The sequence below is a fragment of the Ensifer sp. Root558 genome (assembly GCF_001427045.1).
In the GTDB taxonomy this organism is placed as follows: domain Bacteria; phylum Pseudomonadota; class Alphaproteobacteria; order Rhizobiales; family Rhizobiaceae; genus Ensifer; species Ensifer adhaerens.
In genome coordinates, this window is sequence record NZ_LMGC01000011.1 from 1 (window position 1) to 102,400 (window position 102,400).

The window sequence follows — 102,400 nt, forward strand, 5'->3', positions numbered from 1 at the left end:
AGCTTCGCGTTTCCGCCGGTTGCTCCCACCGCGCCACTTGGCGTATTCAGAACCGCGGGGACTTTAGTCGCAGCTGGATGAAAGTTCAGTGGCAGGTCACCACAGCGCGCAACCGTTGCCGTCACTTCATCGGAGCGGCCCCAAAAGGCCGCGACGGGAACATCAAGAATGATCCTGCCGGAAGATGTAGTCAATCGACGTCGGAAAGCAGATGAGATCAACAATCGACGGTTGCTGGTCTAAAAAGGGGCCTCCTGATCGTGTGGTTACTCCAAACTGCCCGCATGGAAAAATGGATAATCCTGACTGCTCATAAATATCCATCGGTACTAGTTCAGAATGACTAAAGAACGAGTGGCTCCCACTACTGTCGATTTAGAATCTACTTAATTTCGAAGGAGCGAACATGGTGAGGATCTTTCTCCTGCTTACAGCGCTGGCCGTCCCGTTGGTCGCAATCGCTGATGATGAAACTGACCGTGCACAGGCCGGTGGATTACAATTCCGCGCGCTGAAGAAGCGCGTACGAAAGGCGCCCGCGGGCGAGTTCGGTAGAAAATGCGACATTCCAGCAGTCGGGTGGCCAGGGGCTGAACGACTTTGGCTGCCTAGTGTCTCTCAAGGTGCCGGCTGAACAATCTGTTTAGCACTTCCACGTGCTTCGTCGCCTTTCGGGGGAAGCATTTCCAGACAAATAGCACTCGACTTTGATCCGTCCGACGAATTGGCTCACCAGAGCTGCCCTATCCGCCATGGGCCGGCCCTCGCACCGCCGCACGACCGGCGCTCCCCGGATGTGCCGACTTGAAGGGTTGCGGTGGTTCCGTCGACAGCGCCTCCCGGATGGCGTCCGTGATCGCAGAAACGACAAAGTCCGCCTGCGTTTCCTCAACGAGGAACTTCCCGGCTTCGTGTTCGTCCACGTCCTGCCATAGGACGATGCCGACCCGCGCCCCAGGAGCCAGTCGCTTCAGGCGACGGACAAGGAACTTGGCGTGGCGCATGGATTCTCGATCGAGAACAGTGAGAACGATGGCATGCCGACCTTCTGTCGGCAGCTCCTTGATTTTTTGCGGCCTGAGAGCTTCATGGCTGAAGTAATTGACGTCCGCGCCTTGTACCCGCAGAACCTGCAGGAGCATCATCGCCGTGACATCATCGAGCGCACTTCGCCCTCCTAGGCAAAGCACGGATCGCCCTTCACCAGGAGGGAGTTCATAATCGTTCTCTTTTTCATCGGTATCGCGGTCGGGATCTTCGCTTTTGTCTTTGTCTTTGTCTTTGTCTTCGTCTTCCTCTTCAACCGCGATCTCCTCGAGGTTGGCAACCAGTGTACCTGCACTTTCGGCAACCCGTGCTCCTTGCTCTTCCGTCAAGGCACCACGCATACGGTCACTTTCGGCCAGAAGCAGCGCGGGAATGGCAACCGTGTCGTAAAATTCGACGAGGTACATTTCCTCAAGCATCTCCTCTGCATTATCCGTTGCTTCGTCCGGGTCTCCCGCCAGCAACCGTTGGTAAAGGCGCTCTTTCGGATTGAGGACGGGCTCATTGCCCAACAGAATTTCGAGGAATTCGAACTGCCGGACGTGACGGCCAAGCACAACCAGGCAGACGGTGAGCGGGGTCGACAGTACCAGTCCAACCGGGCCCCAGAGCCAGGCCCAGAAGATGGCAGCAACAATGATCGCAAGGGGAGACAGTCCTGTGCGAGACCCATATAGCAAGGGCTCGACAACGTTGTTGCTTAACAGTTCAAGAGCAATGAAGAGCCCAAGCGTCAGAACCACCAAGCTCCAGCCCGGAGCTGCTGCGAACGCGAGAAACAGGGGCAACGCAGCAGCAATCACCGGGCCGATATAGGGCACGAAGCGCAGCATGATCGCGAGCATCCCCCACAAAAGTGCGTTTGGAATCCCTAAAAACCAAAGGCCAATCGCGAGCGGCACCCCATAGGTGATGTTGACGACAAGTTGCATGAGCAAATACTGGCCCACACGAGCGCCCGCATCTTGGAGTGCCTCGGTCGTTCGATGAAGATCGCCATACCCGACAAGCCGAATGAATCGGTCGCGCAGATCCTCTCGCTCGAACAGCATGAAGATGACGACAACGATGACGAGGCCAGCGGTTGCCAAGGGACCTAGGAGCGGATTGATGACGCTCATCAGGATTTCGATCGGGCGCTGCGGCGAAAATATCTCTACCAGAAGCGGCTTCGGTTCAGGCGCGGTCGCGGGCGACACAGCCACATCTTTTTCAGGTCGGCTGAGCTCGATGCTGATCCGCTCCATCACCCGGCTCAATCGATCGAGTATCTGGCTGTCCGACCCAGCTTCTTTTAGAGAGCGGACCTTCTCGACAATATTTGACTGGTATCTCGGCACATCCCGCGCGACCTCGCTGATTTGCAGCGCCACCATGACGCCAAATGCGCTGAGGAACAGGAAAGCCATCGTCACGGTTCCGATAACCGCGACCGAGCGAGGGCAGCCGGCGCGGCGCAGCCTTGAGACAACGGGTGCAAGAGCAAAAGTCAAAAGGATGGCAATCGCCAAAGGAAGGAAGACATCCCTGGCAATGTAGAGCACCGCCACCGTTGCAGCAATTGCTGCAAGCGTTGGCAGTTTCGAAGTCTCAGCAGCGGCCCGCGACAAGGTCAGCGGATGCAATTCGACGGCCATATTGACCGGTTCTTTCCCACTCTTGCGCGAAAATCTCAGCATCGAACCTCCCGGGGCCTTCCAGGCGTACCCCTTCTGGTCTCCAATTGCGAACCCTCCGGCCCGGTGGTTCTCAAGCTACGGGCAGGCGTCATCCATCCATAGGCACTGCCGATCAGCACCAACCAAACTGATAATATTAGAACGGACGCACAAATAAGCCAGACGGCGAGGTCCCGATGCCAAAGGCCAACCTGGCCTGGAACGTTGCAGGACTTGTCGAAACCGGCTCACCCGAGTGGCAATGGTCGGGGTGATGATGCGCGGGTCACGGCGGAATTGTAGCCCCATTTGAGTAAGCGCCTAAGCATTGATCACCAATTTCAGACGTGTTGGTATCCGCTTTCAATCGAGGGAGCGTTATGTTTGACGATGAGATCGAAATCGAGTGCCCCGAGTGCGGCCACGAAAACGGGACACCGGTCGACCGAGTGAGGGACGACGAGCACGTCCCCTGTGAAAGGTGCGGAAGCGCCATCGCGCTGGGCCGACGGAAGCATTTGCTCATCATCGAGCACGTCACTAAGAACATCGCGAAACTCAGGCGCTCGCTCACCAAGTTCAGGCAAAGCTCTCCCGCTGCCCGCCGGAGGCCCCGAGGAAAGTCGTAGATGGGACTGCGTCCCTTCGCGCTTTGAAGGCTCCCGTGATTTCAAACGCGTCGGATGGCCCAGCCGTCTCGCGCGCACTCTTCAACGATGATGGCGCGGAGCCGGGAACAACAGGAAAGTCGCACGCGTTTTAGCGAAAGCTTGAGGATAGCTTGATGCGCTCTACTGCGGATCCAAGGAGGTCCGTTATGGCAAAGCATCCAAGATACGTATCGCCGAAACAGACGGGCTTGTACCCGGATCGAGATCTGGACTGTCAGATGGCAATGGAAGATGTTTTCCAATCGGTCGCCGAATATGGCGAGGCGGCCGGCTGGAGCGAGCGCGAGGTCGCCGACGCGTTGATTGAACTGGCGCACAACCGGTGGTTCATGCTGGATGCCAAGGAGAAGATGTTCGAGGAGGGGGCCGGCGTCATCATTCGCAAGGATAGGACCTCCCCACTCCACTGAGCTACTCGGCCTCCATCTTGGCGACGAGGAGAAAATTAAGCGGGAACGGGGCCGATTTCATCGCGGGCGGTTTCTAGGGCGGGGCCGCTGTATTCCATCCTGCCGGCCCACGCAGACAACGCACTCTCATCGCCCTCAGGCGCCTTTCGGGGCGATTTCTTTTGGCATCAATAAATTAGCAACACGACAAGGAACAAGGTCTGCATCGGTGAGTTGAGACTCCGAGAAGGAGTTTGCTTATGATTTTTATACGACCTGAATTCGATTGCCGGGGCGGCGGAGGGGCTGATGTCTCAGGGCTGATCGCCTCGATCAAATACGCTCTGGCCTCCGAAGCACCCTTCGATACGCAAAATCTCTGCTTCAGAGTGCTCGGAACATCCGTCGTCATCGAGGGTCAGGTCAGCCATAGCAGTGGTGACGATTTTGTCCGCCGTATCGCCGAGGATATTGCCGGGGCTGACCGGGTCCTCGTGCGCGTCGGTTGTCCTCGAAGCAACGGACTTTCGATGATCGGCGAAAGCATACGCAAGGAGAACGGTGATGCCTAACACAGGCGGTAATAACGAGAGCCTCGCGAATAGGCTGACAGCACACGGACGCGAACCGACCGATTTCCCCGGCGATAGCCCGCTCGGCAAGGGCGATTTGCGCGAACCGCGCGAGCCAGTGCCGGAATTTGACGAACCCGACGACGAAGACGATCTCGACGAGACCGAGGAAATAGAGCTCGAAAGCATCTTTGATCCGGACAGATACGACCCCGACGACGACTTTCCTCCTCCGGGATAGCAATGGTCTGGTCCAACTTTTCGGAAGAGGCGATGGAACCTGTTTCAGGCATCTGCGTTTTCGTTTTGTGGAACCCTGAGCCCCCGATCAGGGTGACGCCTTCACCATCCCTCCGGAAGTGAAGCCCCGATAAGCCAATGGCCTCGTCGCCGCCCGACGGGGCCATTCCTTTTCATGGCCCTTAATTCGGGGGTGCATTTTCGCTCCTGGGGACCACAATGGGGCTCGTCGGAGGCGCACACACTTCCTGAGGTTGCCCAACTTTGCACCATCAAGGGCAAAACGGGGAGATTGGTTAGCCTGCCTGTCTCGCGCCTGCGTTACGAAACTTTCATTTTATCATCATGCAGATTGTCACGGACTGTCACACGCAACTGTTAGCAAGCGCCCCGGCTTCATCGTGCCACCGATCCTGGTGTCCGCCATCCTGCAAGGAGCGTTTTGCAAATGAGAGTCTCCGTCACTACCTCCGTATTCCTCGGCCTGATGGCTAGCGTCGCGTTTGGCGCACCAGCCGCAGCCGCCGAAAAGACGAAATTCGAGTTCTGGTACGGCCTTTCGGGAGATCTTGGCGAACGCGTCCAGGATGCCTGCAAGAAGTTCAACGAGAGCCAGTCAGACTTCGAGATCGTCTGCACCTCGCAAAACGGTTACGACACCACCCTGCAAAACACGATTGCCGCCTACCGCGCCAAGAAGCAGCCGGCGATCACCCAGATCTATGATGCCGGCACGCTCGACATGATGCTGTCCGGCGCCTTCGTGCCTGCAAAGAAGCTGATGGCCGACAATGGCTACACCATCGACTGGAACAACTATTTCGGCGGCATCGCCAACTACTACGCAACGGCGAAGGGCGAGCTGAACTCCTTCCCGTTCAACTCCTCGACCGCGATGTTCTACTACAACGTCGACGCCTTCCAGAAGGCCGGCATCGACTTCAAGCCGGACACCTGGGAGCAGGTCGAGGAAGCAGCCCGCAAGCTGAAGACGGCCGGCTTCGAATGCCCGCTCGCGTTCAACTTCGACACTTGGCCGCTGATGGAGCAGTTCTCGGCGATCCACAACCAGCCGATCGCAACCAAGGCGAACGGCTATAACGGACTGGACGCCGAGCTTGTCGTCAACAAGACCAAGTTCGTCGACCACGTGAAGTTCTTCAAGAAGATGGCTGACGAGAAGCTCTTCGTGGTCAAAACCAAGCAGCTCGGCATGGACATCGTCCCAGCCTTCACGTCCCAGACCTGCCAGATGATCCAGACCTCGGTCGCCGACCACGGCACGATCGGCAAGACCCTTCCTGAGAATGTGAAATGGGAAGTCGCCATGTTGCCGGTCTGGAAGGGCACCGAGCGTCAGAACTCGCTGGTCGGCGGCGCATCGCTCTGGGTGCTCGCCGGTCGTCCGGAAGCCGAATACAAGGGTGCAGCCGCCTTCCTCAACTATCTTGCAACTCCGGAAATGGCCGAGTGGTGGTCGACGGTGACGGGCTACATCCCGGTGACCAAGACCGGCTTCGACGCCATGAAGGCCAATGGCTTCTACGACAAGGCTCCCTATAAGGGCCGCGAACTCGCCATCCAGAGCCTGTCCTTCACCCCGACCTCGGAAAACACCCGCGGTATTCGGCTAGGCGGCTTCACGCAGATCCGCAAGGAGTTCGCAACCGCCCTTGAAGCAATCTTCATGCAGAACGCAGACGTACAGGGCGAACTCGACAAGACGGTGGAACGCGGCAACGCAGTTCTGCGCCGCTTCGAAAAGACCTACGCCGGACAGACGCTGAACTAAAATCTGATCCGCCCGGAGCCTGCCACAATATCGGTGGGCTCCGATCGCTCTTCTTGCGCATTGGAATTTCGACATATGGACAAGCGCGCGGCCTTTCGCAGCTGGTGGCTGCCCAGCCTATTCGCCCTGCCGCAGATCATTTTGATCCTGCTCTTTTTTTATTGGCCCGCTGTCGCCGTTTTGCGATGGGCCTTCACGTTGGAGCCCCCATTCGGCGGTGCTGCCGAGTTCGTCGGCCTTGCCAACTTCCAGGAAGTCTTTGCCGATCCGCTCTATTGGAACTCCGTTGGCGTCAGCCTGGCATTTGCGCTTTGTGGAACGCTTGCCACCATTTTCATCGGTCTTGTTCTTGCCCTTGCTGTCGACCGGCAATTGCCGGGCTCCGCGCCGTTCCGGTTCCTCTACATTCTGCCCTATGCGATTGCGGGACCGGCGGCCGGTATGGCCTTCCGTTTCATCCTGTCGCCCGAGCGCGGACTGATGGCCTCGGTCAACGCGGCCTTTCCGGACTTCTGGAACCCGGCCAAATACGGCAGCCACGCGCTCATCCTCGTCATCGTCGTCTTTGCCTGGAAGTGGGCGGGCTACACCTTCATCTTCCTGCTCGCCGGCCTGCAGTCGGTCCCGCGCTCCCTGATCGAGGCAGCCGCGATGGACGGCTGCGGCCCGATCCGCCGCGCGGTCGATATCCAGATCCCGTTGCTGGCGCCAACGCTCTTCTTCCTGCTGGTGATCATGATGACCGAGGGTTTCGTCGGCGCCGATACCTATGGCATCGTCGCACGCACGACCGATGGGGGCCCGAACCACGGCACCGACGTGATGGTCTACCGCATCGTCGAGGAGGCGTTCCGAGGCCTGAACTACTCGGGTGCCTCGGCCCAGAGCCTCGTGCTCATCGGCCTCATCATGATTTTCACCTTCATCCAGTTTCGCTTCATCGAGCGCCAGGTCCATTACAAGTGAGGCTTCCATGATCCAGCGGACACCCTTTGCCAACGCGCTGACCTATGGTGTGATGATCTTCGGCTTCCTGCTTTTGATCGGCCCCTTCATCGTCATTTTGTCGGGCGCCAGCCAGACCTTCCAGCAGGTCAACGCCATACCCTTCAGTTTCGTGCCGCAGGATCGCCTCTTCGAGAATATGGGTGCTGCCTGGTCGCGCGCCAGCCTCGGCACGGCGATGCTGAACAGCTTCGTCATGGCGAGCCTGGTCACGGTCGGCAAGGTAGCGCTGTCGGCGCTGACGGCCTTTGCCATCGTGTTCTTCCGAACACCTCTGAAAGGCTTTTTCTTCTGGATGGTGTTCATCACCCTGATGCTGCCGCTCGAAGTGCGCGTGGTGCCCACCTATGCCGTCGCCGCCGACCTGTTCCAGCCGATCCGCTTGCTGATTTCCGCCGTCACCGGCTTCGAGGTCTCCGTCGACTGGAACCTTCTCAATTCCTATGCCGGCCTCACATTGCCGCTGATCGCCACGGCGACTGGGACCTTTCTCTACCGCCAGTTCTATCTGACCCTGCCGGACGAACTGGCGGAGGCTGCGCGCATGGACGGGTCAGGCGCAATCCGCTTCTTCATCGATATGCTGCTGCCGCTGTCGCGCACCAACATGCTCGCGCTGACCACGATCATGTTCGTCTATGGTTGGAACCAGTATCTCTGGCCCCTCCTGATGGTGACGGACCCGCAATACAAGACCACGATGATGTCGCTGGTTGCACTCCTGCCAGCTGACAACGGCACGCCGGACTGGAACGTGACGCTTGCCGGATCGCTGATCATCATGCTGCCACCGCTCATCGTCGTCGCCGTGCTGCAGCGGTGGTTCGTGCGCGGTCTCGTGGCCACGGAAAAATGACCCCGCTTTCCCCAAACAGAAGAAACAGAGAGGTCCGCGCTCATGGCTGACATCGCAATCCGCGCCGTGCGTAAATCCTACGGCAAGAACCCCACCCTGCATGGCATCGACCTCGCCTTTGCGTCGGGAGAATTCGTCGTGATCCTCGGCCCGTCCGGCTGCGGGAAATCGACGCTTCTGCGGATGATCGCCGGGCTGGAGGAGATCACCTCAGGCGAGATCGCGATCAACGGGAAGGTCGTGAACCGGCTCGAACCGCGCGAACGCGGCTGCGCCATGGTCTTCCAGAACTACGCTCTCTATCCGCACATGACCGTTGCGGGAAACATTGGCTACGCCTTGAAGGTGGCGGGCGTCGCAAAGGCGGCGCGCCTGCGCCGGATTGAGGAGACCGCAAAGATCGTGGGGCTTTCCGATTATCTCGATCGCAAACCGGCGGCGCTTTCCGGCGGTCAGCGGCAGCGCGTCGCGATGGCACGCGCGATCATTCGCGAGCCGAACGTGTTCCTGTTCGACGAACCGCTTTCGAACCTGGACGCCAAGCTCCGCGTCACCATGCGGGCCGAGATCCGCAAACTGCATCAGCGCCTCCAGGCAACGTCCATCTTCGTCACGCATGACCAGGTCGAAGCAATGACGCTGGCCGACAAGCTGGTCGTGATGAACAGGGGTGTGGTCGAACAGGTGGGCCAGCCGCTCGACATCTATCACCGTCCGGCAAGCATCTTCGTCGCATCCTTCATCGGCTCTCCGGCAATGAACCTTTTCGATGCCGTGGTCGACGTCGACAACGCCTGCCTCACATTCGGCGGTACGAAGATGCCGATCGAAAGAGGCCTGGCCACCCGACTGGGCGCAAGACAGATCACGGTCGGCATCCGCCCCGAACAATGTGTCGTTGCGCCTGAAGGCGTCTCGATCAAGGTGGATTTCATCGAGGAGCTCGGCTCCGGCCGCGTCATCCACTCGGAACTGAACGGCTATCCCTTCGCGGCCACAGTCGACGAGCACACGCGCGTGCGGCCGGGCGAGAGGATCACCCTGGAACTGCCGCTCGCGCACCTGCATCTCTTCGACAAGGAGACCGGCCGAAGGATCGAGGTCGATCTGGAGCCGCGTGCCATCCGCAATTCCGCGAGCCAACCGACACTCCAAGCAGTCTGATCACTTTCATAAATCAGGAGAACCGTGATGAACGATATCATTTCCGCCGTAGGATTCTGCAACCGGACGGGCAAGGGTGACCTTTCGACCCTTGATGCTTCCCTGCGTGAGATTGCAGAGACGGGCGCTGACGCCTGCGAGATCGGGATCTATGGCGAAGAGATCGTCAGCGGCGGCCGCATCATCGAAGACCGCGTCCAGCGCGTCGCCGAGATCACGAAGAGGTACACTTTCAACAAGCTATCGCTGCACGGCCAGATCGTCTCCAACTTCATGGATCGCCAGCACCATCATCTGCAGAAGAAGGTCGTAAGAGCGATGCTCGAGTTGTGCGACCGGCTTGGCGCGGGGATCCTCGTCCATCACTCCGGTGCAGCACAGCTTGCCGCCGGCGAGAGCGCCGCTGACCTCGACAAGATGGAACGTGACGCGCTCGCAGAAATGGCCGAGATTGCCAAAGGCTACGGCGTTCGCATCGCACTTGAGAACATCTTCACGACGGAAAGCGGCCAGTACCGCCAATCCCCGAGCCAGGTTGCCGAAACGGTGCGGGCGATCGGTTCCGACAACGTGGTCGCACTCATCGACTTCTCGCATGCCTATATCGAGGCCACGCATCGAGGGCTCGATTTCCGTGATGAACTCAGGGCCATGGCCCCGGTGACCGGTCACCTTCATGTTCACGACAGTTTCGGCCTGCCCTATACCATGAACCGCTTTTATCATCCGGCGGAAGCAACCACGCTCGGCATCGGGGACCTGCATCTGCCGATCGGCTGGGGCGACATTGCTTGGGATGACATCTTCTCAGAGCTGACCTTCCTTCCCGATACGACGCTGATCATGGAAATCAGCGCCGAGCGCTTTGCCGATCAGCAGCTGGCGTGCCTGGAGCAAGCCAGGCGACTGGCGGCGGGCGTGGGGCTTCGGCGCGCTGCTTAACGTGCCACCGACGGCCCTGGCGAACAGCTGAATGGTGCTTCCGGCTTGTCGCAAGCAAGGACACCGGCAGGATCAAGTGTTACCGAGGCGCGTCAATCGACGAGAAGTGCGCCTCAACGTGGCAAACCTGCGCGCAAGCGCATCTGGTCTGCGCCTTTCAGCTGCCGGGCGTCGCCAGAGACCGGCCATATCAATGACGTCGTCTCCTGGCGATGACGTGAGCGGGGACCGAAGCTTTTTCCTTCGGCTTTGTTTGCACAGCCTTTCGCGGTCGACCACCGCTACCACTTTCATGCAACGAAAAGAACCGGCGATCAGTGTCCCAATCGCCGGTTCGACCGTCTCACCGGTCGCGCGGTGGACAACAGGGGATACTAGCGGGTCTTCCTGTCATCGAGATCCACGCCTTCAAGCCTCGCCATCAGTGCAGCGCGATCCTCGACTGACTTGAGGCGGACGGTCAAGGCGGTACTCTTGACCGGGACCTGCGGAGGCAGGGAAAAGGCGATACCTGGGATGTTCTCGGCGGCCCACTGTTTGAATCGGGGCAGCTTGTTTGCGCCGCTGATCGGCAAAGTATGACAGTATCTGAAGCTCATTGCTTATTCTCTCTGTATGCGAATTTGGCCGGACAGGTCGGCATTTGAGGGATCAACCCCGGGAGGCTCCTGGCGCCGCTCTTGCTGTCGCAGGTAGTGGCGCCAGGCATTCATCGTGCGCGACTGACCCTATGGCTGCAGACGGACTTAACTGGCCGCCGATACTTTTCGCGGTGCGGGAACGTCGACACTTGTCTAGCGCCTCAACATGAGGATCTCGTCGAGCGCCGATTTTTTCCCGGTGGCGCCGGTCGGTGGCTCCAAACATTCAGACGCGGCATCCAGGGTGCGCACGAACTCCGAAAGTTCGCGGTCATCAAGCTTGTCCGCCGCCGCGGCGAGCGAAAACCAACGCCGCTGCCTTTGTGCTTTTTCCCGCCAATCAACCAGTGTCCCGCGCACGTTCAGCCCAAACACAGCCACGCGGCAGCCAACGTTTGCACCGTTATCCAGGCGTTTCATGTAGCGATAGGTCGTCACCGGCGCCTTAGAGAGGACGCCAATGACACCGCCCTCCTCCAATGCTTCCCGCGACGCGGTCTGGCGGGGCGAAAAACCCTTCATTGGCCATCCCTTGGGCACGATCCACCGCCCGCTGCCCCGCGACGTAACGAGCAAATCCTTGCCTCGCCATTCTTGGCGATGCGCCAGGGAAGAGCTCCGACCTGCTGCATCTCCTCCGGGGCAGCGTCCACAGCGGCGCAACAGTTCTTATTGGTGTCCTTCATTTTCCGCTCCCACTGCCAAACGCGCAGAGAACTGGCGGATGCGCGCTCCGTTCGCGCACGGCGCACGAGTTGCGGCGGGCGGCAGCGCAGTGCGTCTTGCACCACGGGCAACGGCGAGCAGAAAGGGGAAGATGCCGGTTGCAAGCGATGCAAACGGGGCGGGCTGGAGACGCGGGCATGGATACACTCCGTCAATAATGAACCGCACTGTTGGTCAGTGGATTCCCGGAGCGGCGGGGGCTATGGCGGCGTTACAGGATCAGGGTAGCCGGCTCCGGGTAAGGGAGCGTGCTTGCTCGATGAGCCGCGATATCCTGATGAAAGTTTCCGTATGCATACCCCTCACATCGCCCTTTCGTGCGAGCACATCAATGGGCAATTTTGTCGCGCCATGCCCAACGCAAGAGCGCCATAGAAATCGCGCGTTCAGGTAAGCGGCGCTAAAGGCTCAGTTTCGCACAACTGGTTTTCAGAACACGGCTCAATCTTTTGACGAAGACGGACATGAGCCCCTTGCCCCAAGATCGCTCGGGCGCCGCTCACCCGAGGCCCAACTCCCGCACCACAGGCTAATCTTCGGCGACCGCTGAATGAATGCATCAGCGGTAGCACAAGGTACCCAGTGCCTTCGGGGTTGGCAAAGGAGCGATGCAACGCTGCTTGACGGAAACCGACCCGCCAAACACCTGAGACAAACATGGCGTCGCCTGTGAGGCGTCCGACGTTCGCCAGAAGGGGCGCTTGATTTCGACCAGCTGGCGTCTTGGATCGCCGGCTTTGGCTCTGTCGCGAATGAGCGCAACCAAGTCCGTCTTGATGGTGGCGTCGGACAAGAAGTAGCTGTGGCCGATGAAGCCGCCGCCGCCTGAAAACTCGACGAAATCGACCAGCCCGCCCATATGCGACCCTTCCCATTTGGACGCCGCCTCATTCCTGCCCCTGGGAAGATTGCCGACGGCAAGCTGTCCAAGCCGCAAGACGCTGCCAGAGATTATCGTTGACGCTTTCAACGCCTCGTCCCTGGGAGACGAATAGACCGTAAGGTGCAGGGAGCCTTGAGAGGGCAAGGTGCTTGGTGTCGATTTGCTCCCGAAGGCAAGATCCGGGTCCGAGACCCAGGCGAACAATTTGGACGACGCTACATCGAGATCCATATCGGGAGCGAAAAACACAGCGTTCGCGATCTTGTAACGCTGCCAAAGCGAGGATCGACTGACGTAGGCTTCGATGGCAAGCTGCTGCATGACGCTTGCGAGCACATCGGTTCCACGGCTATGCGCCAGCAGGTGCAGCCTCTCTACACCCTTCGTTTCGGCAATGGCGCGAACGGCCTTTTTGAAGTCCGCGACCGCAAACTCGCTCGACTCGCGGTCAATGTTGTAGCCAAAGAACGAGCCGCCAGTGCCTCCGGCAGGCCAAGTCAGGATAATGCAGACAAACTGGTTTTGCAGCGATCGGCAAATCTCGTCCGTGGCGAGTGCGGCATCGTCGAAGCTGTTGTTGTACCCGTGAACGAAGACGACGACTTCCTTGCGTCCGGCTGTCGCGAGACGCCGGGCAATTTCAGCCTGCAGCGATGCGACAGCCTGTTCATGTGCCGCAACGGCCTCAGGCGTGCGGCGTAGCCCGCTCGCCGTCGTTACGACGCCGTAAGGCGTTGCCGGAAACCGGCCAGTCTCGGAAACGGCGTCGACACGAAATTCGCTCTTGCCGGCGGAAGAGTTGCCTTTTGGGAGGATCGATACCGAACCGAAGCTCAAGAATATGGCACGCTTGGCACCGTACGACAGCCTGTTGCCGGACGCGACTGTCGGCTCCCGGTTCGTGATGTAGAGGAGATCGGGAGCCCCTAAAGCTTGTGGCGTTCGAGCAGCCTGCGAGCTTTGTGGCGCCGGTGACGTGGTGATGGGCTGCGGTGAGAGCTCGGCACGCTGCGTGGCACAGCCGACAAGGCAGACAAGCATGAGGAGCCCTGCCATTGCCCGACAAAAACCCATCTAGAGACCGGCCTTGTCCAACCCGTAGACCTTGTCGGCGGAACCAGGAACGGTGCGGGCAGCGACACTGATGCGGTTCCAGGCATTGATCGCCATGATCCGGAACGTGAGATCGGAAATCTCCTGCTCGGATAGTTCACCCCGCACGCTGTCGTAGATTGCATCGGGAACACCGCCGTCTGCGAGCTTCGTCAACGCTTCCGTCCAGGCAAGTGCGGCCCGCTCACGTGGCGAGAACAAGGTGGACTCACGCCAGGCTGAGATATGGAAGAGGCGCAACGGCCGCTCGCCGTGGATAATCGCTTCCTTGACGTGCATATCGATGCAGAACGCGCACCCGTTCATCTGGGACGCCCGCATGTCGACGAGGATCAGTATGCTCTCCTCAATCGCGCCATTCTTGATCTCGTTGCCGAGCACCATCATGGCTTTGACCATGCCGGGGGAAAGCTTGGAGTAGTTGAACCGCTGGGTCATCGATGTTCCATCCTCCGCCTGGCACTCTTGACCGACATGGTCGCCTGTTATCGTGCCGGAAACGCATCGAGTGCGGCAGCTATACATCCGTTTATGCGCCGCTCGACCACGGGCCGCCGGCCAACGGTGGGTCAGATTGAAAACGAAGGCCTTCGGGATATAATGCGGCCATTCTTTCACCAAGGCTGCCGGTCCACCGCCGAGCTTCGGCGTCAGTCATTTTGTTGACCGTCGTCTTCTGCGGAGCGACAGATGTCGAACGACGATGGACTGAGGAAAGATGCCCACTTTCGCGAGCATACTCGCGATATCGCCGAGCTCGCGCTTGATCTTCTCGACAACACACCCGGCCACATGTGGTCGATGGATACTACCGGCCGGTTCATCTATCGCAACCGGAGCATGGACGCCTACTTCGGCAGCAGCCTGAAAGACCACAGCGCATGGCTTGAACGCATTCACAAAGACGATCAACGTTTTGTGGCGACGACCTGGCGGCGGAGCGTGGAAACGGGCGAGCCGCTTGACAGCGCTCACCGTCTGCGTGGCGCGGACGGTGAGTTTCGCTGGTTTCGCGCATCGGGGAGACCTTCAAGGGACGCCCAGGGCCGCGTCGCCGTCTGGCATGGGCAAACCATCGACATCGAACACCAGAAGAAGGCTGAGGAGAGCCTGCGGGCCCGTTCCGTCGAACTATCCCTGCTGGTCGATATGGTTCCAAGCAATCTATGGCGCCTGACACCCGACGGCACAACGACGCTCGTTAACAGGCGCATGGCCGACTATCTGGGTCTTGACCTGTCAAACGTCAGTGACATTGCATCCGTCATGGACACGATATTCCATCCGGACGACGCCGACGCCGTTTATGCCGAGCTAACCCGCTGCCTTGCGACCGGGGAGCGATTTTCGATGCGATATCGATTGCTTCGAGCGGACGGCGCCTATCGCTGGATGTCTGGCCGCGCGGAGCCCCTGCGCGACCAGGACGGCAACATCGTCCAGTGGTTCGGCCTTTGCCACGACATAGAGGATCAAGTGCAAACAACGGCTGCCTTGCGCCGTTCGGCTGAAAAGCTTGCGCGCGCGACCCAGGCGGCCAATCTTTCGCAGCTTTCCGCCTCGATTGCGCACGAAGTCAACCAGCCGCTGGCGGCGATCGCCGCGGACGCTGACGCGTGCCTGCGCTGGCTTTCGGCCGATCCTCCGAACGTTAATCGAGGCAAGCGTGCGGCAGAGCGAATTACCCTGGACGTCGCGGCGACCGTCGAGGTCATCAGTCGCATGCGCGCCCTTTTCAAACATCAGCCGCAGGAACGGGCGGTCGAGGATGTAAACCGGCTTGTCCATGAGGTTCTTGATCTGATGTCAGATGAAATCGCGGCAACAACGACGCGCATCGACCTGGCCCTGGACCAGCATCTTCCCAGAGTTTCGCTCGATAGGGTCCAGGTCCAGCAGGTCCTGGTAAACTTGATCCGCAACGGCATGCAGGCCATGGACACGACGAACCCACTGCGTTCGCTGAAGATCATGTCCAGCCACGATCACCCCGACACCGTCAGGATCTCGGTTGAGGACACCGGAAGCGGTTTCAAGGATCCCGAGCGCGTGTTCGAACCGTTTTTTACGACGAAAAGCAACGGCATGGGAATGGGTTTGCCGATCTGCCGATCGATCGTTGAAGCCCACGGCGGCCGCCTGTGGGTCGCCAACAACGAGGCGTTAGGCGCAACGGTGGCATTCACTTTGCCTGTCGCCTCGACCGACTAGGGGTGTCAGCCTAAGTCGCCGAGTTTCGGAGCCGGTCGGCCAAGCGGTCTCCGTGAAAAGCGCGTGCGACGATGGAAACGGCAAGGGCCCAGGCGACGATGGTCATGGTGACGCATACGGTTGCCAGGCTTGCGTATCCCGAAGCTGCTATCACTGCGCCGGTAAAGACTGGCCCGGCAGCAAATCCGAGCAGGTAAGCCGACCCCGCTGCTGCCGCCCAGCGCCCGCTCTGGTCCAGTGCTGCGGCCAGGCCAAAAAGATACGGAAGTGAAAAGTAGTAAAGGACGGCGGATAGGATGACGGCGACACTGTAGGCCACCGGGTTCGTCCAGAGGCAAAGGACGAGTGCCACCACGACGTAGCCAAGGCAGAATGCGGAGATCGGGACCGCCCTGCCCCAGCGAACATTCAGTGCCGTGGCCGCGCCGGCGCCGGCAAGCCCGACGACCGTCGACAAGGTGAGAATGTACCCTACCGCGGCCGTGTCCAGACCGATGCGCTCGCCCATCGGTCCGCTGAAGGCAAATAGACCGGCGGAGACCGCGACGTAAAGAACAATGGCAGCAAACAACAGGCTTCCAAGCAGAGGCACAGAAGGTGGCGTCCGGGTGGCGGTCTGCTTCAGAGCTCGAAGATCCGGTATGAGAAGAAGAAACGGAGATAGGCCCAGCGTCAAACCCGCCAACAGCGCAAAAATCCCTCTGTGGCCATAGGCTGCGGTCACCTCGCCGCCTATGCCGAACAGCACCACGCTGCCGATTGCCCAGACGAGCTGGAACAAACCAAAAGTTTTTACCGGATTGCAGCAATGAGACGCGACAAGGCTGAGCGACATGGCATAGAGCGGTCCCTCGCCGATGCCTGCAGCGCCGCGCAACAAGACCAGCGACGTCCATCCATCTGATACGATAGAGGCGGCTTGAGCCGCCACGGTCAATACCAGCGCAGACATCCCGGCACGTCGGTAGGATAGCCGCGGTAGCACTGGCGCAATGAGGATCGCCGATACGGCCAAGGCAAGCAATTCGACCGACGCTACGATACCGGCGTCACGTTCCGACAGTGCAAGACCATCAATCAATCCCGCGACCACGAAGGGCGACATCTGCGGAACGAGGCCACCAATCACCTGACAGGCCGTTGCGCCGATCACAAGTGAAAGCGGATCGCCAGACGCGACAGAGGCTGTTGAAGGATTGGCCATGGCCCGGTTTCCCGACCGATTCCTGTTTGTTGAAAATCACCTTTGCATTTCACAACATGGGCGCCGGCGATTTGCCGACGCCGGTCCCGTATGTCGCACATCAAGTTTGCACGAGCCGTCATTTGCGAGCTTCGGAACGGTCGCCGGCTGCCATTTCTATCATGATCGATGAAGGTGTGGACCGTAAACTTGGCTTATCTCTTCCCTTCAAGCACAAATCCTCGACAGGACGTCAGCCCTGCGATGGGCGGAACATCCGATCGTGCGTGGTCGCACTAGAGACAAGCGCGTCGGGGACGGTGGGCGTTTTGTCGCCGCATCGCCCCCTCCGCAAAGACCTCAAGCGGCGGCCTGAGGATGTTTGGCATTCCAAGTCCTGAAGTCGAGCTTACCCAGCTTGGCGGATCCAAGAGGAACCAGTGCCTGATCATCAACGCGCGTGCCGAAGTACTTGGCGTCCGGGTCGGCAACAACCTTGCGGCTATCGCCGACGGCTGCCAGATACTCGGAAATGAAATCGCTCATGGGCTTCTTTTCAGGGCCAGCGATTTCGATCGTCTGGTTCTCGGGTTTGCCGATCGTCGCTTCTGCAACAAAGGCTGCGACGTCGTCTGCAGCGATTGGCTGGAACGCGCCGGATGAGACACGGACAGTCCTGTCGACCGTTGCCTCGTCGGCTATGCCGCCGAGGAACTCCAGGAACTGCGTCGACCTTACAATGGTGTATGGGACGCCGCCTTTTTTGATCAGGCTCTCCTGCGCGACCTTTGCGCGGAAATAGCCGTTATCGGGCGACCGTTCGATGCCGACGATGGAGAGGGCGACGTGGTGGCTGACACCGGCTGCACGCTCCGCCGCGAGCAGGTTCGAGGTCGATCGTTCGAAGAACGAAAGTACGGCACTCGGTTCGAAGGATGGCGAGTTGCTGACGTCGAGCACCACCTCGGCACCGACCAGCACATCGGCCAACCCCTCGCCCGTCAGCGTATCAACGCCGGTGGACGGCGCCGATTGCACAACGTCATGGCCCTTACTTCTGAGGCGCTCTGCGACCTTAGAGCCGATGCGGCCCGTGCCGCCGATAATAACGATTTTCATGGTTCTGCTCCTTGCAGGCTCGTCGATGGATCACCGCATCCCATTATGAAGAAGGGCTTCACTTTGCGGGCAACACCATCTCAGTTTCGGTGGTATCGAGTACGAAAACGGCCAAGATCTTTGCCGGCTCCCTGTCGCTTGCGTTCGCGCTCACGCGGTGGTGATCACCCGGGACTTCGATCCAGTTCTCGCCGGTCTTGTAGACTTTCACTGCAGCGTCGTTGATCTGGCTCTTGATGCTGCCTTCGATCACCGTCGCATAGATAAAAGCGCTCTTGGGGTGGGTGTGTGACGGGTTGTGCCCGCCGGGGCCGTATTCGACCAGAACGCCGCGCATGCTCTTGCCCGGCACATTCGGAAGCGCGTGGTCGAACACCACTGTGACCTTGGCATTGTAGGGCTCGTCGGAGGCCGCCACCGGTCCGGTGATCAGCGTCGCAAACAGCAAGCCAATCGCTAATCTTCGCATGGATTTCTCCTCCATTCACGTTGTTGGCAACGGGTGGGATCCTATGGCCGGCCTCCGGGGAGAAACAGATATACGTAGGTTTGCCGCAGCGGCGATCTTCTCCCGGCAGATGTCGTGGCCGCGTCCGAACCACCGCGCAACCGCTTCAGCTCTTCGCGCTTTCACGCTGGCTTCGAAAAATGGATCGGATGGCATGAAGCAGGTCCAGCTTGCGTCGCTCGCGCTGGTTTGCAGGCAATTCCGAACTTGCTCCGATCGCCTCGCGTTGCGCCAGGTGAATTGCCAGATCCTCCGCAATTTCCGGACGCTTCGACAAAAGCGGCGCGAACGCTGCCTGATCGACTTCATAGACGGTAAGGCGGGTGACGGCATGGAGGTCGTGCTTCTCCTTCATTCCGGCCAGCAGGCCGTCTTCGCCGAAAAAATCGCCGGGGGCCAGGCGCGCGATTTCCACCCCGCCGCTCTTCATCGCCACTACGCCGTTCTTGATCATCATCAGGCTTTCGAGCGACCTCCCTTCTCTGACAATCTCCGCGCCGGCGGCAAAGCTGCGCGGCGTCGCCGCGGCCGCAAGCGTATCGCGTTCTTCCTGGCTGAGATTGGAGAAAATCGGGATCGCGTCGATCAGGTCCTGCGCCGGTGCGACGGCGTGCTGCGGGTCGGACCTGCCAGGGTTCTGCATGAGCAGGCTCCCGGCAGGCAGAGCCAGTTGCACGCCGTTCGCCCTGCAATGCCGATAGACGAGGTCGATGACTTCGTTGCGCGCCGGGCCGCGCTGCGCCGGACTGGTGACCCTAAACTGGAGTTCGACGGTGATCGCGCTGGCATCAATCCCCACCAGTCCGACAATGGGAGCGGGCTGCTTCACGATCGCATTGCAACTGTCGAGAACAGCTTGCATGACGTCGACGATCATGTGCGGCATGCGCGTCGGAGCCACGCGAACCGAGACAATGATCTGATGGTTCTCGTCCGGCTGGCTGATGTTGGTCAGCCCCACCTTTGCCAGAACACTGTTCGGCAGGACCACGAGATTGTGCGCTGCGGTCAGTAGATGCGTCGAACGCCAGTTGCTTGAGACCACCCGCCCTTCCGTTCCGTCACTGAGGCAGATCCAGTCACCAAGGACATAAGGTCGCCCGAGGGTCAGGGCTATGCCCGAGAACACATCACCCAACGTGCTCTGCAATGCGAGACCGAGAATGATCGCAATGACGCCCGAAGTCGCCAGCAAGCCCCCGATCGGCACGCCGAAGACGAATGCCAGGATCGACAGCAGCACGCCGAGGTAGACGACGGCAACGACCAGATCCTGGATCAATCGTGCTTCTCGCGGTCGGCCATCGAGGACAAGATAAAGCCGGACGAACCCGATCACCGCCCAGGACAGATGAACCCACCAGAGGGTCTTTGCCGCCACGAGCAGTGTCTGCGCACCGTCGAGATCGGTCCGGTCGTAGCGAAACGGATTGAGGTCGCTGTGGGCGAGCGCCGCTGTCATCGACGCGAAGAAGGCGATCTGCACGATCAGCCGCGCCGTGGGGCGCGCCCTGCCCTGCAGATACCAGACGACAATTCCGGCAATGCCCAGAACACAAACGAGGGCGCGGAAAAATTGCATTTTCTGGTCCATTTCCACTCCCCTGGTGAGCCCTACGCGCCCTTCAACCGAGTAGCGAAGAGGCCTATGGAGGAAAACGCCGCCGTTCTACGGACAAAGACAGGATTGCTGCTGACGATGCCGGCTGGACGACAGCTCTCCCTCCGCTACAGCCGGCGGGCGGCAACTTCGTCTGACAAGGACAAGCGCGAGCCTGACGCCCTTGTTGCCATGCAACGCAAAACCATCGGCCATTCTCTGCTCTGGGCCGGAGAGCAAGACGGACCGATGGTTCCTGCGAGGCTGGCGCTTAGTTGGAAACGTCAGTAGTCCCAGAACACCGGAACCCACCGGAAGCGATCGCCATCGATCGCCACATGCCCAACGGACGGGAAAGGCAGGTGCGTGGCCACCAGCGACGATCCTGTCTCGGCCAGTTCCTTCATGAGACGCACCCGAACGCGAGCCGCCTCCTCGGGGTCGTGTTCAAAGCCGTTGTACCAGTCGGGGTGGTCGAAGGCGACCGCGAACAGGGCGTCGCCGGCAAACATCAGCCTGTCGCCTCCCGAGGCCACGCGGACCACGCAGTGCCCGGGCGTATGGCCGCCGGTGCGCTCAGCAACCACGCCCGGCGCGACCTCGCACTCGTCCTTAAACGGTCGAAGATGATTGCGGTACTCGTTCGCAAAGCGCTTGGCAGTTGCCCTCAACGCATCCGGGAAGCCCTGCGGCATGACCGCATGGGAGAAATCAGGCGCCTCCCAGAATTTGATCTCGGCGGCGGCGACATGGATCCGCAAGTCCGGACGCAATTGCTCCTTCACGCCATCAACGAGCAATCCGCCGATATGGTCCATGTGCATGTGCGTGAGAACCACATCGGTCACGGACCCAAGATCGATGCCTGCAGCCGTCAGCCGCCTGATCAATTGGCCTGCTCGCGGCAGGTTCAGGTCCGGATCCAGGCCAAGCCCGGCGTCGATGAGAATGGTCTGTGCGCCGCTTCGCACCACGACCACGTTCAGCGACCAGTCGAAGGCATCGGTTGGCAGGAACATGCCGTCGAGCCAGGCTGCCCGATCGGCGGCGTCTGCATTATGTCCCAACATCGTGGTTGGCAATGGCAGCACGCCATCACTGACCACCAGCAGCTCAATGTCACCGACCCGCACGGCATAGCGCGATGGGACCAGCTCTTCCGGAGCCGATCTGCCGGGCGGGGCAGGCTCCAAGGTCGTGTTCGTAAGAGATCTTGCTTCTAGCGGCGACATGACGCCCTCCTGTTTGCCTGATCGAAGAATGCTTTTTCACAGTTCACGGCCTGGACTCTAGGTTCGAGCGATATCGAGGGTCGAGCTATACCTCGGTTTAGGTCGGCCCGTTCGGTCAACGGTCGGCGAATGTCTGGCGTGCTTTGGCGCGCCGGGCCAATCCGACCTTGATGGCCACGAGCATGGGCGCAGCGATGACGAAGAGCAGTGCCACGGCATTGAACGCCGTGTCGAAGGCGATCACGATGGACTGCCCGGCAACGGTCCGGCCGAGAAGCGCCATCGCGGCCCGGCTGGCGGGAACGGCTTCCATGCCTCGCGCCGCCAGCATGGCGGTCGTTGCGGCCAGTCGTTCGATGACGGCCTGACCTCCCGCATTGACGCTCGCGCCCAGGACCGCGACATTTGCAGCGACGTTGTGGTCGATAAGCGTCTGAAGCCCGGCAACGCCAACAAGGCCGCCGAGCTGGCGACCGGTGTTGAACAGCCCGATCCCGGAGGCGAGGTTTCGTTTGTCGAGATTGGTAAAGGCAATCAGCGTGATCGACAGGAACAGGAAACCGAGGCCAAGGCCGCGAAAGAGGATCGCGGCCATCATGTCGGCGGCACCGCTTTCACTCGTCGAACCGGACAGCATCCACATGGCCAGCATGATCAGCAGGATACCGAAGGGAACGGTTGCGAATGGAGGAAGCCGACGGACCTGCATGAGGAAGGCAGCCAGGATGAGGGCCCCGACGAAGAGAGCGCCGCTTGGCAGGAGCAGCAGGCCGGCATCGGTCGGCGTGAAGGCCAGAACGGATACGGCGAAGGACGGGATCAGCAACGCGCTGCCAAAAAGTGCCGCGCCGGCGACGAAACTGACGATGAAGGCGAAGGCGAAGTCGTCGGATCTGAACAGGGTAAAGTCGAGGAGACCGGTGCCCTTGCGCAGCACCTGCTGCCCGAGAAACAGGAACAGCGAAGCCATCCCTGCAACCGAGAGCCAAAGGATGCGCGGCTCTTCGAACCAGTCCCAGCGGCTTCCCTGGCTGAAGACATAGCTGAAGCAGAAAAGCGCGACCGAAACCAGTGACAGCCCAACCCAGTCAAGGGGACGGTGCCTCGTCGTGGCGGGCGCCGGATCATCGACCATCAAGAGAAGTCCGGCGGCGCCGAGAGACAGAACAACATTGCAGTAGAAGATCCAGGTCCAGGACTGGCTGTCGAGCAGCCACCCCTGAAGCGCGGGGGCGAGCGTAGCGGGTGCGACCACCGCGCCCATGGCAAAAAGCGCCTGAAGGATTGGCTGAAGGGCGCTCCGAAAGGCAAAGAAGATGGTGGTCTGCCCCGCAACGAGAAGGACGCCGCCGGCAAGCCCCTGAATGACCCGCAGCGCAATCAGGAGATTGAGCGACGTCGTCGCGCACGCCATTCCGGATGCGATCCCCATGATGAGCGTCGATCCGATGATGAGACTGAGCGGCCGGATGCGGTTCAGCATCGAAGCGGCGACCATGAAGCCGATGAGCTTGAAGGCGGTGTAGCCGACGTCGAGCCAGGCGAATTCGTCGGGCGTGGCATAGATGTCGCCGATGATGTCGCCGCGGCCGAGCGAAAGAACGGTGCTGGCAATCGCCTCCGTCAACGCCGCGAGCACGATGCCGGCGACAAGCAACATGTCTGATGCAGACGCCTCGCGATTTACCGTGGCGGGCAGGTGCGTGGTCATGACCCTCTCCCGAGATCCACGTCGACCCTTGCGGACAGTCCCGGTACGAGACGTCCAGTCAAGGGGCTGCGGGCAAATCGGATCTTGACCGGCACCCGCTGGACGACGCGAACGAAGTTGCCGGTTGCATTGTCCGACGGCAGCAGGCTGAAGGCTGAACCGCTCCCGGGCGCAAAGCTGTCAACCGTGCCTTCAAGGACTTGCCCCGGATACCCGTCGATCCGGATCCGCACGCGCTGACCCGGCTGGATGTGCTCGAGTTGCGTTTCCTTGAAATTGGCGACAACCCACACGTCGTCGACCGGAACGATGTCGAGCAGGGAAGTGCCGGGGACGACGAAACGGCCGACACGAACCTGACGGTTGCCGATGACCCCACCAACCGGGGCACGCACGACCGTGCTTTCGAGGTCGATCTGGGAAAGGTCGCGCGCAGCTTCGGCCTGGGCCACGGCTGCGACGGCGGCCTCACGCTGTGCCGCAAGGACGGCAATGCGTTGCTTCTGCGCTTCGATCGTTGCTGAGGCCGCAGATACGCCTGCCTGCGTTTTCGACCGCGCCGCATCACTTTCGTCGACATGCGCCTGACTGATGGTATTGCTGCGGATCAGTTCGCGCCGGCGTTCATATGCCTTGGCGGCGAGATTCATCTCTGCGACGGCCGACAGCTTCTGGGCTTCGGCCTGGCGAATAAGGGCGTGCTGAAGCTCTGTCTCGGCATCGACATTGACGAGCCGGGCCTTGGCAGCTTCGACATTGGCTGCAGCCTGCGCGAAACGAGCCCGATAGTCCCTGTCATCGATCCGGAAAAGCACATCGCCCGCCCGAACACTCTGATTGTCCTGAACCTCGACGGCTACGACATAGCCGGCGATCTTCGGCGCCAATGACGTCACGTCCCCACGAACATAAGCGTTGTCCGTCGACACTTGGTCGCCTGGACGGGCCCACGCCCAGCCGCCGGCGATGGCTACCGCAGCGCCCAGGCACAGCAACATGCCAATCTTCTTTCGTTTGCTGGATCGCTTTTCGGCGGCGCCGCTCGAGGCGCTTCCCGTGGCGGTGGCAATCCTGTCCTCGATCGTGTCCATTGTCTTGGTTCCCGTTGATTTTCGTCGGCTGCGGCGCCAGGGCAGGGAGAATGTCAGAGCCTCCGCCACCTTGCGGATATTGATGCTTGCGACTTCAGACCCCGGCCTGTGTGCCGACCCAATCCTCGAAGCGGATTGCGCCGAGCCGCGGGTTATTGCCGGGGGTCAGCGATCGGTCATCGAGCAACGCGCCGAAATAGCGAGCGTGAACGTCGGGAACGACCTTTCGGTCATCCTTTGTTGCCCGCAAAAATTGCCTGACGACCTCATCGAGCGGAATGGCTTCCGGTCCGGCGACTTCGATCGTGCCGTTGACCGGCGCTGCGAGCGCGATATCGGCAAGCGCCGCGGCAACGTCGTCGGAAGCGATGGGCTGGAACAATGCAGGGGAAAGCCGAACCTCGCCGTCGACGGTCGCCGACTGCGCAATACCGCCGACGAACTCAAAAAACTGCGTGGCCCGCAGGATGGTATAGGGAATACCGGATGCCTTGATGAGGCTTTCCTGCGCGATCTTCGCTCGAAAATAGCCGTTGTCGGGCAACCGCTCGCTGCCGACAATCGACAGCGCGATGTGGTGGCGAACGCCGGCTGCAGCTTCCGCTGCCAAAAGATTGCGCCCCGACGTCTCAAAGAATTCGAGAACAGCCTCGTCGTCCCAAACCGGCGCGTTGGCGACATCGACGACGACATCTGCCCGATCCATCGCTGCAGCCAGACCTTCGCGCGTAATCGTGTTGACGCCAGTATTTGGTGCGGCAGCGAGCACGTCGTGTCCGCGCTCGCGCAGGCTCTTCACAAGTTTCGATCCGATAAGGCCGGTGCCTCCGATGACGACGATCTTCATGGGTTCACTCTGCTTTTCTCGACCGCACCATTGCTGTCGATCTGCGCTGAGAGTGCCCCTATGCTCAAGGGAAGTCCTTGGGCCTGTCTTGAATTACCCTTGTGGATAGCTTGATTGTCCGTCCAAGCGATTGTGTGATCGTGGCGGGATGTTCTAACGACGCAATGGCGTGTTGGTTATCCGCGGATGGCAATCGCCAGCCGGGGAAGTCGTCCAGGAGACCTCAAGGTGCAATTCAAGTTCGCAGATTATCTGCTCGATCCGGAACGCCGTGAATTGACGCTCAACGGGCAGGTTGTCGCCGTCGGTCCGCAGGTCTTCGACCTGTTGGTGCATCTCATCGAAAATCGAGAAAGGGTCGTCGGCAAGGATGATCTGCTGCTCGCCGTCTGGGGCGGTCGGATCGTGTCGGAATCGACGATCACCAGCCACATAAACGCAGTTCGCAAGGCGATCGGCGACAACGGCGAAGACCAGCATCTGGTGCGCACCATCCCCCGCAAAGGCTTCCGCTTCGTCGGCGATGTCAACCTTGTCGACGTTGGAAACGAGGCCCCTGCGCGAGGTTTGAGCGTCGCCGATCACAATAATGGAGAGGCACGCGTGCCGGCGCCGGCGCTCCCCTTGCCCGAAAAACCCTCGATAACCGTCTTGCCTTTTCAGAACCTCAGCGGCGATCCGGAGCAGGAGTATTTTACGGACGGGGTGGTGGAGGACATCATCACCGCACTCTCGCGCATTCGGTGGCTGTTCGTCATCGCACGCAATTCGAGCTTCACCTACAAGGACCGGACCGTGGAGGCGGCCGAGGTCGGTCGCGAACTTGGCGTGCGTTACGTACTGGAAGGGAGCGTGCGCAAATCGGGAAACAAGGTCCGCATCACCGGCCAGCTCGTCGACGCGACGACCGGAGCGCATCTCTGGGCCGAGCGCTTCGAAGGCACGTTCGACGACATCTTCGAGCTGCAGGATGGGATAGCCGAAAGCGTCGTCGGCGCGATCGCGCCGCAACTCGAACGGATCGAGATCGAACGCGCCAAGCGCAAGCCGACCGAAAGCCTCGACGCCTACGACTACTATCTTCGCGGCATGGCAAAACTGCACAGCGGCACCCGAGAGGCGCTCGAGGCGGCACTACCTCTCTTTTACAAGTCGATTGCGCTCGACGATGAATTCGCCGCAGCCTATGGCGGCGCCGCCTGGTGCTTCTTCTGGCGCAAGCTCAACGGCTGGATGGTCGACCGCACGGCAGAGATCGCGGAAGGCACACGACTGGCGCGGCTCGCGGTCGAGCTTGGCCGGGACGACGCCGTGGCGCTCACGAGAGGCGGGCATGCGCTCGGCCATCTCGCCGACGATCTCGACGCCGGCATCGCTTTGATCGACAGGGCCCGGCTGCTCAATCCGAATTTCGCACTCGCGTGGTTTTTGGGCGGTGTGCTGCGCGTCTTTCGGGGAGAGACGGAGAGCGCGATCAAGGATCTGACCCATGCCGTTCGCCTGAGCCCACTCGATCCGGAGATGTTCCGAATGCAGACGGGAACGGCGATCGCCCATTTCTTTTCCGGAAATTACGACGATGCGGTGGTCTGGGCCGAGAAGGCACTTGCGAACCTGCCGAGCCTGCTGGCCGCGGTCGCACTTGCCGCAGCCAGCCATGCGCTTGCCGGTCGTCCCGACGAGGCAAGGCGGTACATGGAGCGCCTGCGGCAGCTTGATCCGGCCTTGTGCATATCCAATCTCCGCGATTGGCTGCCGATCCATCGACCAGACGATTTCAAGCGGTTTGCCGAGGGATTGCGGCTTGCAGGCTTGCCGGAGTGACCATGGCCGCTCGCGGCGCGCAATGGACGAGCGCGCGCCGTGCAATTGTCCAGCGCCTGGACCACCACAGGCTCTGGGGCGTGGGTTCGGCACGGCAACTGTGACGAGTCGCTAGCGTGCACGCATTCGCCGCTCTACGATATTCATCTGGAGTTCGTGGCAGGACGCCTGTCGCCCAAGGAGCAAAAGCAGTCTCCGCTCTTCGGCTTCGCAGATGCCCGCGCGCCGGCAGTATTCCGATACGTCCAGCAGTGGCTGCGCACCGGACAGGGCGATCAAGTTAACCTCTTTGGCTGTCATGGAGTGCAATCCGCCTGCGGGTGCGCCAATCATCGCGTTCGCGATGTCTCGGGCCGAGCAACGGCCGCCTGCGCATACCGGACCTAGCCTAGGCAATTGACTGGACCGCTGAAACTATACGCAGGTTTGGGGAGACCCACTCCACCCACCGCTGACCGGGGCAAAGCGCGCGCGTGGCGCGCTGATTGAGGCGCATGGACTCGCTTCACGGGCCCGGGTGCGGGCAGCGGCCCATACTCAGGTGTAGCTCGACCGCCCAGAAACTCGAACCTAGACTTCGCGACGTAACCTTGACCCACATATTTCAACCACGACGACAGGAGCACATCATGTCGAATGCTCAAACGAGTTCCCGAAAGATTATCCTGCAGGAAAGACCCGCACCGGATGAGCTGGTTCCTTCACGCTATGCGGTACGGGTTGGGGACATCGACGTCTTGATCATTAGCGATGGCATCTTGACCCCGCCGGCCGAGTCGATGGCCACCAATGCCGACCCCGAGGTGCGAGGCGCCTGGCTGGACGAGAGGTTTCTTTCAAAGGTTGCCTTCGATTGGGCGCTGAACGCCGTTGTCGTACGCAGCGGCGACCAGACGATCCTCATCGACAGCGGCCTGGGCGAGGAGTATCCCGATTTCCCGCGGGCCGGACAGTTTGTCCATCGATTGGAGGCCGCCGGCGTTGATCTCGCGGCCGTGACCGACGTGGTGCTGACGCACATGCACTTTGATCATGTCGGCGGGCTCCTCGTCGAAGGCGTCAAGGAACGGATGCGCCCGGATCTTCGCGTCCATGTGTGCGCCGCCGAGACCAAGTTCTGGCAGGCGCCCGACTTCTCGCTTACCGCCATGCCACCGGCGCTCGCGGATCTCGCGCGCAAAGCGTCCCTTGAGTTTCTGAATGCGTATCGCAGCCATCTGCGGACTTTTGACCAGCAGGCGCAAGTGGCGCCGGGAGTGGTGGTCACCCGTACCGGTGGTCACACCCCCGGGCACAGCGTGGTGCGCATTTCGTCCGGCGACGAGCGGCTGATGTTCGGCGGCGACGCCCTGTTCCCCGTCTCCTTCGACCACCCCGAGTGGCACAACGGCTTCGAACACGATCCCGACGAAGCGACCCGCGTTCGACTGCGGCTCATGAAAGAACTTGCAGAGACCGGTTCCTGGCTGGTTTCCACACACATGCCGTTCCCATCGGTCGGCCGTGTAGCGACCGCCGGCGACCTTTACCGCTGGGTTCCGGCCTGGTGGGACTACTGACGGAAGGCTTCCGTTGGGAACGAACCGGACGACTGCTCTAATTCGAACAACCGGTCGATTGCTGCTCACGGCGCGCCGTGAGGCATCAATCGGCCGTTGGTTGGATTGCAAGGTCGGCACAAGACCACGGTCCCCCCTGAACGGGCCTTCGCGTCGATGGCTGCAATAGCAGCAAGGAGATCAAACTTGCCGCATAGCGTACTCGATAATCCCGAAAATTGCCGCTTCGAACTCTCCATCGACGCGGATGCGATTGCAGCCGCCTACTATCGCATGGAGGCAGACGTGCTGGTGCTGATCCACACGGAGGTGCCGTTCGAATTCTCCAGAGCAGGATTTGCCACGAAGCGGGCGAACGGCGTCTTTGCCATCTTGCGCGAGCGGCAACAGAAGGTCGCGCCCCGATGCGTGTTCATGGCCAACTATGCCGTTCATCATCCGGAATACAGTGACCTGATCTGCTGATCGCCAAGCAGATCAGGCCGGACCGCAAACACCGGCGTATTGGGCAAAACATCTCGGGGTTCGCACTCTCACCGAGCCTGCCCCTCCTGGAACGCTCGTATGCCTCTCTCGCGGTCACATCAGAGCGTATGTTGAAGGCCATGGGACTAGAGCTGAAAACTGAAGCGCGCGATCAGATTTTGCACTGGCTCGCGACCGGGATCCGCGACGAGCCCTTGGCAGAGAAGGTTTTTGTCGAGCTCTGCGGTCGGCTCGTGCGCTGCGGCGTCGCGCTGAGCAGAGCAACGCTTCATCTGCGCGTGCACCATCCGCAATGGCTGGGTACGCGCATGACCTGGGTGCGCGGACAATCGACCGCCAACATCCAGACCATCGCTTATGACGTCGAGGCAACCGTCGCCTTCCTTCGCAGCCCCTTTCAACTGGCGATCGTCAGCGGGCTGCGGGTTCGGCAGAATTTGCAGATCGTCGGTCCACATCATTTTGCGGTCTACGAAGAACTGAAGCACGCCGGCCACACGGACTACGCCGCGTGGCCTCTCGATCATACGCAGGGCCGCCGCCACCTCCTCACCTTTGCGACGGACCGGCATGGTGGCTTTTGCGCAGAGGAACTGGAACTGTTCGACGCGCTTTTGCCCTGGCTGTCCCTCGTCACCGAAATCCGCGTCAAGAGCCAGCTGGCTCGCACGTTACTGGACACCTATGTCGGTTCACATGCCTCTGCAGAAGTGTTGCGTGGCGCAACCAGACGAGGGACGGGCGCCACGATCAATGCAGCAATTCTCGTCTGTGATCTGAGGGACTTCACCCATCTCTCCGACCGATTGCCGCGTGACGAGCTGATCGAAATCTTGAACGGCTTCTTCGACGCTGTCGGAGAGCCGATCGAACAGCATGGCGGAGAAATCCTGAAGTTCATCGGAGACGGTCTGCTTGCCGTTTTTCCCATGGACCGGCCGCAGGCCTGCATGCACCTCATCGCGGCGGTCCAGGAGGGGTATCAGGCGGCATCCCGGCTTTGGCCGCAGGACGACCGAATACGCTTCGGCATGGGCGTCCACCTCGGCAAGGTCAATTATGGCAACATCGGTTCAAGACACCGTCTCGACTTCACCGTGATCGGGTCAGCTGTCAACAGGGCCTTCAAGCTCGAGGCGCTGACCAAACGCCTGCGCCGTCCCGTCCTTCTTTCGGGAGAATTCGTGGACGCGGCAGCCTGCCACGAGCAGACCGAACACCTCGGGCGACACGTGCTCGAGGGCATAGCAACTGCCGTTGAGGTCCATGCCCTGCGACTTTAAAGTCCCGAGACATCGCGTTGACGTTCAAGCCCTTGAACGGCCGCGAATGGTCGCCGAAACCAAGGTATACCTTTCCCGCCATGCGCCAGCTGCTAGCGTCTTCACGTCGCATGCCGGCCGTTACTCCCGGAGAAACAGGGTCCCGCAGGGCGTCGAAACGGTCCTCCGTTAACGACGGCGCCCACCGCAGGACCGCGCTTCGAGAGCTGAGGATCGCGGCCCGAAACCACCATTTGATGCGGCACGACCAGCACAGAAAGGAATGGCCATGACAGCCGAACAACCCGGTCACGGATACGTAACGACAGAAGACTCGACCAGGATTTTCTACAAGGATTGGGGGCCACGCGAGGCGCAACCGATCGTGTTTCATCACGGCTGGCCATTGAGCGGAGATGACTGGGACAACCAGATGCTCTTCTTCCTCGCAAAAGGCTATCGCGTCATTGCCCATGACCGTCGTGGCCACGGGCGATCGGAGCAGGTGAGCGGTGGCCATGACATGGATCACTATGCCGCCGACGTGGCCTCTCTCGTGCGGCAATTGGATCTGCGCAACGCGATCCATATCGGGCATTCGACGGGCGGAGGCGAAGCGACCCGGTATGTCGCCCGTCACGGCAAGGGGCGTGTGGCCAAGCTGGTCCTGATCGGCGCCGTGCCACCGCTTATGCTGAAGACGCCGAACAATCCCGAGGGGCTTCCGATCGAGGCGCTCGACGGCTATCGCGAGGCTCTTGCGGCCAACAGGGCGCAGCTCTATCACGACATCGCAAACGGCCCCTTCTATGGCTTCAACCGGCCAGGCGCCACGCCGTCCGCAGCGGTCAGCCACAATTGGTGGCGACAGGGGATGATGGGAGCCGCCAACGCCCATTACCTTGGCGTCAAGGCCTTCTCGGAGACCGACTTTACCGAAGACCTGAAGATGATCGATGTGCCGGCGCTGGTGCTGCATGGCGATGACGACCAGGTTGTTCCGCTCGCGATTTCCGCCCCCCGCTCAGCTCAGCTCCTGAAGAACTCCACCCTCAAGGTTTACAAGGGTTTCCCTCACGGCATGGCGACCACACACGCGGACGTCATCAACCAGGACATCCTCAGCTTCATCACCAAGTAGCGTGTTAGAGGGCGCCTCAGGCGCCCTTTTCCCACGGTGGGGGTTCGTCACACTCAGAAGTGCCCGCAAATCCGCCGCCGGTCGCCCGGAGCATTTTTTCCGGCGAACTGCTCCTCGATGCCAAGTGCATTTGGATAGCCAAACTTCAGTTTACTTTCGGCAAGGCCGGCCCGGCCGTATGGGTAGAGCGACGTCATGAGAGGTCTAACCGACCGGACTTTGAAACGGAAATGAGCTTCGAGCGGTTGAGGCCACCGCCCGCCCGGAAGGAATGGAGGATTTCATGTGTTCCCCGATCAAACGGACCGCAAACTTCGGTGTGCCATGGGAAAAAGCCTACGGCTATTCCCAGGCCGTGCAGGTTAAAGGCATCATCTATGTCTCCGGACAGCTAAGCCACGACAGGGCCGGCAACCTCGTGGCCCCGGCAAGGCTGGACCCAGCCGGAAGACCAGTCGATTTTTCGAGCATGGAAGAGCAGATGCGGCAGACCTACGCCAATGCCGTCACTGTCCTTGCCGAATTCGGCGCTTCACTCGACGACGTGGTCGAAGAGACACTCTACGTACTCGATGTGGACGCCGCGTTTGCGGCCGCTGGCAGGGTCCGCAAGGAAATGTATGGAGCGGAGATTCCGGAGTGTGCGAGCAACCTGATTGGTGTTTCCCGCCTGGCATTTCCCGAACAGCTGATCGAGGTCACCTTTCGGGCGATCGCACCGTGTGTTTCGCTTTGTAGCGTCTGACTGCAAACCATCGAGTGCTGACGGAACATACGGAACGGTCTTCGAACCCGCGGGAGGGCAAACCTTCGTTTTATAGCCAGCAAAACCACGTCGGATAAAATGGGCGGATGTTGGTTCTTGACGATCAAGGGAGCTAAGCGATGCCCGAACGTTCAAACCCCATCGAAACCGCCACCGGCGTCAACGTGGTCCACATCATCGACGACGATGAGAGAATTCGCTCGGCGCTGCTTGAACTCTTTGGTTCTTCCGGAATACCGGCCGAAGCGTTCGTCGACACTGCGGATTTCGACGAAAGGGGCGATCCAGAGGCCGTAGGGTGCCTGTTGCTCGATGTGAAACTGCCAGGCATGAGCGGTATCGAGTATCAAAGGAAACTGTCGGATGCAGGCTTCGAACTTCCAATCGTTTTCATGACCGGCGATGGAGACGTCCCGACGAGCGTCACCGCCATGAAGGCGGGAGCCGTCGATTTCCTGTTGAAACCCTTCGAGGTGGACGACCTACTTTGTGCGGTCGCCGCAGCCATGGAGGAAGGAAAAAAGCAGCGGGATATGGCTCTAAGGAGAAAGCATGCCCGCCAGTGCGCGGCCAGTCTCACCCCACGTGAGAGGCAGGTCATGAAGCTCGTCACCGAAGGTCTCATGAACAAACAGGCGGCATACGAACTGGGAATCAGCGAAATCATGGTCAAGCTTCATCGCGCAAGCGCTATGAAGAAGATGCAGGCCCGGACCTTCAGCGACCTCGTAAGGAAGTCGGAACTGCTGCAGTGAGGTCTTGGCAGGAGCTAAAAGACGGAAATGATCGACCACGCCTCTTTTCCGGCCGCCCTGGTTAGGATGGATGCATCGCCTGTCCTGAACGACAACCGGCTTCGCGCCGCGAACGGCCCGCTAAACGAATGTATAGTGATGCGGATGCGTGAAAGACCGTAAGCTTTCATCATCATCCTTCGCCGGCACCTTCTTTAGGAGGTGATGATCTAAGTGTCGCAGCCCCCTCCCCGCGGCACGACTGCTAAAAGCCGGCACACCTAGGGGCCGTTTGCCCATGGGCAGGCGGCCTCCCTTTCCCTGGCAAGGGTCGTCACCTGCGGAATTATGTAGCAAATACCACCAACCGAAAACGATGAGGCGTTGTCAGCTTTGCGCCAGGAGCGGTCATCCGGCTTTTAGACAAGGTTATTGACAGATCAGTCAATAACAGCTACTACCCTTTCCCATGGCAAGACCAAGAGAGTTTGACCGCGACACGGCTTTAGACAAGGCCTTACGGCTGTTCTGGGCGAAGGGATTTGCAGCGACGTCAACCGACGATTTGCGCGAGGCGATGGGCATCGGCAGGCAAAGTCTATACGGCGCATTCGGCGACAAGCGTACCCTATATATCGAGGCGCTCGACACATATCAGCGGCGAACCAACTCGGGCCACCTCAAGAGGCTCGGCGAGCCGACCTCGCCACTGAAAGGCATCGAGGACCTGCTCACTGGCCTGGTGTCTGATGACGATTGCGAGCGCGCCCTTGGTTGTATGGGCGTCGGTTCCGTTGGCGAGTTCGGCATTACGGATGAAGAACTGAATTTGCGCCGAGAGAAGGCGAGCGCCCTGCTTGGTCGACGTATCGTCGAACGGATCGAGGAAGGCCAACGGTTGGGAGAGGTCGATCCCGGGCTTGACCCGGTAGAGGCGTCGGCATTCGTTCAGATGGTGATGGCGGGACTTCAAGTGGCAGCACGCAGCGGTGCTGCGGCTTCAGACCTCAAGTCGATGGGGCGCTTCGCGATCCACAGACTGAAACCGTAAGTTTGCCTCTTCAAACGAAGAGGCTTTCTTTTGCCCAATAATGGACTAATCAGTCAATAAAGGAGAATGGCATGACGATCAATCAGCGTAAAACCGCACTCGTCTTCGGTGGGTTCACGTGGTATCGGCGGGGCAGCCGTCGAACAACTGGTGAAGGACGGCTTCGACACGGCCTTCACCTACGTGTCGCGTCCGGACAGTGCCAATGCACTGGTCGCGAACATTGGGTCCATCGGCGGTCGAGCTATCGCCATCCAAGCCGACAGCGGTGACCCCGAGGCTATTCGCGCGGCCGTGGCAAAGACTGTGGACCTCCTTGGACCAATTGATGCTGTGGTGGTCAATGCAGGCATATTGCGTATCAACACCGTTGAATCTGTAAGCCTGGAAGAACTGGACATGATGCTCAACATCAACGTTCGGGGTGTCTATCTGTCGATACAGGCCGCCGTGCCATATCTTAAGGATGGCGGCCGCGTCATCACGATCGGCTCCAATGTGGCCATCAGCACTGGCTCGCCTGGAGCGAGTGTCTACCAGCTCACCAAGGCCGCCGTCGCGGCCATGGTCAAAGGCCTTGCGCTCGATCTTGCGCCTCGGCGAATCACGGTTAACAACATCCAGCCAGGCCCAACAGAAACCGACATGAATGCCGGCGCTATCGAAATGCTGTCGGCCCGGAGCCCGTTAAAGCGCGTCGCCGCTCCAGAAGAGATAGCAGGCGTGGTGTCATATCTCGCCAGCCAAGCTTCATCCTACATGACCTGATCAAGCCTGACGATCGACGGTGGACTGACGCTCTAGGTCGGCGCGACGCATCCCTGTACGGGACCCCGACACTGTTGGCCGCGGTTCCGCACGCTGAACTCCTGTGTTCGTGGAAAGCAAGCTCCAGTCTCAAGCGATTATCGCCGGATGTCCGCTTCGGGCCTAAAAGCGGCCATTGGTGGCAGTTGCTCCATAACTCCGGATTCCAGCAGGGCTGCGAGTTGCTCAATTCCGTCGTAGCTGTTCTGTCTTTCGCACGAGATCTGCCAGCGAACGGCTCTGCATCTTGCGCATGACGCTCATCCGATGGAGCTTCACGGTCATTTCGCTGATGCCGAACTGGTAGGCGACCTGCTTGTTCATCAGGCCACTCACGACTGCAAACATCACTTCCTGCTCGCGAGGAGAAAGAGTATCTGCCAGCGCCTGGACCCGGTCGCGTTCCGCCTCGACCTTGCGGCGCTCGGCGTCGAGCTTAATGGCACGCTCCACCGCCTCAAGCAGATCGTGATCGGCGAACGGCTTGGTGATGAAATCCATGGCGCCAGCCTTCATCGCCTTTACGCTGGTCGGGACATCTGCATGCCCCGTCAGAAAGATCACCGGCAGGCGACTACCAGCAAGAGAAAGATGCTCCTGGAGGTCCAGACCCGTGCCCCCTGGCATGTTGAAATCAAGAACAAGGCAACCGGGCGCCCGGATGTCTGCCGTCTCCAAAAACTCAGGCCCGTTCGAGAACGCAGTCACTCGTTTTTGGGTCACCATGAACAAATCGAGCAGCGCTTCCCTCATGGCCTCGTCGTCGTCGACGACGTAGACGATCGGTTCCGCAGGCTCTTCCGTCTTGGTTTGAGCGTGTTGCATCAGATTGGCCTCTGTTTCGTCCCGCATGCATCATTGACGATCACGACGAGCGGGCGTTCGCTTTGACGGTGCGCGTGCGAAACGACCGTCGGCTCGAGCGGCATCTCAAGTTTCATCGTTTCCCTCTACGTCCCGGTCACCCAATGCGGCGGCCAGCGTGGCCAGCAGAACCTGCGCGTCGAAGGGTTTTCTGAAGCAGCTCGTCCGGTCGCGCACACTCAACTGATCGGCGATCTCGTGCCGGCCGGTCATCAGGAAAACAGGAAGGTCCGGCTCTTTCGTCTTGACCAGGTCCCTCAGTTCGAACCCGTCCATTCCCGGCATCCCTATGTCCGTAATGAGCGCATCCAGACCCGGGAGCCCAGCGGAAAGCAGCGATCGGCCAGACGAGAAGCTGCGAGCCGAGTAACCGGCCGACTCCAACAGATCCTCCAGGGACTCCAGCAATCTCGGATCGTCGTCAACGATCGCGACGACCTGCCGATGCGGCAAAGCCATCGATTTCACGCCTGTCTTGCGGGCATGGGTAACAGGTATCTTCAAACGTTCGGCGATGCGCACGAGGTCGGCAAACGAGCCTGCCTTCATCTTCTGCATCACATTTCGCCGGTGGATCTGCAGGGTCACCTCGCTGATGCCGAGTTCCGCAGCCGCCTGCTTGTTGAGCAGGCCGCTTATGACCAGCGGCAGCACCTCCCGTTCGCGCGGTGTCAGGTCAAGATAGCGTCGCTTCAGCTTTCCGAACTCGGCCCGCTCGGCCCGTCTTTTCTCGTCCTCGGCAATGGCCGCATGAATGGCGGCCATCAAATCCGCGTCGGTAAACGGTTTGGTCAGGAAATCGACCGCACCATCCTTTATGGCCCGCACCGACGAACGAATGTCTCCGTGACCGGTTATGAACACGATCGGCGGATGCTCCCCTTTGGCTATTTCGCTTTGAAGATCCAGCCCGTTGATGTCCGGCAACTCGATATCCAGAAGCAGGCAGGCGGGCCCATCCGGCTTTTGCGAATTGACATAGTCTCCGGCCGAACCGAAGGCGATCGCCTGGATGCCGTGTGAGGCCAAGAGCTCGCACAGTGCCTCGCGGATCCGATTGTCGTCATCGACGACGAAGACTGTGTATTCCTCGTTCGTCATGCCGCTGCTTCCACTTCGATCGGCAAGGTAAACGTGAAGGTTGCGCCATTGGTTTCATTGTTTTGCACCCACAACCGCCCCCCGTGCGACTCGATGATCGAACGACAAATTGCCAGGCCCATCCCCATTCCGTTCACTTTCGTCGTAAAGAAGGATTCGAATATTCGTTCCGGAAACTCGACCCCCGTGCCAATGTCGCTGACCTCCGTCGCGACGAAATCCCCCACGCGACGGACCTGGACCCGAACGACGCGGTCGCGGACCACAGCCTCCATCGCATCCATGCCGTTGCGAATGAGGTTCACCAGAACCTGTTGAATATGCACCTGGTCCACCGCAACATAGGGAAGGGTTTTCTCGATATCGACGTCGACCCGAACGCGACGGCGAATAGCCTCCTCCGCGATGAGATGAACAGCTTCGGCGATTGCGCTCACGAGATCGCTATCGCTCTGCGGCTCGACACGCTGCTTGAACAGGGCGCGGATGCGGCTTACGACTTCCGCGGCGGCGTTGGCGTCACGGATAATGCGTTCGGCAGTTATCTTTGCCCGCTCGAGATTGGGTGGGTCGGCCAGCAACCAACGGTGACAGGCATTGGAATTGGCCACGATCGCTGCCAATGGTTGGTTCACCTCGTGGGCGATTGACGCCGAAAGCTCGGCCAGGCTCGCCGACTGACTGGCTCTGGAAAGTCTCTCTTGCGCAAGGCGCAATTCGTTCTCAGCCTGAACCTCGCCATCGATATCAAGGCAAATCACGTTCCATTGGACGATCGCACCCTCCAGATTGCGCATGGCGGCCGCTCTGGTCTCGACCCACCGATAAGCGCCGTCAAACCTGCGTAGGCGATGCTTGCGCGCGTAGGGTTCGCCGGTGGCCAGGGAATGGGCATACCTCTTCTTCACGCCTGCGACATCGTCGGGATGTACCCCGGCATCAAGCGTTGCGTCCAGCCGGGACTTCCCCGTTCCGTCCAGGTCTTCAAGACTATACCCGAGAAACTCCCGCAACTGTTGGCTGCGATAGACGGGCTCGCCGTTTGGTGCTGAGCAGTCGATCATCGCCGGCAACGTCTCAACCAGTTGCCACAATGACCGCTCCCGTTCACGCAGCGCATCTTCCACGCGCAATTGGTCGTCGATATCATGTGACAGCCCGTACCATTGCACGATCTGCCCGCTATCGTCGCGTAAGGGTTCTGCATTGCTTTCAACCCACCGATAGACGCCATCCGACCGGCGCAGGCGAAACCGCTTTGAGAAGTTCTCACCGGTGGCGACAGACCGGCTCAATGCCTCCTCGAGGCCTGAAGCATCGTCCGGGTGCACGGAGGCTCTGAAGGCGGACGCCAGGCGGCCCGGGTCTCGTTGTTCGGAATTGGCAGCGTCGAGACCTAGAAAGCACATCAGCCGCTTGTTGAAAAACGTTGGCTCACCCTGACGGTTCAGGCGCCAAAGCAGACTGGGAACGATGTCGACAAGCTGCAGAAGTTCCCTTTCGCGGTCGCGCAACGCGTTCTGCGCACGCATCTCGTCATCGATGTCGATCGAGATCGCATACCAGTTTACGATCGCCCCTTCCCCGTCGATCAGCGGCACCGCGCGTCCGTCAACCCAACGATAGACGCCGTCCGAGCGGCGCAAACGGTACTTCATTCCGTAGGATTCGCCGGTCGCAACAGAATGGCGGACCGCTTCCAGGAGGCGCGCGGAATCGTCCGGATGCACGAGCATTTCCATCGCCGTCGCCAGCCGGCTGCCAGCCGGTGTTTCCAACTGCGCAAGATCTTTCCACCCATAAAAATCAAGCAGGCGCTTGTTGAAAAAGGTCGGTTCGCCGTTGGGGCCTAGTCGGCGAATGTGAACCGGGACCATGTCAACAAGCTGCGAGAGTTCCAGCTCTCGGCCACGCAACGCCTCGACGGTCTTCTTGTAAACATCGATGTCGAGCGCGATGCCGAACCAACCCAGGATACGGCCTCGAGCGTCGCGGGCGGCCCGGGCGGCAGTTCTGGCCCAGACATAACTTCCCGATACGCGGCGGAAGCGAAACTCGACGTTGAAGTCATCCCCCGTTTCCAGGCAACGATTCCATACCGCTGCGGTCCGCTCGTAATCGTCCGGATGCAGCAATTGCTTCCAGGCCGTGTGACCTTGGTCAACGGAAATGTTCAGTTGCTCCGGCGTGACGCCGAGCGAGTTCTGCGCGAATGGATGCAGGTAAATCCAGCGTCCGCGCGCATCGAACGCCCAGCCATTGCCAAATATGCTCTCGACAGCTCTCGCAGACCGTAGTGGTTCTGGTTCGCCAGCGCTATCGGATGCCGCAACCATGCGAGGCTCGCGATCCGTCACCAACTCATCGATATCGACGCTGACGCTGTATCCGGGCTCGGCGCGGGTTTCCGTCCACCGATACTTGCCGTCGGGCTGGCGCCGTCTGTGCCTCGTGACTTGCGGAACGCCCGTCCAGAATGCACGCGCAGCTGCATGCGCCGCTGCAGTTCGGTCGTCGGGGTGAATTCCGCTCAATGAGCTTGGCAATTCCTGTACGGCCGCCTCCGTCGTATCGACAAAGCGAGCCGCGGCGGCGGACGTTTCGATGTCGATGATCGCACCGTACCAGCCAACGATATCATCCTCACCCTCACGCAAGGGCTGAGCAGATGTTCGGCTCCAACCGTAAGCGCCGCTTGCGCGCAGAGTTCGGTGTTCGATGTTGAAGTGCTGTCCGGTTTCAAGGCACCAGCGCCAGAGCGCCATTGACCGCTCGTAATCATCCGGATGGATCATTCGTCGCCATCCCAGCGGACCACCGTCCGACTGGGAGCTGAACTCCTCGAGCGTCAAGGCCAACCGCGACAGCACCGCAGGGCTGACGCAAACGATCTGGCCGGCCGAATTCGCCGCCCAGGCGTTTCCGACCACGCTTTCGATGATCCGCACCGCCTGCATTGTCTCCAGCCCGATTTCGTCAGGTGAATCGAACGCCTTCGTCATTACCTTCTCCTGCAGGACGAGGAAAGCCACTATCAGCGCTCTGCATAGCAGTTGTTCTCGAGATTCGGACTGCGCAAACTGTCCGCCCATCCTATTCTCGCCGCGTCCCGCCCGCATCCTATGGAAATCTATGACAACTGTGCGGTCTATTCTAAGCTGTACTTGAGCATAGGCGAAGAGGAGCATCCGGCCTCGCCTGGCAGCACGTCTTCTCATAGACTTCCATAGGCTGTGGCATGGCCGTGATTGCGATAGGGTTAGAGGAATGGCTGGTTCGCCCCGCCAGACTTCGATTACAGTGCCTTGGTGGGCCCCACGGTGCCCAGGCTTTCTCTGTCCGATCGGAGCAGCCGATGGAATCAGCTTCTAGAGCAATTGGCGACAGCCATCCAGAGACGGTCGATCATCCGGTGCAAGGGCTCGATCGAACGTCGCTGGGGCCTGCGGGAAGCGCGTTGCGGCGCGCGCCCACCGAACGACCGTCCCTCGAGCGAGCTTCCCACTGGCGGCGGTTCCGATCAAGCCGACCGCAGCTTTTGCATCTCGTCGCGTTCTTCGCCGCTTACGTTCTGGGCTGCGGATTTGCGAATGTCCTCGCCATCGTCCCGGGCATCACCGTCTCGATCTGGCCTCCCGGCGGCGTGTTCATGGCGACACTCATCCTCACGTCTCCCCACAGCTGGCCATGGTGGATAATCAGCGGCTGCCTTGCCGAGATGTTTGCCCAGCTCGTGTGGTTTCACAGCCCGCTTCCTGCAGGTTTCTTGATCTTCGCCGGCAATGCACTCTGCGCTTCCGCCGGAGCGATGCTGCTCAGCAGCGCCACTGGCCGTCCCATCCGGCTGGAAACCCTTCAACAAGTCCTCGCTTTCGTTGTTTTGGGTGCGGGAGTAGCGCCCCTCGCAAGCGCGACCGTCGGGAGTGCAACCCTTGCCTGGTTCGGCGTGAAGTCCCAGACATTCGCATCAGTGTGGCCACTATTCTGGATCGGAGATGCAACGGGCATCCTGCTGGTGGCGCCCCTGGTACTGGTCCTCGTGCGCTCCTGGCGCGGAGAAACCGGCCTGTCCGTGGCACACTGGACGGAGGCTGCCGTTCTCTGTTTCATCTTCCTCGGCGTTGCTGCGCTTTCCTTAAGCGCTCGCTTCTTTCCCTCGCCCTACATCATTTTGCCGTTTCTGCTTTGGGCGGCCGCACGTTTCGAATTTCGAGGCGCTGCCGTCGCCTTGACGCTCCTGACACTGATTACGATGGCGCTCACGATATCCGGAGACAGCCAGTTTATCGGTGACGCCGGATCGCAAAGGCAACAGCAGGTCATGCTGCAGCTCTTCCTCGTGATTTCCGCATTCTCGGCGCTTGTCGTCGCAGCCATTTCCAGGCAGCACCAACTGGCGTTGCTCACCGCCCGTCAAAGTGAACTGCGGCTGCAACGCTTGACCGACGCCGTTCCGGCTCTCATCTGGAGCGCCACGCCTGACGGAACGCCGAGCTACCTCAACAAGTGGGCCACCGACACGACCGGGTTGGCGTTGACGGATCTGATTGCAGCCAATGGCAAGCGGTCCTTGACGGACATTCACCCGGATGACCGTATTGCCACCGACGAAGCGCTGAAACGCGCGTTCGAAGCGGGCACGACCTTTGAAGGAAGGTACCGTCAGCGGCGGGCAATCGGTCCCCATCGATGGGTCGAGAGCCGGGCGGCGCCCTTGCGTGACGAAGCCGGAACGATTCTGCAGTGGTACGGCGTTTCCGTCGACATCGAAGACGCAGTGAGCGCTCAGGCTGCACTGCGCGAACGGGAGCAGGAGCTGCTGCAGCTTGTCAACATGGTTCCAAGCCACGTCTGGCGCTTGACGCCGGATGGCGAGCCCACCTTCTTCAACAAGCGCATGGTCGACTTTCTCGGCCTGGACATTTGTGACACGGACAAGCCGGGGAAAACCCGGCTCGCAGCCATGGTCGAAGCCTCCGTACATCCCGCCGAGGCAGGCGCGTTCGTCGATCTGCTTCGCCATTGCCTCGAAACCGGCGAAGCCTTTGCCATGCGATATCGCCTGCGCCGGGCCGACGGCGTCTTTCGCTGGATGTCGAGCCGAGCAGAGCCAATGCGGGATCACTCCGGGAATATCGTCCAATGGTACGGCATGTGCCATGACATCGATGATCTGACGCACGCCGAGGACGCATTGCGCCGCAGTCAGAGTCAGCTTCAACGGATGATCGACGCAGTGCCGGTCCGCATTTGGAGCGCGACGCCATCGACCGGCTCGGTCTACTTCAACAAACAGTTCAGGGACCGCTTCCGCGCGGTTGTCGCAAGCTTCGAGGCGCACGGAGAGCAGAGTATCGAAAGTCTGCTTCAGAAGCTGATCCATCCCGACGACGCCGCAGCGGTCGGAGACATGCTGCAAAGATGTTTCAAGACCGGTAGCGGCGCAACGTTGCGATTTCGTTGGCTTGAAATTGAAAGCGGATATCGCTGGGTGGAATGCCGGGTCGAACCTCGCCGCAATCAGGAAGGAGAGATCGAGGAATGGTATGGCGTTTCGCTCGATATCGACGATCAGATGCGTGCTCAAAACGCATTGTACGATCGCGAGCGCGAGTTGTCCCTGCTCGTCGATATGGTACCGGCCTTCATAGCCCGGCAGACCGCCGGCGGTGAACTCAGCTTTCTGAACAAGCGGTTGGTAGACTTCCTCGGATTCGATGCCATCGACGTGGACAAGCCGGGAACGACCCGCGCGGGCGCGATGATGCGTTCTGTCGTCCATCCGGACGATATCGCATCCGTACGGGAGAACGCCACGCACGGCTTCTCCACCGGTGAACCCTTCTCAAACAGATATCGCATGCTGCGCGCCGACGGGGCGTACCGATGGGTCGACGGACGCTGCGAGCCACTACGCGATCAAAACGGGACGATCGTGCAGTGGTATGCCGTTGCCATTGATGTCGACGATGAAGTGCGTGTCCAACAACAGCTCTTCGATCGGGAGCGCGAACTCTCGCAACTGGTCGACATGGTGCCGAGCCCACTCTGGCGGTTAAACTCGGATGGGGACCCGGTCTTCTTCAGCAAGAGCCTGATCGAGTTCCTCGGACATGACGTGAAGGACTATCAGGGATCGGGCAGCGTTCTCCCCGCTGCGATTACAGCCGCGCTTCACCCCGGACGACGCAGCGAAGATGGATGCCACGCTGAGAGAGGCCTTTGCCACCGGCGAAAACTTCTCCTTGACCTACCGGCTGCGCCGTTGCGACGGCGTCTATCGCTGGATGTCGGGCCGCGGCGCTCCCTTGCGGGACGCCAACGGCCAGATCCTGCAATGGTTCGGCATTTGTCACGACATCGACGATCAGCTCCGCGTCGAACAGGTCTTGCGTGAACGCGAGCGCTCGCTTCGTCAACTCATTGAAACCTTGCCTGCGATGGTCGAATGCACCGACCCGAACGGTGATCCTGTCTACCGCAGCGAACAGCTTCGCGAGTATCTGGGATACAAGTTGGAAGCGCCCGATGGATCGGGAGAAGCACGACCGTCAGGCCCGCTTGGTGCTGCCGTCCATCCCGACGATATGCCTCAGGTCCATGAGAACTGCGGCCATGCCTTGTCCACCGGTACGCCGTATGCGCAGAAGCATCGACTTCGCCGGTCGGACGGAGAGTATCGCTGGGTGGAGACCCGGGCAGCGCCCATGAGGGACGCCGATGGACTGATCGCACAATGGAACGTCATTTGCATCGACATCGACAGCGAAGTTCGGGCCCAGGAGGATCTGCGGGCTGCGCGCGATGGTCTTGCGCGTGCGTCTCAGGCCGCCAGCCTCGCCGAGCTTTCCGCCTCGATCGCCCATGAGGTGAACCAGCCGTTGGCAGCGATCGTGACAAATTCCCATGCATGCCAACGCTGGCTTTCTGCTGAGCCGCCAAACCTTGCGCGAGCGCAAAGGACGGTAGAACGCATCACGCGCGACGCAAATGCTGCCGCAGACGTGGTAAGCCGCATCCGCGCGTTGTTCACGAGATCCGTGGAGCCCGGGATGAGCACAACGGTGGACAGCGTCATTGCCGAAGTGCGCAACCTTTTGGTCGAAGAAGCCATGCGGCGGCGCGTTCGCATCCAGCTTGACGTCGAAAGCGACCTTCCTCCGGTCGCTATCGATCGCGTGCAACTTCAGCAGATACTGGTCAACCTGATCCGAAACGGCATAGAAGCGATGACATCCACGGCGGATCGGCGCATCGTCAGCCTGCATGCGACGCGTATCGAAGACGCAATCCGCATCGCCGTGAGCGATTGCGGCACGGGGGTCCAAAACCTCGACAGAATATTCGAACCTTTCTTCACCACGAAAAACGACGGCATGGGCATGGGATTGGCGATCTGCCGGTCGATCGTCGAGTCCCACGGCGGACGCCTGTGGGCACAAAAGAACGAGCCCCAAGGATCGACGTTTGTTTTCACACTGCCGATTGAATCCAACCTAACGGCATGATGATTGCCGTATAGGACTACCTGCATACGATCTCGGTCGCGTATGGCGCACGCTATGGTCTTCACCACCGCCAGCCGATAGCGTTCGCATGCAATTCCGGTAGCGGTAAGGAGTCCGCTGTCCGCACAGGGCCAGTAGCTGCCAAGGTGACCGTCGTGTCCTGGTCGGACATGCCGCCGTGCGCGATAGGCGCATTGATATCTTCGCTAGTCAAAAGGATGAGGTTGCCCGCAGGCTGATTGCCCATCCTCCCCGCTGTCACATCTCCGGTAGACCAGCCTTTCGGAAGCCGTCTGCAAAGTGGTCCCGGACAGATGCATCGCGCAGCGGCTGGGAGCCGAGCCAATGGCCGATCGTGAAATGAGGGTGGGCGATCAGGAACAATTCTGCTTCTCGCCGCGCCTCCTCAAGGTGGCCCAATTGCGCAAGCGTCGCAGCCAGGAATTTGCGTGAGTTGGTACGATACGTGTCTTTCCTGCGCAGTGTAGCCGTTGCCGCCTCATAGTCACGCGCGGCGTATTGCGCCTGCCCAAGATGACAAAGATACCAGCAGGCTGGATAGGGATTGAGCCGCAGAGCTTTTTCGATCTGTGCCAGTCCGTCGGTAACCCTGCCGTCCAGCACGGACATGTCCGACATGGCGGCCCAGGTGTCGGCGTGGTTGGGGTCTAGCTCCAGGGCCTTGGCGAAGGCGGCTTCTGATTCCTCCCATCGCCGCTCATAAGCTAAAATAGTCCCCAGAACGTAACGGCAGCCGGCATCGTTGGGATCCAGGTCGACGGCCTTCTGCGCGAACGTCACCGCCATCTGACGGTTAGGATCTTCGGGCTCGCCGAAGTGAGTCCAGGCCAGCCAACGATTATAGGCGAGCAGACCGAGCGCCTCGGCATATGATGGCTCCAGCTCAACCGCGCGCTGGAGCAACACATAAGCCTCACGCGCAGTTTGCGGCGACTCTTCCGTCAGCAGGCGGGCGCGCACACACAGATCGTACGCCTCAAAATTCTTCGGCCGATTGCGCTGCGTCGGGATGGTCAGTCGGCCGATGAGGGCTTCAACAATCTTGGCGTTAACTTCATCCTGTAGTTCGAAAACATCTTCCACCGTCCTGTCAAACCGGTCGGCCCACAAGTGCTGGCCGCCGATCGCGTCGATCAATTGTGCATTGATGCGGACACGGCCCATGGCGCGTCTGGCGCTCCCCTCGAGGACGTAGCGGACGCCGAGATCCTGAGCGACGAGCCGTACGTCGACTGGCTTGCCCTTGTAGCCGTAGACGGAATTGCGCGCGATGACGAACAGGCCGGCTGTACGGGAAAGGTCGGTGATCAGGTCTTCGGTCAAGCCGTCGACGAAAGGCGCGTCCGCTTCATCCCCACTCGTATTCGTGAACGGCAATACAGCGATCGAGGGACATTCGGGCAGCGGCAATATCCTCTGCAGCGCATCCGGCCAATGCCACACGTGGACCGGGCGAGCCAGATTCTTTAGGTAGCGTTCGCCTGCATCAAAGAAACGGTCGCCGATCTTGCCGACGATCTCGCCGTGAACTTTGGCTGAAATGCAGATACCTCCCGGTGCGGCCAGCGTCTCTAGGCGCGCCGCGACATTGACACCGTCGCCCAAGACGTCTGAACCGTCGTCGATGACATCTCCCAGGTTGACCCCTACACGCAAAAGCAGGCGCCGGTCTGCGGAAGCTTCAACAAGAGTGGTGGCCCGTTGCATTTCCAAAGCTGCTGCGACCGCGTCCACTGCGCTACCGAATTCGATTAAGAATCCGTCGCCCATGACCTTGAAGATGCGACCCTTGTAACGCACCGCAGCCGGCTCGATAACGCCAGAACGGAGTTTCCTAAGGTCCGCCAGCGTTGCGACTTCATCAGCCTCCATCAGGCGTGAATATCCCACCACATCGGCAACCACGATGGCGGCAAGGCGACGCTGAAGAGATTGATCCGTCATGTTGAGGACAAGCCTAACGACCGAGCTCGTAAGGTATTGTTCAACCGCGAGTGAGTCAACAAGTCGCAAGAGGTAATGCCAGGCGACCTCCGCCTCCATCGAGGATTGAGCGACTTTATCGGCGCCCTTTGTCTTCGGATGGGAGACCTACATCCAGTCGAGCCGCAGGCGCGCGTGTGCGATATCGGCCACGACCGAGACCGCGAGTGAACGTGCATCCCTCGCCTTGTCGAAAAGGCCGATCGGCGCCTTGATGCGAGAAAGCAGACGCTCATCTCCCCTGTAATCACGCAGGAGCTGGCAGCGTTTCGCATGGGTCCGGCGGCTGCCAAGGGCGCCGATGTAAAATGCATTCGACGTCAGCGCCACATCAAGCAGCGGCAACTCGCGATCAACATCGTGGAAGAGGAGCGCGACGGCGGTGTCGCCGTCTAGTTCGTCAGGCAAAGGCACTTGCCCGCGCTCGAGCGCGACTGTCTCGTAGCCGGCCGCAACAGCAACGCGGGCAACCGCATCGATCTCGAGCGGAGTGCCGGCGAGGATGACCCGCGGCCTCGGCCGGTAGGCGCGCACAAAACTCTCGCCGTACCAGCCGCTTGCCTCGCTGCCGTGCTGCAGCGAAAGGGCGCGCTTGCCAGGATGATAGCGTAGACCCACCGGCGAGCGACGTTGGAGGGTGGAAAGCGCCTGGCGCAAGATGGCCGCGTCCGCCAATACATGGATCGCAAGGGTAATGCCGCCGCCACAGGGCAGGACAATATCAAAAAACGGGGACCCTTCGCCAAGTCGAAGCGTGCGATCAAGGCCTTTTCCAAGAGCGGTGATGGTTTCGGCGGCCACGGCCGCTTCGGTGCAACCACCGGAGACGAAACCGCAATAGAGACCGTCACTGCGCACGACCATTTGCGCGCCGAGGGCGCGCGCAGCGCCGCCACGAATTTCGACGAGCGTGATGAGGGCCGTTGACTGCCCCTCTTCGAGCGATCGAGCGGCGAAAGACAGTACTTCGATTGCATCGTCCGACAGGAAGGCAGCGCGCGGTTCTGGCGAAAGCGTTTCCGGATCGGCGGCGATGCGGATCGTCATCTCACTCCACTCCCTGCGTTCCCCGCCAGCGGCGCACGATACCCGGATCGAGATCAAAGAGATCGAGCACGCGGCCGACGGTGTGGTCGACCATGTCTTCGATGCTCTGAGGTTTCGCGTAAAAGGCTGGGACAGGCGGATAGATGATGCCGCCCATCTCGGTCACATGCGCCATGTTACGGATATGGCCGAGATGAAGCGGCGTTTCTCTGAGCATCAGGACGAGGCGACGACGTTCTTTCAGCACCACGTCGGCCGCACGGGAAATGAGGTTGTCCGTCGTGCCCGTGGCGATCTCGGCCAGCGTCTTGACCGAACAGGGGGCGACGATCATGCCGAGCGTCTTGTAGGAGCCAGAGGAACAGACGGCGCCGATATCCTTGTTGGAATGGGTGGTCGTCGCCAACGCTTCGAGGTCCTGTCTGGAAAACGTCGCCTCGGCCGCAAGCGTGATGCAGGCCGCGCGCGACATGATCAGATGTGTCTCGATCTCGAGGTCACGCAGCAGTTCGAGGATGCGCTTGCCGTAGACCACGCCCGACGCGCCCGAAATGCCAACGATCATGCGTCTTGGATGCGTCATCGCCCTATCCCGCGCTTTTCAGGAGTGCTGCGGCGCGCGCGCAGGCCTCGTCGCTGATGCGGGCGCGCACGCCATGGAAATTCGGGCCGCGCGTCGCATCGAGCCCCATCCGCGAGGTCGTGCCGATGCCGCTGGCGGAGGGGTCGAGCGCATTGCCTGGCAGGCCTTCGATGATGACGACGTCCTTGTGCGGCTGGAAATGAGTGGCAAGCGCCCAGAGCACCTCACTGTCGCGGGTAATATCGACATCCGCGTCCACCACGACCACGGTCTTCAGGTACTGGTCCCAGCCAAGAAGGCCGAGCATGACCTGCCGCGCCTCCCCCTCACGCGTCTGGTTCATGGCGATGTAGGCGTGAAAATGCGTGCCCGACGAGGGGTAGTGTACCGCGGTGATCGAAGGAAATCGCGCCTTCAGCTTCTCCACCACCTCGGCCTCGCGCGGCACGCGGCCGAGATTGAGGTGTTCGGCCGAATTGCCGCCGGCCACGCTGACAAGGATGGCATTGCGCCGGCGCATGACGGTTTCGACGGTGAAAAGGTTGTTGGTCGAGCGGTCGGAGGAATAGCCTGTGAACTCGCCGAACGGCCCCTCCTCCACATGCGCCTCGGGATCCAGCACACCTTCGAGCACGATCTCGGCATGGGCGGGAACACGAATGCCGTGCTTTGGCGTCCGCACCACCTGAAGCGGCTCGCCCATCAGGCCGCCGGCAACATCGCGTTCGTCTTCACCGAAGGCAAGTCGGGCAGAGGCGGCGATCATGAAGAGCGGATGGCCGCCGATGACCATCGCGACCGGCATCGGCCTGCCCTTCTCCTTGGCCATGTTCATCAGCCGCCAGAGATGGCCACGCGAATGCAGCGAGGTGGCGAGCGAATTCTTCGAATGGATCATCGCGCGGTGGTAGCTGAGATTGCCGGCGCCGGTTTCGGGATGTTCGCCGATGATGATGCCGCTGGTGATGTATTTCGCCCGGTCCGTGTCGAAGTGCTTGAGCATCGGCAACGCGTTGAGATCGACGGCATCACCCGAGACGATCTCCTCCGTGATCGGACCTTCCTTCAGGACTTCCGGCGTGAACGGCCGGTTGGCGCGCGCCTGGTAGGCCTCGTGCAACCTGTCGGCGGTCGAACCGAGCAGACGGGCGATACGATCGCGTGAGGCAAAGATGTTGCAGAGGACCTCGCTGCCGGCGCCGCTGACATCCTTCAGGTGCAGCATGGGATGTCGCCCCCGCTCAGCCAGGTTCCAGATCAGCGCTGTCGCATCCTGATCGTCTAAGACCGGCTGGTCGATGGTGATGATATCTTCGGGGTGCTCCGCCCTGTAGTCGGCGAGGAAGCTGCGGACATCTTGCTTGTGGTACTGGGTCATATCTTTGCCTCGACGCGACTGGGGGGTGACGGCGCCCGGAATGGGCGCCGTCGTCTTTACTCAGGCAAATTCCTTGTGCTTGCCCGTGGCCCGGTCGACACCGGCATAGCTATCCTTCAGACGCGCCTGAGCGTCCCTCAGGTCGCGCGGCGGCGGCGACGGATCGATGCCGACGAGCTTGGCGATGTTGTTGCCGAGATAGCCTTCGAGATCGTCCTCGGAGAGGTTGATGCCGTGCGGCGGATCCTTGCAGAGCACTTCCAGTTCGCGCAGCCACATGCCCGGATCGTTCGGCGGGCTGTCCGTGCCGAAGACGATCTTGTTCTTCGGCAACTGCTGGGCGAACTCTACGATGCGCGACTGGAAGCACCAGCCGGACTCGCAATAGACGTTCGGGGTATCCATCGCCATCCAGAAAGATTCGAACGAATAGTTGCCGCCGGTCTGGATGCCGAAGTGACCGATGATGAAGTTCACCATCGGGAACTCGCGAATGATCGGATAAAACATCGTCGGGATGGTGTACGGGCCGTCGCCCGTGTGGATGAGCACGACGACGCCGAGTTCGGCACACTTCTTCATCGCCGGACGCAGCCAATCAAGCGCGCGGTCGGGACGATAACCGTGCATGTTGGCGTGCAGTTTCAACATCTTGAAACCGTATTCCTTGACGTGGAATTCCAGCTCCGCAGCGCCGTTTTCAGGTCCCCAGCGCGGGTTGTAGTTGAAGTTGCCGATGAAGCGGTCCGGGTACTTCTGGCAAAGCTCGGCGCAATAGGCCATGTAGTCGCGAATGCCGTCGCGACCCTTGCGGTTGCCGTCGCGGTAGCCGGTGTTGCCCGGCGGCGGCTGGATGAAGCCCATGTCGATCCGGCGCGGCTTGCCGTTGATCATGTAGGGGCCGTCCATCAGCTTCAGCATGCGCTCGCCGGTGAAGGGCTCGCCCGTGTGACGCCACGCCTCGTCGACGAGGTTGGTCGGGTGAAGATGGGTATCAATGATCATTGTTCACTCCGTTCAAATTTACGCGGCAAGGGCGACGCCGTGCTGGCGCAGATACGCCTCGGCTTCCTCGACGGTGGCCGGTGGCTTCGTCGCTTCCAGCCCGATCATCCGGGCGACGTTGTTGCCAAGGTAATCTTCGAGCGTATCCTCATCGAGGTTCAGGCCCTGCGGCGGCTCGTGGCAGAGAACCTCCAGGAGGTTGATCCACATGCCCGGTTCGTTCGGCGGCGTATCCGAGCCGAAGAGGATCTTGTGCTTGGGCAGAACCTTGGCGAATTCAACGATGCGCGACTGCAGGCACCAGCCGGATTCCACGTAGACACTCGGTGTGTCGAGTGCCATCTGCATCGGCTCAAACACGTAGACGCCGCCGGTCTGAACGCCGAAATGCGCCAGGATGAAGTTGACCTCCGGAAACTCGCGGATGATCGGATAGAACTCCGTCGGGATCGAGTACGGTCCGTCACCGGTATGCACCTTCACCATCAGGCCGAGATCCGCGCACTTCTTCAGTGCCGGTCGCAGCCAGTCGAGCGCACGGTCCGGGCGGTAGGCGTGCATGTTCGCCTGCAGCTGCACCATCTTGAAATCGAACTCCTTGGCGTAGCGTTCGATCTCTTCGGCGCCGTTCTGCGTGCCGTAGCGCGGGTTGTAGACGAAGCAGCCGAGGAAGCGGTCGGGGTGCTCGGTCACCATCTTTTCCGTGTAGGCCATGTACTGGCGGATGGCGGCCTTGCCCTCGAGATCCATCACCTCGTGGGTGTAGATGGTGTTGCCTTGCGGCGGCTGAATGAAGGCCTTGTCGATCCGGCGCGGCTTGCCGTTCACATAGTAGGGGCCATCCATCATCTTCAGCAGCTTGTCGCCGGTGAACGGCGGTCCGTCGTGTCGCCAAGCCAGGTCCACCAGATCGGTGGGATAGCAGCTCAGGTCAATAATCATAGGTTTCTCCTGTCGTAGAGGGTCCGGTCGATGCGGGGCCGCGCGATGAACGCCATGCCGGCCAAAGCCAGGCCTGGATCCGCGATCTCAGGAAATGCCGAAGACGGAGGGAACAGGCCGGCGCATAAGCTCCCAGGGCGGGGCAACCGGGTGTTCCTTTGGTGATCAGCATCGACATCGCAGCCTCATCTTCCAACAGACGGTGAGCAATTGTCGGTGCTTCTACTCGCCTTCAAAGGAACCACTTCGCGCGATTCTTGTCAACTCAAAAAATGAGCTAAACAATTGTTTTTAAAACGATTTTTGTCATTGAAAGCAGCAGCAACCGCCCGCGCTGGAGGGGCGCGGGCGGCTCAGACAGAAAGGCTTACGCAAGCGCCGTCCGGCGTGGAGATTCGCTGCTAAGGCACCAGGCATGCACGCAAGTTTCTGTCGATACTTTCGCGGTCGAGATTGCGGCCGATGAACACGAACTTCGACTTCCGTTTGTCTTCGCCCCAGGCGTGGTCCGGGCGGAAATCGACGAGCTTGTGCACGGCCTGAAGCACGAAGAAGCGGTCGTCTCCGGCAACGGAAACGATGCCCTTTGTGCGGAAAATGTCGTCGCCGTGCTCGCCGAGGTAGCCCTTGAGGAAACCTGCAAGCTTCTCGCCGTCGAAGGCTTCGGGATAGACGAAGGAGTGGGATTTCACAGTCGCGTCATGCTGGTGCGGCCGAAGGGGGGTCGCGTGCGCGCGTCCATGGTCATGATGATGGTGGTGCCCATGGTCGCAACACGGCTCCTTGCAATCATGGTGATGATGGTGCTCGGCATCGCGATCGTCATCCATGTCGATGTCGAGAATTTCCGCCCGCTCTCGCACATAGGACGGCCGGAAGCCCTTGACACCGAGAATGTTGGAGAGATCCACCTTGCCGTAGCTGGACCTCAGGATGGGTGCTGTCTGGTTCAGCCTGCGCAGAGATGTTTCCAGCGAACCGAGGGCATCCTCCCCGGCAAGGTCTATCTTGTTGACGAGGATGCGGTCGGCCGCGACGATCTGGTTGACCGCCTGGTTGTCGCTGCCGTCGAGCACCGGATCGTAGAGATGCTGGTCGATGTGCATTGCGTCCACCAGCGTGACGACGGCGTCGAGCTCCACCTCGTCGGCCACGCTACGGTCGACGAAGAAGGCGGTGGCGACCGGCGTCGGGTCGGCAAGACCCGAGGTCTCGACGATGATGTGATCGAACTTGTCCTTGTGGCTCAGGAGCTTCTTCATCACGTCGATCAGGTCGTTGCGCACGTCGACGAAGCAGCAGATGCAGCCGTTCTGCATCTGGAAGATTTCCTCGTCCGAGGCGAGCACGAGGTCGCTGTCGACGTCCACTTCGCCGTATTCGTTCTCGATCACCGCGATACGGTGACCGTGACGCTCGGTGAGAATGTAGTTGAGCAGTGTCGTCTTTCCTGATCCGAGGAAACCGGTGAGGATCGTGATCGGGAGTTTCTGCTGGCTCGCAGGTTCGATATGCATGTTCATGCGCCCTTCTCCCTCAAGGCTTTCAGGATGTCTTCCGGTGTGATCGGATAGTGGTGGAAGCGAACGCCGATGGCGTCGTGGATGGCATTGGCGATGGAAGGGCCGATGGCGATGATCGGATCTTCGCCCACACCCTTGGCGCCCCAGGGACCACCCGGGTCGGGCGCTGCCTCGAGGATGATCGTCTCGATGTCGGGCATGTCCATCGACAGCGGCATCTTGTAGTCGACCAGGCCCGCATTGAGTGAGCGCCCGGTCTTCTTGTCGATGACGTAGTCCTCGGTCAGCGTGTGGCCGATGCCCTGCTGGATGCCGCCCTCGATCTGGCCTTGCGCGGCGATCGGGTGGATGACGCGTCCAACGTCGTGCACAGGCACGACGCGCTTGACCTCGACGATGCCCGTTTCCGTGTCGACGTCCACCTCGGTGAAATGTGCGGCGAAGGAGTAGGATTTCGTCGGCTCGTAAGTGCCGTTGGCAACGATATTGGCGGCAGGAATGCCACGTGAAGGCCCCATGGCCTCCGACACCGTCATAGAGCGATCTGGCTCGGCGATGAGGAAGACCTTGCCTTCGGAAAGGTCGATCTCGTCGGGCGAGACCTGAAGTTTCATCGCTGCCCTGGCGAGCACGGCAGCGCGGACCTTGCCGGCCGCCATCTTGGCGGCCGTGCCGACCAGGTAGGTCGTGTGGCTGGCAAAGGCCCCGATGTCCCATGGAACCACGTCCGTGTCGCCATGGATGACGCCGACGTCCTCGAAGCGGACCCCGAGCTCTTCGGCAACGATCTGCGCCAGCGCCGTATGGGCTCCGGTGCCAAGTCCGGCAGCGCCAGTTAGCAGCGTCACCGTTCCGTCCTCGTTGACCTTCACCGTGGCATTGCCCTGTTCCTTGATGCCGGGATAGGCAGACGAGCCGTGCATCTCGCAGCCGATGCCCCACCCTTTGCGGATGTGCGGGCGCTTCGGATCTGGAGCCCGGTCGCGGTTCCAAAGCGCCTTCCAGTCGAGCACGTCGATGCCGTGCTTGAGGCAGATTTCAAGCCCGTGACCGAGGATCGGATGGCCGGATGGCGCGATGTCGCCGGCGCGCACCACGTTCTTCAGCTTCAGTTCGGCCGGATCCATGCCGAGCCGTTCGGCCGCTTCATCCATCTGGATGTCGAGCGCATAGTAGCTCTGCACCACGCCGTAGCCGCGGAAGGCGCCGTTGATCGGGGTGTTGGTGTAGACGCACCGCCCCTCCAGCCGCACGTTCTCGCAGCGATAGAGCGAGGTAGCGGCGGTGGTTCCAACGATGGTCACGCCCGGGCCATGGGACCCGTAGGCGCCGGAATCGTAGACCAGCTTCATGTCGCGGGCGACGAGCGTGCCGTCGTTCTTGAAGCCCTGCTTCAGCCAGATCCGGCAAGGGTGACGGGAACGACCGGCCACGAATGTCTCGTGGCGGGTGAACTCCATTTTCACCGGCCGGCGGGTTTCCTTCGCCAAAAGCGCACAGAGAAACTCGTGCTGGAACAGGTCCTGCTTGGCCCCAAAGCCGCCACCCATATGGTCGACGAGCACGCGCACCTTGGTGAGCGGCAGGCCGAGCACTTCTGCAAGGATGCCACGCACCATGAAAGAGGTCTGGGTCGAGGTCCAGAAGGTCAGCTTGTTGGAACCGTCCCAGTCGGCGATGCAGACGTTCGGCTCCATATAGGCCGGGTGCGGCCGCCCGCCGGCAAACGTGCCCTCGAGAACGAAGTCCGCCTCGGCAAAACCCTTATCGATGTCGCCGCGGTTGACGCGCACCGGGTCGAGCACAAGATTGCCGCCCGGTCCAACGTCGTGGATCAGTGGTGCGCCTGGCTGCGCGGCGTCCTCCGGCTCGAAGACGGCCGGCAAAGGTTCGTATTCCACCTCGATCAGGTCGAGCGCCTCGTCGGCGATCTCTTCGCTGATGGCAGCGACGGCGGCGACGCCCTCGCCCCAGAACCGCACCTTGTCGTCGAGAATGTACTGGTCCTTGGTGCAGGAGGCCGAGCGTGGATGCGGCGACCCATAGTGCAGCACGCGTGGCACGGTCTCGTGGGTCAGCACAGCCTTGACGCCCGGATAGGCGAGCGCCTTGCTGACGTCGATCGACTTGATGCGCGCATGGGCGATCGCCGCGCGCTTGATCTTGCCGTGCAGCATTCCGGGCAGCTTGATATCGCCGGTATACTGCGCCTCGCCCGTGACCTTTTCGAGCACGTCGTCGCGCTTGACGCTCTTGCCGACGATCTTGAACTCGCGCTGTTCAATGGGGGTGGTCATGTTCATGGTCTTGCAGCCTCCATCTCGCGCGCGGCCGATTTGATCGCGTCGAATATCTTGGTGTATCCCGTGCAACGGCAGATGTTGCCGGAGAGCCCGAAGCGGATGTCCTCGTCAGTCGGGTGCGGATTGTCGTCGATGAGCTTCTTCGCCATCATCAGGATGCCGGGCGTGCAGAAGCCGCATTGCGAGGCGCCGTGCCGCATGAAGGCATCCTGCAGCGGATGCAGTCGATCGACACCCGGCTGGAGCCCTTCGACCGTCTCGACCGCACGGCCTTCGGCTTCCACGGCAAGCATCAGGCAGGCGTTGACCGGCTCGCCATCGACGAGCACGGTGCAGGCGCCGCAGTCGCCGACATCGCAGCCCTTCTTGGTGCCGGTGAGGCCGACCTCGTCGCGCAGCGCATCGAGCAGGGAGCAGCAGCCATCGACGGCCATCTCGCGCGCCTCGCCATTCACGGTGAATTCGACCATCCGTTTCATGCGAAAGTCTCCAATGCCTGTTTGACGGCGCGACCGGTCAGGACGCCGACCATGTCGCGACGGTAGTCTGCGCTGGCGCGCACGTTGCTGATCGGCGTGCATTCCTCCATCGCCTTGTCGGCAGCACTCCTGACAGCCTCAGCATCGAGCCTCGTGCCACGCAGCATGGCTTCGGCTTGCGGCGCGCGCAGCACAGTGGCGCCGACCGCACCGAGCGCGATGCGGATGTCGCTGCAGACGCCATCGTCCATCGCCAGGCTGACGGCGACGCCGACGGTGGACAGCTCCATCGCCTTTCGACGGCCGTGCTTGAGATAGGCCTTGCCGGTATTGTCACCCGCCGGCGGCACGGTGATGCCGGTAACGATTTCGCCCTTGGCGAGAACGGTCCTGCCGGGGCCGGTGAAGAACTCGCAGATCGGCACCACACGCATGTTGGTGCGGCTGTAGATGTGCACGAAGGCGCCGTCTGCGACCAAGGGCGGAATGGTATCGGCCGACGGCGAGGCGCGACAGATATTGCCAACGACGGTCGCGCGGTTGCGCACCTGGATGGAGCCGAGCGAGGCGAGTGCTGAACGCAGGTTCGGATATCGCTGGCGCACCAGCGACAGGTTCTCCAGCCGTCCGACGGTCACCAGCGCACCGAAGGTCAGTCCGCGCGTCTCGTCATAGGTGATGTCGGACAAACCAGGGATCTGCTTGATGTCGACGACGTTGCGCACGCGGCGCAGCCGTTCGCGGATCTCGACCAAAAGGTCCGTGCCTCCGTTGAACAGGAATGTGTCGTCGCCGAGCTCGGTGAGAAGACGGGATGCATGCTCCAGCGTTTCCGCCCGATGATAGTCGAAGCGTCTCATGGAATCCTCTTGGGGTTGGGGGCTCCGGCGGCGCGCGGCCGCCGGACTAATGGTGTTGTTCTCTAGGCAGGGTCGGCAGCCGGCGCGCCGTCCGCGAGTTCGGCCTCCTCCGGCTCTTTCGCCGGAACGCCGTTGAAGAGAATGTTGAGCAGTGCCGCCGCAAAGGTGCCGACGAGCACGCCGCTGTGCAGGAACTTCTCGATCGCCGCCGGCAGCTGATCGAAGATGTTTTCGGCAACGACCGGCACCATGGCGAGGCCGACGCTGACGGCGACGATGTAGAGATTGCGGCGATTGGCCACGAAATCCACCTTCGACAGGATCTTCACCCCCGTCGCCGACACCATGCCGAACATCACGATTGCCGCACCGCCGACGACATAGCTCGGGATCGATGCGCTGACGAAGGCAACCTTCGGCAGCGAGCCGAGCAGGATCAGGATGGCGCCGCCCGCTGCCACCACGAAGCGGCTGAGCACGCCGGTGATCTGCAGCAGTCCGACGTTCTGCGCATAGGTCGTATAGGTGAAGGTGTTGAGCAGGCCGCCGATGATGTTACCGACACCGTCGGTTCTCAAACCCCGGGTCAGTTCTGCCTCGGTGATCTTGCGTCCGGCCATGTCGCCGACAGCCAGGAACTGGCCGGTCGATTCGATCATCATGACGGTCATGACCGCACAGAGCGACAGGATCGACCAGAACTCGAAGATCGGCCATCCGAAGGCGAGCGGGTGAATGATGCGCACCCAGTCGGCCTCGGCAACGCCGTGGAAATCCACCTTGCCGGCAGCGATCGCGACCACGAAGCCGATCCCGATCCCGATCAGGACCGCAAGATTGGCCATGAAGCCCTTGAGAACGCGGGTGAGAAGCAGGATCGACATGAGCACGATGGCAGCCACGGCGAGCGCGAACGGCGCGCCGTAGGCCGGGTTCGGGATCATGCCGTCCGGACCCTTGATCATCGGCTGGCCGCCTGCCGCCCAGTTTACCCCGACGCGCATCAGCGAAAGGCCGATCACCAGCATCACCGTGCCGGTGACAACAGGCGGGAAGAACCGTACCCAGCGGCCGAAGAACGGCGCGACCAGGATCGTGAACACCCCGGAGCCGATGACCGCGCCGATGACGCCCGGCATGCCGAGATCGGGATTGGTGCCCGTCGCGATAATCGAGGGTACGGCGGTGAACGAAATCCCCATCATGATCGGCAGGCGAATGCCGATGTTCCAGATGCCGAGCGCCTGGATGAGGGTGACGATGCCACAACAGAAGAGATCCGCGCTGACGAGCATCGCAATCTGTTCCTTGGGCAATTGAAGTGCGCTGCCGACAATGAGCGGCACGGCGACCGCTCCGGCATACATGACGAGAACATGCTGTAGGCCAAGGGCCATCAAACTTGGGATCGGGTAGGTTTTTTCGACAGGATCAGTCGTATCGGATTTATGCATTCGCTTTCCTCCCAGCGAACAGCTTCCGGCGCGGTGGGAGGGCAACTTCGGCCTCATGATGTGGTCACCGCACGCCGTACAAAGCGGATCATGCGGCTGGCCAAATCAGCAAACAATCGGCACAATCATATTTATTCATATAGTAATTGAATGAATGGACCGGCATGGACATCACGCTGAAACAGCTTCGAGCCTTCGTCACCGTAGCCAATCTGGGGCAGTTCACCCTGGCCGCCGACAGGCTCGGCTCCTCGCAGTCGGCGGTGAGCACGCTGGTTCGGCAGCTGGAGCAGAATTTGAAGCTGCGTCTCTTCGACAGGCATACACGTCTTCTGCGGCTTACGCAGGCCGGCATGGACATCTTGCCGGTTGCCGCACGTGCCGTCGCCGACATCGATGGCATGGTGGAGAGCTCGCGCGAGTTGAATGCGCTGAGACGTGGCAAGGTTTCGATTGCAGCGGGCACCGTGCAGGCGGCTTTGATGCTGCCGCAGCTCGTCAACGCCTTCACCCGGCTCTACCCCGATATTACCGTCGCTATTCATGACGTGGCTGAGATCGCCGTCCTGGAACAGGTGACCAACAGCTCGGTCGACCTCGGGATCGGAACCGTGCCGGAGGACGATACCGAATTGATGGGTACCCGGCTGACGACCGACGAATTCCTCATCGTCCTTCACCCGGACGACCCGCTGGTCAGGCTGCGTGAAATTCGTTGGACCGACTTGGTTGACCGCAAGCTGATCGGTCCGCACCGCGGCAATCCGATCAGGGACCGCCTCGAAAACGAGCTGGCACGCAACGGTATCGTGCTGCCCTTCGACAAGGCAATGCAGGAGGTGGCCTTGCCGCTGACGATTATCGGCATGGTCGAAGGCGGGCTCGGCGTCGCGATCATGACATCGGCGGTCACACGGCTTGCGACCTCCATGGGCCTCGTCGTGCGCACGCCGACCGAGCCGCACATCAAGCGCGAAGTCAGCCTGATCCAGAAACGCACGCGCTCCCTCTCTCCGGCCGCCCGGCGGTTTCGCGACTTCCTGCTGAAATCCGTGCACTAGACGTTTCCATGGAAAGACGTCTTGCATTCAGACGCGACCTTGCGTTTGACCAAGCGCAATTTCCGGCGTTATCTGGGCGCGCTGCTGGACCGCGGAACTGCGGGCAGGCAGGGCGCAGCCTTCGCTGCGCGCGGAGGGCTTTCGGCCGGCCGCCGCTCCCAGCTCAAGCCAAACCAGGAGCAACTCATGGCGCATTCCCTGAAAAGCAGCACCGAAGCGGCACGGTCGAACCGGCCCAATCTTTCCACCGACGCCATCCGCAGCACAAAGGAAGATCTGGCGGCCTGCTTCCGCATGGCGGCGCGCAACGGCTTCGAAGAGGGCATCTGCAACCATTTTTCGGCTGTCGTACCCGGCCATGACGATCTCTTCATCGTCAATCCCTACGGCTATGCCTTTCGCGAGCTGACGGCATCAAAGCTGCTGGTGTGCGATTTCAACGGCACCGTCATCGACGGTGACGGTGAGCCGGAGGCAACCGCTTTTTACATCCATGCCGAAATCCACCGCCGGCTGCCGCGCGCAAAAGTCGCCTTCCACACGCACATGCCCTATGCGACCGCCTTATCCATGACCGAGGGCGCCCCCTTGATCTGGGCCGGCCAGACTGCGCTGAAATTCTACGGTCGCACCGCTGTCGACGAAAACTACAACGGCCTTGCCCTCGACCATCGGGAAGGCGCTCGCATTGCTGCTGCAGCGGGCGACGCCGATATCGTCTTCCTAAAACACCACGGCGTGCTGGTCCTGGCGCCGACAATCGCTGAAGCCTGGGACGATCTCTACTATCTGGAACGGGCGGCCGAAGTGCAGGTGCTTGCAATGTCCACCGGACGGGAAGTCCTGCCCGTCGCCCCACAGATCGCTGAGGCCGCTTACCGGCAGATGCGCGAGGGTGACCCGGAGTCGGCACGGGCCCATCTTGCCGCCATCCGCCGGCAACTCGACGCCGAGGAACCGCAATACAGGCACTGAATGCGAACCGGGCCGATGCCAAAAGCAATCGCATCGGCCCGTTCCAGATTGCCGGTCAACCAGTTGATCAGGCGTCTCTTTCCGTGACGTTGGCCATGCCTGGCGATCGGCAATTAATACGATCCATTTATCAAATAATTGAAATAATGAATTTGTTTGAATTAAAAGCGCGTGCTTAGTTTCCCGCCATAACAACAAGGTGGGGACGACATGGTACGTGAAAATCCAGCTGCGTTGCTCGCAAGACTGATCCCCGGTCAGTCCTTTGCCCTCACGGGCGGTACCGTCATAAACGATGACGGCTCGCAGTCGGCAAGTGACATTATCGTCGGCGCCGACGGGCGCATCACGGTCGTCGAGCCCTTTCTCGACACCGGTTCGTGCGGCGCCTGCATAGACATTTCCGGCATGCTCGTTTCGCCGGGCTTCGTCGACGCGCACCAGCATCTCGACAAGACGGGGGTGCTGCGGTTTACGCCAAATCCCTCCGGCACGCTCCAGGGCGCCCGCGAAGCCTTTGCGAAATACGCCCGCACCGCCGGCCCCGACGACATTCACAAGCGCGCGACGCGCACAATCGGGCGATGTCTTTCGCGCGGCACGACCGCGATCCGCAGCCACATCAACGTCGACAAGGATGCCGGTTTCCATGGCATCGAGACGCTGGCCGCCATTCGCGATGCCGAAAAGCACCGCATCACGCTTCAGCTCGTCGCCTTCATGACGCCGCATCCAGGCCAAGACTTCGAGTGGCTCGGCAACAACATCGACGGCGCCGTTGCGCTCGCCGATGCCGTCGGCGGAACGCCCGCCGTTTCCGAGGACCCGCCGCGCTACCTCGACATCCTGTTTTCGGCCGCTGTGAAATCCGGCAAGCCTATCGACCTGCACCTCGACGAACACCTCAATGCCGGCGTGCATCTCATCGACGCCGCACTCGAACGCGTCGAGCGCTTCGGCATGCAGGGGCGCACCGTCTTCAGCCACGTCTCGGTGTTGAGCGCCTTGCCGCGCCGGGAGTTCCAGCGGATAGCAGAGCGCCTGGACAAACTGAATGTCGGCGTGGTGACACTGCCGGCCGCAAATCTCTATCTACAGGGCCGCGATTACGAGATGCTGCCGCCGCGCGGGTTGACGCGTGTCGCCGAACTCCATCGCGCCGGCATCACCATCGCCACCGCCTCGGACAATATCCAGGATCCGTTCGTTCCGACCGGCTCGGGCGACATGCTGGAAATCGCCCGCTGGACACTGCTTGCAGGCCATCTGCGCGGGGACGAGCTCTCAGCCGCGCACAGCATGATCACGACGGCCCCTGCCCGACTGATGGGGCTTGGCAAGGACTACGGTTTCAGACCCGGCGCGCGCGCCGACTTCGTCATTACCGACTGCATCGATACCGACACGCTGATTGCCGGCGGGCCGGATCGGGCTTTCGTCTTTTCGAACGGGCGCCTGGTCTCGCAGAGCACTACTGAAAACATCCGCCTGAAGGAGAACGCATAAAAGGGAACGGCTGCTCCGGGGGGATTGGGACTGCAATCTAATGGGAGGAATGAAATGATAACTGAAATTTCACGTCGTTTGCTGCTTGCGTCCACTCTCGGAATGGCCCTGACCGGAATACTCTGGCAGGACCTCGCGCACGCCGAAGACTTCAAGATGGGCCTTCTCGTGCCCGGCAGTGTTTCCGAAGAAGGATGGAACCGGATCGGCTACAACGCGCTCAAGGGCGTTGAGCAACAGCTTGGCGCCAAGATCAGCTATGTCGAGCTGCAGCAGAACCCGGCCTCCTTCGAAAAGGCGTTTCGAGATTATGCGAGCCAGGGCTACAAGGTCATCCTTGGCCACGGTTTTGAGTTCCAGGACGCCGCGCGCGATGTCGCGCTCGATTATCCGGACACCTATTTCCTGATCTCGTCGAGCGCGATCCACGAAGGCAACGTTATCGGGCTCAATACCGATACCAGCCAGCCCTTTTACCTGATGGGTGTGATCGCTGCGAAAATGGGCGGTAAGGCCGGCCTTGTCGGCGGCATGGAAATCCCGCCGATCCAGCAGGCATTCGCCGGCTTCAAGAACGGCGCAAAAAGCATCAATCCGGACTTCCCGATCAGCGAAGCCTATATCGGCAACTTCACCGATACGACCGCCGCCAAGGAAGCGGCGCTCAGCATGATCTCGCAAGGCGCTGACTTCGTCGTACCGAACGCTTCCGGCGCCACCGTCGGCGGCTACCAGGCGATTGCCGAATCCGGCCCGGACGTGCGCTCCTTCTCGATCTTCAGCGACTTTACCGAGGTTGCGCCTAACAACATTCTCGGGCTCTACGTCGCCGACTATGCTCAAGGCGTGGTCGAAGTGGTTCGCGCGATCAAGGAAGGCCACCCGCCCACGGAGAACGTGGTTTTCGGCCTGAAGGACCCGAAGGTCATCTCGTTTACCTTCCGCGACGACGGCCCGGTCTCCGTGCCGGAGGATATCCGCGCCGAGGTCAAGGCAATCAGCGCCAAGATCGCCGCCGGCGAGATCAAGACCGGCGCAGAATAGCTGCCTCCATGCTGCGGCGGGATATCCAGCCGCAGCCACTTCCCGCATCACACCAATGGACACACCCATGGCTGAGATAAACCAGGGAGTGCGTGAGACCGTGAATTCTCAAGCAGCCCAAGCTTTCTACAGGACACTCTCGCAGGCTGCGATCAGCGCCCTGACACCCATCGCGGCAGTTCTCGTCGCACTCGCCTTCGGCGCCCTGCTGCTCTGGCTCAACGGCTTCAACGGCAGCGACGTCGTCACCGTCATGGTCTTCGGTTCGTTCCAGGACATACGCTCGGTCGGAGAAATTCTCCTGAAGGCGACGCCGCTGATCCTGATCGGTGCAGGGCTGTGCGTCGCGTTTCGCTGCTCGATCTGGAACATCGGCGCCGAAGGCCAGCTCTATGTCGGCGCAATCGCCGCAACCCTTGTTGGCACCAGCATCGACGGCCTATCCGTCTGGGTGCATGCGCCGCTTGTGATGTTGGCGGGGGCGCTTGCGGGCGCCGCCTGGGCTGGCATAGCCGGCTATCTGAAGGTGCGCTTTCAGGCAAGCGAGATCGTCACCACCATCATGCTCAACTACATCGCCCTCATCCTCACGAGCTATCTCGTCACCGGTCCGATGCGCGATGCAAGTGCCGCCTATCCGCAATCGGCAAGGCTGGTGCGCGAAGCCTGGACGCCACGCCTGGTAACCGACCTTAGGCTTCACATCGGCATCCTCGTTGCGGTGGTTCTGGCGGTTGCGCTGTACATCTTCCTGCGAAGAAGCAGCCGCGGCTTTGCGCTGCGCGTCGTCGGTCTCAACCCGCATGCCGCCCGCTATGCCGGCATGAACGTCGCCAGGAACGTCATGATCGCGATGTGCATCAGCGGCGCGCTGGCAGGCCTTGCCGGCGCCTTCGAGGTGGCGGGCGTCACACGTCGGCTCTACCAGAACATTTCGCCGGGTTATGGTTTCGAGGGCATCGCGGTGGCGCTCTTGGCCGGCAACAATCCGTTGGCGGCAATCCTGTCGGGTGGGCTTTTTGCGACGCTTCGCTCCGGCTCGGAAGTCCTCCAGATCACCTCACAGGTCCCGCAGGTCCTGGTGTTGGTCATTCAGGGCATCGTCATCCTCTCGGTCGTCGCCTTCGCAAAGCTGCGCGACATCCTCAGGACTGTGGCTTGAAAGCATGGAAACTCCCGCGTCGCCGTAGACCGCCCGCGGGAAAACAAAACTTTGGCGATATTCCTGGAGGGTCGAACCCATGGACGACATGATCTCTCTCACCTTTCTCGCAGCGCTCGTCGGCGCCGCCTGGAGGCTTGCCACCCCCCTGATCTTCGCCTCGATCGGCGAGGTCTTTTCCGAGCGCGCCGGCGTGCTCAACATCGGGCTCGAAGGCACGATGCTCGTCGGCGCCTTCTGCGGCTTCGCTGCGGCCGCAGCCACCGGCAACATTCCGCTCGGGCTATTGGCCGGCGTTGCCGGCGGCATGCTGTTCGGGCTCGTCTTCGCCGTCTTCACGATCACCATCAAGGCGGACCAGATCGTGGTGGGGGCGGCCCTCAACCTGCTCGGCATGGGTCTGACGGCCTTCCTCTTCCGCACCTATTACGTTTCGACCGGTAAGGGCATCGAGATCGCCCAGCCGGTCCACATACCCTGGCTGAGCGACCTGCCCTTTCTCGGAGAAGCGTTCTTCCGCCAGAACCTCATCGTCTATTCGACCGTGCTGGTCGCCCTCCTCGCCACTCTGGTGCTTTACCGCACCTCCTTCGGCCTGACGCTTCGCGCCGTCGGCGAGCACCCGAAGGCCGTCGACGTCGCCGGTCGCAGTGTCGTTGGCTACCGCTATGCCGCCGTCCTCGTCGGTACAGGGCTTGCAGGGCTCGGTGGCGCGTTCCTCACGCTTGGCCATTCCAACCAGTTCGTCGAAGGCATCACCTCCGGCCGCGGCTTCATCGCCCTTGCCGTCGTGGTCTTTGCCCGCTGGTCGCCGATCGGCGCCTTCTTCGTCTCGCTGCTCTTCGGCCTCTTTTACGCCCTGCAGCTCATGCTCCAGGCGCAGGCATCGATCGTCGTGCCCTACCAAGTGCTGCAGGCGCTTCCCTACATCATGACGATCGTCACGCTCGTCGCCTTCCGCGGCAAGGGTGCCGCACCCAGCAAGCTTGGCCAGCCCTACGAGATGAGGTGATCGACATGTCGGCAAAACCGTTCCTGCGCATCGACAATATCCGCAAACGTTTCGGCCCTATCATCGCCAGCAACGGCGTTTCGCTCGAAATCGAGGAAGGCGAGATCCATTCGCTGCTCGGCGAAAACGGCGCCGGCAAGAGCGTACTGATGAGCATGATCTGCGGCATGGTCCGGCCGGATGAAGGCGAGATCGTCTACAAGGGACAATCGGTGCGCTTTACAAGCCCACGCGACGCGATCCGCCAGCGGATCGGCATGGTGCATCAGCACTTCATGCTGGTACCGAACCTGACCGTGGCAGAAAACTACGTCCTCGGCCAGGGTTCGGCGCTCAGCGTCATATCCGATATCGACAAGGTCCACCGAAAGATCCGCGCGCTTTCCGAGCGCTACGCCCTCGACGTGCGTCCCGACGCAATCGTCGAAGACCTCTCGGTCGGCGAGCAGCAGCGGGTGGAAATCCTGAAGGTGCTATTCCACGGTATCGACCTGCTCATCCTTGACGAACCGACCGCCGTTCTCACCCCGCAAGAGACCGACCGTCTGCTTTCGCTGATGGGTGATCTGGTGAAGGATGGGAAGACCGTCGTCTTCATTTCGCACAAGCTGGACGAAGTGATGCGGGTCAGCAATCGCATCAGCGTCATGCGGGACGGCCGCGTCGTCAATACGGTCAGGGTCGGGGAGACAAATGCGCGTGAGCTTGCGCGCATGATGGTCGGTCGTGAGGTGCGCATGGAGCTCCCGCGCAGCCCCAAACCGCCAGGTCGTATCGTGCTTTCGGTGGAAAACCTCACCTGCCGCGCCGAGACCGGCCTTCCGGCCGTGCGCGGCGTGAGCCTCGATGTACGCGCCGGCGAAATCGTCGGCATTGCAGGCGTATCCGGCAACGGCCAGACGGAACTATCGCTCGCGCTCTCCGGCCTGCTGTCGATCGATTCCGGGCGCGTCGTTCTCAACGGAAACGATATAACCGGGCTCGACCCGGCAGAAATCAATGCCAGGCGTTTTTCCCACATTCCGGAAGACCGCCACAAGCACGGCATCGTCTTGCCGCTGTCGCTCAGCGAAAACACCATTCTGCAGCGTTACGACCAAAAACCGTTCGCGACGGGTGGCATGCTCAACCGCAAGGTCATCGGCGAGCACACGCGCGACCTGATCAAGCGGTTTCGCGTGAAGAGCCGGGACGAGAACCAGCCGATCGCAGCACTTTCAGGCGGCAACCAGCAAAAGCTCGTCGTCGCGCGGGAGCTGGCGCGCGATCCCGATTTCATCCTCGTCAATCAGCTCGCGCGCGGCATCGATATCGGCGCGATGGAGTTCGTGATGGAGGAGATGCTGCGCCAGCGCGACAGCGGCCGCGCCATTCTGCTGATCTCCACGGAACTCGAGGAGCTGTTTGCAATCTGCGACCGCATCGTCGTCATGTTCCACGGCGAAATCCTTGGCGAATTGCCGCCCGACCGCGCCCGTCTCGACGAACTCGGCCTGCTCATGGCCGGCAACAAAGAGCAAGCCGCACTTGCGGGGTAGACAAGCCGAGGTCTGGCAGGCTTTGATGGGAGCGATGTAACGGGAGGCCGCGCGTATATGAACATAACCCTGCGGCAACTCAGGGCCTTCATTGCTGTGGCCGAGCTCGGCCAGTTCAACATCGCCGCACGCAACCTCCATCTCACCCAGTCCGCGGTCAGCATCCTCATCCGGGATCTGGAACGGGAGATCGGCGTGCGCCTGTTCGACCGGCACACGCGCATGGTCTCCCTCACCCTGGTCGGCCAGGAATTCCTGCCCCAGGCGCGCAAGATCATGAAGGACCTCGAGCTTGCCGTTGGCGACGTGCGCGACAACGCTTCGCTGAAGCGTGGGCAAGTGACGATCGCCGCGGCGATCGTGCTTGCCGCAACGGTCGTACCGCCGATCATCGCCAGATTCCTGAACAAGTATCCGGAGATCTCCGTCAACATTCGCGACATGCCGGAAGAGCAGATAACCCCGGCGCTCAAGCGCCACGAGGTCGATATCGCCGTCGGCACCCTTTCGGAGGAAGACCCCGAAATCGCCGCCACCCCGCTGCTGCGCGACAAACTGATGCTCGTCTGCCGCGAGGATCACCGGTTTGCCAAGCGCAAATCCGTGCGCTGGGCCGAGCTCAAGGACGAAACGCTAATCACGCTTGCCGCCTCCAACCCTTTGCGCAACATCGTCGAGCACAACCTCATTCGCGTCGTGCCGAACTACCGGCCAAAGTACGAGGTACGCTTTTCGACGACGGCCATCAGCATGATTGCCGCCGGAATGGGCGTTTCGGTGCTACCGGAGAACTCCGGGCAGCTCGCCTCGGCCGTCGGGGTAACGACAGTCGATCTCATTGACCCCATTGTCATGCGTGACGTCTCTTTGCTTCAACGGCGCCACCACAGCCTGTCGCCCGCCGCCGAGCATCTAAAAGCGGCCTTCATCGCCAGCGTCGCGAAACAGGTCTGAGAAACCCAGAAAAACGGCCGGCTTCCAGCTTCCCGGCGCCGTCCAGGCGCCCTTCTCGTACCGTCTCAAATGGTTCAACTTGCACCAGTTGACGGCGCTAGGAGCTTTTGGCCGTCCACTGCTACCCGCGCAGACACGCGCTTTCGATCAACAAAGCAGCGACAAAGACCACAACGGGAAATCCGTGGTTCCCAGTCATAGCAGCAAAACCAATACCTGCCGCTCGCTCTGCCGGACTTGCCAGTTTCCTTACGGCCATTAGCGGCGCCGGCGGCGCCTATGGACGTTTCTAGCTCCGGTGATCTGTCGATGGCCGGTTAACGAGAGAGCCTCGTTCACCGGACCATAAGGAACAATCCGCTGACGATGGCAAAGCCGAGAACAGCGATCCGAAGGCCACGGCGGCCGATGCGGCCATGCACGTGCCTTGAGACCGCGCTTCCGAGCAGAACCGCCGGCGTCAGGTAGAGGGCGACGAGCAGTTGCTCTGACCCAACGCGCCCGGATATGGCCAGCACGACGAGGGACATGACCTCGCCGACGAAGAAGCAAAGGGCCACCGTTGCCCTTAGCACCGGCGCCTTGGCATGCTGGTAGAGCAGCGCAAGCGGCGGGCCGCCGATACCCGTGGCAGTTTCGGTGACGCCCGTAAACAATCCGACCCCGAGCGCACTCGGCCTGTTCGGCGTGAACGGCGGGGCTATGAGCGCGGTGACGGCTGCGACCACCGTGAACACACCGACGGCAAGATCCAGTTGTTCGATCGAAAGCGCTGCCAGCAGCCAAAGGCCAGCAAACGTTCCCGCGAAGCGTCCGATCGTGATCCAGGTCGCGCCCGACCAGTCGACATGGGCACGCTCTCGCGCCGCCACATGCAGATTGAGCGGCAGCATCAGCAAAAGCAGGGTCACCGGCAGAAGATCGGGCTTCAGCATACCGACGATCGGCGCGACGATCAGGGCAAAGCCAATGCCGAGCGCCCCTTGAATGAAGGCCGAAACGAATGTCACGGCAGCCAGAACGGCAAGAAGACCAAAACTCATCGGTATTGTCCAAGGCGGCGATGTGCTTCGGAGAGCGGATGAACGCGCTGGATCGGAGCTTCGGCAATGGCGGTCGCCGTTTCGCCTCTCACCTCTTCGAGCAGCGCCCGGGCGTCCCAATCAATCGGCCAGCCTTGCCAAAGCCGAAGCTTGCCGCTGGTAAAGACCGCGTCGATCTGATCGCGATTGCCGTAGCGGACAAGCTCCCATGTCAGATCGTGCGAGGGGGTGAACTCGGGCCGATCGAGATCGACGAGCAGGAAATCGGCGGCAAGACCTTCGGTGATCGAGCCGGTCACATGAGACAGGCCTGCGGCGTCTGCGGCGCCGGATGTTGCCCGGTCGAGCCACAGCCAGCCACCGCCGCAGGAAGAATCCCCCGTTGCAAGACCAAACCCCGCGCGCTGAAGGCCCTCGGCCGCGTCCATCAGTCGGAACGCGTCGGCGCGGGTTCCGTCCGTTCCGAGCCCGAACCGCATGCCGAGCGCTGCCATTTGCAGGGCTGGTGCGACGGCATTCCCCTTCCACAGGGTGGCAACGGGGTTGTAAGCGACAGCCGTGCCTGTCTCGCGCAAAAGATTGAGTTCATGCGGCGTGACGAGCGTCGAGTGCGCGAGAAGCACCTGAGGGCCAAGAACGCCCAGATGCGCCAGGTGCTCGATCGGTCGCAATCCTTTCGCTGCCAACGAGCGTTCGACGGCAACAAGGTGTTCGTTGACATGGGTCTGGAACACCACCCCGGACGCGGCTGCCAATTCGGAAACCGCTTTGAGCATTTCGTCAGTTGCGGCCTCCGGGATCGAAATCGCCAGCGAGGGATGGATCAGCAGGTCCTGCCTGTAGGTGGAGACGTGCTCTTCCGCCTGGCGCAGGATGATGCCGGGTTCGGCGATTTGCGCACTTCCCGAAAGATCGTTGCAAATAAAGCCGACGACGCTGCGAAGCCCCACCTCCCCTGCGGCCCGCACCAGAGCGCCGACATGACCCTTTGAGCGGGTGCCGGCATCGACGGCGGTCGTGAACCCCCCACGCAGCGCTTCCAATGCGGCAAGCTTTGCCGAGAGATAGACCATGCGCTCGTTGAGACTGCCTTCCAGCGGCACCCAGATCCGCCGGAAGATTTCCGACGGTTCTCCAAAGACGAGGGCCTTTCCAAGCGACTGGGTCAGGTGCGTATGGGTATCGACGAAACCGGGCATCAGGAGATGGTTGGGCAGGTCGATCGGAACAATCTCGGGGAAGTCCCGGGCGATCGCTTCCACCGTGTCGATCCGGTGGAACGTACCGTCGCGCACGACGATGGCTTTTCCGGTGCGCGGGCCATCCGGCAGAAGAACCTGCCCTGGGCGCAGCATGAGGTCGCCGGCAGTCGATAGTTGTTGGCGGATTGCGCTCACTCGCTTGCTCCTTGAGTGGTGGATTGCAGGGGCGCCGCCGCAATTTCGGATCGTCCGGCTTGGCCCCAATGTGAAAAGATGGCGTTGACGACGACGCCGGTGATCGTGCCTGCGGCAAGTCCGTTGCCGAGGATCATCTGCGTCCATTGCGGAAACTGGCTGTAGACACCGGGCACCAGGATCGGCAGCAGACCCATCGAGAGGGCGGCCGCGAGGGTGAACATGGGGCCATGTTCGCGCAGATCGACGCGACGCAGGAGGTCGATCCCGATGACGCCAATAATCGAAAAGACGATGACTGCCGTGCCGCCGACGACGGCCTCAGGCAAAGCCGTGGCCATCCGACCAACCGGGGCGAAGAGCGCGATGAGAACGAGGATGGCGCCCGCCATCGCGGTCACATAGCGAGACTTGACGCCGGTCGCGCGCACGATACCGACGTTCTCGCCGCTGGTGATGATCAGCGATGTGCCGAACAGGCCACCGACGAGCGACATCAGTGCATCGCCGCGGATGGTCGAAGGCACGATCGCATGGGCATCTCCCCGGCGGCCGACGATTTCAGCCGTCGCGATCGTCTGACCGGTCGCCTCCGCCATGGAAATGATCGAGAACACGATCAGCGGAATGGCTGCGACGAGGTCGAACTTCGGCATGCCGAAGGGAAATAATTGCGGAACGGCGATGACCGGCCCGGTGAACACACCCGACAGATCCATGTGGCCGATGGCGAGCGCGACGAGCGCACCGCCGACCAGTCCGAGCATGACGGCGAGCCGCTGGAGCGTTCCGGAAAAGACCCGCGCGGCAGCGACTGTAAGGATGATGGTGATCAGTGCCAGTCCGACCTCGACGGGCGCTGCGAAGCCCTCGCTGCCAGGCTTTCCGGTGATGGTCACGCCATAGATGCGCACAAGATTGACGGAGACCAGCAACAGCATCGTTCCAACGACGATCGGCGGAAAGTAACGCAGCAGTCTGCGGAAGACCGGCAGCGCCAAAAAGTAAAAGAGAGCCGTTACGATGACGGCACCGACGGCTGTCTGGATGTCCGTCTGCTGGGCGATCGCCAGAAAGATGGCAATTGGCGCGCCTCCCGGCACCATCACGAAGGGCAGGCGTGCACCAAACCCCTTTGGCCCGAAACTCTGGAGCATCGAGCCAAGGCCACAGACGAAAAAGGTTGCGCTGATGAGCGAGACTGTCACCGCGTCCGAAAACCCAAGGGCCTTGCTGACAAGAAAGACGGCGGTGATGGGAGACGCGGCCATCACCAGCACGTGTTGAAGGCCAAACAGGAACAGGCTGCGAAGCGGCAGCCCCTCATCGACCGGTTCGACCACTCCATTCAATTCACTCTGCATGTTTTCCTCCTCCCGGCCTCCTCAAGCCGCTATGCAAATCGTTTTGCATGCGCATCCACTAACACACAATTGCGCCTTTGCAAATCGTTTTGCTTCGGCGCGATCGGCGTGATAGAAGACGGTCATCGGAGGGCTGATGGGAAAACTTACTATCGCCGACCTTGCCAAGGCGGCTGGAGTCTCGGTCACGACTGTTTCGCACGCGTTCAGCGGCCGACGTTACGTCGAGCCGGAAACGCGCAAGCGCATCGAAACGCTGGCGCAGGAAATGGGCTATCGTCCCAACCACCGTGCGCAGCGTTTGCGCACCGGCAGAGCCGGATCTATCGCACTGGTTTCATCGATGCCCTTTGCGGTGGCCGCCGGACCGTCGAGACTGGGCTTCCTCATGGAAATTGCTGCTGCCGCCGCCGTGACGGCTTTTGCCAGGGGTATTTCCCTTTGCCTCGTTCCTCCGCTCGGGCCCCGCGACCGCCTCGACGCGCTTGAGGTGGACGGCGCCATCGTGGTGGAGCCGGAACGAGACGACCCGGTGCTGGATTTCTTTTCGTCCCGCGGGACCGAGGTCGTGTGCATCGGGCGTGCGCCCGGCCGAGACGATCTTCCGTTCGTGGATTTGCAGAGCGCCGCAACGGCGCATCTGCTTCTCGATCACCTGCTTGCGGGCGACGGTCAGGTCGGCTTGATAACGGGTGAACAAAGGCGCAATTCCTATATCGAGATGGAGGCTGTGTATGCGCAGCGCATGGCCGGAAGCGGCTTTACGCCACGCGCCATCCGCATCGACGAACAGGGGGGCGAAGAAGCGGCAGCAATCGCAGCCGAAAGCTTGCTGCGCGCCAATCCCTCCATCTCGGCCCTTTGCGTGCCGGTCGACGCCTTTGCGACAGGCGTTCTCAACGCGGCCCGCGCCACCGGTCGCCAGATCCCGCACGACCTTCGGATCGCGACCCGCTATGACGGCATGCGCGCCAAACTCGCCACCCCTCCGCTGACCGCAGTTGATCTGCACCTTGGTGAGGTGGCAGGAGCCGCAGTCAACCTGCTCTTGGCGCAATTGGAGCAGGCGAACGTCGAACCAAGTGATCTCTCGCCACCGGGTCTGATCCTGCGACCCTCTTCGATCATTTCGTGTGATACCATCTGAGGAAGGCTCAAGCCGAGAGCGCGATGGCCGGACATCCGCGCGGCCGCGTTTAACGTCGTGACTGTCGCGCCGTCGCCATTGCCGCCTTTATCCACGGTCTAAACGGCCCCTGGTATGAAGGAAGAAGGTCCGGCTCAGCAAATTAAGTTTTGCCAACATGCGCGATTGCCGCTAAGGCAGGCGCTGGATATGGTGCTCCGGCAAAACGCAGAGCACTCAGCTGACGAGGATGACTATGGCAACCGGTACCGTAAAGTTTTTCAACCAGGACAAGGGTTTTGGCTTCATCACGCCTGACAATGGCGGACCGGACGTTTTTGTCCACGTGTCGGCGCTTGAGGGCGCAACGTCACTGCGCGACGGTCAAAAGGTCAGCTATGAACTTGGCCAGGACCGCAAGACCGGAAAATCGAAGGCCGAAAACGTCAGGTCAGCCTGAACTTCGGATACCAAGCTTCGGGAATTCGCTTGATTGCATTCCCGCACTTTCCCGGCCGCGCCAGCGGCCGGGAAATATTATGATGTCGTCTCGCGAGGCCGTCGGGTCCTCCTTTTTCCAGACGATCCCAACGCACAAAACGGGAACTGAGCGCATAATTCTGGTCCGGCTAACTTCTCTGAAGCTTCCGGCTCACCCTCGACACGCACGCCACGCGCTCTGGCAACGTTCACACCACCGGATATGGCCGGTTTCCGGGTCTCCCCGTCGTCGCCTTGCTGGCGATCGTCGGCCAGTCATTCCAGTCCGTCGCCTTTTGCGATCGAAAGCTGCCGAGAGAAACGCCTGCAACACAGATTTCTCGCCCATCCGCTCCTTGTTCAAGCAGCATTCGGCAGAAATCGCGGTTTCCCTTGCAATACTTGCCTTGAGGGGTGTCAAGCGGTGTGCCTGGGAAGCCCAGAGTACATACGACGCCGCCCGTCCCCGCAAACCAGAGGCAGCCAGAAAGTTACCGGCAGATTTCGAGCCGACGAACAGGGTGCTGCGCTCACCGTAGCTGGTAAGCGGTTTGCCGGCGACCTGCGCGCCGATTGGCCGATTGACGCCAAGGGGACCCTGGCGCTTCCTTTGCGACGCCATGAGAAACGCCATATCATCTTCGTATAGAGCGGCGCGCCCCACATATTGTACCCGGACGGACGCTGTCCCGCGGCGCGTCATATCCAGCATCTCTGCTGCCTTGCTGGAAATATCGATCAAACGCCCTTTGTGGTTTGCGACGATAGAGCTTCCAACCACCGGCTCAGTTGAGCGCCGAAGCGACCGTCAGCAAGCCGACCAGACCGCAGGCGCTGCCAGACAGCTGTGTGCAGTCAAAACACCCTTCCTTCCCTCAGATGCGTGGTCGTGCCGTTCAGCAGGTAGTCGCCCAGCACACGCGACTTATGCAGGAGCGGGTTGTGGTTGAGAACGGTGCGGATGTTGCGCCAGTGCCGATCGAAGTTGTTGCCGCGCGAAGTCGCCGAGCCGCCGCCGAGCTCGAACATGCGCTCAGCGCTTCGCAAGCCGAGCTGGCCAAGAACAAGCTGCGCTCGCGCTGTCGTCAGCGCGCTCTCGATCAAGGCGTCCTCGATCTCGGCATCGTTGCTGCTGCCCAAGGCGGCAACCGTCCGGTCGAGCGCAACCGCGGCGGCGGCAACCGCCGTGTCGATCGCGAAGGAATTGGCGGCGATTTCGCCGATCACCTGCTGCACGAACGGATCCTGATTGGCCGTTTCGGCGCTGCTGTGGGCGGCAGATCGCGCTTGGCTGCGGACATAGGCAAGGCCGTCCGAAAGGACGTTGCGCACCGCGCCGGCAGCACTTGCCGCCAGATGCAACTGGCGCAGCGTCGAGCAGTGGCGACCGACGAGATTGTCGAGGGCGCGCCGGGCCAATTCGTGCGGGAACACCTTGACATTGTCGAGGATGACGCCGCCGCTGGCGGTCAGGCGCTGCCCCATGCCATCCCAATCGTCAAGAATTGTAATGCCCTGCCGGTCGACCGGCAGGAGAACACCAACGGCCTGCCCCTCCTCGTCCAGCGCGCTGAACGAAGCGAAGTCGGCAAAGGCTGTTCCCGTGGCATACCATTTGCGGCCGTTGAGCCTGTAGGTGTCGCCCTTTCTGGCGATCGTCGTCGTCACCTGGCCGGGGCGAGCCGTGCCTTGCTCGGTATGGGCGCCGCCAAAAAGCTTGCCGCCCAGAATAAGCTCGACTGCACCGGCATCCCGCTCACGAGGCTCGCTGAGGATAACGTTTTCGACATAGTTGAAATGGGACCGGAGCGCGTGGGCGACGTTGGAATCGGCAGCACCGATCGCCGCGATCATCTCGATGTAATCGGCAACAGAACCGCCCGGCCCGCCGAGCGCCGCCGGGATGCGCAGGGTTCCAAGTTCCAGCTCGCGGAAAAGCTTGAAGGCTTCGAAGGGAAGTTGACGCGACAGGTCTCGTTCGGACGCGCCCTTGGCGACTTCGGCCACGAAGCCGGGAATGCGCGCGAGAAGCTGCGCGCGTGTTGGGCGGGAAACAGTCAGCACCTTGGTTATCGTCACACGTCAACTCCGACCCTGAAGAAAAAGAGAGTGCAGCCAGGGTCCGCTCCGGCTGCACTCGCGCCTTCGACGACTACGTCGTCGAGATCATTTACGATTGCCCGTCGAGATAGATGCCTGCCCCATTGCTCCAGAGATGCTCGACGCCGAGCTTCAGGTTCTTTACCCGCTTGTCGTAGACGGTGATGACAGCCGGGGTGACGATGTCGAGCGTCGGCAGATCCTGAACCACCAGTTTCTGGAACTCGTTGAAGAGCTGCAGGCGCTTCTTCGGATCGATCTCGACGGCGGCCCTTTCGAGCAGTCGATCGACGTCCGGGTTCGAATACTTGGAGCCGTTGGTGAAGGGCACGCCCGGCTTGAAGTTCTTCGACCAGTAGAGCCGCTGAACACCGACGGTCGGGTCGTAGAGGTTACTCATGCCTTCAATGGCGATATCGAAGTCGCGATCGGTGAAGACGCGTTTGACGAAAGTCGCAAAGTCCTGGGTTCGCAGCTCTACCTTGATGCCCACTTTGGCAAGGGCCTGGGCGATGTATTCCGCGGTCTGCTTGGGAGGACCGGAAGGCTGGGTCGGATCGATGAACAGCTTGAAGCGGAAACCGTCGGCCCCCCGCGCATAACCTGCCTCGTCGAGGAGCTTTTCGGCCTTGGCCGGGTCGAACTCGTATTTGGGAAGGTCCGGAGTGTAGAACTTCGCGAGATCCGGGCTGACAGGCCCGTCGAGCCGCGTTGCATAGCCGAGGTAGACGGTATTGACGATGAAGTCCTTGTCGACCGCGTGCGCGATCGCATGGCGCACCTTGATGTCGGCAAGATACTTGTTTTCGAGATTGAACTCGGCGCGGGCGATGCTCGGCGAATAGGGCGCCGGATCGGTATCGACGACGAGGTTCGGGTTGGCCTTCAGCCGGTCGATGTCGGTGAGCGGCAGGTTGGCCGTCGAGACCTGCACCTCGCCGGTCTCGATCGCAGCGACGGCTGCCGCCGGATCGATGATGAAGCGGAAGATGATCTGATCAAGGTAGGGCTTGGGCGAACCCCAATAGTCCTCGTTGCGCACGAAAAGCGCATGGCTTCCGCGCACCCATTCGACGAACTTGTAGGGGCCGGTGCCGACAGGCGCGACGTTGTGCGGGTTTTCCGCAATCTTTGTGCCTTCATAGAGGTGCTTCGGGACGATTGGCGCCTCGAAGCTTGCAAAGGCGGTCAAAAGGTAGGGAGCCGGCTTGGCAAGGATCAATTCGACCTCATGCGAATTGAGAATATTGGCCTCCTTCACATGGGCAAAGGTCGCCCGGCCACGTGGGTGGTTTTCCTTAAGCGCCAGGATCGAAAAGGCGACGTCTTCAGCCGTGAAATCCTTGCCGTCGTGCCAACGGACACCCTGGCGCAGCTTGAACCAGTAGCGCAGGCCGTCTTCGCTGACCGTCCACTCGGTGGAAAGCAGCGGCTGAGGATTGAAGTCCTTGTCATAGGTGAGCAGGCTCTCGGTCGCCTTGCCGCTGATGTAGTAGGCAGCGCCGGCGCTATGGGCGATAAGGACGAGAACTGGCGGTTCGGTGCCGATGTTGATCGATACGCTGCCGCCGCGCGGCGGCTCGTCTGCCGCGAGCGAGGGCACCGGCAGCATTGGAACGGCAATCGCGCTCGCCAGCGCAACGGAGGAAAGGAGGAACGCGCGCCGCGTCGGCTTGAAAGTCCCGTTGTGTCTTGCTGTCATCTGAGTATCCCCTAGCAGGCGAAGCACAGGCAACGCCGATTTCTCCAGCACCCCTGTCAGGGTGTTAGCCAGACTTTATAAAATCTACTATATTTATCGAGATAGTGTAATTCTAAAGTCCAGGGCTTTTCTGAAAAAAGCTACTCAGGCCGAAGCCTTTGCCGGACCGGCGATGTGCACGCAGACAGGATGAGTGTCTGCAAAAGCCGCCTTGGTGGATGAAAAGTTCCCGAAGGGCCCATCGCACGACAATCCATCCCAAGATCGGTCGGCAAAAAGCAATCGACAAAATACATATGCTAAATAGATTATTGCGATCTGCGCGCCCAGCATTCTGAAGGAGTTCTCCATGCGTCCCGAATTCATCGGCCATACGTCCAACAGGGAAGGGTCCGACATCGTGCCGGCCTCCGGTCCGGTCATCGACAAGACCTATATTCGCAATCACGTGCAGGCCGCGGAGGCCGCCGGCATCGATCGTCTGCTGATCGGCCAGTTCGCGCAATGGCCCGACAACAACCAGATCGCCGCCTATGCCTTCAGCCAGACCGACCGGATCGGGGCGCTGCTTGCCCACCGACCCGGCCTGATGGCCCCGACACTCGGCGCGCGCCAGCTTGCCACCCTCGATCAGTTCTCCGAGGGCCGCTTGTGGGTGCATATCATCACCGGCGGATCCGACACGGACCAGGCTCGCGACGGCGACTTCGAGGATCACGACACCCGCTATGCCCGCACCGACGAGTATCTGCAGGTGCTGAGGAAAGTCTGGGAGAGCGATCAGCCCTTCGATCACGAGGGGCGCTTCTACAGGTTCAAGGGCGCCTATAGCCAGGTAAAGCCGTTCCAGAAGCCCCGTATCCCGATTTCCTTCGGCGGTTCGTCCGATGCGGCGATCGCCGTTGCCGGTAAGCACGCCGATATCTATGCGCTCTGGGGCGAACCGCTCGACGGCACACGGGAAACCATCGGCAAGGTACGCACAGCGGCGATTGCCAATGGTCGCGCGGCAGACGATATCCGCTTCACCCTCGCCTTTCGCACCGTCGTGGCTGAGACCGAAGACGCCGCCTGGGCAAAGGCGGCCGATATCCTCGAGAAGGTCAAGTCACAGGTCGCGCGCTCGGCCGGCGGCAACGGCGAGAAGCTGCCATCTAACGTCGGTTCTGTTCGCCTGCGGCAGGCGGCCAGCCGCGGCAAGGTGCTGGACAAGCGGCTCTGGACCGAAGTCGCAGAAGCGAGTGGCGCCGGCGGAAATTCGACAGCTCTTGTCGGGACACCCGAACAGGTCGCCGACGCCATCCTCGACTATTACGACGCGGGCGTTTCCAACTTCCTCGTTCGTGGCTTCTACCCGACAGAAGATACCGTCACCTATGGGCGTGATGTCGTGCCGCTGGTCAAAGCTGGCATTGCTGAACGCCAAGCGAGAAAGGTTGCCGCCGAATGACCGCTCCGCTCGATATCGTCGACATCCATGCCCATCTCTGGCCGCCAGCCTGGCGTCCCGGAGGCAAATACGAAAAGCCCGCTGGCGCATTTTCGCCGGAGATACATCGAAAGATCACGACGCCTCAGGCGCTGGTCGACGAACTTGAACAAGGCGGCGTGTCGCTCGCTGTGGTCACGGCGACGATCGAAAGCCTCTTCGGATTGGAGGCAAGCATACCGCTTGAAGCCGTCCGGGAGGCCAACGACTGGCTTGCGACGCTTTCGCGCGAGCATTCTACCCTCACCGGATTTGCCGTCGTCGATGCCTTTGCCGGCGACGAAGCGGCCCGCGAAGCCGAGCGGGCAATCGTCGAGCTCGGTCTTTCAGGACTGGTGATTGACAGTTCACGCGCCAGCAAGTTCATCGCCGATCCCGCCGTCCGCCCCACGCTCGAAGTTGCGGCGCGCCACAGGGTTCCGGTTTTCGTGCATCCCGTTGCCCACCCGGACGCCGGCGTTCTGATCGACGGCGCCGGCAATCTCGGTAACTCGCTCGGGCGTGGATTGATGAACGGCGTCGCCTTCCTGTCGGTCATCCAGTCTCCACTACTCGAGGAACTGCCAGACCTGCATCTGGTCTTTGCAACGCTCGGTCTGGGCGCAATTGTCCAGGCGGCACGCGGCGGCATCTATGCTCGCTCTGCCAGGGAAGCGGGGCGACGGCCCAATATCTACTTCGACACGATGGGGCATGATCCGGACATCGTACGCACGCTGACAGGCTTTTTCGGCGCGGACCGCGTGCTTGCCGGCACGGACTGGCCAATTCTTCCTGCGCTCGATGCGCACGCGTTGCGGCAGAACTTGGAGCATGCGGGGCTAAGCGATCAGGAGGCACGTCTCGTTGCTGGCGGCAACGCCCGGCGCCTTCTCGGCTTCAGGCACCAGTAGGCCGTAGCTGCGGAATAGTCACGCGCAAAACGAAGCCCCGGATCGATGATCCGGGGCTCTTTGCAACAGGATGGCACTGGTCGGGAGGTACCCAGCCAGGACCCTCTCAAGCGACGCGCTGCGAGCGGGCGAGCGGGATGATCTCGGCTTCGCCCGCGCCGGACCGCGGCTCACGGCCTTCGAGCGGGTGGCCCGGATCCGTGAAGCCCGGTGTCGACGGATGACCGGGCGCGACCAGGCGATCAACCAGCGCCTCGTCTTCCGCATCGAGCTTGACGTCCAGCGCGCGGATATAGCCATCCCAATGCTCTTCCGTGCGGGGCCCTGCGATGGTCGAGGTGATCAGCCGGTTGTTCAGCACCCAGGCGAGCGCGAAATCGGCGGCAGCAATTCCCTTGGCCTTCGCGTGTGCGGCAATCTCCTTGGCGATCGCCACCGACTCTTCGCGAAACTCCACGTCATGCATGCGCTTGTCGCCGCGTCCGGCGCGGGTATCGGCAGCTGGCGCTTCGCCGGGATTGTACTTGCCCGTCAGAACGCCGCGGGCGAGCGGGCTGTAGGACACAGCACCCAGTCCATAGGCTGCAGCCGCCGGCAGCTGCTCGGCCTCGGCGGTGCGGTTGACGATGTTATAGAGTGGCTGGCTTGCGATCGGCCGATCGATGCCGAGCTGGTCGGCGAGATGGGCGACTTCCGCAATGCGCCATCCCCGGAAGTTTGAGACCCCGAAATAGCGCAGCTTGCCGGCCTTGATCAGGTCGGCGATCGCCCGCACCGGCTCTTCGAGCGGCGCATCGAAGACGGCGCGATGAAAGTAGAGGATGTCGATGTAGTCGGTGCCGAGATTGCGCAGCGAGTTTTCGACAGTCTGATAGACCCATTTGCGCGAATAGCCCCCGAGGTTCGGCCCCTTCGCACGCGAATTGACGAACTTCGTTGCCACCACCCAATGGTCGCGGTTGGCCTTGATGCCGCGCCCGACCACCTCTTCCGACTTGCCGTCGTGGTAGACGTCGGCCGTGTCGATGAAGTTGATGCCCTGCTCGCGTGCCTTGTCGATGATGCGGAAGGCAACGTCGTCAGGCGTCTGGTTGCCGAACATCATGGATCCGAGCGTCAGCGGCGACACTTTGAGGGCGCTGCGCCCAAGATAGCGATACTCAACCATTCAAGTTCTCCATTTCAGTTGATCTGGTCCGCGACATGACAGGCCACCTGATGGCCCGGTTTGATGGCGCGGAATTCGGGTTCGGTGACGCGGCAGAGGTCCGTCGCCAGCGGGCAGCGGGTGTGGAACCGACAGCCCGACGGAATGTCGCTCGGGCTCGGCAGATCGCCGCCAAGGGGAGCCGCCTGCCGCGGCCGCGAGGGATCGGGAGCCGCAGCCATCAAAGCGCGCGTGTAGGGATGGCGCGGGTCCGACCAGAGCGTCTCATTGTCGGCGCTTTCCACGATCCGGCCGAGATACATGACCAGAACCCGGTCGCAGAAATAACGCACCACAGACAGGTCATGGCTGATGAAAAGGTAGGAAAGACCGAACTCCTTCTTCATCTCCACCAAAAGGTTCAGGATCTGCGCCTGGATCGACAGGTCGAGCGCCGATACGGGCTCGTCGCAAACGATCAGGTCCGGGTTGAGCAGCAGCGCGCGGGCAATGCCGATCCTTTGCCGCTGGCCGCCCGAGAATTCGTGCGGATAGCGATTGATGGCATCGGCGGGCAGCCCGACCTTGGAGATGATGCCGGCAACGGTGTCACGCCGCTGCGCTCGGCTGCCGGCCCTGTGCACGATCAGAGGCGCCTCCAGGATTTCACCGATCGTGTGGCGCGGATTGAGCGACGCGAAGGGATCCTGAAAGATCATCTGGATCGACTTGCGCACGTTCCTGAGCCGACCCTGGTCAAGTCTCGTGATGTCTTCGCCCTTGAATTCGATCCGCCCCTCGGTCGGATCGACCAGGCGCAAAAGCGTCTTGCCAAGCGTCGACTTGCCACAGCCGCTTTCGCCGACAAGCCCGACGGTTTCACCGCGCCCGACCACGAGATCGACGCCATCGACGGAGCGCAAGAGACCGTCGCGCGTCTTGTAGTGTGTCTTCAGATCAGAGGCTGAGATGAGCGGCATCGGGCACGGCCTTGAGGGACGAAGTGAACGGGCAGGCAACGAGCCTCTCCGGCGTCTGAGCAATCAGCGGCGGCACCTGATGGCCGCAGCTCGCACGCGCCTGGCGACAGCGCGGCCTGAAGGGACAGCCGGCCTCGCCGGCCGCCGAGACGATCGACCCGGGGATCTCGGTCAAGCGGCCGCTCAGATAGTGAAGGTCGTTCTTTAGCCGTGGCGAGGCCGAAAGCAGCCCGCGCGTATAGGGATGCAGCGGATCGTTGAAGAGATCTCCGGGCAAGGCCTGCTCGACCTTGCGGCCGGCATACATGACGACGACCTTGTCGGCCCATTGCGCGACGACGCCGAGGTCGTGGGTGATCAACACCACAGCCATCTGAAGCTGGCGCCTGAGCGTGTCGAGCAGGTCGAGCACCTGCGCCTGGATCGTCACGTCGAGCGCCGTCGTCGGTTCGTCGGCGATCAGCAACTTTGGCCGGCACGCAACCGCCATGGCAATCATCACCCGCTGGCGCATACCGCCCGACAGCTGATGCGGATAATCGTCGACCCGCTTTTCGGCGGCAGGAATACGCACGAGCTTCAAAAGTTCGATCGCGCGTTCCCGCGCCGCTCGACCTGAAAGCTTCTCGTGCACCTTCAGCACTTCGCCGATCTGCCGGCCGATCGACATGACCGGATTGAGGCTCGTCATCGGCTCCTGAAAGATCATGGCGATGTCGCGCCCGCGCAGCTGCCGCATCTCGCGCGCATCGAGCCCCAGAAGATCGCGGTCGTCAAAGACGATGCGGCCGCTGGTCACCCGTGCTGCGCGCGGCAGCAACTGCATCAGCGCGAGCGCGGTCAACGATTTGCCCGAACCGGACTCGCCGACGATCGCCAGCGTCTCCCCCGCCCCCACCTCGAACGAGAGATTTCTGACTGGCTCGGCACGCGGAAAGCCGATGGTGAGGTCTTCGACCTGGAGCAGCGGCGCCATCGTCAGCGATCCCCAGTGAAGCGGGGGTTAAGGGCATCGTTCAGCCCGTCGCCGATGAGATTGAGCGCAAGCACCGTAAAGACGATGGCGAGGCCCGGAAGGGCCGTCAGGTACCAGGCGGTCCGGACCAGTTCGCGACCGGTACCGATCATCGAGCCCCAGCTCACGACATTGGGGTCGCCGAGACCCATGAAGGAAAGTGCGGATTCCATCAGGATTGCGGTGGCGACCATGACCGATGACGTCACGATAATCGGCGGCAGCGCGTTGGGCAGGATCTCGCGGAAGATGATCCGTCCATGGCCAAAGCCGAGACTGCGGGCGGCCATGACGAAATCCTTCTCTCGGATCGCACGAAACTCGGCCCTGGTCAGCCTTGCCACCGTCGGCCAGGAAATGACCGCGATCGCAAGCGTCACCGTTGATGCCGAGGGTTGGACGATCGCGACCAGAACGACGAGCAGCACGAAGCTCGGCAAGGTCTGGAAGATCTCGATCAGCCGCACCAGGAGATCGTCGATCCAGCCACCGAAGTAACCGGCGATCGCGCCGACGATCACGCCGAAGGTGAGACCGAGCGCTGTTGCCATCAGCCCCACGAACAGGGAAATGCGCGAGCCATGCAGGATGCCAGCGAGCACGTCGCGGCCGAGCGCGTCCGTGCCGAGCGGGAAAGCCGGATCCTGGCCCGGCCACAGGAACGGTTTTCCGACCATCGACAGCGGGTCGTCGGGATAAAGCACTGGAGCCAGCAGCGCGACGGCGATCACAAGCGCAAGGAAGGCCGTTCCGAACAGGGCATTGGGGTTGGCCAGAAAGACCTTGAGGGCCCTTCGCCCATTGGTAATGGCGACCGCAGTGCTCTGCTGGGAGCGCGCATCGGGCGCCTTTACGTTGGACCAGGACGGGCGCTCCGGCGCGGTAGCCTGCTCGCTCGTGGCAGGAGCGGCATAGGCGCCGCCCGTAACCGCTGGGAAAGCTCCGAAGTCGGTGGCGGACATCAGCGCGCTCCAATTCGAGGGTCGAGCCAGGCGTGGACAAGGTCCACCGTGGCATTGGCAATGATGACGAGAAGTGAGGACAGAAGCAGGATGCCGAGGAGCACGGTGAAATCCCGGCCCATGACCGCCTCGAAAGCGAGCCTGCCAAGGCCCGGCCAGCTGTAGACGGTTTCCACCACCACGGCGCCGCCGAGCATGCCGCCGATGTGCATGCCGGCCATGGTCGTGATCGGGATCAGCGCGTTTCGCAAGATATGCCTCGCGGTGACGCCATAAGGCGTCAGCCCCTTGGCATAGGCGGTGCGGACAAAGTCCTGGTTTTTGACTTCGAGCATGGCGGCGCGCGTCAGCCGCGCATAGATCGCGACGTAGAAAAGCGCGAGCGACGTTGCCGGGAGCACCATGTAGCGGGCCTTGTCGAAGAGCGCCGGGAACCCTTTCAGCTGGGACCCGATCGTGCCTGCACCGCCGGTCGGCAACCAGCCGAGCTTGACCGAGAAGAGCACGATCAGCATCAGGCCGATCCAGAAACTCGGGATCGAATAGAAGAGCAGCGAGAAGATCGACAAAAGCCGATCGGGGATCCGCCCCGCAAACGTCGCCATCAGCGATCCGAGGATGACACCGAGGACGATCGCGATGACGAGTGCCACCGCCATCAGCGTCAATGTTCCGGGCAGGCGCTGCGCAATCAGGTCGGCGACCGGCATGCCGTAGCGCGGGGAAAATCCAAGGCTGAATTGCGCGAGGTTGCCGAGATAGGTGGCCAATTGCTCGAGCACCGGACTATCCAGGCCGAAGCGGGCTCTCAGTGCCGCAACGCTTTCTTCGGTCGCCGAACCCGCCTCGCCGGCAAGCACATCGGCCGCGTCGCCGGGAGCCAGCTGCAAAAGGAAAAAGTTCAGGATCACAATTCCAAGGATCGTTGGAACTGCCTGCAGAAGCGTTCGTCGAAGCGTTCGCGCAATTCTGATCAGCACCGGCATCGATGTCGCCTCTCCGTTTGGCTGTCCGCCAACAGCGAACCTTCACCTCGGCCTGACCTTGTCGCCGCGGATGATTTTTATAGTTGACTAATTACATAGGCTTTGTCAAATCTGTTTTAGTAATTTCACCCTGAGAATGACCATTAGCAGGAACGCCATTCCTACAATATGTCGTGAACGGCGCCAATTTGGGAACTCTAATCCGAAATCAGTACAGCTAATAGCAATGGCCGACTAGGAAGAGCCACTCCAACGAAAAACGCTTCCCGGCACACCCCATCGAAGACAGCGGAGAACCTCGTGACAAAAAATGCCATCTCGCAAATCTGGTACACGCGCTGCCCTGTCCCGACACCCGTGGGGCTCGCCACCCAGCTCGGCCTGCTCGACAAGGCGTTTGCCGCGGAGGGCATTGCGCTCAACTCGATCATCGACAGCAAGGACCGCTCCGTCCGATCCAGCCACTTCGATCACCATCTCGATTATTCGTTTCGCCATGGCGGCAACGTCCCGCCGATCCGCGCCCGCTCAGAAGGCAACCCGACGCGGCTCGTCGGCATCACCTGGACCGACGAATTCCAGGCCATCATCACGTTGCCCGAGACCGGGATCAAAACGACGCGCGATCTTGTCGGCCGGCGCTTCGGCATTGCGCGCCGACCACCCGGTATCGTCGACTTCATGGCAGCAACGGCGCTGAAGGGCCTGGTTTCCGCTCTGTCTCTCGAAGGGCTCACGCCCTCCGATGTCGAGATCGTCGATATCCCGCTTTCCGAAAGCGTTCTTGATGGCAGGGAGGGCCCGCAGCTCTACGGCCTCAGAAACCGGCAGGCCTACGGGCCGGAAGCGGCCGCACTGCTGCGCGGTGAGGTGGACGCGATTTATGTCAAAGGCACGCCCGGTATTGCCGTCGCCAATCTCTTTGCGGCTCACACGGTCGCGGAATTCGGTTTCCACCCGGACCCGAAGATCCGCATCAATTCCGGCTCCCCTCGGGTGCTGACCGTCGACGAAAGGCTCGCTGAAGATCGGCCCGATCTCGTCGCCAAGCTGATCTCGACCTTGAAGCAGGCCGGCTCGTGGGCCGAAGAGCACCCCGACGAGGTGCGTCGCTTTGTTGCCCGCGAAGTCGGCGCCTCAGAAGAGGTCGTGGCTGCGGCTAACGGCCCGGATCTCCACAAGCATCTCGGCATCGGCCTCGAACCGGAACTCGTCGCGGCAATCGGACACTACAAGGACTTCCTGCATGAATGGGGGTTCCTCGCGAGCAACTTCGACATCGACCAATGGGTCGACCAGCGCCCCTGGGCGGAACTCGACGCCCGCGCTGTCGCCTGAACGAGTAAAACCGATGACCGACCCCACACGTTTCGAACCGGTGATTGCCAAGGCTGAAGAACTCGGAAAACGCTTCGCCCTGACAGCACGCCACTATGATGAAACCGGCGAATTCCCCTTCGCCAATTTCGACGCGCTGCACGAGGCGGGGCTGCTTGGCCTGGTCACAGCGCTCGAACACGGGGGCCTCGGCGGCGGATTGTCGGAGGCGCTCGCCGTCGTCTCGGCCATTGCCCGCGGCGAACCCTCGACCGCTCTCGTTCTTTCGATGCACTACAATCAGCACTATTCGGTGCGCACATCAGGCAAATGGCCGCCACACCTGGTCGAGCGCGTCACCAGAGGCAATCGCGAAGGTGTCGCGCTGATCAATGCCGCGCAGGTGGAACCGCGCGTCGGTTCGCCATCGCATGGTTCCTTGCCCGAGACGATTGCCCGCCGCGTTGGCGATCAGTGGCGCATTACGGGCCACAAGACCTACGCCACCGGCATCCCGCTCTTGCGCTGGGTGGCTGTGCTTGCGGTTACTGACGAGCCTGAGCCGAGGCTGGGCTCATTCCTCGTTCCGACATCGGCCGATGGCATCCGCGTCGAAAAAACCTGGAACGCAACGGGCATGCGGGCAACCAACAGCGACGACCTGATCCTCGACGACGTCGCGATCCCGCTCGCCGATGTTCTCGACATCGCGCCGGCGAGCGAAGGCCTGAAACGTGACGAGCGCATGGGCGCCTGGTACTTCAGCCTCGTGCCGGCGATTTACGACGGTGCAGCCCGCGGGGCACGCGACTGGCTGATCGAGTTTACGACCTCGCGCGCGCCGGCAAGCCTCGGCGCACCGCTCTCCACGGTTCCCCGCATCCAGGATGGCCTTGGCGAGATCGAGGTCTTGCTGACCGTCAACCGCCGGCTCCTGCGGTCGATCGCCGAGGATTTCGATGCGGGGCGCCCCTTCGGCGCCGATGCCGCCGCGGTCAAGCACACGGTCATCGCCAACGCGATCACCGTGACGACCCTTGCCCTCGAACTGGGCGGTAACCCCGGCATCAGTCGCGACAATCCGCTGGAACGCCATCATCGCGATGCGCTTTCCGGCAAGGCGCATGCGCCACAAAACAACTTGATCCGGACGATGCTTGCCAAGGCGGCGTTCAGCCGGCATGCCGCAACACCTGCCGTTGCGCTCGAGCCGGTCCCCGTTCGACCTCCCCAGCAACCCCGTCTTGCCGTCGTCGGCGGCCGCTAGGAGTTCCCTGATGTCTTCCCTCTCTTCCGTATGGTACACGCGCTGCCCCGCCCCGACACCATTGTCGATCGCCCATCAGCTCGGCTGGATCGACAGACAGTTTGAGAACGCCGGCGTTGCCGTCCGCTCGATCCGCGACAGCAAGGATCCGTCGGTCCGCCAGAGCCATTTTACCCATGCGCTCGATTACTCGTTCCGACAGGGCGGTAACATTCCGCCGATCTGGGCGCGGTCCGGTGGGCGCGAGACACGCGTTGTCGGCATCACCACGACAGACGAGTTCCAGGCGATTATCGCGCTTCCAGGTTCCGGGATCGCTGTCGCGAAGGACTTGAAAGGCCGTCGCATCGGTGTACCACGCAAGCCCAGTTCCGACGTCGTCGACTTCCAGCGGGCCACCGCCTTGAAAGGCATCGTCTCGGCGCTTTCGCTCGACGGCCTTGATCACGGTGATGTCGAACTCGTCTATCTCGACACCAACGAGGGCAACCTCATCGAACGGGGCAACGCCGCCTTCCTGGGCCTGAAGCGCCGATATCCCTATGGCGACGAACTCTTGGCCCTGGCCTCGGGCAAGATCGACGCTTTCTTCGTCAAAGGTGCAGAAGGCATCGTGCTCGCCAATCAGATCGGTGCAGTTGTGGTGGCGGAATTCGGTTTCCATCCGGATCCAAAGATCCGCATCAACAATGGCACGCCAAGGCCGCTGACAGTCGACGCCCGCTTTCTTGACCAGCATTTCGACCTCGTCGTCGATCTTGTGTCGACCGTCGCCAGTGTTGGTGATTGGGCGGCCTCGAACCCGGACACAGCAGTTCGGTTCATCGCCAACGAGATCGGCGTCGGCGAGGACGCCGTCTGGGCGGCGAACGGCGCGGACGTCCACCGTCATCTCGGTCTGGCGTTGGACGAAAACCAGATTGCCGCGTTCGACCACTTCAAGCGCTTCCTTCTCGATTGGCAGTTCATTCCGGCCGATTTCGATGTCTTCAGTTGGATTGATCGCCGACCGCTAGAGGCCGCCTTGCAGCGGGCCGCCGCATGAGTGAGAGGCCGATCCTCGTTACCGGCGCCACCGGCAAGCTTGGGCGCCTCGTTGTCGAACGACTTCTCGCACGCGGACAACCGGTTCGCGTCTTTACCCGACGGCCGGAGACGGCACGTGCCCTGTTCGGTGAAACTCTGCAGATTGCCGCAGGTGATTTTGGCGACCGCGCCGCGCTCGACACCGCCGCTCGAGGCGTCGGACGCCTTCTTCTGTTATCGCCCATCAGCACGAGGCTCGTCACGGACCAGGTCGCCGTCGCCGATGCTGCCGTCGCCGCAAATGTTGCCCGCATCGTCAAGATCTCGGGCTCCGACTGGACGATCGAGCCGCCAAGGAATTCTATCTCCGGTGAAGCGCACGCTGCCGTGGAACGGCACTTGAATGGCCTTCCGACCGAGGCTGTTTCGCTTCGTCCCAATGCCTGGATGCAGGTCTCGCTCGCCAACACCATCCGGAACGCGATCACGAACAGTCAGGTCGTCGCAGCCAACCTCGACGCCGGCATCGGTTACATCGACGCGCGCGATATTGCCGATGTCGCAGTGCACCAACTTCTGGCCGATCGCATTCGGGGGCGCACGCTCAACCTCACCGGCCCGGACGTGGTGTCGTTCCGGCAGGTCGCCGCTCTGCTGACGGCTGCATTGAAACGGCCGGTTGCTGCCCTCGAGAAGCCGCCCCAGACGGTTCCAAAAGATGGTGACTTCGAACATCGCGCCGTTGCGCAATTCGTAAGATTGATCGCTTCCGGCCGCGCAGCAAGGACGACCGACGTCGTTCCAACGCTGCTTGGCCGTTCGCCCCGTACCGTCGCCGACTTCATCCTCGAACAAGTGACCGCCGAAACCGCAGTCCCCGAGTACCAGCCATGACCATACCCTTCATCGACGTCGCCATCATCGGTGGGGGACCGGGTGGGCTCACCCTCGCGCAAGGCCTCAGGAAGAACGGCATCGACACCGCCGTCTTCGAGCGCGACCAGGTCCGGTCGGACTATGTGCAGGGTTTCCGCATGCGGATCCGGCAACGGGGCATCGACGCGCTTCAGGCGAACCTTCCGGCGCACCTCTTTCAAGCCTTCCTTGATACGCTCGGGCTTGCGCCGACGGAAAACCTTGTTCTCGATGAGACATTCCAAAGGCTCGAAAACACGAGCCAGGGATCAGGCGAACCCGAAGATACGCATATCGAGAAATCGGTCAGCCGCATCACGCTGCGCCAGATCCTCCTGTCCGGGCTCGACGGCCTTTTTCACACAGACAAACGGTTCGAGCGCTATGAGCAGCTTGCCGACGGAACCGTGCTTGCGCATTTTTCCGACGGCTCGGCCGTACACGCCAATCTTCTGGTCGGGGCCGACGGGGCGGGATCGGCGGTGCGTCGCCAACTCCTGCCTGACCTCAAGAGCATCGACACTGGGGTGCGCCGGTTGGCCGGCAAGATCACGATCGATGAAGCGGAACGACAGGGCATTTCACCGCTGCTGACCGAGTTCAATACCAACATCCGCCCGCGCGACGGTCGTGGTCTGATGATCACCAGCCATCGGGTGGATCCGTCTGCCTATGCGCGTCACGATTTCATAGGCAGGGAAGATCCCGGCCATGCCGATATCCCTGGCTTCCACTTCAACAACTCCACCAGCTACACCTGGTGGAACACGGCCTATGACACGGATGAACTCGGGCCGGACGAACTGCTCGAACGGCTCAACGGCGCGGCCCTCATCGAAACGCTGCTTCACCGTATCCGTCACTGGGACGAGCGCATCCTGAACCTCATTCGCCACAGCGACCCGTCGACGGTCGCCTTCCTCAAGGTCAAGAGCTCCACACCCGGCGCGATATGGCAAAGCGGTCCGGTGACGTTACTCGGCGACGCGATCCACGCGATGACCTATTTCCGCGCGCTTGGCGGCAACACCGCCCTCTACGATTCCGGATTGCTCGTTCGCGAACTCGTCGCCGCAAGGCGCCACGGCAAGCCCCTGCTTGCGGCCTTAAACGACTACGAAAACGCCATGCGCGAACACGGCTACGAGGCCGTGCGGTCGTCGCTTTCCGCCATGCAGCGCAATGTCGGCGCCAATCAACCGCTCAAGGCGATACCTGCCCTTTAGCCCTTAAGGAAAATCGATCATGTCCATTGTCGTCTTCGGCGCCTCAGGAAACATCGGCAGCAACATCCGCAAGGAAGCTCTTTCGCGAAATCACCGCGTGACAGCCGTGACGCGCTCTTCAAACCTGGAACCTGCCGAGCGTCTCACGGCACTGAAGGCGGACATTGCCGATCCGGAGGAAGTGGCAAAGATCTCCGCCGGCCACGATGCGGTCATCAGTGCCTATAGTCCCGGTCTGCGCCGCCATTCGGCGGAAGATGCCGCGGTTCTCATCGAGAATGCACATGCTTCCCTGTTTGAAGGCGTCAAGCGCGCCGGCGTCCGCCGCATCATCATCGTCGGCGGCGTCGGAAGCCTCCAGGCAAGCCCCGGCGTCGACGTGGTCGACAGTGATTTCTACCCGGCGGACCACAAGGCTCACACGCTGCGAAACCGAGAGATCCTGCGCAGTCTGAAACGCGGCGAGCACGATCTCGACTGGACCTATGTATCCCCGCCTCTTTCGATCAAGGCCGGCGAAAGAACCGGCCGTTTCAGGCTCGGCGAGGATGCGCTTCTGCGAGACGATACGGGCGAAAGCCGGATTTCCGAAGCCGATTTCGCCGTCGCCATTCTCGATGAACTCGACAAGGGACAGTTCATCCGCCGCCGCTTCACCGCGGCCTATTGAAGGACCTCAATTCGCATGCCCCGCACGCTCAATCTCAATGTCGGCATCAACACGACAGGCTATCTGCCGGCCGCCTGGAAATATCGCAGCGGGAGCCGCCACGACATCTATGACCCTCAATACTACAGACGCCTGACGGAACTCGCCCACAAAGGTCTGTTCGACGCCGTGTTCTTGTCCGATCATCCAGCCTTGATGACCGACCCGAACAGCCGACCATTCCATACCATCGACCCGCTCATCCTCTGTACGGCGCTTGCGGCACAGGTGCCCGACATCGGCTTCGTCGCAACCATGTCGTCCACATACAATTCGCCCTATAATCTCGCCCGCCGCACCCAGTCGACGGATATCGTGGCCGGTGGCCGGCTGATCATCAACATCGTCTCGTCCTTCAATCCGAATGTGGCTGCCAACTTCGGCTCGGCGCCGCTGCCCCCACGAGCCGAGCGCTACGCTAAAGCTTCCGAATTTCTCGATGTTGCCAAGAAACTCTGGGCAAGCTGGGATCCCGCCCGCGACGGCCATGTGCCCGACGAACGGTTCTGGGATGCGGCGAGTGCGCATGCGATCGACCACGAAGGCGATCATTTCGCAGTGAAGGGACCGCTGAACGTGCCGCGTGGCCCTCAAGGCCATCCGGTGATCGCGCAGGCAGGCGCATCCGAAGGCGGTATCGAGCTCGCCGCCCGCCATGGCGAGATCATTTATTGCAACATCCTCTCCCGCCCTGCTGGCCAGGCCTTCGGCAAGAAGGTCAGGGATCGCGCTGCAGCCATCGGTCGCGACCCGAAGGGCATTAAGATCGTGCCCGGGGTGGTGGTGATCCTTGGCGAGACGAAAGAGGAGGCGTTGCGAAAACACGAACTCTTCAGCGGCGCGGGCTCGGAGGACGGCCTGATCGCACGCTTCGTCAGGGAGAACGGTATTGATCCCAACGGTTTCGATCCGGATGCCATTCTGGATGCCGAGCGTTTCGTTCCGGATCCCAACCGTCTTCAGGCGGTCGGAATGGGCCTTGGTCTCTCCGATCTGCTGACACATGAGAAGTTGACGGCCAGGCAGGCTGTGCGCCGCTCGGAAGGGCACCACCGCCTGCTGCTCGGGACGCCGGAACAGGTCGCCGATGCGCTTATCGACCTTTGGGCGGACGGCACCGTCGACGGCTACACGCTTCAGCCGCCCCGGGCACCTGATGACATCGAAGAATTCGTGAAGAAGGTCGTCCCGATCCTCCAGGACCGCGGTGTTTATCGTAACCGTTACGAGGAACAAACCATTCGCGAGCGCTATGCATTGCCATTCCCGTACTAGTACAGACAGGCCCTGGCGCGCCTCAGGCTCAATTCATCGGTCCGCCCCCAGCAACCGATCAACATTCCGGCGCAAAGTCGATGCCAAGGCCGGCGGAGATCGAACCAGCGAAATATGGTTTGTGTTTGCCATCACAGCTAGTGTCAATCGTTAACGTGCGGGCCCGACGTCAGCCTCAGCCACTCTGCACAGCCGTAAAGCGCCGTCCCGTCATTGGAAAGGTTTCCATGAAGTCGGCCATGCGGCCTTTAGTGGCAGGACCTTGCGCGCCGTGTTGAGGGAGCTGCTGTTCCCAGCGCTACGGCCAATACGCGCCGATGCCGACGGCTTTCCGCCCGCCAAAGTAACCCGGACCGCGGGCCCTGACTCGTTCCAGAATAACCCGCCCGGCACCCGGAAATTGACATCCCGCTGGTGAAGTCGTCGAGGCAATCGGTGTCGAGGGATGAAGAAGCCGGCAGCTAGAACAGACTTTGGGTGGGTTGCCGAACGGCGGCTTTCCGACGAATTTGCCCTGTAGCAGGCTTCCCCTACCGGCCCCGAACCCGTCGTTGGACAATTCGATTTTAGTAATAGCCGCTCCTGGCGCACACTTGCCGTGCCTTGGATCGCTCATTGTGCTTTTCTTCTCCTATCCCTCACTTTTGAGCGGAAACGGACTGGCGGCCCGCCACTCCGCTCGAGATATCAGCGACGATGCCAATTAAGTGTGATGTCTCCGCGCATCCGACATGATACCTTATACTCGAACGTCAGCACGAAGTCCCGTGTCGCGGCGTTCCTGCCGAGTGATGGCTCGTGCCCCGCGAGTTTTCGGCCCCTGAGGGGCCATTTCATGTCGAACGAACCGATAGTCCATTTCGAAGCGGCGAGTACCCTTGCCGTGGTGGTTTCATCGAACGAGCCGCTGCTTTTCCTGTCTAGAGACCAGAAGGTTATTGCAGCGAGCACATCGTTCTGCCGCACTTTCGAAATCGATCCGGCGACCGTTCCCGGCCGACCGCTCGGTTCGCTTGGAAATGGCGAATGGGCAATGCCCAAGCTCGCCTCGCTCCTAAACGCTACCGCTTCCGGAAGCGCCCGGATCGAGGCCTACGAAATCGACTTCCAGCGCCCCAACCGGAGCACACGACAGTTGATCGTCAATGCGCAGATCCTCGACGATGGCGACAAGGCGCATATCCGGCTGCTGCTGGCCATCACTGATGTGACGGATGCGCGCGCTGAAGCGAAACTGAAAGATGACCTTATCCGCGAGAAGGCCATCCTGGTGCAGGAGGTCCAGCACCGGGTCGCAAATAGCCTTCAGATCATTGCCAGCGTTCTCATGCAGAGCGCACGCCGGGTTCAGTCGGACGAAGCGCGCGGCCACCTTCACAACGCCCATCACCGGGTCATGTCGATTGCGGCCGTGCAACGGCAGCTTTGTACGTCCGGCGCCGGCAGCGTCGAACTGCGCACCTACTTCACCCAGCTTTGCGAAAGCCTTGGCGCGTCGATGCTCGCCGACGACCGGGTTTCGATATCGGTGACAGTTGATGAGAGCGCTGTTGAAGCCGATGTTTCTGTCAGGCTCGGGCTTATTGTGACCGAATTGGTGATCAACGCGCTCAAGCACGCCTTCCCGGGGCAGGAATGCGGCACAATTGCCATCGACTATAGTTCGACCGGCAACGAGTGGACGCTTCGTGTCACCGACGACGGCATCGGCATGCCGAGCGGCAAACTTGTCCCCGGGCTGGGTACCGGCATCGTCGACGCGCTTGCCAGGACCCTGGAGAGCGAAATCCAGTTGAGCGTTGCAAATCCCGGCACTGCCGTGACCATCAGGCATCGGGGAGACGTCGCTCGCGAAAAGAACCCCCCAGCGGCCGCGTAGGCACAGATCTCCCGTTGGAACGCTGTGTCGGGGGCGCAGGTTCCGCTTCAAAAGGGTCAGATGTTCAACGCCAAGAGCGGAACATATCTGCTTTGCTTTGTTGCTATCACACCAGGGGCATGTGCCTTAAGCGGGCGATCGGAAGCCCGCCCGTTCATTTCGCTATCTGGCCAGGTGCCAAACACCTCCAACGCCATCGCCGTTAGTGTCACCGGCCTTTTTGTCCTCGGCATATGTGTACAGCGGCTTGTCTTCATACGCCCACATTTCCCCGCCGTCTGCCGCCTTGACCAGAGACCACTTTCCTTCCGCCTTAGCGTTCGCGGCGGCGTGGAATGCCGGCCATTTCTTTAGACAATCCTTGTCGCAGTTGGATTTTTCTTTGGCATCCTTGTCGAAAGTGTAGAGGGTCATCCCCGTCATCAGCCAACGCCTTGCCCATCTTGGTGTCGACGATCTTGGCCGGTTCGGCTGCGAACCCAGTCCCACCCATAACAGACACCAGCCCGATCGCGATTAACAACGTTCTCATGACAGTCTCCCGTTTCGGGAATGCCGGCGGAATGTCGGTAACGCCCGATCCAATGGAAAAACACGCGGACGTAGAGGAGGTACGAGTTTTTTAGCGGACCCGGACGCATCTGAGCGGGAAATGCGTATGGTTGCTGTCGAGCAATGCTTCGTTGAAGCGTCGATCGAGCCACGCGCGCCATTTGCCGTGAAGCGTAGTCGAGAAGAAGTGGCGGACAGCTGTGAAAAACACGTCCCTCATGATCGCGAATGCGGCAAGCGTTGCCGCTGTAGTCAACAATGCCATGGGCGTGGTGGGTGTGGCTGGATGGTGGAAGTAGGCGATCCGATTTATCAACTCGCCCGAGGTGACCGCAAACCAGACGCTGGCCCGCGCGGTCAATGGCGTCAGCACAAGAATGGCAAATGTTAGTCCCCAAGCCTCGCGCCAGCGTTCGCCTGCCTCGCGGCCGAGCAACCGTTTGACAAACTGCCAAGCGTGACTTCGCATGGCGGCTACAAGTCTCCATAACCCATGAAAGCAGAGTTTGGAGCACGTGTCGGCGCTGTCAACTCAACTCAGCTCAGGCGAAAGCTGGGCCAGCAGTCGCTGACTGATAGCCTGCGTCAACCTAAACTAGAGTCGCTTCACGGCCCGTCACACTGTCCATACTGATTGCGAAAAAAACAGGAAGGTACCCCGGTGGCTTGGCATCCGAGCCCAAGTTGAGGGCACCTGGATCCCACCAATCATTGTAAACCTTCAGTATGTTCCAAGCGTGTTTCTTGTCCGTCTCTTTGTGGAATTCGTGGTACCTGCCCTCAATGATGACGCACTTCCAGCAGTGCTGATCAGTGCAATGCTCAATCTCAACGCAAACGAGCGGATTGCTGCGCATGAATTCAATCTTCCGTCCCGGCATCGAAAACCCGAAAACTTGGCCCTCTGCGCGGACATAATAAATTGGCACAACATAAGGCTGATTGTCGCGACAACACCCAAGCCGGGCGACGCGCTGCTCGGCGATGAGCATGCTGCATTCGCTGGGTAGCATCTCGCGCAATCTCACTGGCGTTGCTCCCTGTAATTCTCAGTGTCGCTAGACGAACTCGACGCTTGTGTGGATGCTTGCAATCTGGTTTTCATGATAACATGAAAGCGGACGATAAGCGCGGGTACCACGTCGCATTGGCGCATGCCGCCATGCATATGGTAGCAACGGAATTACATCCAATCAGATCGCCGCAGATATTGGATCTACAGGGATCCCTGGACATAAAGATCCCGACAGCGGCCTGTTCGCGTTTCGTCCCTCGCGTTGACTTGCCGCAACAACTAGCAAGTTTCCACAGGCGATATCTGACTCTGACATACAGTCGAAAAAGCCGCTCCTTGAAGTTGTTCATCGCAATCAGCATCCTAGTCACGGGCCTTGTCATTACCCTGATGCTGTGGTTCGTTCAAAAACTTCCAATCGACGCGGCAATGAAGCAGATGGCACACATCGTTGTTGTCGTCGTCGGCGTTATCGCGTTGCTCCACTATCTGGATTTAATCTGAAGCAAGTGCCACTACTCGGCGCAGCCGAGGCCGCCATCCACGTGAAGCGGACCCTATCGGATCGCGCTTTTGCGTGGGCCCCACTGGGCCGGTCCCCAGGACCGTCCTAGAGCAACTCATTACCTTCCTTGGTTGCTCTTGCCTGCCACCTTCTATCATCCCTGTCATTACTGCCCATGCCTTGATTTTCGGCATTAGGTAGCAAAAACCACGGTCTTTGCTACCTAATGCCGTTGATTTTCGGTCCGCGGTGCGCCGCCTTCACTATCCCATTCCCCGGAAGCAGTATTCGGAGTATCCACGTCAAAACCAGCCACGAATGCTTCGCTGGTGATTGCATCCATGAGATCCGTGTCGGAAATATCCAGATCAGGGAATATACGCCGGACTGCCCCTAGGGCCTCAGACGTGGCAAAGGGCCGGGCTTCTTTCTGGCACGCGCTCAGAAACGCGGCAATTGCCGCGCGCACCTCAGGCGACATGGGAAGGGAGCGCTTCGTCATCATTACCTCCCAGTGGATGAATCTAAACGCTTGCTGGGTCTCTATGTTCCGGATTCCCGGCGAAAGGCCACCTCCGACGGGTAAGCAGCAAACGCCCCGGCGTAACGAGGTGAATTGTATGACGTTGATACCTCTCCTTAGAGGAGCCGAATTGCTAGGAGCCGATGTAGGCAATGGAATTGGGCGGGTCATGCGATCACAGCGAGTGGCCCAACCTTTTGTTCGCTATGCCCCCGGAATATCGCAGGTGGGGAACACATTCGAGCCGCCGTGGAAAGCGAAAACTTCGATCCGCCTACCTACGGCTTTCGCAAGCTCAGCGATCTTGTGCAGGACAAACGCCTTCGATATCCAGCATATCGAAGGCAAACCTCTACGGAGCCGTGTCAAACAACAGGCATCCAAAAAGAGGGCCTGATGCGACACACGATTATGAGGTTAACCTGAAGGCGGAAATTGAGATCATGGCGCTGCATGGACAAGCTGGATCAAATGCGCGACGTCGAGCTGAAATCGCTGATTGACAAGCAACAACAACATATCGAGTTGCTGGCGGGGCTTCTCAGCAATCGCGACAAATAGTACTTTGCTCCCCGTTGACTTGTCGATTGTCATTGCCGAACTCTACCGGCGCAAGCCCCAGGCCGAGCTCAATGCCGAACTCCGGGCCGGCGCCCGATGATTGACTAAAAGGGTGTGCGACAGGCAAGCACATTGCCGTTAAACATGACCGCGCGCTGTCGGATTTCACGTTTATGTATTCGGGGCCGACTGCCCGTCAAAATGCAAGTCGAAGCTGATGTCGTCGAAGTCCGCTACAAGCTCCCCAGCTGCAACACATCGCAATTTCAGCCCGATGGGAGGCCTAAAGAAACTTCCGCTGTACAAATATCAATTGTATGCTAAGCCTCTGAAATAGGGCCTAATCTGACCAGGTTCGAGGAAAACGCAGTTGGCAGAATTAGTGCATTCGACTGCGATCCATCATCTGCCCGCATTCATCACGGCGCCAGGACAGACCGACGTCCTGTTCAACGTCGTCGTCGCTTTCATGATCCTGGCGATCTTCGCGATCGGCACTTTCTATCTCCGGCTGCACTCACTGCCAGAGACGCTCGCCCACAAGACCCACAAGGTCCAGTACGAGCTAGTGGCCGTGCTGGGGCTGATCTCGCTGCTCACCCACAACAACATCTTCTGGATCGCCGCCCTCATCCTGGCGCTGATCGACCTGCCTGACTTCTCCTCGCCGCTTGGTTCGATCGCCCGCTCGCTGGAGAGGATTGCCGGCAAGGCGGAGAAGCCATCGGCACCTGAGCCCGAAGCCTTAGCGAGTGGTTCTGCCGCCGCATCCAGTCAGCCGAGGGCGGAAGTGAGGATCTGAGCCATGTTCGAGTTTCTTCTCTGTTCGCTTTTGACGATCTTTCCCGATTACCTCTTCCGCCGCTATGTCCAGGGCAAAAGGTTCGGGCGGGAGATTACGCTCTATTCGGTCTGGTTCGAACTGCGCTGGGGGATCACCGCCTGCATCGTCTTGACGATTTCGCTGATCACACTGATCTTCTACTTCCATCCGTCGACGTCCCATGTGAACGCGGCGTTCCGCACTGTCGCGGTGCTGCCCGAGACTAGCGGACGGGTCTCCGAGATCTATGTTACCGCCTTTCAAAAGGTGGAGGCCGGCCAGCCGCTTTTCAAGCTTGACAGTTCGGAAGAGGAAGCCGCCGCCGAGGTAGCGCGCCGCCAGATCGCCGAAGTCGATGCCGAGATGACCGTCTCGCGCACCGAGCTGGTCGCTGCCGATGGCGCGATTGTGCAGGCACAGGCGGCGGTGCAGCAGGCCCAAGACGAGTACGACACCCAGGTCGAACTGAACAAGCTGAACCCAAATGTCGTCGCACGGCGCGAGATCGAGCGTCGACAAGTCGCACTGGAAGGTAGCAAGGGTGCGCTTACCGCCGCCCAATCCAACAGGCAGACGCTGGAGACCAAGCTCCAGTCGCTACTGCCCTCGCAGAAGGCCAGCGCCGAAGCGGCCTTGAAGCAGGCGGAAGTCGACATCGCCAAGACCACCGTGCGCGCCGGCGTGTCTGGCACGCTGCAGCAGTTCACCCTCCGGGTGGGCGAAGTGGTCAATCCAATGTTGCGGCCGGCGGGCGTTCTGGTGCCTGAAGGTAACGGTGGCAAGCCGTGGCTGGTTGCCGGCTTCGGCCAGATCGAGACGCAAGTGATCAAGGTCGGCATGATCGGCGAGGCGACCTGCGTCGGCAAGCCTTTCACCATCATCCCGCTCGTCGTCACCGAGGTGCAGGAGGTGATTGCCTCTGGCCAGGTTCGCGCCAGCGATCAGCTGATCGATGTTGCGAATATTTCGCAGCCTGGCACGCTCACTGTTTTCATGGAGCCACTCTATCCCGGCGGGCTCGATGACGTGCCTCCGGGCAGCACCTGCATCGCCAATGCCTATACCAACAGCCATGAGGAACTGGAGTCATCCGACATCAGCACTGGCCGCTGGATCTACCTGCACGTGGTCGATACCCTCGGCCTCGTGCACGCGATGATCCTGCGCTTGCAGGCACTGGTGCTGCCGGTGCAGACGCTGGTGCTTGGGGGGCATTGAGGCATAGTGAAACGTGGTCCGTGAAAGGGTGCAGACATGAGACAAAGGCTGCTTAACAGGGGGCTCCTTGCTGTTCTGGCAGCGTAAGTAAGCTGCTAACGAACTAACGGATTGGCAGGAGCGGGCGCTTGAGCCAGTCGAATAACGCAAAGCGGTCAAGGTCGCACGTTGGCAACCGCCGAAGAGGGTACAGATGAACCCCGCTTCCTATCGTCGAAGTCGTTCAATGTGTGACCCTCCAGGCGGCTTCAAACATCCCCAGACTGGCCGCGCGGTGCCAAGTCGTCGTTTCCCATCCACACCGTGCTATAATCCGGGAAATTCCTGCCCTCCGAGGATTTGTTTGAGGTTGTGGCCACTAGCCCGTCGGCAGGCTTGGAATCGCGTCAAGCTCGGTCTGGGGCCTGCAATGCGCATCAACGGCAGCTCGATTCTCCTGCCACGGAACGTCACCACCATTGCCATGAGAGGATCGGACATGGGTGAAGGAACCTTGGCCCACAGCTCGTCTAAATCCGGCTCGCGGTTCTTGGTGCGACACTTGTTGTTCATTGGAATGTGATTGTCTCAATCACGGCAGTTCGCCCCATCGCCTGATATCGTCCGGCTGATGGCGGCGCGCATCTCCGACGGGCATACACTAACGGATAGCCGCGTCGGTCTTGGAGATAAGATCCTCGCAGCCACACGGTCGCAGCCGCAGGAAACGCCGCCGGATGGGGACCGTCCAAGATGGCTGGAAGATCACAGACTAAGCCAGCGTGTCAGCCTTCTGCCACAGACTGCAGAAATTAACCGGAACACCCGGGAAGCGAGAACCCAAGATGCAAACGTTGTCTATGAATCGAATGTGTACATTCATCCGCTTGGCGCTTGCCGGGCTCGCGTTTGTGGCCGCACTGGCCGTCTTATCTTCGCCGGGCTCCGCACAGGAAAAGGCTCCAGATCCGGTCCAGGCAGAGAAAGTTCAGCGTTTCCTCGAACTTGTGGATGACCCACAGGTGCGATCTTGGCTACTGAGCGCGAAACCCGCCACTGGTGCAGCGGCGCCGGCCGCCGTTGCAACTGTTTCTTATGCCGGCTTTGCTTCGATCTTTCGTGCGCGAGCAGCCCAGCTTCTCGGAGGCTTGCGCGCGTTCCCGGCCGAAACCGCCCGCGCGGCGTCCGTCCTGCAGAGCGAGCTCGATACCAGCCGCAGTGCACGCCCCATCGTCTTTGTGCTCGCTTTCATCGCAGCAGGGTTGGCCGCACAATGGTGCTTCTGGTGGCTCAGCCGAGGCTGGCGTGCTTGGATCGCTTCGCTGCGATTTCTGACCGTACGCGACAAGCTGGTGGCGATTTCGGCGAGACTGCTATGGGGCACGAGTTACGTGCTCGCATTTGCGCTGGGGAGCCTTGGTTTCTTCCTTGCCTTCGACTGGTCGCCGCTCGTCCGCGAAATCGTTGTCGGTTACCTGTTCGCGGTGGTGATCTTCCGGCTCGCACTCGTCGCTTTCGATTTCCTCCTTGCACCGTCTGGATCCGATGGCTTCGCAAATGCCGAACGGTTTCGGGTCATACCGGTCTCCGATCAGGCGGCTGCGCATTGGACGAAGCGGCTGGGCTACTTGGTGGGTTGGTATGCTTTCGGCTCCGTCACCGTTCATCTTCTCACCACGCTTGGCTTTGCCGACCCGTCGCGACAGGTGGTGGCCTATACGCTGGGGATCGTCCTTCTCCTTCTTGGCATCGAAGCCGTGTGGAACCGTCCAATGGTCCATCGCCCGACTGAGCACGCAAGCCGCTTCAGCAGGATAGGTGTCCGCGCCCGAAACTGGGTCTGGACTGGCTATTTTGTTGCGCTTTGGCTTCTCTGGGTGGCAGGTGCCATGAAGCCATTCTGGATCGCAGTCGTTGCCGCCGCACTTCCCGGCGCGATCGCCCTCACGCGCGCTTCCGTCGACAATCTTCTGACGAGCAGTCTGGCCGATGCCGAAAGTCCAACCAGACCGGGGGTAATCTCGGTGATGGTCGAGCGTGGGATTCGCGCAGCGCTTCTCGTCGGTGCAATTGTCGTTTTGGCGGAGGTGCTTGATATCGAGTTGACAGGGATTGCCGCTCAGGATTCGGCTGCATTGAGGCTGATGCGCGGAGCGTTGAGTGCCGGGATCATCCTGCTTGCAATCGACCTTGTCTGGAACATCGTTAAGGTGCTGATCGATCGGAAGCTTGGCGAGACGGAAACGGCCCACGAAACCGGGAGTGAACGCGAACGCAAGCGTGCCCGGATCAGGACGCTTCTACCAATCCTCAAGAACGTCCTAATGATCCTGTTCGTGGCGGTCGCCATTATGATGGCCCTGTCGTCGCTCGGCGTTGAGATTGCTCCATTGATCGCAGGCGCCGGTGTCGTCGGTGTAGCGATCGGCTTCGGTGCACAGACGGTGGTCAAGGACGTAATCAGCGGCATGTTCTATCTGCTCGACGACGCGTTCCGGGTCGGGGAGTACATCCAAAGCGGCAGCTACAAGGGCACCGTCGAGTCGTTCAGCCTCAGATCGGTGAAGCTGCGTCACCACCGGGGCGCGATCTATATCGTTCCCTTCAGCGAGCTTGGCGCGGTCCAGAATATGAGCCGGGACTGGGTCGTCGAGAAGCTCACGGTTACCGTCGGCTACGACACCGACGTGGACAAAGCACGCAAGATCATCAAAAAGATTGGGCAGGAATTGCTGGTCGATCCTGAGTTTGCGGCGATTACCATTCAACCCCTGAAGATGCAGGGTATTGATAGCCTCGGGGATTCAGGATTGATCCTGCGAATGAAGTTCACCACCGTGCCCGGAGAACAGTTCATGCTCAAGCGCCGCGCGCTGATGATGATCAACAAGGCGTTTCACGACAACGACATCAAACCGGCGTTCCCGACAGTTCAAGTCGCGGGAGATAGGAGTTCGGACGTCGCTGCGGCAGCCCAGCAAGCTCTGGCGAAACACAATGAGGCGGTTGTTGCTGCGGCCGCATCCGAGTGAAGAGCGGGCCTCGTTCCGGCGCGCTCATCGAGTGTGCCGGAAGCGACCTCTCGCGGGGAAGAAGGATCACGGCTAGCGGCAGCGCAACTATGACCTGAGCGGCGCGCGATACCTGAACACCAGGGAATCGACAGTGCAAAAGTGGGAAACCGGCGCGAAGGGGCCGAGCGGCCCCGCATTGAAGCTGCTTTAGATCGTCCGGAAACACGGTCTCGAGATGCTGTCCTAGGACAACAATGCCGTCGAAGGATCCACGCGCGCAGTTCACCGCAGGGAGAACGTGATGGGCTATGACTGGAATGGCGCTCGCAGGCGCCGCTGGAGTGACCACCGCCACATATTCTGATCGGAGCCGAAGCGGTGGGCGAAGATCATTGCGCGGTCGACCTGCACGCTGTTTCGACCGACGACGGACATAGGAACGTCGGGTGCCCTGTCTGGCACATCCTCTAAGGCCCCTGGCATCGTGAACTTAATCCCAACCGGGTTTTGTCAATCATTTAACAGCGCTGCGACCGGACCGCTGAGAAATCCCGGTCTGCCTGCTGTCCCTGATGAACGTTTCTCGGGTGTCGATGTGTAGCTTGGTAAAGAGTTCACCCGGCCAGTGTCGTCTGTCCCGGCGGTCCGCCGGAACATGGGCATCTCCTCAGTTCTAAACGGGGTTTTGCGGTCCCATGACCGGAAACCAACTCGGCATCGACACAGATATGAGGAGGGAACGTGGCAAATCATCCCAAGCTCCGTTGACGCGCGGCCC

At 60.9% G+C, this 102,400-nt stretch carries 82 protein-coding genes and 8 pseudogenes; 45 read left to right on the top strand and 45 right to left on the bottom strand.

The window, feature by feature from the left end; genetic code table 11:
• Positions 1 to 743: 743 nt before the first annotated feature.
• On the bottom strand, positions 744 to 2,726 hold the full coding sequence (locus ASD63_RS12860; protein WP_060529445.1) for an AI-2E family transporter: 1,983 nt from the start codon (positions 2,724 to 2,726) through the stop codon (positions 744 to 746).
• 796 nt (positions 2,727 to 3,522) lie between these two features.
• On the opposite strand from ASD63_RS12860, the gene ASD63_RS12870 reads away from it, so the two are divergent.
• The 8 genes from ASD63_RS12870 (at position 3,523) to ASD63_RS12905 (ending at position 10,336) form a co-directional block, all read left to right on the top strand.
• Positions 3,523 to 3,786, top strand: a complete 264-nt coding sequence (locus tag ASD63_RS12870) for a hypothetical protein (RefSeq protein WP_034791842.1) — start codon at positions 3,523 to 3,525, stop codon at positions 3,784 to 3,786.
• Between the two features lie 239 nt (positions 3,787 to 4,025).
• Positions 4,026 to 4,337, top strand: a complete 312-nt coding sequence (locus ASD63_RS12875; RefSeq protein WP_060529446.1) for a hypothetical protein — start codon at positions 4,026 to 4,028, stop codon at positions 4,335 to 4,337.
• Positions 4,330 to 4,578, top strand: coding sequence for a hypothetical protein (locus ASD63_RS12880; protein WP_060529447.1), 249 nt, complete (start codon positions 4,330 to 4,332; stop codon positions 4,576 to 4,578). The genes ASD63_RS12875 and ASD63_RS12880 overlap by 8 nt, the downstream gene beginning before the upstream one ends.
• Positions 4,579 to 5,064: 486 nt before the next feature.
• Positions 5,065 to 6,369, top strand: a complete 1,305-nt coding sequence (locus ASD63_RS12885) for an extracellular solute-binding protein (RefSeq protein ID WP_244497243.1) — start codon at positions 5,065 to 5,067, stop codon at positions 6,367 to 6,369.
• Between the two features lie 75 nt (positions 6,370 to 6,444).
• Positions 6,445 to 7,335, top strand: coding sequence for a sugar ABC transporter permease (locus ASD63_RS12890; RefSeq protein WP_060521199.1), 891 nt, complete (start codon positions 6,445 to 6,447; stop codon positions 7,333 to 7,335).
• Between the two features lie 7 nt (positions 7,336 to 7,342).
• Entirely contained in the window at positions 7,343 to 8,230 is an 888-nt protein-coding gene (locus ASD63_RS12895; protein WP_034791826.1) for an ABC transporter permease subunit, read from the top strand.
• 42 nt (positions 8,231 to 8,272) lie between these two features.
• Positions 8,273 to 9,394 carry a sn-glycerol-3-phosphate ABC transporter ATP-binding protein UgpC gene (ugpC, locus tag ASD63_RS12900; protein ID WP_060529449.1) on the top strand — a complete coding sequence of 374 codons (1,122 nt, stop codon included), beginning with the start codon at positions 8,273 to 8,275 and terminating at the stop codon, positions 9,392 to 9,394.
• 27 nt (positions 9,395 to 9,421) lie between these two features.
• Positions 9,422 to 10,336 carry a sugar phosphate isomerase/epimerase gene (locus ASD63_RS12905; protein WP_060529450.1) on the top strand — a complete coding sequence of 305 codons (915 nt, stop codon included), beginning with the start codon at positions 9,422 to 9,424 and terminating at the stop codon, positions 10,334 to 10,336.
• Between the two features lie 374 nt (positions 10,337 to 10,710).
• On the opposite strand, the gene ASD63_RS12910 is transcribed toward ASD63_RS12905, so the two are convergent.
• The 4 genes and pseudogenes from ASD63_RS12910 to ASD63_RS35460 all read right to left on the bottom strand — a co-directional run bounded on the left by ASD63_RS12910 (position 10,711) and on the right by ASD63_RS35460 (position 14,137).
• Positions 10,711 to 10,935, bottom strand: coding sequence for a hypothetical protein (locus ASD63_RS12910; RefSeq protein ID WP_060529451.1), 225 nt, complete (start codon positions 10,933 to 10,935; stop codon positions 10,711 to 10,713).
• A gap of 195 nt (positions 10,936 to 11,130) precedes the next feature.
• A complete protein-coding gene (locus ASD63_RS12915) occupies positions 11,131 to 11,499 on the bottom strand; it encodes a hypothetical protein (protein WP_060529452.1) in 369 nt (122 codons plus the stop codon).
• 868 nt (positions 11,500 to 12,367) lie between these two features.
• A pseudogene (locus ASD63_RS12920) lies at positions 12,368 to 13,660 on the bottom strand (alpha/beta hydrolase); the annotation flags it as partial.
• Positions 13,661 to 14,137 (bottom strand): carboxymuconolactone decarboxylase family protein, encoded by a 477-nt coding sequence (locus ASD63_RS35460; RefSeq protein WP_034791818.1) that lies wholly within the window; start codon positions 14,135 to 14,137, stop codon positions 13,661 to 13,663.
• Between the two features lie 252 nt (positions 14,138 to 14,389).
• On the opposite strand from ASD63_RS35460, the gene ASD63_RS12930 reads away from it, so the two are divergent.
• A complete protein-coding gene (locus ASD63_RS12930) occupies positions 14,390 to 15,910 on the top strand; it encodes a PAS domain-containing sensor histidine kinase (RefSeq protein ID WP_060529453.1) in 1,521 nt (506 codons plus the stop codon).
• Between the two features lie 10 nt (positions 15,911 to 15,920).
• Here ASD63_RS12930 and ASD63_RS12935 read toward each other — a convergent pair whose 3' ends face one another.
• The 8 genes from ASD63_RS12935 to ASD63_RS12975 form a co-directional block, all read right to left on the bottom strand.
• The gene (locus ASD63_RS12935; RefSeq protein ID WP_060529454.1) at positions 15,921 to 17,114 is read right to left on the bottom strand and encodes an MFS transporter; all 1,194 of its coding nucleotides are present in this window, start codon (positions 17,112 to 17,114) and stop codon (positions 15,921 to 15,923) included.
• Between the two features lie 339 nt (positions 17,115 to 17,453).
• Complete coding sequence (locus tag ASD63_RS12940; protein WP_034791816.1) at positions 17,454 to 18,212, bottom strand: SDR family oxidoreductase; 759 nt, start codon at positions 18,210 to 18,212, stop codon at positions 17,454 to 17,456.
• A gap of 58 nt (positions 18,213 to 18,270) precedes the next feature.
• On the bottom strand, positions 18,271 to 18,681 hold the full coding sequence (locus tag ASD63_RS12945) for a cupin domain-containing protein (RefSeq protein WP_060529455.1): 411 nt from the start codon (positions 18,679 to 18,681) through the stop codon (positions 18,271 to 18,273).
• Between the two features lie 145 nt (positions 18,682 to 18,826).
• Complete coding sequence (locus ASD63_RS12950) at positions 18,827 to 20,314, bottom strand: mechanosensitive ion channel family protein (RefSeq protein WP_060529456.1); 1,488 nt, start codon at positions 20,312 to 20,314, stop codon at positions 18,827 to 18,829.
• 290 nt (positions 20,315 to 20,604) lie between these two features.
• Positions 20,605 to 21,552, bottom strand: coding sequence for an MBL fold metallo-hydrolase (locus ASD63_RS12960; RefSeq protein ID WP_060529458.1), 948 nt, complete (start codon positions 21,550 to 21,552; stop codon positions 20,605 to 20,607).
• Between the two features lie 115 nt (positions 21,553 to 21,667).
• Positions 21,668 to 23,263 carry an MFS transporter gene (locus tag ASD63_RS12965; protein ID WP_060529459.1) on the bottom strand — a complete coding sequence of 532 codons (1,596 nt, stop codon included), beginning with the start codon at positions 23,261 to 23,263 and terminating at the stop codon, positions 21,668 to 21,670.
• Complete coding sequence (locus tag ASD63_RS12970) at positions 23,260 to 24,354, bottom strand: HlyD family secretion protein (RefSeq protein WP_060529460.1); 1,095 nt, start codon at positions 24,352 to 24,354, stop codon at positions 23,260 to 23,262. The genes ASD63_RS12965 and ASD63_RS12970 overlap by 4 nt, the downstream gene beginning before the upstream one ends.
• A gap of 94 nt (positions 24,355 to 24,448) precedes the next feature.
• Positions 24,449 to 25,201, bottom strand: coding sequence for an SDR family oxidoreductase (locus ASD63_RS12975; protein ID WP_060529461.1), 753 nt, complete (start codon positions 25,199 to 25,201; stop codon positions 24,449 to 24,451).
• Positions 25,202 to 25,429: 228 nt separating this feature from the next.
• Here ASD63_RS12975 and ASD63_RS12980 point away from each other — a divergent pair, with 228 nt between their 5' ends.
• A complete protein-coding gene (locus tag ASD63_RS12980; protein ID WP_060529462.1) occupies positions 25,430 to 27,025 on the top strand; it encodes a winged helix-turn-helix domain-containing tetratricopeptide repeat protein in 1,596 nt (531 codons plus the stop codon).
• Positions 27,026 to 27,136: 111 nt separating this feature from the next.
• On the opposite strand, the gene ASD63_RS36130 is transcribed toward ASD63_RS12980, so the two are convergent.
• Complete coding sequence (locus tag ASD63_RS36130; RefSeq protein WP_060529463.1) at positions 27,137 to 27,325, bottom strand: hypothetical protein; 189 nt, start codon at positions 27,323 to 27,325, stop codon at positions 27,137 to 27,139.
• A 329-nt stretch (positions 27,326 to 27,654) separates the two neighbouring features.
• On the opposite strand from ASD63_RS36130, the gene ASD63_RS12990 reads away from it, so the two are divergent.
• From ASD63_RS12990 to ASD63_RS13005, 4 genes are all read left to right on the top strand, one after another.
• The gene (locus ASD63_RS12990; protein ID WP_051659230.1) at positions 27,655 to 28,584 is read left to right on the top strand and encodes an MBL fold metallo-hydrolase; all 930 of its coding nucleotides are present in this window, start codon (positions 27,655 to 27,657) and stop codon (positions 28,582 to 28,584) included.
• A 186-nt stretch (positions 28,585 to 28,770) separates the two neighbouring features.
• On the top strand, positions 28,771 to 29,049 hold the full coding sequence (locus ASD63_RS12995; RefSeq protein WP_034791799.1) for an N-acetyltransferase: 279 nt from the start codon (positions 28,771 to 28,773) through the stop codon (positions 29,047 to 29,049).
• Positions 29,050 to 29,189: 140 nt separating this feature from the next.
• A complete protein-coding gene (locus tag ASD63_RS13000; RefSeq protein WP_244497241.1) occupies positions 29,190 to 30,353 on the top strand; it encodes an adenylate/guanylate cyclase domain-containing protein in 1,164 nt (387 codons plus the stop codon).
• A 268-nt stretch (positions 30,354 to 30,621) separates the two neighbouring features.
• Positions 30,622 to 31,473 (top strand): alpha/beta hydrolase, encoded by an 852-nt coding sequence (locus ASD63_RS13005; protein ID WP_060529492.1) that lies wholly within the window; start codon positions 30,622 to 30,624, stop codon positions 31,471 to 31,473.
• Positions 31,474 to 31,526: 53 nt separating this feature from the next.
• Here the strand turns inward: ASD63_RS13005 and ASD63_RS35045 are convergent, their stop codons facing one another.
• Positions 31,527 to 31,670, bottom strand: a complete 144-nt coding sequence (locus ASD63_RS35045) for a hypothetical protein (protein ID WP_156624143.1) — start codon at positions 31,668 to 31,670, stop codon at positions 31,527 to 31,529.
• Between the two features lie 74 nt (positions 31,671 to 31,744).
• Here ASD63_RS35045 and ASD63_RS13010 point away from each other — a divergent pair, with 74 nt between their 5' ends.
• From ASD63_RS13010 to ASD63_RS13025, 4 genes are all read left to right on the top strand, one after another.
• Positions 31,745 to 32,218 (top strand): Rid family hydrolase, encoded by a 474-nt coding sequence (locus ASD63_RS13010; RefSeq protein ID WP_034791786.1) that lies wholly within the window; start codon positions 31,745 to 31,747, stop codon positions 32,216 to 32,218.
• A gap of 140 nt (positions 32,219 to 32,358) precedes the next feature.
• Positions 32,359 to 32,994 carry a response regulator gene (locus ASD63_RS13015; protein WP_060529464.1) on the top strand — a complete coding sequence of 212 codons (636 nt, stop codon included), beginning with the start codon at positions 32,359 to 32,361 and terminating at the stop codon, positions 32,992 to 32,994.
• 448 nt (positions 32,995 to 33,442) lie between these two features.
• On the top strand, positions 33,443 to 34,024 hold the full coding sequence (locus ASD63_RS13020) for a TetR/AcrR family transcriptional regulator (RefSeq protein WP_060521220.1): 582 nt from the start codon (positions 33,443 to 33,445) through the stop codon (positions 34,022 to 34,024).
• Between the two features lie 150 nt (positions 34,025 to 34,174).
• Complete coding sequence (locus ASD63_RS13025; RefSeq protein WP_244497242.1) at positions 34,175 to 34,792, top strand: SDR family oxidoreductase; 618 nt, start codon at positions 34,175 to 34,177, stop codon at positions 34,790 to 34,792.
• A gap of 225 nt (positions 34,793 to 35,017) precedes the next feature.
• Here the strand turns inward: ASD63_RS13025 and ASD63_RS13030 are convergent, their stop codons facing one another.
• The 4 genes and pseudogenes from ASD63_RS13030 to ASD63_RS13040 all read right to left on the bottom strand — a co-directional run bounded on the left by ASD63_RS13030 (position 35,018) and on the right by ASD63_RS13040 (position 39,798).
• A complete protein-coding gene (locus ASD63_RS13030) occupies positions 35,018 to 35,656 on the bottom strand; it encodes a response regulator (protein ID WP_060529466.1) in 639 nt (212 codons plus the stop codon).
• 105 nt (positions 35,657 to 35,761) lie between these two features.
• Positions 35,762 to 36,154: a response regulator gene (locus tag ASD63_RS36135; RefSeq protein WP_234798899.1), complete on the bottom strand. Its 393-nt coding sequence runs from the start codon at positions 36,152 to 36,154 to the stop codon at positions 35,762 to 35,764.
• A 15-nt stretch (positions 36,155 to 36,169) separates the two neighbouring features.
• Positions 36,170 to 36,796, bottom strand: a pseudogene (locus ASD63_RS36140) (response regulator); the annotation flags it as partial.
• Positions 36,793 to 39,798 carry a PAS domain-containing protein gene (locus ASD63_RS13040; RefSeq protein WP_082572883.1) on the bottom strand — a complete coding sequence of 1,002 codons (3,006 nt, stop codon included), beginning with the start codon at positions 39,796 to 39,798 and terminating at the stop codon, positions 36,793 to 36,795. The gene ASD63_RS13040 and the pseudogene ASD63_RS36140, both read right to left, overlap by 4 nt.
• A gap of 536 nt (positions 39,799 to 40,334) precedes the next feature.
• Between ASD63_RS13040 and ASD63_RS36145 the strand changes: the two are divergent.
• A pseudogene (locus ASD63_RS36145) lies at positions 40,335 to 44,304 on the top strand (PAS domain-containing protein).
• Positions 44,305 to 44,562: 258 nt separating this feature from the next.
• On the opposite strand, the gene ASD63_RS13055 reads toward ASD63_RS36145, so the two are convergent.
• The 11 genes from ASD63_RS13055 to ASD63_RS13105 all read right to left on the bottom strand — a co-directional run bounded on the left by ASD63_RS13055 (position 44,563) and on the right by ASD63_RS13105 (position 57,882).
• Complete coding sequence (locus ASD63_RS13055; protein WP_034791891.1) at positions 44,563 to 46,269, bottom strand: adenylate/guanylate cyclase domain-containing protein; 1,707 nt, start codon at positions 46,267 to 46,269, stop codon at positions 44,563 to 44,565.
• Between the two features lie 147 nt (positions 46,270 to 46,416).
• Complete coding sequence (locus ASD63_RS13060; protein WP_060529469.1) at positions 46,417 to 47,355, bottom strand: XdhC family protein; 939 nt, start codon at positions 47,353 to 47,355, stop codon at positions 46,417 to 46,419.
• 1 nt (position 47,356) lies between these two features.
• On the bottom strand, positions 47,357 to 47,938 hold the full coding sequence (locus ASD63_RS13065) for a UbiX family flavin prenyltransferase (RefSeq protein ID WP_034791753.1): 582 nt from the start codon (positions 47,936 to 47,938) through the stop codon (positions 47,357 to 47,359).
• A gap of 4 nt (positions 47,939 to 47,942) precedes the next feature.
• A complete protein-coding gene (locus ASD63_RS13070) occupies positions 47,943 to 49,316 on the bottom strand; it encodes a UbiD family decarboxylase (RefSeq protein ID WP_034791751.1) in 1,374 nt (457 codons plus the stop codon).
• A gap of 60 nt (positions 49,317 to 49,376) precedes the next feature.
• On the bottom strand, positions 49,377 to 50,321 hold the full coding sequence (locus ASD63_RS13075; protein WP_034791749.1) for an amidohydrolase family protein: 945 nt from the start codon (positions 50,319 to 50,321) through the stop codon (positions 49,377 to 49,379).
• Between the two features lie 18 nt (positions 50,322 to 50,339).
• Complete coding sequence (locus tag ASD63_RS13080; RefSeq protein WP_034791747.1) at positions 50,340 to 51,263, bottom strand: amidohydrolase family protein; 924 nt, start codon at positions 51,261 to 51,263, stop codon at positions 50,340 to 50,342.
• Between the two features lie 401 nt (positions 51,264 to 51,664).
• Positions 51,665 to 52,786: a GTP-binding protein gene (locus ASD63_RS13085; protein ID WP_082572880.1), complete on the bottom strand. Its 1,122-nt coding sequence runs from the start codon at positions 52,784 to 52,786 to the stop codon at positions 51,665 to 51,667.
• Positions 52,783 to 55,089, bottom strand: a complete 2,307-nt coding sequence (locus ASD63_RS13090) for a xanthine dehydrogenase family protein molybdopterin-binding subunit (RefSeq protein WP_060529470.1) — start codon at positions 55,087 to 55,089, stop codon at positions 52,783 to 52,785. The genes ASD63_RS13085 and ASD63_RS13090 overlap by 4 nt, the downstream gene beginning before the upstream one ends.
• Entirely contained in the window at positions 55,086 to 55,568 is a 483-nt protein-coding gene (locus ASD63_RS13095) for a (2Fe-2S)-binding protein (RefSeq protein ID WP_034791743.1), read from the bottom strand. The genes ASD63_RS13090 and ASD63_RS13095 overlap by 4 nt, the downstream gene beginning before the upstream one ends.
• A complete protein-coding gene (locus ASD63_RS13100; protein ID WP_060529471.1) occupies positions 55,565 to 56,428 on the bottom strand; it encodes a xanthine dehydrogenase family protein subunit M in 864 nt (287 codons plus the stop codon). Before ASD63_RS13100 ends, ASD63_RS13095 begins: the two co-directional genes overlap by 4 nt.
• Positions 56,429 to 56,490: 62 nt before the next feature.
• The gene (locus tag ASD63_RS13105; protein ID WP_060521231.1) at positions 56,491 to 57,882 is read right to left on the bottom strand and encodes a nucleobase:cation symporter-2 family protein; all 1,392 of its coding nucleotides are present in this window, start codon (positions 57,880 to 57,882) and stop codon (positions 56,491 to 56,493) included.
• A 164-nt stretch (positions 57,883 to 58,046) separates the two neighbouring features.
• Between ASD63_RS13105 and ASD63_RS13110 the strand changes: the two genes are divergently transcribed.
• From ASD63_RS13110 to ASD63_RS13145, 8 genes are all read left to right on the top strand, one after another.
• On the top strand, positions 58,047 to 58,943 hold the full coding sequence (locus tag ASD63_RS13110) for a LysR family transcriptional regulator (RefSeq protein WP_060529472.1): 897 nt from the start codon (positions 58,047 to 58,049) through the stop codon (positions 58,941 to 58,943).
• Positions 58,944 to 59,129: 186 nt separating this feature from the next.
• Positions 59,130 to 59,918: an aldolase gene (locus tag ASD63_RS13115; protein ID WP_060529493.1), complete on the top strand. Its 789-nt coding sequence runs from the start codon at positions 59,130 to 59,132 to the stop codon at positions 59,916 to 59,918.
• A gap of 210 nt (positions 59,919 to 60,128) precedes the next feature.
• Positions 60,129 to 61,424, top strand: coding sequence for an amidohydrolase family protein (locus tag ASD63_RS13120; RefSeq protein WP_034791735.1), 1,296 nt, complete (start codon positions 60,129 to 60,131; stop codon positions 61,422 to 61,424).
• Positions 61,425 to 61,478: 54 nt separating this feature from the next.
• Positions 61,479 to 62,468: a BMP family protein gene (locus ASD63_RS13125; protein WP_162250988.1), complete on the top strand. Its 990-nt coding sequence runs from the start codon at positions 61,479 to 61,481 to the stop codon at positions 62,466 to 62,468.
• 67 nt (positions 62,469 to 62,535) lie between these two features.
• On the top strand, positions 62,536 to 63,630 hold the full coding sequence (locus tag ASD63_RS13130; RefSeq protein WP_060529473.1) for an ABC transporter permease: 1,095 nt from the start codon (positions 62,536 to 62,538) through the stop codon (positions 63,628 to 63,630).
• A 79-nt stretch (positions 63,631 to 63,709) separates the two neighbouring features.
• Positions 63,710 to 64,642: an ABC transporter permease gene (locus tag ASD63_RS13135; protein WP_060529474.1), complete on the top strand. Its 933-nt coding sequence runs from the start codon at positions 63,710 to 63,712 to the stop codon at positions 64,640 to 64,642.
• Positions 64,643 to 64,647: 5 nt separating this feature from the next.
• Entirely contained in the window at positions 64,648 to 66,180 is a 1,533-nt protein-coding gene (locus ASD63_RS13140) for an ABC transporter ATP-binding protein (RefSeq protein WP_060529494.1), read from the top strand.
• Between the two features lie 57 nt (positions 66,181 to 66,237).
• Entirely contained in the window at positions 66,238 to 67,134 is an 897-nt protein-coding gene (locus ASD63_RS13145) for a LysR family transcriptional regulator (protein ID WP_034791732.1), read from the top strand.
• 335 nt (positions 67,135 to 67,469) lie between these two features.
• Here ASD63_RS13145 and ASD63_RS13150 read toward each other — a convergent pair whose 3' ends face one another.
• Genes ASD63_RS13150 through ASD63_RS13160 form a run of 3 tightly spaced genes read right to left on the bottom strand, consistent with a single transcriptional unit; the run spans position 67,470 to position 70,938 of the window.
• Entirely contained in the window at positions 67,470 to 68,177 is a 708-nt protein-coding gene (locus ASD63_RS13150; RefSeq protein ID WP_060529475.1) for a sulfite exporter TauE/SafE family protein, read from the bottom strand.
• Positions 68,174 to 69,574, bottom strand: a complete 1,401-nt coding sequence (locus ASD63_RS13155) for an amidohydrolase (protein ID WP_060529476.1) — start codon at positions 69,572 to 69,574, stop codon at positions 68,174 to 68,176. Before ASD63_RS13155 ends, ASD63_RS13150 begins: the two co-directional genes overlap by 4 nt.
• The gene (locus tag ASD63_RS13160) at positions 69,571 to 70,938 is read right to left on the bottom strand and encodes a uracil-xanthine permease family protein (RefSeq protein WP_060529477.1); all 1,368 of its coding nucleotides are present in this window, start codon (positions 70,936 to 70,938) and stop codon (positions 69,571 to 69,573) included. Before ASD63_RS13160 ends, ASD63_RS13155 begins: the two co-directional genes overlap by 4 nt.
• Positions 70,939 to 71,074: 136 nt before the next feature.
• Between ASD63_RS13160 and ASD63_RS13165 the strand changes: the two genes are divergently transcribed.
• Entirely contained in the window at positions 71,075 to 72,085 is a 1,011-nt protein-coding gene (locus ASD63_RS13165; protein ID WP_060529478.1) for a substrate-binding domain-containing protein, read from the top strand.
• A gap of 235 nt (positions 72,086 to 72,320) precedes the next feature.
• Entirely contained in the window at positions 72,321 to 72,524 is a 204-nt protein-coding gene (locus tag ASD63_RS13170; RefSeq protein ID WP_034791723.1) for a cold-shock protein, read from the top strand.
• 875 nt (positions 72,525 to 73,399) lie between these two features.
• Here the strand turns inward: ASD63_RS13170 and ASD63_RS13175 are convergent.
• A complete protein-coding gene (locus tag ASD63_RS13175; RefSeq protein ID WP_060529479.1) occupies positions 73,400 to 74,623 on the bottom strand; it encodes an acyl-CoA dehydrogenase family protein in 1,224 nt (407 codons plus the stop codon).
• Positions 74,624 to 74,714: 91 nt separating this feature from the next.
• Positions 74,715 to 76,346, bottom strand: a complete 1,632-nt coding sequence (locus ASD63_RS13180; protein ID WP_060529480.1) for an ABC transporter substrate-binding protein — start codon at positions 76,344 to 76,346, stop codon at positions 74,715 to 74,717.
• Between the two features lie 349 nt (positions 76,347 to 76,695).
• Here ASD63_RS13180 and ASD63_RS13185 point away from each other — a divergent pair, with 349 nt between their 5' ends.
• Positions 76,696 to 77,796: an LLM class flavin-dependent oxidoreductase gene (locus ASD63_RS13185; RefSeq protein ID WP_060529481.1), complete on the top strand. Its 1,101-nt coding sequence runs from the start codon at positions 76,696 to 76,698 to the stop codon at positions 77,794 to 77,796.
• A complete protein-coding gene (locus ASD63_RS13190; RefSeq protein WP_060529482.1) occupies positions 77,793 to 78,728 on the top strand; it encodes an amidohydrolase family protein in 936 nt (311 codons plus the stop codon). The genes ASD63_RS13185 and ASD63_RS13190 overlap by 4 nt, the downstream gene beginning before the upstream one ends.
• Positions 78,729 to 78,834: 106 nt before the next feature.
• Here ASD63_RS13190 and ASD63_RS13195 read toward each other — a convergent pair whose 3' ends face one another.
• From ASD63_RS13195 to ASD63_RS13215, 5 genes are read right to left on the bottom strand one after another with little or no spacing between them, the layout of a single operon-like run.
• Entirely contained in the window at positions 78,835 to 79,896 is a 1,062-nt protein-coding gene (locus tag ASD63_RS13195; RefSeq protein WP_034791585.1) for an aldo/keto reductase, read from the bottom strand.
• Positions 79,897 to 79,910: 14 nt separating this feature from the next.
• Positions 79,911 to 80,855, bottom strand: coding sequence for an oligopeptide/dipeptide ABC transporter ATP-binding protein (locus ASD63_RS13200; RefSeq protein WP_060529483.1), 945 nt, complete (start codon positions 80,853 to 80,855; stop codon positions 79,911 to 79,913).
• The gene (locus ASD63_RS13205) at positions 80,833 to 81,831 is read right to left on the bottom strand and encodes an ABC transporter ATP-binding protein (protein ID WP_060529484.1); all 999 of its coding nucleotides are present in this window, start codon (positions 81,829 to 81,831) and stop codon (positions 80,833 to 80,835) included. Before ASD63_RS13205 ends, ASD63_RS13200 begins: the two co-directional genes overlap by 23 nt.
• A gap of 2 nt (positions 81,832 to 81,833) precedes the next feature.
• The gene (locus tag ASD63_RS13210) at positions 81,834 to 82,832 is read right to left on the bottom strand and encodes an ABC transporter permease (protein ID WP_060521255.1); all 999 of its coding nucleotides are present in this window, start codon (positions 82,830 to 82,832) and stop codon (positions 81,834 to 81,836) included.
• Positions 82,832 to 83,818 (bottom strand): ABC transporter permease, encoded by a 987-nt coding sequence (locus ASD63_RS13215; RefSeq protein ID WP_034791577.1) that lies wholly within the window; start codon positions 83,816 to 83,818, stop codon positions 82,832 to 82,834. Before ASD63_RS13215 ends, ASD63_RS13210 begins: the two co-directional genes overlap by 1 nt.
• A gap of 300 nt (positions 83,819 to 84,118) precedes the next feature.
• Between ASD63_RS13215 and ASD63_RS13220 the strand changes: the two genes are divergently transcribed.
• The 8 genes from ASD63_RS13220 to ASD63_RS13255 all read left to right on the top strand — a co-directional run bounded on the left by ASD63_RS13220 (position 84,119) and on the right by ASD63_RS13255 (position 93,432).
• On the top strand, positions 84,119 to 85,156 hold the full coding sequence (locus ASD63_RS13220) for an ABC transporter substrate-binding protein (RefSeq protein ID WP_060529485.1): 1,038 nt from the start codon (positions 84,119 to 84,121) through the stop codon (positions 85,154 to 85,156).
• Between the two features lie 13 nt (positions 85,157 to 85,169).
• Positions 85,170 to 86,402 (top strand): acyl-CoA dehydrogenase family protein, encoded by a 1,233-nt coding sequence (locus ASD63_RS13225; RefSeq protein ID WP_060529486.1) that lies wholly within the window; start codon positions 85,170 to 85,172, stop codon positions 86,400 to 86,402.
• A gap of 10 nt (positions 86,403 to 86,412) precedes the next feature.
• Positions 86,413 to 87,447 (top strand): ABC transporter substrate-binding protein, encoded by a 1,035-nt coding sequence (locus tag ASD63_RS13230; RefSeq protein WP_060529487.1) that lies wholly within the window; start codon positions 86,413 to 86,415, stop codon positions 87,445 to 87,447.
• A complete protein-coding gene (locus ASD63_RS13235) occupies positions 87,444 to 88,322 on the top strand; it encodes an NAD(P)H-binding protein (RefSeq protein WP_060529488.1) in 879 nt (292 codons plus the stop codon). The genes ASD63_RS13230 and ASD63_RS13235 overlap by 4 nt, the downstream gene beginning before the upstream one ends.
• Positions 88,319 to 89,569 (top strand): NAD(P)/FAD-dependent oxidoreductase, encoded by a 1,251-nt coding sequence (locus tag ASD63_RS13240; protein WP_060529489.1) that lies wholly within the window; start codon positions 88,319 to 88,321, stop codon positions 89,567 to 89,569. Before ASD63_RS13235 ends, ASD63_RS13240 begins: the two co-directional genes overlap by 4 nt.
• Positions 89,570 to 89,588: 19 nt before the next feature.
• The gene (locus ASD63_RS13245; RefSeq protein ID WP_034791565.1) at positions 89,589 to 90,239 is read left to right on the top strand and encodes an NAD(P)-dependent oxidoreductase; all 651 of its coding nucleotides are present in this window, start codon (positions 89,589 to 89,591) and stop codon (positions 90,237 to 90,239) included.
• 15 nt (positions 90,240 to 90,254) lie between these two features.
• Positions 90,255 to 91,553 carry an NtaA/DmoA family FMN-dependent monooxygenase gene (locus ASD63_RS13250; protein WP_034791563.1) on the top strand — a complete coding sequence of 433 codons (1,299 nt, stop codon included), beginning with the start codon at positions 90,255 to 90,257 and terminating at the stop codon, positions 91,551 to 91,553.
• A gap of 835 nt (positions 91,554 to 92,388) precedes the next feature.
• The gene (locus tag ASD63_RS13255) at positions 92,389 to 93,432 is read left to right on the top strand and encodes a histidine kinase dimerization/phosphoacceptor domain -containing protein (protein WP_034791560.1); all 1,044 of its coding nucleotides are present in this window, start codon (positions 92,389 to 92,391) and stop codon (positions 93,430 to 93,432) included.
• Between the two features lie 162 nt (positions 93,433 to 93,594).
• On the opposite strand, the pseudogene ASD63_RS13260 reads toward ASD63_RS13255, so the two are convergent.
• The 3 genes and pseudogenes from ASD63_RS13260 to ASD63_RS13270 all read right to left on the bottom strand — a co-directional run bounded on the left by ASD63_RS13260 (position 93,595) and on the right by ASD63_RS13270 (position 94,976).
• Positions 93,595 to 93,964: pseudogene (locus tag ASD63_RS13260) on the bottom strand (hypothetical protein).
• Between the two features lie 90 nt (positions 93,965 to 94,054).
• Positions 94,055 to 94,453, bottom strand: a complete 399-nt coding sequence (locus ASD63_RS13265; RefSeq protein ID WP_034791558.1) for a hypothetical protein — start codon at positions 94,451 to 94,453, stop codon at positions 94,055 to 94,057.
• 121 nt (positions 94,454 to 94,574) lie between these two features.
• Positions 94,575 to 94,976 carry a pyridoxamine 5'-phosphate oxidase family protein gene (locus ASD63_RS13270; protein ID WP_060644053.1) on the bottom strand — a complete coding sequence of 134 codons (402 nt, stop codon included), beginning with the start codon at positions 94,974 to 94,976 and terminating at the stop codon, positions 94,575 to 94,577.
• A gap of 365 nt (positions 94,977 to 95,341) precedes the next feature.
• On the opposite strand from ASD63_RS13270, the gene ASD63_RS36765 reads away from it, so the two are divergent.
• Complete coding sequence (locus tag ASD63_RS36765; RefSeq protein ID WP_089045375.1) at positions 95,342 to 95,503, top strand: Thivi_2564 family membrane protein; 162 nt, start codon at positions 95,342 to 95,344, stop codon at positions 95,501 to 95,503.
• Positions 95,504 to 95,793: 290 nt separating this feature from the next.
• On the opposite strand, the pseudogene ASD63_RS35055 reads toward ASD63_RS36765, so the two are convergent.
• Positions 95,794 to 96,006, bottom strand: a pseudogene (locus ASD63_RS35055) (hypothetical protein); the annotation flags it as partial.
• 952 nt (positions 96,007 to 96,958) lie between these two features.
• Between ASD63_RS35055 and ASD63_RS13285 the strand changes: the two are divergent.
• From ASD63_RS13285 to ASD63_RS34185, 5 genes and pseudogenes are all read left to right on the top strand, one after another.
• Positions 96,959 to 97,390, top strand: coding sequence for a hypothetical protein (locus ASD63_RS13285; protein ID WP_034791552.1), 432 nt, complete (start codon positions 96,959 to 96,961; stop codon positions 97,388 to 97,390).
• A 3-nt stretch (positions 97,391 to 97,393) separates the two neighbouring features.
• Positions 97,394 to 98,629, top strand: coding sequence for a biotin/lipoyl-binding protein (locus ASD63_RS13290; RefSeq protein WP_034791526.1), 1,236 nt, complete (start codon positions 97,394 to 97,396; stop codon positions 98,627 to 98,629).
• A 562-nt stretch (positions 98,630 to 99,191) separates the two neighbouring features.
• Positions 99,192 to 99,346: pseudogene (locus ASD63_RS36150) on the top strand (esterase); the annotation flags it as partial.
• Positions 99,347 to 99,453: 107 nt separating this feature from the next.
• Positions 99,454 to 101,640 (top strand): mechanosensitive ion channel family protein, encoded by a 2,187-nt coding sequence (locus ASD63_RS13295; RefSeq protein ID WP_060529491.1) that lies wholly within the window; start codon positions 99,454 to 99,456, stop codon positions 101,638 to 101,640.
• Positions 101,641 to 101,743: 103 nt separating this feature from the next.
• A pseudogene (locus tag ASD63_RS34185) lies at positions 101,744 to 101,833 on the top strand (transcriptional regulator); the annotation flags it as partial.
• Positions 101,834 to 101,967: 134 nt separating this feature from the next.
• Here ASD63_RS34185 and ASD63_RS36770 read toward each other — a convergent pair.
• Positions 101,968 to 102,057: pseudogene (locus tag ASD63_RS36770) on the bottom strand (alpha/beta hydrolase); the annotation flags it as partial.
• Between the last annotated feature and the right edge of the window lie 343 nt (positions 102,058 to 102,400).

Excerpts from the sequence above, each read along its gene's own strand:
- ASD63_RS12860 (WP_060529445.1), bottom strand. The coding sequence starts at position 2,726 with ATGCTGAGATTTTCGCGCAAGAGTGGGAAAGAACCGGTCAATATGGCC.
- ASD63_RS12870 (WP_034791842.1), top strand. The coding sequence starts at position 3,523 with ATGGCAAAGCATCCAAGATACGTATCGCCGAAACAGACGGGCTTGTAC.
- ASD63_RS12875 (WP_060529446.1), top strand. The coding sequence starts at position 4,026 with ATGATTTTTATACGACCTGAATTCGATTGCCGGGGCGGCGGAGGGGCT.
- ASD63_RS12880 (WP_060529447.1), top strand. The coding sequence starts at position 4,330 with ATGCCTAACACAGGCGGTAATAACGAGAGCCTCGCGAATAGGCTGACA.
- ASD63_RS12885 (WP_244497243.1), top strand. The coding sequence starts at position 5,065 with ATGGCTAGCGTCGCGTTTGGCGCACCAGCCGCAGCCGCCGAAAAGACG.
- ASD63_RS12890 (WP_060521199.1), top strand. The coding sequence starts at position 6,445 with ATGGACAAGCGCGCGGCCTTTCGCAGCTGGTGGCTGCCCAGCCTATTC.
- ASD63_RS12895 (WP_034791826.1), top strand. The coding sequence starts at position 7,343 with ATGATCCAGCGGACACCCTTTGCCAACGCGCTGACCTATGGTGTGATG.
- ugpC (WP_060529449.1), top strand. The coding sequence starts at position 8,273 with ATGGCTGACATCGCAATCCGCGCCGTGCGTAAATCCTACGGCAAGAAC.
- ASD63_RS12905 (WP_060529450.1), top strand. The coding sequence starts at position 9,422 with ATGAACGATATCATTTCCGCCGTAGGATTCTGCAACCGGACGGGCAAG.
- ASD63_RS12910 (WP_060529451.1), bottom strand. The coding sequence starts at position 10,935 with ATGAGCTTCAGATACTGTCATACTTTGCCGATCAGCGGCGCAAACAAG.
- ASD63_RS12915 (WP_060529452.1), bottom strand. The coding sequence starts at position 11,499 with ATGAAGGGTTTTTCGCCCCGCCAGACCGCGTCGCGGGAAGCATTGGAG.
- ASD63_RS35460 (WP_034791818.1), bottom strand. The coding sequence starts at position 14,137 with ATGACCCAGCGGTTCAACTACTCCAAGCTTTCCCCCGGCATGGTCAAA.
- ASD63_RS12930 (WP_060529453.1), top strand. The coding sequence starts at position 14,390 with ATGTCGAACGACGATGGACTGAGGAAAGATGCCCACTTTCGCGAGCAT.
- ASD63_RS12935 (WP_060529454.1), bottom strand. The coding sequence starts at position 17,114 with ATGGCCAATCCTTCAACAGCCTCTGTCGCGTCTGGCGATCCGCTTTCA.
- ASD63_RS12940 (WP_034791816.1), bottom strand. The coding sequence starts at position 18,212 with ATGAAAATCGTTATTATCGGCGGCACGGGCCGCATCGGCTCTAAGGTC.
- ASD63_RS12945 (WP_060529455.1), bottom strand. The coding sequence starts at position 18,681 with ATGCGAAGATTAGCGATTGGCTTGCTGTTTGCGACGCTGATCACCGGA.
- ASD63_RS12950 (WP_060529456.1), bottom strand. The coding sequence starts at position 20,314 with ATGGACCAGAAAATGCAATTTTTCCGCGCCCTCGTTTGTGTTCTGGGC.
- ASD63_RS12960 (WP_060529458.1), bottom strand. The coding sequence starts at position 21,552 with ATGTCGCCGCTAGAAGCAAGATCTCTTACGAACACGACCTTGGAGCCT.
- ASD63_RS12965 (WP_060529459.1), bottom strand. The coding sequence starts at position 23,263 with ATGACCACGCACCTGCCCGCCACGGTAAATCGCGAGGCGTCTGCATCA.
- ASD63_RS12970 (WP_060529460.1), bottom strand. The coding sequence starts at position 24,354 with ATGGACACGATCGAGGACAGGATTGCCACCGCCACGGGAAGCGCCTCG.
- ASD63_RS12975 (WP_060529461.1), bottom strand. The coding sequence starts at position 25,201 with ATGAAGATCGTCGTCATCGGAGGCACCGGCCTTATCGGATCGAAACTT.
- ASD63_RS36130 (WP_060529463.1), bottom strand. The coding sequence starts at position 27,325 with ATGACAGCCAAAGAGGTTAACTTGATCGCCCTGTCCGGTGCGCAGCCA.
- ASD63_RS12990 (WP_051659230.1), top strand. The coding sequence starts at position 27,655 with ATGTCGAATGCTCAAACGAGTTCCCGAAAGATTATCCTGCAGGAAAGA.
- ASD63_RS13000 (WP_244497241.1), top strand. The coding sequence starts at position 29,190 with ATGGGACTAGAGCTGAAAACTGAAGCGCGCGATCAGATTTTGCACTGG.
- ASD63_RS13005 (WP_060529492.1), top strand. The coding sequence starts at position 30,622 with ATGACAGCCGAACAACCCGGTCACGGATACGTAACGACAGAAGACTCG.
- ASD63_RS35045 (WP_156624143.1), bottom strand. The coding sequence starts at position 31,670 with ATGACGTCGCTCTACCCATACGGCCGGGCCGGCCTTGCCGAAAGTAAA.
- ASD63_RS13010 (WP_034791786.1), top strand. The coding sequence starts at position 31,745 with ATGGAGGATTTCATGTGTTCCCCGATCAAACGGACCGCAAACTTCGGT.
- ASD63_RS13015 (WP_060529464.1), top strand. The coding sequence starts at position 32,359 with ATGCCCGAACGTTCAAACCCCATCGAAACCGCCACCGGCGTCAACGTG.
- ASD63_RS13020 (WP_060521220.1), top strand. The coding sequence starts at position 33,443 with ATGGCAAGACCAAGAGAGTTTGACCGCGACACGGCTTTAGACAAGGCC.
- ASD63_RS13030 (WP_060529466.1), bottom strand. The coding sequence starts at position 35,656 with ATGCAACACGCTCAAACCAAGACGGAAGAGCCTGCGGAACCGATCGTC.
- ASD63_RS36135 (WP_234798899.1), bottom strand. The coding sequence starts at position 36,154 with ATGGCTTTGCCGCATCGGCAGGTCGTCGCGATCGTTGACGACGATCCG.
- ASD63_RS13040 (WP_082572883.1), bottom strand. The coding sequence starts at position 39,798 with ATGACGAAGGCGTTCGATTCACCTGACGAAATCGGGCTGGAGACAATG.
- ASD63_RS13055 (WP_034791891.1), bottom strand. The coding sequence starts at position 46,269 with ATGACGGATCAATCTCTTCAGCGTCGCCTTGCCGCCATCGTGGTTGCC.
- ASD63_RS13060 (WP_060529469.1), bottom strand. The coding sequence starts at position 47,355 with ATGACGATCCGCATCGCCGCCGATCCGGAAACGCTTTCGCCAGAACCG.
- ASD63_RS13065 (WP_034791753.1), bottom strand. The coding sequence starts at position 47,938 with ATGACGCATCCAAGACGCATGATCGTTGGCATTTCGGGCGCGTCGGGC.
- ASD63_RS13070 (WP_034791751.1), bottom strand. The coding sequence starts at position 49,316 with ATGACCCAGTACCACAAGCAAGATGTCCGCAGCTTCCTCGCCGACTAC.
- ASD63_RS13075 (WP_034791749.1), bottom strand. The coding sequence starts at position 50,321 with ATGATCATTGATACCCATCTTCACCCGACCAACCTCGTCGACGAGGCG.
- ASD63_RS13080 (WP_034791747.1), bottom strand. The coding sequence starts at position 51,263 with ATGATTATTGACCTGAGCTGCTATCCCACCGATCTGGTGGACCTGGCT.
- ASD63_RS13085 (WP_082572880.1), bottom strand. The coding sequence starts at position 52,786 with ATGAACATGCATATCGAACCTGCGAGCCAGCAGAAACTCCCGATCACG.
- ASD63_RS13090 (WP_060529470.1), bottom strand. The coding sequence starts at position 55,089 with ATGAACATGACCACCCCCATTGAACAGCGCGAGTTCAAGATCGTCGGC.
- ASD63_RS13095 (WP_034791743.1), bottom strand. The coding sequence starts at position 55,568 with ATGAAACGGATGGTCGAATTCACCGTGAATGGCGAGGCGCGCGAGATG.
- ASD63_RS13100 (WP_060529471.1), bottom strand. The coding sequence starts at position 56,428 with ATGAGACGCTTCGACTATCATCGGGCGGAAACGCTGGAGCATGCATCC.
- ASD63_RS13105 (WP_060521231.1), bottom strand. The coding sequence starts at position 57,882 with ATGCATAAATCCGATACGACTGATCCTGTCGAAAAAACCTACCCGATC.
- ASD63_RS13110 (WP_060529472.1), top strand. The coding sequence starts at position 58,047 with ATGGACATCACGCTGAAACAGCTTCGAGCCTTCGTCACCGTAGCCAAT.
- ASD63_RS13115 (WP_060529493.1), top strand. The coding sequence starts at position 59,130 with ATGGCGCATTCCCTGAAAAGCAGCACCGAAGCGGCACGGTCGAACCGG.
- ASD63_RS13120 (WP_034791735.1), top strand. The coding sequence starts at position 60,129 with ATGGTACGTGAAAATCCAGCTGCGTTGCTCGCAAGACTGATCCCCGGT.
- ASD63_RS13125 (WP_162250988.1), top strand. The coding sequence starts at position 61,479 with ATGATAACTGAAATTTCACGTCGTTTGCTGCTTGCGTCCACTCTCGGA.
- ASD63_RS13130 (WP_060529473.1), top strand. The coding sequence starts at position 62,536 with ATGGCTGAGATAAACCAGGGAGTGCGTGAGACCGTGAATTCTCAAGCA.
- ASD63_RS13135 (WP_060529474.1), top strand. The coding sequence starts at position 63,710 with ATGGACGACATGATCTCTCTCACCTTTCTCGCAGCGCTCGTCGGCGCC.
- ASD63_RS13140 (WP_060529494.1), top strand. The coding sequence starts at position 64,648 with ATGTCGGCAAAACCGTTCCTGCGCATCGACAATATCCGCAAACGTTTC.
- ASD63_RS13145 (WP_034791732.1), top strand. The coding sequence starts at position 66,238 with ATGAACATAACCCTGCGGCAACTCAGGGCCTTCATTGCTGTGGCCGAG.
- ASD63_RS13150 (WP_060529475.1), bottom strand. The coding sequence starts at position 68,177 with ATGAGTTTTGGTCTTCTTGCCGTTCTGGCTGCCGTGACATTCGTTTCG.
- ASD63_RS13160 (WP_060529477.1), bottom strand. The coding sequence starts at position 70,938 with ATGCAGAGTGAATTGAATGGAGTGGTCGAACCGGTCGATGAGGGGCTG.
- ASD63_RS13165 (WP_060529478.1), top strand. The coding sequence starts at position 71,075 with ATGGGAAAACTTACTATCGCCGACCTTGCCAAGGCGGCTGGAGTCTCG.
- ASD63_RS13170 (WP_034791723.1), top strand. The coding sequence starts at position 72,321 with ATGGCAACCGGTACCGTAAAGTTTTTCAACCAGGACAAGGGTTTTGGC.
- ASD63_RS13180 (WP_060529480.1), bottom strand. The coding sequence starts at position 76,346 with ATGACAGCAAGACACAACGGGACTTTCAAGCCGACGCGGCGCGCGTTC.
- ASD63_RS13185 (WP_060529481.1), top strand. The coding sequence starts at position 76,696 with ATGCGTCCCGAATTCATCGGCCATACGTCCAACAGGGAAGGGTCCGAC.
- ASD63_RS13190 (WP_060529482.1), top strand. The coding sequence starts at position 77,793 with ATGACCGCTCCGCTCGATATCGTCGACATCCATGCCCATCTCTGGCCG.
- ASD63_RS13195 (WP_034791585.1), bottom strand. The coding sequence starts at position 79,896 with ATGGTTGAGTATCGCTATCTTGGGCGCAGCGCCCTCAAAGTGTCGCCG.
- ASD63_RS13200 (WP_060529483.1), bottom strand. The coding sequence starts at position 80,855 with ATGCCGCTCATCTCAGCCTCTGATCTGAAGACACACTACAAGACGCGC.
- ASD63_RS13205 (WP_060529484.1), bottom strand. The coding sequence starts at position 81,831 with ATGGCGCCGCTGCTCCAGGTCGAAGACCTCACCATCGGCTTTCCGCGT.
- ASD63_RS13210 (WP_060521255.1), bottom strand. The coding sequence starts at position 82,832 with ATGTCCGCCACCGACTTCGGAGCTTTCCCAGCGGTTACGGGCGGCGCC.
- ASD63_RS13215 (WP_034791577.1), bottom strand. The coding sequence starts at position 83,818 with ATGCCGGTGCTGATCAGAATTGCGCGAACGCTTCGACGAACGCTTCTG.
- ASD63_RS13225 (WP_060529486.1), top strand. The coding sequence starts at position 85,170 with ATGACCGACCCCACACGTTTCGAACCGGTGATTGCCAAGGCTGAAGAA.
- ASD63_RS13230 (WP_060529487.1), top strand. The coding sequence starts at position 86,413 with ATGTCTTCCCTCTCTTCCGTATGGTACACGCGCTGCCCCGCCCCGACA.
- ASD63_RS13235 (WP_060529488.1), top strand. The coding sequence starts at position 87,444 with ATGAGTGAGAGGCCGATCCTCGTTACCGGCGCCACCGGCAAGCTTGGG.
- ASD63_RS13240 (WP_060529489.1), top strand. The coding sequence starts at position 88,319 with ATGACCATACCCTTCATCGACGTCGCCATCATCGGTGGGGGACCGGGT.
- ASD63_RS13245 (WP_034791565.1), top strand. The coding sequence starts at position 89,589 with ATGTCCATTGTCGTCTTCGGCGCCTCAGGAAACATCGGCAGCAACATC.
- ASD63_RS13250 (WP_034791563.1), top strand. The coding sequence starts at position 90,255 with ATGCCCCGCACGCTCAATCTCAATGTCGGCATCAACACGACAGGCTAT.
- ASD63_RS13255 (WP_034791560.1), top strand. The coding sequence starts at position 92,389 with ATGTCGAACGAACCGATAGTCCATTTCGAAGCGGCGAGTACCCTTGCC.
- ASD63_RS13265 (WP_034791558.1), bottom strand. The coding sequence starts at position 94,453 with ATGCGAAGTCACGCTTGGCAGTTTGTCAAACGGTTGCTCGGCCGCGAG.
- ASD63_RS13270 (WP_060644053.1), bottom strand. The coding sequence starts at position 94,976 with ATGCTCATCGCCGAGCAGCGCGTCGCCCGGCTTGGGTGTTGTCGCGAC.
- ASD63_RS13290 (WP_034791526.1), top strand. The coding sequence starts at position 97,394 with ATGTTCGAGTTTCTTCTCTGTTCGCTTTTGACGATCTTTCCCGATTAC.
- ASD63_RS13295 (WP_060529491.1), top strand. The coding sequence starts at position 99,454 with ATGCAAACGTTGTCTATGAATCGAATGTGTACATTCATCCGCTTGGCG.